107 protein-coding genes, 1 tRNA gene and 1 other RNA gene (1 of these 109 running past the window's edge) are annotated in these 115,343 nt (G+C 42.7%); 43 read left to right on the forward strand and 66 right to left on the reverse strand.

The window, feature by feature from the left end; translation table 11 throughout:
* Positions 1 to 58: 58 nt before the first annotated feature.
* Positions 59 to 265 carry a hypothetical protein gene (locus AB8P51_RS03330; RefSeq protein WP_369747342.1) on the forward strand — a complete coding sequence of 69 codons (207 nt, stop codon included), beginning with the start codon at positions 59 to 61 and terminating at the stop codon, positions 263 to 265.
* Here the strand turns inward: AB8P51_RS03330 and AB8P51_RS03335 are convergent.
* A tRNA-Lys gene (locus tag AB8P51_RS03335) sits at positions 263 to 335 on the reverse strand. The genes AB8P51_RS03330 and AB8P51_RS03335 overlap by 3 nt on opposite strands.
* 146 nt (positions 336 to 481) lie before the next feature.
* Between AB8P51_RS03335 and AB8P51_RS03340 the strand changes: the two genes are divergently transcribed.
* On the forward strand, positions 482 to 1,006 hold the full coding sequence (locus AB8P51_RS03340; protein ID WP_369747343.1) for a shikimate kinase: 525 nt from the start codon (positions 482 to 484) through the stop codon (positions 1,004 to 1,006).
* Here AB8P51_RS03340 and AB8P51_RS03345 read toward each other — a convergent pair.
* The 3 genes from AB8P51_RS03345 to AB8P51_RS03355 are packed head-to-tail and all read right to left on the reverse strand — an operon-like array spanning position 998 to position 2,448.
* Positions 998 to 1,495, reverse strand: a complete 498-nt coding sequence (locus tag AB8P51_RS03345) for a phosphoribosyltransferase family protein (RefSeq protein WP_369747344.1) — start codon at positions 1,493 to 1,495, stop codon at positions 998 to 1,000. The two genes, AB8P51_RS03340 and AB8P51_RS03345, sit on opposite strands and share 9 nt — an antisense overlap.
* A gap of 4 nt (positions 1,496 to 1,499) precedes the next feature.
* The gene (locus AB8P51_RS03350) at positions 1,500 to 2,102 is read right to left on the reverse strand and encodes a methyltransferase domain-containing protein (RefSeq protein WP_369747345.1); all 603 of its coding nucleotides are present in this window, start codon (positions 2,100 to 2,102) and stop codon (positions 1,500 to 1,502) included.
* Complete coding sequence (locus tag AB8P51_RS03355) at positions 2,077 to 2,448, reverse strand: RNA-binding S4 domain-containing protein (RefSeq protein WP_369747346.1); 372 nt, start codon at positions 2,446 to 2,448, stop codon at positions 2,077 to 2,079. Before AB8P51_RS03355 ends, AB8P51_RS03350 begins: the two co-directional genes overlap by 26 nt.
* A 78-nt stretch (positions 2,449 to 2,526) precedes the next feature.
* Between AB8P51_RS03355 and AB8P51_RS03360 the strand changes: the two genes are divergently transcribed.
* Positions 2,527 to 3,471, forward strand: a complete 945-nt coding sequence (locus tag AB8P51_RS03360; RefSeq protein ID WP_369747347.1) for an FKBP-type peptidyl-prolyl cis-trans isomerase — start codon at positions 2,527 to 2,529, stop codon at positions 3,469 to 3,471.
* 53 nt (positions 3,472 to 3,524) lie between these two features.
* On the opposite strand, the gene AB8P51_RS03365 is transcribed toward AB8P51_RS03360, so the two are convergent.
* From AB8P51_RS03365 to AB8P51_RS03375, 3 genes are read right to left on the reverse strand one after another with little or no spacing between them, the layout of a single operon-like run.
* A complete protein-coding gene (locus AB8P51_RS03365; protein ID WP_369747348.1) occupies positions 3,525 to 4,112 on the reverse strand; it encodes an outer membrane beta-barrel protein in 588 nt (195 codons plus the stop codon).
* Between the two features lie 50 nt (positions 4,113 to 4,162).
* Positions 4,163 to 5,119 (reverse strand): transketolase family protein, encoded by a 957-nt coding sequence (locus tag AB8P51_RS03370; RefSeq protein WP_369747349.1) that lies wholly within the window; start codon positions 5,117 to 5,119, stop codon positions 4,163 to 4,165.
* Positions 5,120 to 5,139: 20 nt separating this feature from the next.
* Entirely contained in the window at positions 5,140 to 5,985 is an 846-nt protein-coding gene (locus AB8P51_RS03375; RefSeq protein ID WP_369747350.1) for a transketolase, read from the reverse strand.
* Between the two features lie 159 nt (positions 5,986 to 6,144).
* On the opposite strand from AB8P51_RS03375, the gene tgt reads away from it, so the two are divergent.
* The 5 genes from tgt (at position 6,145) to AB8P51_RS03400 (ending at position 12,534) form a co-directional block, all read left to right on the forward strand.
* Positions 6,145 to 7,275, forward strand: coding sequence for a tRNA guanosine(34) transglycosylase Tgt (tgt, locus tag AB8P51_RS03380; protein WP_369747691.1), 1,131 nt, complete (start codon positions 6,145 to 6,147; stop codon positions 7,273 to 7,275).
* Positions 7,275 to 8,357, forward strand: coding sequence for an LptF/LptG family permease (locus tag AB8P51_RS03385; protein ID WP_369747351.1), 1,083 nt, complete (start codon positions 7,275 to 7,277; stop codon positions 8,355 to 8,357). Before tgt ends, AB8P51_RS03385 begins: the two co-directional genes overlap by 1 nt.
* Positions 8,358 to 8,508: 151 nt before the next feature.
* Positions 8,509 to 9,462, forward strand: coding sequence for an acetyl-CoA carboxylase carboxyltransferase subunit alpha (locus tag AB8P51_RS03390; RefSeq protein ID WP_369747352.1), 954 nt, complete (start codon positions 8,509 to 8,511; stop codon positions 9,460 to 9,462).
* Positions 9,463 to 9,629: 167 nt separating this feature from the next.
* On the forward strand, positions 9,630 to 11,183 hold the full coding sequence (dnaB, locus tag AB8P51_RS03395) for a replicative DNA helicase (RefSeq protein WP_369747692.1): 1,554 nt from the start codon (positions 9,630 to 9,632) through the stop codon (positions 11,181 to 11,183).
* Positions 11,184 to 11,286: 103 nt separating this feature from the next.
* On the forward strand, positions 11,287 to 12,534 hold the full coding sequence (locus AB8P51_RS03400; RefSeq protein WP_369747353.1) for an asparagine synthetase B: 1,248 nt from the start codon (positions 11,287 to 11,289) through the stop codon (positions 12,532 to 12,534).
* On the opposite strand, the gene AB8P51_RS03405 is transcribed toward AB8P51_RS03400, so the two are convergent.
* Positions 12,531 to 13,346: an HAD family hydrolase gene (locus AB8P51_RS03405; protein ID WP_369747354.1), complete on the reverse strand. Its 816-nt coding sequence runs from the start codon at positions 13,344 to 13,346 to the stop codon at positions 12,531 to 12,533. The genes AB8P51_RS03400 and AB8P51_RS03405 overlap by 4 nt on opposite strands.
* A gap of 78 nt (positions 13,347 to 13,424) precedes the next feature.
* On the opposite strand from AB8P51_RS03405, the gene AB8P51_RS03410 reads away from it, so the two are divergent.
* Positions 13,425 to 13,850: a secondary thiamine-phosphate synthase enzyme YjbQ gene (locus AB8P51_RS03410; protein ID WP_369747355.1), complete on the forward strand. Its 426-nt coding sequence runs from the start codon at positions 13,425 to 13,427 to the stop codon at positions 13,848 to 13,850.
* 74 nt (positions 13,851 to 13,924) lie between these two features.
* Here AB8P51_RS03410 and rplT read toward each other — a convergent pair whose 3' ends face one another.
* From rplT to AB8P51_RS03455, 9 genes are all read right to left on the reverse strand, one after another.
* Positions 13,925 to 14,269, reverse strand: coding sequence for a 50S ribosomal protein L20 (gene rplT, locus AB8P51_RS03415; protein ID WP_369747356.1), 345 nt, complete (start codon positions 14,267 to 14,269; stop codon positions 13,925 to 13,927).
* An 84-nt stretch (positions 14,270 to 14,353) separates the two neighbouring features.
* The gene (gene rpmI, locus AB8P51_RS03420) at positions 14,354 to 14,551 is read right to left on the reverse strand and encodes a 50S ribosomal protein L35 (RefSeq protein ID WP_369747357.1); all 198 of its coding nucleotides are present in this window, start codon (positions 14,549 to 14,551) and stop codon (positions 14,354 to 14,356) included.
* Between the two features lie 38 nt (positions 14,552 to 14,589).
* Positions 14,590 to 15,138, reverse strand: a complete 549-nt coding sequence (infC, locus tag AB8P51_RS03425; protein WP_369747693.1) for a translation initiation factor IF-3 — start codon at positions 15,136 to 15,138, stop codon at positions 14,590 to 14,592.
* 41 nt (positions 15,139 to 15,179) lie between these two features.
* Entirely contained in the window at positions 15,180 to 17,120 is a 1,941-nt protein-coding gene (thrS, locus tag AB8P51_RS03430; RefSeq protein ID WP_369747358.1) for a threonine--tRNA ligase, read from the reverse strand.
* 68 nt (positions 17,121 to 17,188) lie between these two features.
* Positions 17,189 to 17,446, reverse strand: coding sequence for a DUF6095 family protein (locus tag AB8P51_RS03435; protein ID WP_369747359.1), 258 nt, complete (start codon positions 17,444 to 17,446; stop codon positions 17,189 to 17,191).
* Positions 17,447 to 17,508: 62 nt separating this feature from the next.
* Complete coding sequence (locus AB8P51_RS03440; RefSeq protein ID WP_369747360.1) at positions 17,509 to 18,402, reverse strand: DUF4249 family protein; 894 nt, start codon at positions 18,400 to 18,402, stop codon at positions 17,509 to 17,511.
* Between the two features lie 8 nt (positions 18,403 to 18,410).
* Positions 18,411 to 20,810, reverse strand: a complete 2,400-nt coding sequence (locus tag AB8P51_RS03445; RefSeq protein ID WP_369747361.1) for a carboxypeptidase-like regulatory domain-containing protein — start codon at positions 20,808 to 20,810, stop codon at positions 18,411 to 18,413.
* A gap of 98 nt (positions 20,811 to 20,908) precedes the next feature.
* Complete coding sequence (locus tag AB8P51_RS03450) at positions 20,909 to 23,131, reverse strand: NADP-dependent isocitrate dehydrogenase (RefSeq protein ID WP_369747362.1); 2,223 nt, start codon at positions 23,129 to 23,131, stop codon at positions 20,909 to 20,911.
* Positions 23,132 to 23,843: 712 nt separating this feature from the next.
* Complete coding sequence (locus AB8P51_RS03455; protein ID WP_369747363.1) at positions 23,844 to 25,157, reverse strand: carboxypeptidase-like regulatory domain-containing protein; 1,314 nt, start codon at positions 25,155 to 25,157, stop codon at positions 23,844 to 23,846.
* 476 nt (positions 25,158 to 25,633) lie between these two features.
* On the opposite strand from AB8P51_RS03455, the gene AB8P51_RS03460 reads away from it, so the two are divergent.
* Positions 25,634 to 25,879, forward strand: coding sequence for a hypothetical protein (locus AB8P51_RS03460; RefSeq protein WP_369747364.1), 246 nt, complete (start codon positions 25,634 to 25,636; stop codon positions 25,877 to 25,879).
* Between the two features lie 21 nt (positions 25,880 to 25,900).
* Here the strand turns inward: AB8P51_RS03460 and AB8P51_RS03465 are convergent, their stop codons facing one another.
* From AB8P51_RS03465 to AB8P51_RS03510, 10 genes are all read right to left on the reverse strand, one after another.
* Entirely contained in the window at positions 25,901 to 27,463 is a 1,563-nt protein-coding gene (locus tag AB8P51_RS03465; RefSeq protein ID WP_369747365.1) for an amidohydrolase family protein, read from the reverse strand.
* A gap of 7 nt (positions 27,464 to 27,470) precedes the next feature.
* On the reverse strand, positions 27,471 to 29,987 hold the full coding sequence (locus tag AB8P51_RS03470; protein ID WP_369747366.1) for a M14 family metallopeptidase: 2,517 nt from the start codon (positions 29,985 to 29,987) through the stop codon (positions 27,471 to 27,473).
* A gap of 101 nt (positions 29,988 to 30,088) precedes the next feature.
* Entirely contained in the window at positions 30,089 to 31,306 is a 1,218-nt protein-coding gene (locus AB8P51_RS03475) for a sensor histidine kinase (protein WP_369747367.1), read from the reverse strand.
* Between the two features lie 186 nt (positions 31,307 to 31,492).
* Positions 31,493 to 34,855, reverse strand: a complete 3,363-nt coding sequence (gene secA, locus AB8P51_RS03480) for a preprotein translocase subunit SecA (RefSeq protein ID WP_369747368.1) — start codon at positions 34,853 to 34,855, stop codon at positions 31,493 to 31,495.
* 211 nt (positions 34,856 to 35,066) lie between these two features.
* A complete protein-coding gene (locus tag AB8P51_RS03485) occupies positions 35,067 to 35,291 on the reverse strand; it encodes a DUF2795 domain-containing protein (protein ID WP_013551418.1) in 225 nt (74 codons plus the stop codon).
* A gap of 135 nt (positions 35,292 to 35,426) precedes the next feature.
* On the reverse strand, positions 35,427 to 36,002 hold the full coding sequence (locus AB8P51_RS03490) for a cob(I)yrinic acid a,c-diamide adenosyltransferase (RefSeq protein ID WP_369747369.1): 576 nt from the start codon (positions 36,000 to 36,002) through the stop codon (positions 35,427 to 35,429).
* Between the two features lie 23 nt (positions 36,003 to 36,025).
* Positions 36,026 to 36,166 (reverse strand): hypothetical protein, encoded by a 141-nt coding sequence (locus tag AB8P51_RS03495; protein ID WP_369747370.1) that lies wholly within the window; start codon positions 36,164 to 36,166, stop codon positions 36,026 to 36,028.
* A 29-nt stretch (positions 36,167 to 36,195) separates the two neighbouring features.
* Positions 36,196 to 36,519: a hypothetical protein gene (locus tag AB8P51_RS03500; RefSeq protein WP_369747371.1), complete on the reverse strand. Its 324-nt coding sequence runs from the start codon at positions 36,517 to 36,519 to the stop codon at positions 36,196 to 36,198.
* Positions 36,520 to 36,729: 210 nt separating this feature from the next.
* Positions 36,730 to 38,610 (reverse strand): ABC-F family ATP-binding cassette domain-containing protein, encoded by a 1,881-nt coding sequence (locus AB8P51_RS03505; RefSeq protein WP_369747372.1) that lies wholly within the window; start codon positions 38,608 to 38,610, stop codon positions 36,730 to 36,732.
* A complete protein-coding gene (locus AB8P51_RS03510) occupies positions 38,607 to 39,794 on the reverse strand; it encodes a DUF4105 domain-containing protein (protein ID WP_369747373.1) in 1,188 nt (395 codons plus the stop codon). Before AB8P51_RS03510 ends, AB8P51_RS03505 begins: the two co-directional genes overlap by 4 nt.
* A 112-nt stretch (positions 39,795 to 39,906) precedes the next feature.
* Between AB8P51_RS03510 and AB8P51_RS03515 the strand changes: the two genes are divergently transcribed.
* Positions 39,907 to 40,653 (forward strand): phosphatidylcholine/phosphatidylserine synthase, encoded by a 747-nt coding sequence (locus tag AB8P51_RS03515; protein WP_369747374.1) that lies wholly within the window; start codon positions 39,907 to 39,909, stop codon positions 40,651 to 40,653.
* Positions 40,654 to 40,685: 32 nt separating this feature from the next.
* Here the strand turns inward: AB8P51_RS03515 and lptB are convergent, their stop codons facing one another.
* From lptB to AB8P51_RS03535, 4 genes are read right to left on the reverse strand one after another with little or no spacing between them, the layout of a single operon-like run.
* The gene (gene lptB / locus AB8P51_RS03520; RefSeq protein ID WP_369747375.1) at positions 40,686 to 41,426 is read right to left on the reverse strand and encodes an LPS export ABC transporter ATP-binding protein; all 741 of its coding nucleotides are present in this window, start codon (positions 41,424 to 41,426) and stop codon (positions 40,686 to 40,688) included.
* A 51-nt stretch (positions 41,427 to 41,477) separates the two neighbouring features.
* The gene (locus tag AB8P51_RS03525) at positions 41,478 to 41,828 is read right to left on the reverse strand and encodes a carboxymuconolactone decarboxylase family protein (RefSeq protein WP_369747376.1); all 351 of its coding nucleotides are present in this window, start codon (positions 41,826 to 41,828) and stop codon (positions 41,478 to 41,480) included.
* Positions 41,812 to 42,654 (reverse strand): twin-arginine translocase subunit TatC, encoded by an 843-nt coding sequence (gene tatC, locus AB8P51_RS03530; protein WP_369747377.1) that lies wholly within the window; start codon positions 42,652 to 42,654, stop codon positions 41,812 to 41,814. Before tatC ends, AB8P51_RS03525 begins: the two co-directional genes overlap by 17 nt.
* Positions 42,654 to 43,619: an SIS domain-containing protein gene (locus tag AB8P51_RS03535; RefSeq protein WP_369747378.1), complete on the reverse strand. Its 966-nt coding sequence runs from the start codon at positions 43,617 to 43,619 to the stop codon at positions 42,654 to 42,656. Before AB8P51_RS03535 ends, tatC begins: the two co-directional genes overlap by 1 nt.
* Positions 43,620 to 43,849: 230 nt before the next feature.
* Between AB8P51_RS03535 and recQ the strand changes: the two genes are divergently transcribed.
* Entirely contained in the window at positions 43,850 to 46,051 is a 2,202-nt protein-coding gene (gene recQ, locus AB8P51_RS03540) for a DNA helicase RecQ (protein WP_369747379.1), read from the forward strand.
* A 51-nt stretch (positions 46,052 to 46,102) separates the two neighbouring features.
* On the opposite strand, the gene AB8P51_RS03545 is transcribed toward recQ, so the two are convergent.
* The 3 genes from AB8P51_RS03545 to AB8P51_RS03555 are packed head-to-tail and all read right to left on the reverse strand — an operon-like array spanning position 46,103 to position 47,077.
* Positions 46,103 to 46,411 (reverse strand): CCC motif membrane protein, encoded by a 309-nt coding sequence (locus AB8P51_RS03545; RefSeq protein WP_369747380.1) that lies wholly within the window; start codon positions 46,409 to 46,411, stop codon positions 46,103 to 46,105.
* 17 nt (positions 46,412 to 46,428) lie between these two features.
* Positions 46,429 to 46,761 carry a CCC motif membrane protein gene (locus AB8P51_RS03550; RefSeq protein WP_369747381.1) on the reverse strand — a complete coding sequence of 111 codons (333 nt, stop codon included), beginning with the start codon at positions 46,759 to 46,761 and terminating at the stop codon, positions 46,429 to 46,431.
* A gap of 13 nt (positions 46,762 to 46,774) precedes the next feature.
* Positions 46,775 to 47,077, reverse strand: coding sequence for a DUF2752 domain-containing protein (locus tag AB8P51_RS03555; protein WP_369747382.1), 303 nt, complete (start codon positions 47,075 to 47,077; stop codon positions 46,775 to 46,777).
* Between the two features lie 84 nt (positions 47,078 to 47,161).
* Between AB8P51_RS03555 and AB8P51_RS03560 the strand changes: the two genes are divergently transcribed.
* Positions 47,162 to 47,716 carry a Smr/MutS family protein gene (locus tag AB8P51_RS03560; protein WP_369747383.1) on the forward strand — a complete coding sequence of 185 codons (555 nt, stop codon included), beginning with the start codon at positions 47,162 to 47,164 and terminating at the stop codon, positions 47,714 to 47,716.
* A gap of 3 nt (positions 47,717 to 47,719) precedes the next feature.
* Here AB8P51_RS03560 and AB8P51_RS03565 read toward each other — a convergent pair whose 3' ends face one another.
* Positions 47,720 to 48,226, reverse strand: coding sequence for a hypothetical protein (locus AB8P51_RS03565; protein WP_369747384.1), 507 nt, complete (start codon positions 48,224 to 48,226; stop codon positions 47,720 to 47,722).
* Positions 48,227 to 48,338: 112 nt separating this feature from the next.
* Between AB8P51_RS03565 and AB8P51_RS03570 the strand changes: the two genes are divergently transcribed.
* On the forward strand, positions 48,339 to 49,508 hold the full coding sequence (locus AB8P51_RS03570; protein ID WP_369747385.1) for a cysteine desulfurase family protein: 1,170 nt from the start codon (positions 48,339 to 48,341) through the stop codon (positions 49,506 to 49,508).
* Here AB8P51_RS03570 and AB8P51_RS03575 read toward each other — a convergent pair.
* The 3 genes from AB8P51_RS03575 to AB8P51_RS03585 are packed head-to-tail and all read right to left on the reverse strand — an operon-like array spanning position 49,505 to position 54,314.
* A complete protein-coding gene (locus AB8P51_RS03575) occupies positions 49,505 to 50,137 on the reverse strand; it encodes a hypothetical protein (protein WP_369747386.1) in 633 nt (210 codons plus the stop codon). The genes AB8P51_RS03570 and AB8P51_RS03575 overlap by 4 nt on opposite strands.
* A 12-nt stretch (positions 50,138 to 50,149) precedes the next feature.
* On the reverse strand, positions 50,150 to 52,597 hold the full coding sequence (locus AB8P51_RS03580) for a TonB-dependent receptor plug domain-containing protein (protein ID WP_369747387.1): 2,448 nt from the start codon (positions 52,595 to 52,597) through the stop codon (positions 50,150 to 50,152).
* 25 nt (positions 52,598 to 52,622) lie between these two features.
* Positions 52,623 to 54,314 carry a M23 family metallopeptidase gene (locus tag AB8P51_RS03585; RefSeq protein WP_369747388.1) on the reverse strand — a complete coding sequence of 564 codons (1,692 nt, stop codon included), beginning with the start codon at positions 54,312 to 54,314 and terminating at the stop codon, positions 52,623 to 52,625.
* A 210-nt stretch (positions 54,315 to 54,524) separates the two neighbouring features.
* Between AB8P51_RS03585 and AB8P51_RS03590 the strand changes: the two genes are divergently transcribed.
* From AB8P51_RS03590 to rny, 4 genes are all read left to right on the forward strand, one after another.
* Entirely contained in the window at positions 54,525 to 54,815 is a 291-nt protein-coding gene (locus AB8P51_RS03590) for a hypothetical protein (RefSeq protein ID WP_369747389.1), read from the forward strand.
* Positions 54,816 to 54,827: 12 nt separating this feature from the next.
* Positions 54,828 to 55,124: a cell division protein ZapA gene (locus AB8P51_RS03595; RefSeq protein ID WP_129602972.1), complete on the forward strand. Its 297-nt coding sequence runs from the start codon at positions 54,828 to 54,830 to the stop codon at positions 55,122 to 55,124.
* Positions 55,125 to 55,177: 53 nt separating this feature from the next.
* Positions 55,178 to 55,285: non-coding RNA, 6S RNA (ssrS, locus tag AB8P51_RS03600), on the forward strand.
* A 152-nt stretch (positions 55,286 to 55,437) separates the two neighbouring features.
* On the forward strand, positions 55,438 to 57,006 hold the full coding sequence (gene rny / locus AB8P51_RS03605) for a ribonuclease Y (RefSeq protein ID WP_369747390.1): 1,569 nt from the start codon (positions 55,438 to 55,440) through the stop codon (positions 57,004 to 57,006).
* Between the two features lie 67 nt (positions 57,007 to 57,073).
* On the opposite strand, the gene AB8P51_RS03610 is transcribed toward rny, so the two are convergent.
* The 3 genes from AB8P51_RS03610 to AB8P51_RS03620 form a co-directional block, all read right to left on the reverse strand.
* The gene (locus tag AB8P51_RS03610; protein WP_369747391.1) at positions 57,074 to 58,528 is read right to left on the reverse strand and encodes a vanadium-dependent haloperoxidase; all 1,455 of its coding nucleotides are present in this window, start codon (positions 58,526 to 58,528) and stop codon (positions 57,074 to 57,076) included.
* An 80-nt stretch (positions 58,529 to 58,608) separates the two neighbouring features.
* A complete protein-coding gene (locus AB8P51_RS03615) occupies positions 58,609 to 59,766 on the reverse strand; it encodes a nitrate/nitrite transporter (RefSeq protein ID WP_369747392.1) in 1,158 nt (385 codons plus the stop codon).
* A gap of 15 nt (positions 59,767 to 59,781) precedes the next feature.
* Positions 59,782 to 60,216, reverse strand: coding sequence for an SRPBCC domain-containing protein (locus AB8P51_RS03620; RefSeq protein WP_369747393.1), 435 nt, complete (start codon positions 60,214 to 60,216; stop codon positions 59,782 to 59,784).
* Between the two features lie 122 nt (positions 60,217 to 60,338).
* On the opposite strand from AB8P51_RS03620, the gene AB8P51_RS03625 reads away from it, so the two are divergent.
* The gene (locus tag AB8P51_RS03625; RefSeq protein ID WP_369747394.1) at positions 60,339 to 60,917 is read left to right on the forward strand and encodes a fasciclin domain-containing protein; all 579 of its coding nucleotides are present in this window, start codon (positions 60,339 to 60,341) and stop codon (positions 60,915 to 60,917) included.
* Between the two features lie 84 nt (positions 60,918 to 61,001).
* On the opposite strand, the gene AB8P51_RS03630 is transcribed toward AB8P51_RS03625, so the two are convergent.
* From AB8P51_RS03630 to AB8P51_RS03655, 6 genes are all read right to left on the reverse strand, one after another.
* Positions 61,002 to 61,376 carry a VOC family protein gene (locus AB8P51_RS03630; RefSeq protein WP_369747395.1) on the reverse strand — a complete coding sequence of 125 codons (375 nt, stop codon included), beginning with the start codon at positions 61,374 to 61,376 and terminating at the stop codon, positions 61,002 to 61,004.
* Between the two features lie 56 nt (positions 61,377 to 61,432).
* Positions 61,433 to 62,497: a magnesium/cobalt transporter CorA gene (gene corA / locus AB8P51_RS03635; RefSeq protein WP_369747396.1), complete on the reverse strand. Its 1,065-nt coding sequence runs from the start codon at positions 62,495 to 62,497 to the stop codon at positions 61,433 to 61,435.
* Positions 62,498 to 62,604: 107 nt separating this feature from the next.
* Positions 62,605 to 63,306 (reverse strand): VIT family protein, encoded by a 702-nt coding sequence (locus AB8P51_RS03640; RefSeq protein WP_369747397.1) that lies wholly within the window; start codon positions 63,304 to 63,306, stop codon positions 62,605 to 62,607.
* A gap of 52 nt (positions 63,307 to 63,358) precedes the next feature.
* Positions 63,359 to 64,549 carry a cation:proton antiporter gene (locus AB8P51_RS03645; RefSeq protein ID WP_369747398.1) on the reverse strand — a complete coding sequence of 397 codons (1,191 nt, stop codon included), beginning with the start codon at positions 64,547 to 64,549 and terminating at the stop codon, positions 63,359 to 63,361.
* A 94-nt stretch (positions 64,550 to 64,643) separates the two neighbouring features.
* Positions 64,644 to 64,946 (reverse strand): chaperone modulator CbpM, encoded by a 303-nt coding sequence (locus tag AB8P51_RS03650; protein WP_369747399.1) that lies wholly within the window; start codon positions 64,944 to 64,946, stop codon positions 64,644 to 64,646.
* Positions 64,943 to 65,827 carry a DnaJ C-terminal domain-containing protein gene (locus AB8P51_RS03655; RefSeq protein ID WP_369747400.1) on the reverse strand — a complete coding sequence of 295 codons (885 nt, stop codon included), beginning with the start codon at positions 65,825 to 65,827 and terminating at the stop codon, positions 64,943 to 64,945. The genes AB8P51_RS03650 and AB8P51_RS03655 overlap by 4 nt, the downstream gene beginning before the upstream one ends.
* A 275-nt stretch (positions 65,828 to 66,102) precedes the next feature.
* Here AB8P51_RS03655 and AB8P51_RS03660 point away from each other — a divergent pair, with 275 nt between their 5' ends.
* On the forward strand, positions 66,103 to 67,350 hold the full coding sequence (locus AB8P51_RS03660; protein ID WP_369747401.1) for a cation:proton antiporter: 1,248 nt from the start codon (positions 66,103 to 66,105) through the stop codon (positions 67,348 to 67,350).
* Positions 67,351 to 67,376: 26 nt separating this feature from the next.
* On the opposite strand, the gene AB8P51_RS03665 is transcribed toward AB8P51_RS03660, so the two are convergent.
* Entirely contained in the window at positions 67,377 to 68,060 is a 684-nt protein-coding gene (locus AB8P51_RS03665) for a DNA alkylation repair protein (RefSeq protein ID WP_369747402.1), read from the reverse strand.
* Between the two features lie 155 nt (positions 68,061 to 68,215).
* Here AB8P51_RS03665 and AB8P51_RS03670 point away from each other — a divergent pair, with 155 nt between their 5' ends.
* Positions 68,216 to 69,292, forward strand: a complete 1,077-nt coding sequence (locus AB8P51_RS03670; protein WP_369747403.1) for a DUF3667 domain-containing protein — start codon at positions 68,216 to 68,218, stop codon at positions 69,290 to 69,292.
* Positions 69,293 to 69,295: 3 nt separating this feature from the next.
* Here the strand turns inward: AB8P51_RS03670 and AB8P51_RS03675 are convergent, their stop codons facing one another.
* Both AB8P51_RS03675 and AB8P51_RS03680 read right to left on the reverse strand, forming a co-directional pair.
* Positions 69,296 to 69,490 (reverse strand): DUF4177 domain-containing protein, encoded by a 195-nt coding sequence (locus tag AB8P51_RS03675; RefSeq protein WP_369747404.1) that lies wholly within the window; start codon positions 69,488 to 69,490, stop codon positions 69,296 to 69,298.
* Positions 69,491 to 69,502: 12 nt separating this feature from the next.
* On the reverse strand, positions 69,503 to 71,959 hold the full coding sequence (locus tag AB8P51_RS03680; protein WP_369747405.1) for a M14 family metallopeptidase: 2,457 nt from the start codon (positions 71,957 to 71,959) through the stop codon (positions 69,503 to 69,505).
* A 223-nt stretch (positions 71,960 to 72,182) separates the two neighbouring features.
* Here AB8P51_RS03680 and bshC point away from each other — a divergent pair, with 223 nt between their 5' ends.
* Positions 72,183 to 73,787: a bacillithiol biosynthesis cysteine-adding enzyme BshC gene (gene bshC, locus AB8P51_RS03685; protein WP_369747406.1), complete on the forward strand. Its 1,605-nt coding sequence runs from the start codon at positions 72,183 to 72,185 to the stop codon at positions 73,785 to 73,787.
* A 54-nt stretch (positions 73,788 to 73,841) separates the two neighbouring features.
* A complete protein-coding gene (locus AB8P51_RS03690; protein WP_369747407.1) occupies positions 73,842 to 75,218 on the forward strand; it encodes an aspartate aminotransferase family protein in 1,377 nt (458 codons plus the stop codon).
* A 12-nt stretch (positions 75,219 to 75,230) separates the two neighbouring features.
* Here the strand turns inward: AB8P51_RS03690 and AB8P51_RS03695 are convergent, their stop codons facing one another.
* Together AB8P51_RS03695 and AB8P51_RS03700 are read right to left on the reverse strand one after the other, a co-directional pair.
* Positions 75,231 to 75,776, reverse strand: a complete 546-nt coding sequence (locus AB8P51_RS03695) for a pyridoxamine 5'-phosphate oxidase family protein (RefSeq protein ID WP_369747408.1) — start codon at positions 75,774 to 75,776, stop codon at positions 75,231 to 75,233.
* Between the two features lie 212 nt (positions 75,777 to 75,988).
* Positions 75,989 to 76,714: an SIMPL domain-containing protein gene (locus tag AB8P51_RS03700; protein WP_369747409.1), complete on the reverse strand. Its 726-nt coding sequence runs from the start codon at positions 76,712 to 76,714 to the stop codon at positions 75,989 to 75,991.
* Positions 76,715 to 76,792: 78 nt separating this feature from the next.
* Here AB8P51_RS03700 and guaA point away from each other — a divergent pair, with 78 nt between their 5' ends.
* The 4 genes from guaA to AB8P51_RS03720 are packed head-to-tail and all read left to right on the forward strand — an operon-like array spanning position 76,793 to position 81,435.
* Positions 76,793 to 78,325: a glutamine-hydrolyzing GMP synthase gene (gene guaA, locus AB8P51_RS03705; protein ID WP_369747410.1), complete on the forward strand. Its 1,533-nt coding sequence runs from the start codon at positions 76,793 to 76,795 to the stop codon at positions 78,323 to 78,325.
* A gap of 14 nt (positions 78,326 to 78,339) precedes the next feature.
* Positions 78,340 to 80,514 carry a LysM peptidoglycan-binding domain-containing protein gene (locus tag AB8P51_RS03710; protein ID WP_369747411.1) on the forward strand — a complete coding sequence of 725 codons (2,175 nt, stop codon included), beginning with the start codon at positions 78,340 to 78,342 and terminating at the stop codon, positions 80,512 to 80,514.
* On the forward strand, positions 80,504 to 80,905 hold the full coding sequence (locus AB8P51_RS03715) for an OsmC family protein (RefSeq protein ID WP_369747412.1): 402 nt from the start codon (positions 80,504 to 80,506) through the stop codon (positions 80,903 to 80,905). The genes AB8P51_RS03710 and AB8P51_RS03715 overlap by 11 nt, the downstream gene beginning before the upstream one ends.
* Positions 80,896 to 81,435 (forward strand): DUF922 domain-containing protein, encoded by a 540-nt coding sequence (locus AB8P51_RS03720; RefSeq protein ID WP_369747413.1) that lies wholly within the window; start codon positions 80,896 to 80,898, stop codon positions 81,433 to 81,435. The genes AB8P51_RS03715 and AB8P51_RS03720 overlap by 10 nt, the downstream gene beginning before the upstream one ends.
* Positions 81,436 to 81,444: 9 nt before the next feature.
* Here AB8P51_RS03720 and AB8P51_RS03725 read toward each other — a convergent pair whose 3' ends face one another.
* Positions 81,445 to 82,314 carry a hydroxypyruvate isomerase family protein gene (locus AB8P51_RS03725; RefSeq protein ID WP_369747414.1) on the reverse strand — a complete coding sequence of 290 codons (870 nt, stop codon included), beginning with the start codon at positions 82,312 to 82,314 and terminating at the stop codon, positions 81,445 to 81,447.
* A 49-nt stretch (positions 82,315 to 82,363) separates the two neighbouring features.
* On the opposite strand from AB8P51_RS03725, the gene AB8P51_RS03730 reads away from it, so the two are divergent.
* The 4 genes from AB8P51_RS03730 (at position 82,364) to AB8P51_RS03745 (ending at position 86,943) form a co-directional block, all read left to right on the forward strand.
* On the forward strand, positions 82,364 to 82,606 hold the full coding sequence (locus tag AB8P51_RS03730; protein WP_369747415.1) for a DUF3820 family protein: 243 nt from the start codon (positions 82,364 to 82,366) through the stop codon (positions 82,604 to 82,606).
* Positions 82,607 to 82,655: 49 nt separating this feature from the next.
* Positions 82,656 to 84,293 (forward strand): CTP synthase, encoded by a 1,638-nt coding sequence (locus AB8P51_RS03735; RefSeq protein WP_369747416.1) that lies wholly within the window; start codon positions 82,656 to 82,658, stop codon positions 84,291 to 84,293.
* A 94-nt stretch (positions 84,294 to 84,387) separates the two neighbouring features.
* Positions 84,388 to 86,238 (forward strand): membrane protein insertase YidC, encoded by a 1,851-nt coding sequence (gene yidC / locus AB8P51_RS03740; RefSeq protein WP_369747417.1) that lies wholly within the window; start codon positions 84,388 to 84,390, stop codon positions 86,236 to 86,238.
* A gap of 147 nt (positions 86,239 to 86,385) precedes the next feature.
* The gene (locus tag AB8P51_RS03745) at positions 86,386 to 86,943 is read left to right on the forward strand and encodes a DUF6515 family protein (protein WP_369747418.1); all 558 of its coding nucleotides are present in this window, start codon (positions 86,386 to 86,388) and stop codon (positions 86,941 to 86,943) included.
* Positions 86,944 to 87,205: 262 nt separating this feature from the next.
* On the opposite strand, the gene AB8P51_RS03750 is transcribed toward AB8P51_RS03745, so the two are convergent.
* Positions 87,206 to 88,603: a fasciclin domain-containing protein gene (locus AB8P51_RS03750; protein WP_369747419.1), complete on the reverse strand. Its 1,398-nt coding sequence runs from the start codon at positions 88,601 to 88,603 to the stop codon at positions 87,206 to 87,208.
* A gap of 311 nt (positions 88,604 to 88,914) precedes the next feature.
* Between AB8P51_RS03750 and mnmA the strand changes: the two genes are divergently transcribed.
* Together mnmA and AB8P51_RS03760 are read left to right on the forward strand one after the other, a co-directional pair.
* Positions 88,915 to 90,105 carry a tRNA 2-thiouridine(34) synthase MnmA gene (gene mnmA, locus AB8P51_RS03755; protein ID WP_369747420.1) on the forward strand — a complete coding sequence of 397 codons (1,191 nt, stop codon included), beginning with the start codon at positions 88,915 to 88,917 and terminating at the stop codon, positions 90,103 to 90,105.
* A 47-nt stretch (positions 90,106 to 90,152) separates the two neighbouring features.
* Positions 90,153 to 91,094: an NAD(P)H-dependent flavin oxidoreductase gene (locus tag AB8P51_RS03760; RefSeq protein ID WP_369747421.1), complete on the forward strand. Its 942-nt coding sequence runs from the start codon at positions 90,153 to 90,155 to the stop codon at positions 91,092 to 91,094.
* Here AB8P51_RS03760 and AB8P51_RS03765 read toward each other — a convergent pair.
* From AB8P51_RS03765 to AB8P51_RS03785, 5 genes are all read right to left on the reverse strand, one after another.
* Positions 91,080 to 91,733: an SCO family protein gene (locus tag AB8P51_RS03765; RefSeq protein WP_369747422.1), complete on the reverse strand. Its 654-nt coding sequence runs from the start codon at positions 91,731 to 91,733 to the stop codon at positions 91,080 to 91,082. The genes AB8P51_RS03760 and AB8P51_RS03765 overlap by 15 nt on opposite strands.
* Positions 91,734 to 91,742: 9 nt before the next feature.
* Positions 91,743 to 93,467: a hypothetical protein gene (locus AB8P51_RS03770; RefSeq protein WP_369747423.1), complete on the reverse strand. Its 1,725-nt coding sequence runs from the start codon at positions 93,465 to 93,467 to the stop codon at positions 91,743 to 91,745.
* A gap of 194 nt (positions 93,468 to 93,661) precedes the next feature.
* Positions 93,662 to 95,857, reverse strand: coding sequence for a M28 family metallopeptidase (locus AB8P51_RS03775; RefSeq protein ID WP_369747424.1), 2,196 nt, complete (start codon positions 95,855 to 95,857; stop codon positions 93,662 to 93,664).
* A 77-nt stretch (positions 95,858 to 95,934) separates the two neighbouring features.
* The gene (locus AB8P51_RS03780) at positions 95,935 to 97,230 is read right to left on the reverse strand and encodes a Zn-dependent hydrolase (protein ID WP_369747425.1); all 1,296 of its coding nucleotides are present in this window, start codon (positions 97,228 to 97,230) and stop codon (positions 95,935 to 95,937) included.
* 57 nt (positions 97,231 to 97,287) lie between these two features.
* Complete coding sequence (locus AB8P51_RS03785; RefSeq protein WP_369747426.1) at positions 97,288 to 97,818, reverse strand: CIA30 family protein; 531 nt, start codon at positions 97,816 to 97,818, stop codon at positions 97,288 to 97,290.
* Positions 97,819 to 97,925: 107 nt separating this feature from the next.
* On the opposite strand from AB8P51_RS03785, the gene AB8P51_RS03790 reads away from it, so the two are divergent.
* Positions 97,926 to 98,540: a trimeric intracellular cation channel family protein gene (locus AB8P51_RS03790; protein ID WP_369747427.1), complete on the forward strand. Its 615-nt coding sequence runs from the start codon at positions 97,926 to 97,928 to the stop codon at positions 98,538 to 98,540.
* 43 nt (positions 98,541 to 98,583) lie between these two features.
* Here AB8P51_RS03790 and AB8P51_RS03795 read toward each other — a convergent pair whose 3' ends face one another.
* Positions 98,584 to 99,288 carry a peptidylprolyl isomerase gene (locus AB8P51_RS03795; RefSeq protein ID WP_369747428.1) on the reverse strand — a complete coding sequence of 235 codons (705 nt, stop codon included), beginning with the start codon at positions 99,286 to 99,288 and terminating at the stop codon, positions 98,584 to 98,586.
* 28 nt (positions 99,289 to 99,316) lie between these two features.
* On the opposite strand from AB8P51_RS03795, the gene AB8P51_RS03800 reads away from it, so the two are divergent.
* Together AB8P51_RS03800 and AB8P51_RS03805 are read left to right on the forward strand one after the other, a co-directional pair.
* Entirely contained in the window at positions 99,317 to 99,958 is a 642-nt protein-coding gene (locus AB8P51_RS03800; protein ID WP_369747429.1) for a CoA pyrophosphatase, read from the forward strand.
* A gap of 25 nt (positions 99,959 to 99,983) precedes the next feature.
* Complete coding sequence (locus AB8P51_RS03805) at positions 99,984 to 100,793, forward strand: lysophospholipid acyltransferase family protein (protein ID WP_369747430.1); 810 nt, start codon at positions 99,984 to 99,986, stop codon at positions 100,791 to 100,793.
* Here AB8P51_RS03805 and AB8P51_RS03810 read toward each other — a convergent pair.
* From AB8P51_RS03810 to xerD, 4 genes are all read right to left on the reverse strand, one after another.
* On the reverse strand, positions 100,790 to 101,440 hold the full coding sequence (locus tag AB8P51_RS03810; protein ID WP_369747694.1) for a hypothetical protein: 651 nt from the start codon (positions 101,438 to 101,440) through the stop codon (positions 100,790 to 100,792). The genes AB8P51_RS03805 and AB8P51_RS03810 overlap by 4 nt on opposite strands.
* Positions 101,441 to 101,447: 7 nt before the next feature.
* Entirely contained in the window at positions 101,448 to 101,942 is a 495-nt protein-coding gene (locus AB8P51_RS03815) for an RNA polymerase sigma factor (RefSeq protein WP_369747431.1), read from the reverse strand.
* Positions 101,943 to 102,043: 101 nt separating this feature from the next.
* Positions 102,044 to 103,468: an amidohydrolase gene (locus AB8P51_RS03820; protein ID WP_369747432.1), complete on the reverse strand. Its 1,425-nt coding sequence runs from the start codon at positions 103,466 to 103,468 to the stop codon at positions 102,044 to 102,046.
* A gap of 87 nt (positions 103,469 to 103,555) precedes the next feature.
* Positions 103,556 to 104,452, reverse strand: a complete 897-nt coding sequence (gene xerD, locus AB8P51_RS03825) for a site-specific tyrosine recombinase XerD (protein ID WP_369747433.1) — start codon at positions 104,450 to 104,452, stop codon at positions 103,556 to 103,558.
* A 138-nt stretch (positions 104,453 to 104,590) separates the two neighbouring features.
* Here xerD and AB8P51_RS03830 point away from each other — a divergent pair, with 138 nt between their 5' ends.
* The 7 genes from AB8P51_RS03830 to AB8P51_RS03860 all read left to right on the forward strand — a co-directional run bounded on the left by AB8P51_RS03830 (position 104,591) and on the right by AB8P51_RS03860 (position 114,238).
* A complete protein-coding gene (locus tag AB8P51_RS03830) occupies positions 104,591 to 105,097 on the forward strand; it encodes a hypothetical protein (protein ID WP_369747434.1) in 507 nt (168 codons plus the stop codon).
* Positions 105,098 to 105,218: 121 nt separating this feature from the next.
* Positions 105,219 to 105,809, forward strand: coding sequence for a porin family protein (locus AB8P51_RS03835; RefSeq protein ID WP_369747435.1), 591 nt, complete (start codon positions 105,219 to 105,221; stop codon positions 105,807 to 105,809).
* A gap of 75 nt (positions 105,810 to 105,884) precedes the next feature.
* Positions 105,885 to 106,301, forward strand: a complete 417-nt coding sequence (aroQ, locus tag AB8P51_RS03840; RefSeq protein WP_369747436.1) for a type II 3-dehydroquinate dehydratase — start codon at positions 105,885 to 105,887, stop codon at positions 106,299 to 106,301.
* 308 nt (positions 106,302 to 106,609) lie between these two features.
* Complete coding sequence (locus AB8P51_RS03845) at positions 106,610 to 111,094, forward strand: S8 family peptidase (protein WP_369747437.1); 4,485 nt, start codon at positions 106,610 to 106,612, stop codon at positions 111,092 to 111,094.
* 11 nt (positions 111,095 to 111,105) lie between these two features.
* Positions 111,106 to 113,094: an adenylate/guanylate cyclase domain-containing protein gene (locus AB8P51_RS03850; RefSeq protein ID WP_369747438.1), complete on the forward strand. Its 1,989-nt coding sequence runs from the start codon at positions 111,106 to 111,108 to the stop codon at positions 113,092 to 113,094.
* 25 nt (positions 113,095 to 113,119) lie between these two features.
* Positions 113,120 to 113,635 carry a Pycsar system effector family protein gene (locus AB8P51_RS03855; protein ID WP_369747439.1) on the forward strand — a complete coding sequence of 172 codons (516 nt, stop codon included), beginning with the start codon at positions 113,120 to 113,122 and terminating at the stop codon, positions 113,633 to 113,635.
* 18 nt (positions 113,636 to 113,653) lie between these two features.
* Positions 113,654 to 114,238, forward strand: a complete 585-nt coding sequence (locus AB8P51_RS03860; RefSeq protein WP_369747440.1) for an HD domain-containing protein — start codon at positions 113,654 to 113,656, stop codon at positions 114,236 to 114,238.
* Between the two features lie 19 nt (positions 114,239 to 114,257).
* Here AB8P51_RS03860 and AB8P51_RS03865 read toward each other — a convergent pair whose 3' ends face one another.
* Both AB8P51_RS03865 and lpdA read right to left on the reverse strand, forming a co-directional pair.
* Positions 114,258 to 114,548: a DUF3817 domain-containing protein gene (locus AB8P51_RS03865; protein ID WP_369747441.1), complete on the reverse strand. Its 291-nt coding sequence runs from the start codon at positions 114,546 to 114,548 to the stop codon at positions 114,258 to 114,260.
* Between the two features lie 12 nt (positions 114,549 to 114,560).
* Positions 114,561 to 115,343: the 3' portion of a dihydrolipoyl dehydrogenase gene (gene lpdA / locus AB8P51_RS03870; protein WP_369747442.1), read on the reverse strand. The gene runs 609 nt beyond the window's last position; the window shows 783 of its 1,392 coding nt (coding positions 610-1,392); its start codon lies beyond the right edge, outside the window; its stop codon occupies positions 114,561 to 114,563.

Genomic DNA, 115,343 nt, shown 5'->3' on the forward strand with positions numbered 1-115,343 from the left:
GCAGACAAGTTCGTTCGTTGGACCCAGCACTCCCAAACGCGAAATCCAGGCCAACTTAATGGAATTTAAAATTTGGATGTTGAAATTTATCGACAGGCTGGGGTTGGCTCGCTTTGCTCCCCTGACCCAGCGCTCCCGTGTAGCAAATACAAGCCCCCAGCAAACCGTGTTTGCTGGCTTTTATTTTTTTGAAAATCTCAAGCACGCTTGGATTTTCTTCAAAAAAAACCCCTGCTATTTAGCGGGGGCTTGTGCTTGTCAGTGACCTGGCTGGGGCTCGAACCCAGGACCCTCTCCTTAAAAGGGAGATGCTCTACCAACTGAGCTACCAGGTCAAAATGTAAAAGGTCTTTTCTCAGAGTCCTGTGAGGATGCCCTTAAGAGGGTGCAAATATACTATCTATAATCTATTTTTCAAGACCGATGGGAGATAAATTTAATTTTTTTTGAATATCCATTCAATTGCGCCATTTTTGCCAGAATGAGTACATCGAAGATAATCCTGATAGGGTACATGGGAAGCGGTAAAACTGTGGTGGGCAAAGAACTCGCCAGGCAGAGAAATCTGCGCTTTGTTGATCTTGATGACTATTTGGAAGATCAGACCGGAAACAGTATTCCTGAAATATTTCAAAATAAAGGTGAGATTTTCTTTAGAAAAGAAGAACACAAATACCTCAAAGAAGTTCTCAACTCAAATGAAAACCTGGTTTTATCAACTGGTGGGGGTACTCCTTGTTATTCAGGAAATATGGAACTGTTGTTACAGGCAACTCCCAATGTGTTTTATCTGCAAATGTCGGTTGGCGGTTTGGTTCAAAGGCTTTCCTTAGAAAAAGACAACAGACCTGTGATCAGTCATTTGGAAAAGGAGGAATTACCAGATTATATAGGAAAGCACATCTTTGAAAGGCAGGCCTTCTATACCCGGGCAACGCATACTATTCCCTGCGATGGAAAATCGGTTGAAGAGATCGTCAACAGTATTTCAGACTTACTAGTCTAGGAAGACAACATCTTTCTTTGCCTCAAAATGCACGTGTACGTGTTCCTGCAGGGAAGTAGAGAGGGATATTCCCTTAAAATCGGCTTTTACAGGATACTTCTTGTGGTTTCGGTTCACCAGAACTGCTGTCTTTAATCGCTTTAAAGGTGTTTTTAAAAAATGATGCACACCGTAGATCAAAGTAGAACCCGAATTCAATACATCGTCAACCAGGACAATGGATGCGTTTTTGTATTCCTCAGGGGAAAGGGAAGTAGTAACTCCACTTTTTATGGGGTTTGATTTATCCATGCTCACCTGACACAAAACGATTTCCGCCTCGGTAATCTTTCGCAAAACCCTTTGTAATTTTTTGGCGAAATCAAGTCCGCCACCCGTAATACCGGCAATTATGATCCGCTTTTCTTCAACATTAGTCTCGTAGATCTGATAGGCAATTCGCCTTGTAATGTGCTGAATTTGCTGGTGATTCAGGATCTTATTCTCCATGGGATCAGGTTTTTTTCTTTTCAAAGATAAAAAAGAGTTCGCTACCCTGTCTGGGCGGAATCGAATTGTAGGCGCGTTCAAGCTTCCTGATATGGAAATACTTTGAGAAAACCTCGCGATATTCCTCGATATCCCCACCATAGGGAGGACCGTCCTCCGTTAATTCAAAATCAAAAAACAATCCGGCAAGGACACCTCCGTCTTTGAGGACGGCGTGCATTTTTACAGCGTAGTTCTCCCTCAAATCGGGTTGTAAGGCACAGAAAAATGTCTGCTCCAGGATTAGGTCGAATTTCATATCATCGAACTCAAAGAAATCACCGATCAGAAGTTGGTCCTTCGGAAAATACGGATGTTCTTTTTTGAATTTTTTAAATGGGATTTCACTGATATCTATGGCATATACTGAATTGAACCCATGGTTGAACAAGTAAGATACCTCATATCCATTTCCGGCACCGGGAACCAGAATTCTCAGGTCTTTTGAAGTTAACTGATCAATATATTCCTTTAAAGGGGTAGATATTTCTCCTATATCCCATCCCATATTGCGATTGAGGTATCGCTGATCCCAAAATTCCTTAGTCCCCTTCATCCAAATATTCATCTATATTTCTTCGGTCTTTTTTTGTAGGTCGACCTGTTCCCTTTTTTCGATAATATTCCTGGGCAAGACGTTGTGCCTCCTGATGCTCAAATGCTTCCGCCGGCGTTGTGTCTGTTCTGTAAAGTCCGACGATCTTGGCACCTACGCGACTATCGGGGATCTCCAGCACGGTAAGCTGAAATTCGATCTGGTTTTTACGCAAAGAAATTTTATCGGTGGGATAAACCTCCCTTGAAGGTTTCACTACCTGTTCATTGATCCGGATATGCCCTTTTTTACACGCCTCGGTTGCCTGGTTCCGGGTCTTGTAGTATCGCGTACACCAAAGGTATTTGTCAATGCGCATAAAAGGAATAAAATCTTTGTTAAGGTCTTCTGCAAAAATAGGGGAAAATTGTATCTTGCGCCCGATAAAAAGAATGCTATGCCTATCCGAAAGGTCGTTCTGGGAATGACCGCCCTATTATTTATTTTTTCCTGTGGAGATGACGATGGAGTTGACTTTGATCTTATTCCTCCACGACTTTTGAGTGAGGTGGTCACTGAAGATGCCACGGCCCTCCAGGAGTATTTACAGACTCATTTTTACAATTATGAGGAATTTGAGAATCCTCCGGCCGATTTTGATTTCGAGGTGCGCTTGGATACCATTGCCGGGACAAATAGTGATAAACGACCGCTCATAGACGATGTTGAGTCGATCACGATAAATGTATCTTCAGAAGATTTTGAACTTGAGGACAACGAAACAGTACCTCATACCTTGTATTATTTAATCGCCCGCCAGGGTGGGGGAGCTGCTCCAACTGCTGCAGATTCCACCTTTATCAAATACGAAGGCTCCCTGCTCAACGGATCTTTGTTTGATGCCACAGCGGACTACACTTGGCAGTATCTACCTTTTTTCCTGAGGGGATACGGACAAGCGATGACCAAGTTTAATGTAGGGGATGCTATCGTGGAGAATCCCGATGGGACTACAGAAATCACAAATGCCGGAGTAGGTGCCATCTTCCTGCCATCAGGACTTGCTTACTTCAACGGCTCTCCTTCCGGGATTCCTGCATATTCTCCCCTTATTTTTAAGGTTTCTGCAGGTTTGTATATTCCTGAGACGGATTACGACGGTGACGGGATTCCTTCTTTTATGGAAGACCTGAATGGGGATGGGGATGTGACTAATGATAATACTGATGTTGAAAGGGAAGAGGCCTTGAGGTCTCCGGCCTTTCCTAATCATATAGATCCTGATGACGATGAAGATGGGATTTTAACCAGAGATGAGATCATCATCGATGAACAGGGGAATATTACTTTTCCCGATGATGACAATGACGGGATACCTAATTATCTCGACCGGGATAGTTGATTTGATAAGAAATAAAATAAAAAAGGCCCTGTTTTGTACAGGGCCTTTTCTATTTAAAGAGCTAGCGAAAAACTCAGGATGAGCTGATCGGGTCTTGTGTCGATCCGACTTTGAGGGACGGTAGTAACGTTCGTATTGATAAACGAAGCTTCGTTATCACTAAAGCCCCTTTCGTACCTGAGATCGATCCCCAGTTTTCCAAGGTTGATCCCAGCCCCAAGGTTGAGGCCTATTGTAAAGTCGTTCCGCACATCACTGATGGTAATTCCGTCATATTCTGTATCTAGAATATATTGAAATGCCGGGCCACCAAACACATGCAGGGGACCGATAATTTTAGTTCCAATCAACAACGGAAGATCTAACTTCTGCATTTTAAAATCGTCATTGTCATATTCTGACGAAATACTGGTATAAACCAATTCGGGTCTGATATAAACCCTGGAACCTACCTGTCCAAAAAATCCGATATGGTACCCTACATTCCTGTCGGGATTCCTTGCGGCTTCTCCTGCGGATTCAAAATAGTCTCCATTGGCATTGTAGTTGAGTCCGGCTTTTACCCCAAACTTAGAATCGACCTGTGCATACGAAAATGCTGAAAGGGCAGCGATAGCCACCGTAAGAAGTGTTTTTTTCATAATGTGTTCTTTTTAAGACATATTTAGGGTATCAAGAATGATACCGAAAACTAAGCCTTTCTTTTTAACACCTGATAAACGGCCTTCTTTATGGCTTTATTGTCTAAGCCGTATTTTTCCATGAGTTGATCTGCAGTTCCGCTCTCCCCAAAGGTGTCCTGAGTAGCCACAAACTCCTGAGGGGCAGGGAAATGTGAGGTGAGCGTTCTTGCCACACTCTCTCCCAAACCGCCTAAATAATTATGTTCTTCAGCAGTTACTACACAGCCGGTTTTACGAATAGAGGCAAGGAGGGCTTCCTCGTCAAGAGGTTTGATAGTATGAATATTGATCACTTCTGCTGAAATTCCTTCACTTTCAAGAGCTTCTGCCGCTTCCAGGGCTTCCCAGACCAAATGACCGGTTGCTACAATAGTTACGTCGGTACCTTCGGTAAGGAGAACAGCTTTCCCAATTTCAAAATTCTGATCAGGAGCAGTGAAATTAGGCACCTTGGGTCTTCCAAATCTCAGGTAAACCGGTCCCTGATGATCGGCTATAGCCAGAGTAGCAGCCTTCGTCTGATTAAAATCACAGGTATTGATCACTGTCATTCCGGGCAGCATTTTCATCAGTCCTATATCTTCCAGAATCTGATGTGTAGCACCATCTTCTCCCAGGGTTAAACCGGCATGAGAAGCACAGATTTTGACATTCTTGCCCGAATAGGCGATAGACTGCCTGATCTGATCGTACACACGTCCGGTTGAAAAATTGGCAAATGTTCCTGTAAAGGGAATAAAGCCTCCAATGGTTAAGCCGGCCGCAATACCCATCATATTCGCTTCGGCAATTCCTACCTGGAAGAATCGCTCAGGATTTTCTTCAATAAACTGTTCGATCTTCAAGGAGCCCACCAGGTCGGCACAAAGGGATACCACTTTTGGGTTTTTTCTACCTAGTTCGGTCATTCCGGCACCAAAACCACTTCGTGTATCTTTTTTCCCCTGATCTATATATTTTTTCATCTTGTTTGTTGTTGCTAGTGTTAATAGTCGCCCAGTGTTTCGGCATTCTGATCCAGAGCTGTTTGCAATTGCTCATCATTAGGGGCTTTCCCGTGCCAGGCATGGGTATGCATCATAAAATCAACGCCATTCCCCATGACCGTATGCATGATGACACAAACAGGCTTTCCATTTCCCGTGCGGCTTTTTGCTTCTTTTAAGGTCTTTATTACTGCCTTGACATCATTCCCATCCTCGAGTTCCAGAACGTCCCAGCCAAAGGCTTTGAACTTAGCACCTACATCTCCCAGGGACATCACTTCTTCAGTAGCCCCGTCAATCTGTTGCCCGTTCCTGTCGATTGTAGCGATGAGGTTATCCACTTTTTTGCTCCCCGCATACATGATGGCCTCCCAGTTCTGACCTTCCTGAAGTTCTCCGTCTCCGTGCAAACTGTAGATCAGATGCTCATCCTTATTGAGTTTTTTAGCCAGGGCAGCCCCGACAGCTACTGACATTCCCTGTCCCAGGGAACCGGAGGCGATTCTCACTCCTGGCAATCCCTCATGGGTAGTAGGATGGCCCTGCAAACGTGAATTCAACAAACGAAAAGTGTTAAGTTCTTCAATTGGGAAGAATCCCCTTCTGGCGAGAACACTGTAATATACGGGTGAGATGTGTCCGTTAGAAAGGAAGAAGAGGTCTTCGCCTATCCCATCCATCGAAAAAGAATCTTTTAATTCCATAAGTTCAAAGTACAGGGCGACAAAAAATTCGGTACATCCAAGGGATCCACCGGGATGGCCCGAATTAACTTTGTGTACCATCCTCACAATGTCTCTGCGAACCTGAATGATGATCTTGTCTAAGTCTTGTGGTGCTGACATATAAATCGTCTTAATTTTCGGCCAAAAGTAACGGCAATCTTTTGCTTCCACAACTGGAGTTATTACATTTTATCAACGAAGGGCCTGTGACAGAACTTTATTTTTTTGTTAGGAATATTCTATAGTGTGTTAGCTATCTTTGCCTACTTAATCGAGGTATTGCAATTTAAACTACAACATACAGATCCGGCTTCAAAGGCCAGAGCCGGCGAAATGATCACGGATCACGGCAGCATCAAAACCCCCATTTTTATGCCTGTTGGTACGGTGGCCTCTGTAAAGGGGGTTCATCAGCGCGAGCTGAGGGAGGAAATTGATCCTGATATCATTCTCGGAAATACCTATCACCTGTACTTACGCCCGAAACCTGAAATTCTCAGACAAGCGGGTGGCCTTCATGCCTTTATGGGATGGGATCGCAATATTCTTACAGACAGTGGCGGGTACCAGGTGTATTCGCTTTCAGGCAACAGAAAGATCCGAGAGGAAGGCGTAAAATTTAAGTCGCATATCGATGGTTCCACACATATGTTCACCCCTGAAAGAGTCATGGAAATCCAGAGAACTATCGGGGCGGATATTATTATGGCCTTTGATGAATGTACGCCTTATCCTTGCGACTATAATTATGCCGAGAGATCGATGCATATGACACACAGATGGCTGGAGCGCTGCATAGCACATCTCGAGAAGACGCCCTTCCTATATGATTACTCACAAACCTTCTTTCCCATTGTACAGGGATCTACTTATAAAGACCTCAGGAGGCAGTCGGCCGAATACATTGCCGGGGTAGGGGCAGAAGGAAATGCGATAGGGGGGCTATCGGTAGGCGAACCTGCAGAGGAAATGTATGCCATGACAGAGGTAGTTTGCGATATCCTCCCCGAGGATAAACCAAGGTATCTGATGGGTGTGGGAACACCCATTAATCTTCTTGAAAATATCGCCCTGGGCATAGATATGTTCGACTGCGTGATGCCCACCAGGAATGGACGTAACGGGATGTTATTTACCGCCGAGGGGACTATCAATATCAAAAACAAGAAATGGGAAGATGATTTCTCTCCGATTGATGAACACGGTCCAACCTTTGTAGACAGAGAATATTCCAAGGCCTACCTGAGGCACCTTTTTGTCGCCAAGGAATACCTTGGGAAGCAAATCGCCACCATACACAACCTGGGATTTTACCTGTGGTTGGTAAGAGAAGCCAGAAATCATATTTTAGCAGGGGATTTTACAACCTGGAAAGAAAGGATGGTCAAACAAATGGATAAGCGCCTGTAATGCTGAAAATACTGGATCGTTACATTTTAAAACGCTACCTCCTGACATTCGGGACGATGTTGCTATTGTTTGTACCCATAGGGATCATGCTTAACCTGGCAGAGCAAATAGGGAAGATGATAGACAATGAAGCCCCCCTGAATGAAATCCTGATCTATTACATGAATTTTACCATCTATATCGGTAATCTGCTGTTCCCAATTTTCCTCTTTCTTTCTATCATTTTCTTTACTTCAAAACTAGCTAACAACACTGAGATCGTCGCCATCCTGAGTTCCGGGGTATCATACAGTCGATTTTTAAGACCTTACTTAATCGGTGCTTCCATCATTGCAGTACTGATGTTTTTTATGAGCATGTTTATAGTACCCAATGCCAGTATTGGCTATCACGAATTCAAGTTTAAATACCTTAAAAGGGGTAAGCAAGACAGGGTAACCAGTAATATCTTTAATCAACTTAATGAGAATGATTTTATCTACGTCAGTAGTTTTGATCCCGATCGTCAGATAGGGTATAACTTTACCTATGAACACTTCGGAGACGACAATAAACTTGAGGAAAAAATAAGTGCAGGGAATATCCGATGGGTAACTAAGGACAGTGTGTACCGCCTTACGAGCTATACCAACCGCAAGCTTGTGGGAGATAAGGAAATTGTAGTGACTAAGCGCAGGCTGGATACGATATTTAATTTTAAAATTGATGACCTTACACCGGTTTCCTATGTAGCCGAAACCAAGAATCTATTTGAATTGAATAAGTTCATCAATACCCAGAAGAAAAAGGGGGCCTCCAACATTAATACTTATATCCTTGTAAAATACAAACGCTGGGCATTGCCGCTGGCAGCTTTTATCCTGACGATCATCGGAGTGGCGGTTTCCTCTGTAAAACGAAGGGGAGGAATGGGTGTCAATCTGGCCTTTGGGATAGGTGTCGCTTTTATCTATATCTTTTTTGACAAGGTCTTCGGTACCCTGGCAGAACAATCGGGTTTTTCACCCCTGCTCGCTGTTATTATCCCTAACCTGGCCTTTGGGGTGCTGGGAATCTTTTTGCTGCAAAAAGCCAAAAGGTAGACTGAGTATCAACTTCTTTTCAGCTCAGAATATTCCCGGAATAGATTGATAACATTTATTAAACAAGGAAAAATTCAAAAAGCAAAACTGACCGGGGAGGTTCCCATTTATATTTTATATTTGTGGGCTGAATCAACCGAAACAAAACGAGATGGAATACTTGGATTTTGAACTACCCATTAAGGAATTAGAAGAGCAGCTGGAGAAATGTCAGATCATTGGGGAGGAGAGTGATGTAGATGTAACGGAGACCTGTAAGCAGATAGAAAAAAAACTGTCTGAAACAAGGAAAGAGATTTATAAAAATCTCTCGGCATGGCAAAGGGTACAACTTTCCAGACACCCAAACAGACCCTATACCCTTGATTATATCCGGGCTATTTGTGGTGAGACCTGGCTTGAACTCCACGGAGATCGGAATGTTAAGGATGATAAAGCTATGATCGGAGGCCTGGGAAAGATAGGGGATCAAAGCTATATGTTTATCGGGCAGCAGAAAGGATACAATACCAAAACAAGGCAATTGAGAAATTTCGGTATGGCAAATCCGGAAGGGTACAGAAAGGCATTGCGCCTGATGAAGTCGGCCGAAAAATTTAATATTCCCGTAGTTTGTTTTATCGACACTCCAGGAGCATATCCCGGGATTGAAGCAGAGGAAAGAGGACAGGGGGAAGCTATTGCGAGGAACATACTGGAAATGACTCGACTGAAAGTTCCGATTATAGTTGTTATCATCGGAGAAGGGGCGTCAGGGGGAGCGCTTGGAATAGGTGTGGGAGATAAAGTATTGATGCTGGAGAACACCTGGTACTCTGTTATCTCACCCGAATCATGTTCTTCCATCTTGTGGCGTAGCTGGGAATATAAAGAAGTTGCTGCCTCGGCATTAAAATTAACCGCCACCGATATGAAACGGTTAAAGCTTATCGACGAGATCGTCAAAGAACCCGAAGGTGGAGCTCATGCCAACCGGGATAAAACCTTTGACATTGTAAAAAACAAAATCAGTAAACATTACGAGCAACTTGAAAAGTTATCACCAAAAGAGCTGGTGAAAATGCGAATGGACAAGTATGCTAATATGGGAGTTTTCAGTGGGTAAAACGCTGTGTTAAAAGCTTTGACAAAAACCGGAGTTAAAGAACTCCGGTTTTTTTATGTTATCAACACAATTTTGTAACTTATCAACACACAGATTGTTGATGAACCGTTAATATCGGAAATCCAATTTTAAATGTTAACTTAAGGTTAATGCATACTTTTGCAGCTATGGAGAAACCAAATCCCGTTATTGGTCATAAAATTGGCAAAGCGTCGCTAATCAACCTTGAGAAAGGCAAGATTCCACCTCAAGCCGTTGATTTAGAGGAAGTTGTGCTTGGTGCTATGATGATCGATAAAAAAGGGGTTGACGAAGTAATCGATATTCTCCACCCCGATGTCTTCTACAAGGATGCGCATCGGTTTATCTACGAAGCCATCTTTAAGTTGTTCGAAAGCTCCGAACCGGTGGATTTATTAACCGTTTCAGCCCAATTGCGGAAGGAAGGAAAGCTCGATCAGGTAGGAGGGGATTTTTACCTGATAAAACTCACCCAGAAAGTAGCCAGTTCTGCCCATATTGAATTTCACGCCAGGATCATCCTCCAGAAATATATCCAGCGTAGTTTAATTAAAATCTCAAGTGAGATAATAGAAGATGCTTATAATGAGGGGACTGATGTTTTTGACCTTCTCGATAACGCTGAAGCCAAACTATACGAGGTAACCCAGGGGAACTTAAAACGCTCAGCGGAAACAGCTCAGAATCTGGTCATCCAGGCCAAGAAAAAGATAGAGGAAATATCTAATAAAGATGGACTCAGTGGTATTCCATCCGGATTTGATAAAGTAGATAAGTTAACCTCAGGTTGGCAACCAAGCGATTTGATTATTATCGCTGCACGACCCGGAATGGGGAAAACGGCCCTCACCCTCTCCATGGCGAGGAATATGGCTGTGAATTCTAATATCCCCGTGGCTTTCTTCTCCCTGGAGATGTCGTCTGTGCAGCTGATAACCCGTCTCATTTCCTCGGAAACCGGTTTGTCTTCAGAGAAATTACGTACAGGTCGCTTAGAAAAACACGAGTGGGAACAGTTAAATGTAAAGGTAAAAGCCCTGGAAACAGCACCCCTGTTTATCGATGATACTCCTTCTCTTTCAATCTTTGACCTCAGGGCAAAGGCAAGACGATTGGCTTCTCAGCACAAAATAAAACTTATCGTTCTGGATTATCTGCAACTTATGACCGCCGGTGGAAGCCAGAAAGGTGGGAACAGGGAGCAGGAAATATCTACTATTTCCCGAAACCTTAAGGCATTGGCCAAAGAACTTAATATCCCGGTTATTGCCTTATCCCAGTTATCGAGGGCAGTGGAAACCAGGGGCGGAAGTAAAAGACCTATCCTATCAGACCTCAGGGAATCCGGAGCGATCGAGCAGGATGCCGATATAGTTTCCTTTATTTATCGTCCTGAATACTACAAAATCGACGAGTGGGACGATGAAGAACGAACCCCTACGCAAGGACAGGCCGAGTTTATCGTTGCAAAACACCGGAATGGTGGTTTAGATAATATTAGGTTAAAATTCATTGGTCAACTTGGTAAATTTGATAACTTGGATGACTTTGATTCTCCATTTGAATTCCAGTCGAAGATGAATGCAGACGGAGAAAACCCGTTCATTACTAAAAATCTGCCTAATGCCGACGAAGCATTTGGAAGTAGTTTGAACGATAATCCAGACCTAGACCCGGATGATAACGAAGTCCCATTTTAAGAATACCTATACTCAAAACTTTTTATCAGAGCTTTTGTTATTTAAACCTGCGATACTTTGGTTTGAATCTCTTCCAAGGATTAAACGATTGAGAACCTTTTTAATGCTGGTAATTCTCATCAGTTTCTCAACTTCCTCTTTTGCAACAATGATCCTGCTCCCCATGGACGCTGAAAGTCAGGAAAACCACCTTAAAGCCTATGGTATCACATACTGGGTGCTCACTAAGGAGCAGAAGGTACAGTGGTTGCTTAATTATCGGGGAGGCTCTTTTCTGCTTCCTGATGGCGAATCGATCAGAAGGGAATGTCAGATTAGGGGAGTGTCTTATGAAATAATTTCAGATGCCAAAGCAGAGGCCATTCTCGACGCCATAAGCAGCCCGTCTCAGAATCAGGAGGCGGTAATCCTGGAAAAGGCACCGAAAATAGCCGTTTATAGTCCGAAAGAAAATCAACCCTGGGATGATGCCGTAACTATGGTGCTTACCTACGCTGAAATACCTTATGTTACCGTTTACGATGAAGAAGTGCTCAATGACCAGTTGGCTTTGTACGACTGGCTGCACCTCCACCATGAAGATTTTACCGGGCAATACGGGAAGTTCTACCAGGCATATCGCACTCAACCCTGGTACATTGAAGGAAAATTAAGGGCTGAAGAAAGGGCCAGTAAACTAGGGTATTCCAAGGTCTCTGAAGAGAAAGGTGCGGTAGCCAAGAAGATCAGGGATTATGTAATAGGAGGTGGATTTATGTTTGCCATGTGTTCCGCCACTGATAGTTTTGACATTGCCCTTGCTGCACAAGGAGTAGATATTTGCGAACCTATGTTCGATGGAGATCCTTCAGAACCTAATTATCAGGGAAAACTGAATTTCAGAAATACCTTTGCCTTTGAGAATTTTACCCTGGAACGAAATCCCTTGCGATACGAATTTTCGTCAATTGACATGACAAATAAACGACGTAATGTCCCCAGGGAATCGGATTATTTTACCCTGATGGATTTCTCCGCCAAATGGGATCCTGTGCCTACAATGTTATGCCAGAACCACACCATGCTGGTAAAAGGCTTTATGGGGCAGACCACGGCCTTTGAAAGGAGTGAGATTAAACCTGTAGTGCTGGTACTAGGGGAAAATAAGATTAACGGTGAAGCCCGATATATACACGGAATTAAAGGAAAAGGATTTTTTACATTTTATGGAGGGCATGATCCCGAGGACTATCAGCACAGGGTAGGTGATCCCAAAACCGAGCTCGAGCTACATCCCAATTCTCCGGGATACCGACTTATTTTAAATAATGTACTATTCCCTGCTGCAAGGAAAAAGAAACAAAAGACCTAGGTGAGGCTTTTTACCAATTCCTCCAATATCATTTCCACACCCATTTCTTCATTACTTTTTGTATGGTATCTGGCTGCCTTTAAGACATTGGGGTGTGCATTTGCCATCGCAAAGCTGAAATCGGACAAAGCGAGCATTTCCAGGTCGTTGTTATAGTCTCCGAAGACCATGGTTTCCGACGGACCTATACGGAGTTCCCGTTGAATCATTTCCAATGCATAGCCTTTATGTGCATTGGGATGAGAGATATCTACCCAGTGCTGTCCTGAGATCTTCACCATCAGGGAATCCTCATAGGGGGAAACAAGCGGGTAAATATGTTGCTCTGAACTTTCAAAATGATAAGCAGCAATTTTCATCACCTCCTGATCAAAGCCGTGAAGATCATCAATAACCTCAAACTCTGTATAGTATTCCCGTAGTACGCTCAGAAATTTTTTGGAATGACCGGAAACATAAGCATTGTTCCTAGCACATAGAACCGGATGAATATGGTTGTTCTTGTGCAGGGATTGGAGAACGGAATTTTTAATATCGGGATTTAATGGGGTGGAAACAATTTCTCTTTCGCCCTGCATGGCGAGTCCGCCATTTTCTGCCACAACGAATATCCTGTCGCGAATAGGCTCCAATTTGGAAACAATACTGTTGTATTGTCTTCCGCTGGCTGCGGCAAAATGAACCCCTTTTGAGCTAAGGGCCTCAAATAACTGGAAAAATCGTGAACTCACCTGATGTTCAGGATTGAGTAGTGTCCCGTCCATATCGGTGACCACAAGTTTAATTCCTGAGATGTCGGGGAGTCTTTGCATTTTAAGTTACAAAGGTATTTGTATTGTTTAAATTGTGTGTTACTTTAAGGGAAAGTATTACAACTAATTGATTTCCATATGTTGATTATTCATCAGAAAGAAATTACCCTCGCCCCGTACCCAAGAGGTATTCATCTGATTACCAGAAGGATCGTTCAGGAAATACCTGAAATTAAGGGAATAAGTATGGGGATGCTGCAGGTGTTTATTAAACACACTTCGGCCAGTCTTACCATTAACGAAAATGCTGATAGCACTGTTCGCGAGGATTTTGAAAGGCATCTCAATGTGATGGTTCCTGAAAATGCTCCCTACTATGTCCATACGTATGAGGGTCCTGATGATATGCCGGCACATATTAAGGCATCCATGATGGGTTCGAGTGTCCAAATACCCATCACCAACGGGGCGCTCAACCTGGGAACATGGCAGGGGATCTACCTATGTGAACATCGCGATCGTGCACAAGGGCGATCACTTCTAATAACTATATGGGGCGTATAGAGTCTTGGTAAATACAGGCGCAAAAAAAACCCTCCGATTACTCGAAGGGTTTTTAAGCGAGAATATTAATAAATCTATTTTACTTTATCGACCACTGCCTTAAAAGCCTCAGGATGATTCATAGCCAGATCGGCCAGAACTTTCCTGTTTAGTTCGATGTTATTGGCTTTTACTTTTCCCATGAACTGAGAATAAGACATTCCGTGCATTCTGGCACCGGCATTGATCCGGGTAATCCAAAGGGAACGGAAATTTCTTTTCTTATTTCTTCTGTCCCTGTAGGCGTAAACCATCGCCTTTTCGACGGCATTCTTAGCAACCGTCCATACATTTTTACGTCTTCCAAAGTATCCTTTGGCTTGCTTGAGCACTTTTTTTCTTCTGGCTCTGGAAGCAACTGAATTTACTGATCTTGGCATTTTTCTTTAGTTTTTTGTAGCAGGCGGCTGATATACAGCTCTTTTAGGCCCGACTCCACGGTTAATACTTATTACCTTGTTGCGTTATTTTAATCGCAACTGCTCCTTAATACTATTCTCATCGGCACTGTGTACCAGAGTAGAATGTGTTAAACGGAGCTTACGCTTTTTTGATTTCTTGGTCAGGATATGACTCTTGTAAGCGTGCTTCCTTTTGATCTTTCCAGAACCGGTTAGCTTGAACCGCTTTTTGGCACTGGATTTTGTTTTCATCTTAGGCATTGTTCCTTTATCTTATGATTAATCTCGCTATGGTATTCTTACTTTTTCGTCTTTGGCGCTATGAACATCGTCATCCTTTTTCCTTCCAGTCTCGGCATTTGTTCAACCTTCCCAAATTCCTCCAATTCCTGCGCTAATCTCAACAATAGGATCTCTCCTTTGTCCTTGTAAACAATCGACCTACCTTTAAAAAATACGTAGGCCTTCAATTTGGCTCCTTCTTTGAGGAACTTTTCTGCGTGCTTTTTCTTAAACTCGTAATCGTGATCGTCCGTATTTGGACCGAACCTAATCTCTTTAACAATTACCTTTGTAGCCTTAGCCTTCATCTGCTTTTCGCGCTTCTTCTGCTCGTAAAGGAATTTTTTGTAATCTATGATCTTACAAACCGGGGGTTCGGCATTAGGCGATATTTCAACTAAATCTAATCCCAGTTCTTCAGCCTGATTAAGGGCCTCTTTGATCGGATAGACTCCCATTTCAACATTGTCACCAACGAGGCGTACCTCGGATGCTAAAATCTTATTGTTGATCTTGTGAGGGTTCTTGTTCTCCCTCCTGGGTTGGGGTCTGAATCTTCTGCGTATTGCTATGGCTACTTCTTTTTAATTAAACTTTTTATTTGTTCTTAAAACGTCTTTAATGTACTATTTATTTCTGTTTCAACCAAGTCGGTAAACTCGTCTATACTTATACTGCCTAAATCCTCTCCTCCGTGTCTTCGTACCGATATGGTTCCTTTCTCTTCTTCACTCTCTCCTACGATGAGCATAAAGGGAATTTTATTCATTTCCGCTTCCCTGATTTTCTTCCCCACCGTCTCATTCCTCGCGTCAATGAGCGCGCGAATTTCGTTATTTTCTAACGATTTTGAAACTTTTTCCGCATATTTTTCGTGTTTCTCGCTGACTGGCAGTATGATAGCCTGATCAGGAGTTAACCAGAGCGGGAAATTACCTCCTGTGTGCTCCAGTAAGAGGGCAATAAATCGCTCCATACTTCCAAAAGGAGCCCTGTGGATCATCACCGGTCTGTGTAATTCATTATCACTGCCTTTATATGTAAGCTCAAAACGTTCGGGTAGGTTATAATCCACCTGTATGGTACCCAGCTGCCAGTTCCTGCCGAGGGCATCCTTTACCATAAAATCGAGCTTGGGCCCATAAAATGCAGCCTCTCCGGCCTCCACTTTAAAATCTAAGCCTTTTTCTTCAGCGGCATTGATAATGGCCTGTTCTGCCTTTTCCCAGTTATCTACCGAACCTATGTACTTCTCCGGTTTATCGAGATCCCGAACAGATACCTGGGCAGTAAAATTATCAAAGCCAAGGGATCCCAGCACATAAAGAGAAAGATCAATCACGTTTTTAAATTCCTGATCTAATTGTTCCTGGGTGCAGAAAATATGGGCATCATCCTGTGTAAAGCCCCTTACGCGGGTAAGACCGTGCAATTCTCCACTTTGTTCATAGCGATATACGGTGCCAAATTCTGCGTATCGCTTCGGCAATTCCCTGTAACTGAATGGCTTAGCGTTGTATATCTCACAGTGATGCGGACAATTCATCGGTTTAAGCAGGAATTCTTCATCTTCCTTGGGTGTATGGATAGGCTGAAAACTGTCTTCCCCGTACTTAGCGTAATGGCCGGAGGTGACATATAATTCCTTTTGCCCGATATGAGGGGAAATGACCATCTCGTACCCCGCTTTTTTCTGTGCTTTTTTCAAAAATTGCTCGAGCCGTTCCCTCAGGGCTGCACCTTTAGGTAACCACAGGGGTAGTCCCTGTCCTACCTTTTGTGAGAAGGTAAAAAGTTCCAGTTCGCGGCCGAGTTTTCTGTGATCTCGTTTTTTAGCCTCCTCCAGCAGTTCAAGATATTCGGTCAGTTCCTTTTGTTTTGGAAAGGAGATGCCGTATACCCTTGTCAGTTGTGGATTTTTCTCATCCCCACGCCAGTAAGCCCCGGCAACACTAAGTAATTTTAGTGCTTTGATATACCCTGTATTTGGGATGTGTCCCCCGCGGCAGAGATCGGTAAAGCTATCGTGATCACAAAAGGTGATGGTTCCGTCTTCCAGGTTGGAGATCAGCTCTACCTTGTATTCATTATCCTGTTTTTTATAATAATTGAGGGCATCCTCCTTACTCACTTCCCGCATTTTATAAGGGTGTTTCCCCCGGGCAATCTCTATTGCCCGTTTTTCGATCATGGGAAAGTCCTTTTCGGAGATACTGTGTTCTCCAAAATCTATATCGTAGTAAAAACCATTTTCTATTGCCGGACCTATGGTGAGTTTTACACCGGGATATAGCTCCTCAATGGCCTGAGCCACCACATGAGAGGAAGAATGCCAAAACGCTTTTTTTCCAAGATCATCTCTCCAGGTATACAGCGTGAGGCTTCCATCCTGGTTTAAGGGGGTCACTGTTTCAACAATCTGGTCGTTGAATTTTGCAGAAATAACGTTTCTTGCCAGGCCCTCACTGATATCTCTGGCGACATCCATTGGGGTAACCCCTTCGTTAAAAGTCTTGACGGAACCGTCGGGAAGCGTAATATTGATCATATTTATGGCCTTTCTGGGCGTGGCAAAGATAATGTGTTGTGCCTAAGCGGACAATAGTCTGCCCTTACTTAATTCTCTTTGGGTGATGCTTTACCAAATAAAGCATCTACCACAGTTTTTATACTGTAAAATCCCATGGCAATAGCGGCCAGCGCCAGGATAGCCCCCACAATGAGGACAGGGAGATACCAGGGATGTTCCTGATTCTTAAAAGCCTGGTAGAGTACGACAGGGGCAGTAAACATAAGAGCGACAGTATAGGCGAGATATTTAACCCCTTTTAATAACAATTCTTTATTCGTCCTGCGACCTGAGCTGTTTTTCATATTGCACTAAATTACAAATTAAGGGACAGTAGGAGAAGAGATCAATCTAAAAGTGGGAAGTATCAATTGATGGTTACCTGAGCTTTTTCTTCCTGTACGAGGGCAAAATAACCCAGGGGAAATACCTCAGGCTGATCTACATTATCCAGTACATCTATATTATCCAAATCTGTGACATCAAAAACATTACCCCTTACTGTGGTCACCGGAGTTTGAAATGGACCCTGAATATCACCACTTTGTTCGATCAGCTGATCCATATAGTTGTAAAATGTCTGATCAGATCCCATAACACTTATATCAAGTACCGTTCCCGGCTCAAAACTATCTTCGTAAAAGAAAGAAAATTCAAATTCCTGTCCTTGATAAAATTCATCTTCTGTTACCAGATACTCCCCAAAACCAAAGTCGAACAGATAAAAATTATCCACATTGGGCTGATCTGTAAAATTTACGATGATTTCCGTTTCATTATCTCCGAACAGCGTGCCGGTTCCTTGTCTGACGGAATTAATAGGAACAGTACGAACGTATTTCGTCTGGGCCAGGTATAGTCGACCCTGATGCCTGATGAAAAGTGTATAAACGTAATCCCGATCAAGGGTTGTGGTGGGTATTCTCTGGTCTGAGCTGAAATTGGGATCAGGTACATAAACCCCCGATCCGGGACTTGTCTCTGCCAGGGTTGATGACCCCTGATTTATAACAACATTGTCTTCGATCTCCTCATAGGTAATAAGAACACTTTCTGCTGAAGTGGGCACATTCTCCTCGAAAAAGTTACTGGAAAGGGATAAGCTGACCTCTACAGGAACATAAGGTTCAGTTTCGTCTACCCTGATGAGTCCGTTTACCACAAGCCTGGTGTCCTGATCTGGAAGGTCCACGTCTATCACATCTTCGCAGCTCAATAAGAGGGAAGTGAATATCAGGGAAAAAACTAGTAAGCGTTTCATTAGACTACTTAGAATTTAAAATTATAGGTTACAGCAGGTACAATCCCGAATATTGAGGTTCTAACTGCCTCATTTACTCCTGTGTCCTGGTTTCTTCTGAAATTGATTGACGCCGCATTCATTCTGCTATAGACGTTGTAAATACTGAATACCCATTCGGCCTGTAATTTGCGTTTATCGTTCTTTTTTGGGGTTAAGGTTGCTGAAATATCGAGGCGATGATAATCGGGCAGTCGCTCCTCATTTCTCAAGCCATAAAAAGGTACGGTAAGGCCCTCAAACTGAAACTGCCCCACGGGATAATTTGTCGGTTGCCCGGTCTGATAGACAAAGTTGGTATTGAATCGCCATTTCTTATTCAGATCATAGCTGCCGTAGAGGGAAACGTCATGGGTTTTGTCATAGGGGGTGCTGTACCAATTTGAAAAATTGATTCCGGTTTCCCGATTCGACCTGCCATTATCAAAGGAAGGGGTTCGCCCTGGGGTGCGTTGTTCGGATCTCGATAAAGTATAGGCTACCCATCCCTTAAAACGACCTTCGTTCTTCCGAAATAGCAGTTCGAGACCGTAAGCTCTTGCCTGTCCGTTGAGGATGACCTGCTCAATAGCATTATTTGCAATAAGATTTGCTCCGTCAATATAGTCGATCCTGTTCTGGATGTCTTTGTAAAATACCTCGGTTTCCAGACTGAATTCTCCCTCTGAAAGGGTCCTGAAGTACCCCAGGGCATACTGGTCGAGGATCTGAGGTTTAACAAACGGGCCGCTGGGTGTCCAGACATCCAAAGGGGTAGGGGAGCTGGTGTTCGACAGCAGATGTAAATATTGAGTTATTCTCGTATAACTGGCTTTTACAGACTGTTCCGGGTTCAGGGTATAAGCAAGAGCAATCCTTGGTTCCAGATTGGTAAAACTGGCCAGTTGCTCACTTCTTCCCGGGGTAATAGTGCCGATAGGGGTAGCTTCCTGATAAACCAGCAGGAAAGGATCGAAGATCACGGGGTTGTCATTTTCATATACGTTCAGTTCATCCTGACCAAAACGGATAAAATGACTTAAGCGCAGCCCATATTGTAAACTAAGCGCAGAGGAAAGCGAATGTTCTACATCTACATAGGCGGCAAATTCATTGGCGTATTTTTTTGTCAGCTGTTCTTCCAGTATTCCGGAATCAGGACTATTGGGAACAATTTTGCCGGGATTGAAGGTATAGTAGATATTGTTGATCCCGTAATTCACCTGGAAAGTATCGCTGAGGTAATGCTTCAGGTCGTACTTTAAATTAAAATTTCTGATCCCGGAATTCCATTTAAATCCGACAAAATCCAGTTCCAGACCGTAGTAGAAATCAGAATAGATCAGGGATAGATTACTGAATAACTTATCGGAAAACAGGTGGTTCCACCTGAGGTTTAAAACGCTGTTACCGTAGATGTTTTCGAAATTATCAGAGATGGCAAAGACATCACGGCCAAAATAACCTGAAAGAAACAGGTTGTTATTGGCGTTGAGCTTATAATTTAATTTTGTGTTCAGATCGTAGAAATAGGCGGTATTATCCACGTCGAATAGTGGGAGGAAAAGATGGGCATAGGATGCTCTTCCCCCAATGAGAAAAGCCGATTTGTCCTTTACAATAGGACCTTCTGCGAGCAATCTGCTCGCCACAACACCAATCCCGCCATTCATCTTAAACTCCTTGCTGTTTCCTTCTTTCTGAAAAATTTCAAGCACCGAAGAAACCCTTCCCCCGTATCGGGAGGGTATGGCCCCTTTGAAGAGTTTAACATCTTTAATGGCATCCGGATTGAAAACGGAGAAGAAACCAAAGAGATGAGAGCTGTTAAAGATTGTTGCTTCATCGAGGAGGATAAGGTTCTGATCGGCTGCACCTCCTCTCACATTAAAGCCGGAGGCCCCTTCTCCCGCATTACTTACTCCGGGTAGGAGAAGTAAAGATTTGATAATATCGGCTTCCCCCAACACAACAGGGATATTTTTTATGGTCTGTACAGCAAGCGTATTTACACTCATCTGAGGCTTGCTGATATTGAGTTTTTCAACGTTTTCAGTTACTACTACTTCTTCCAGGATTTGAGCTTTTTCGGCCATCTGGAAGTTCATTTTTCGGTTTTGGTCAAAAGTTACGGTCTCAACAATATCCTCAAATCCCAGATAGGTGATTTGCAATTCATAGGTGCCCTGCGAGAGGGTTAGGGAGTAGAAACCGTATTCATTGGTTGTAACTCCTGTTCTCAAAGAGGGGATCGCGATAGTAACACCAATTAAGGTCTCATTACTGGAAGCCTCAGTGACAGTACCACTGATTGTATAGCGATTCTGTGCGATGCCGAGAATAGAGATGAAGAAAAAGAAAATCGGGAGAAACCGATTTACCGAATGCATAGTATATTTTTCCTAAAAATAATAAAGTTTAGGACATTTCAGGTGCATGGAACAGAATAGTAAGGGATAAAATTGCCAGACCGTCACTTTTATCCTGTTTATCCCAGTTCTTTTAGAATGGTATTCAAAGTATTGCTGGGCCTCATGGCTTTCTCTAGCAGGGCCGGGTCGGGTTTATAATAACCACCGATCTGCTGCTTTTTCCCCTGAGCGTCCTCCAGTTCTTTAAGAATTGCAGGAGTCTGTGTTTTCAATTGCTGATAAATGTGATTAAAGGTATCCTTTAGTTTTGGATTCTCACTTTGTTTAGCCAGTGCCTGAGCCCAGTACAGGGCCAGGTAGAAATGACTTCCACGGGTATCCAATTCACCAACCTTGCGAGAGGGAGATCTGTTGTTGCTCAGAAAATCTTCAGTAGCCTGATCAAGTGCCTCGGCCAGAATATGGGCTTCGGGATTTGAGTTTTTCTGACTGTAGAAATCCAGGGATACAGCAAGGGCAAGGAATTCACCCAGGGAGTCCCACCGTAAATGTCCTTCCTCCAGAAATTGTTCCACATGCTTTGGTGCTGATCCACCGGCTCCGGTTTCAAACAAGCCTCCTCCTTTCATCAGCGGAACTATAGATAACATCTTTGCACTGGTTCCCACTTCGAGAATAGGAAAAAGGTCGGTCAGATAATCACGCAGCACGTTTCCTGAAACAGAAATTGTATCCTTCCCTTCCTTAAGTCTTTTCAGTGTTGCACGGGTTGCCTCAACAGGAGATAGGATTTGGATATCAAGACCTGTCGTATCTTCTTTGGGAAGGTACTGTTCTACTTTTTTAATCAGCTCCCTGTCGTGTGCCCTGTCCTTATCTAACCAGAAAATGGCCGGAGTCTGGGTAGCCCTTGCGCGGGAAACGGCCAGTTTGATCCAGTCCTGAACAGGGAGATCTTTCACCTGGCACATTCTCCAGATATCCCCTGTATTTACTTTGTGCTCGAGTATGGTTTCTTTGGAATAAGTGTCGACAACACGGACCATTCCATTTCCCCTGATCTCAAATGTCTTGTCATGTGAGCCGTACTCTTCTGCTTTCTGGGCCATCAGTCCTACGTTGGGAACTGTCCCCATAGTACGTGGATCAAAAGCCCCGTGTGTTTTGCAAAATTCTATGGTTGCCTGGTAAATACCTGCATAACTGCTGTCCGGAATTACCGCCTTAGTATCCTGCAGTTCTCCATTCTGATTGTACATCTTTCCGGAAGTCCTGATCATGGCAGGCATGGAGGCATCGATAATCACGTCGCTGGGCACGTGTAAATTTGTTATACCCTTATCAGAATTAACCATGGCGAGCTGGGGTCCTTCCTCAATAGATTCCGTGATTTCCTGCTCAATTTCTTTGCGCTCCTTCTCGGGTAATTGGTGAATTTTTTCAAGCAAACTCTCTAAGCCATCATTAGCACTGATCCCCATCCTGGCAAAGGTTGATGCGTGTTTTTTAAATACTTTGGAGAAGTACACTTCCATAACATGTCCGAAAATGATGGGGTCGGAAACCTTCATCATAGTAGCTTTCAGATGCACTGAAAACAAAATTCCACTCTTTTTGGCATCGGCCACTTGTTCCTTTAGAAAGGAAAGTAGCGCGTCTTTGCTGAGTACAGAGGCATCGATAATCTCCCCGGATTTCACAAGGATGTCACCTTTGAGCAGCGATCTTTCGCCTTTCTCATCGATATATTCAATGGCAAGAACGGTATCCTTTGGCAGGGTGAGGGATTTTTCATTCGATTTAAAATCTCCCGAAGACATTGTAGCCACATGAGTTTTGGAGTCAGGCGACCAGGGTCCCATTCTATGTGGATTCTTTTTGGCGTAATTCTTAATGGGTTTAGGAGCCCTTCTATCAGAATTTCCTTCCCTGAGGACAGGATTTACAGCACTACCTTTGATTTTGTCATACCGGGCTTTGATGTTCCTTTCCTGTTCTGATTTTGGTTCATCCGGATAAAGCGGAACCGGGTAGCCCTTTTCTCTCAGTTCTTCAATTGCTTCCTTCAATTGAGGAATAGATGCACTGATGTTTGGAAGTTTAATAATATTGGCATCCGGCGTTTTTGCCATTTCACCCAGAACGGCAAGGTCGTCTGAGATACGTTGTTCTTCTTTCAGGAATTCCGGAAAATTAGCTATGATCCTTCCTGCCAGGGAAATATCCTTTGTGACAACTTCCATATTGGCCGTTTTGGTAAAGGCTTTTACTATTGGTAGAAATGATTGAGTTGCCAGGGCCGGAGCCTCATCAGTAAGGGTATAGACAATTTTGGACATGTAAGGAATTGATTAGTATTCGAGCCAGCAAATATACAATATTTATGTAGGGAAAAAAGGTCTAAATCCTAATCAGTGGCGGGAATTAAAGGAGATTAGTAACAGAGTGTAAAAAAACAAAAGCCATATCATTGTACAGGTACATTGACATGGCTTTCTAGAAACAACTTGCATTTTTTTGGCACCGAAGTACCAAAAAACCATTCCTAAGAATGACGGCACTGCTGTTTCAACGTTTGAAACAATCTTCGTTCTTAATTTTTCAACCAAGACCCGATTCCTGTCTCTTCTTGTTGCGGTGATATGTTCTCCTCTGATACCTAACCCTGAGGTTGCGCATTCGATTTGTTCATATCCTTCTAATTTTTGAAAACCGAGGCTTTCTTCAATTAGTATGTTTTTCTTTTCCGAAAATCGAAATTCCCGGTCGTGAAAATGCCCATAGCAACAATATAAAGAACGTCAACTCTATAATGGTTTTAGATATTACCCACAAGGAGCTTCCCTCAAAACCATAGGTAAATATAACATAAACATTAGATAAAGCAAATTTAGTAAGGGTTTAAAAATCAACATCTTATAAACCTTAGTTATAAACAATTGTTTATAAGTCTGAGAATTTTTAGGTCGGTTTTATTCAACCGCCATAAAAACAAAACCGCCCAGGCTGGTGGACGGTTTTTAAAATATATGTGTGGGATTAGTAATGGTGCTATCCTTGTTTTCTCAACTGACGTTGTATTTTTTTGATGGCAGATTCAATCGACTTTTCAGGTTCAATAATATTATACTCTCCCCAGAAGTCTGGATCTGAGAATCCTGAAGCCTCATCACTCAGAATCATCGTCGATTTGAGTCGGTCTCTATACCTAGGTTCAGAAAGGTCAGAGTTCTTTTCCCAATCAGTGACCGCCATCTCACAGGTCATGCTGTAAACCGAATTAAACAACTTTTTGTCCCAATTTATTTTAAATTCGAGCAGGGCATTACTGTAGCCGTAGTACCACCTTCCGTTTTTTTCCCTGTAGTCAACCCTGTAGGCTACTTCCACGGGATAGACATCCGCATTTCTGGGCTTTTTTCGTACAAAAAGTCTGCTGGCCTTGTCCCTGTCTGTAATGTTAAGAGAATAAATTGCACTGGTTAGCACCTTCTTCTCTACATCTATAAACAATTCTCCACGGTATAATGGATCGAGGATATTATCCTTCTGATTAAAACTGATCACGTAAATCAGCCTGTCATTGATCCGTGTAGAACGGTCAAATCGGAAATCGTAATCGTCGATGGATTCTTCTGAAAAAATATACTCCGGATATTTCATTACATCCACATAAAGGGCATTAAATGGTCCTCCCTGTAATTTCAGAACCAGGGTATCCAGCTTACTGTAGTCGGTGCTTTTTCGCGATTTGAACATTTGTACTGCATCTCTTCGACTTGAAGTATAGGGTGTTTTAAAGATGGAGACCACAGCCTCTGAGAGGGAGACGTTCCTTCTTCTTTTTTTAATGGTTTCCCTGTAAAATGCAGTCATGACGCTGGGGTCCTGCAGGTAATTCTCTCCTTTTTTCCTCAGGGTCTCTTTTACCAGGTTAACTGCCTCTCTGGGGACACTTATATTTACTTCAGGTAATTCAGTAACCAGCACATCGAGGCCTATTCGATTTTTCTCCTGAGTTAGGGAAGACAGGGGAACTGTCTTTGACCTGTAACCCAAAAAGCTCACTTCAAGGGTAGTACTTTCTGTATTTGCTGGAACTTTCAGCAAAAATCCCCCCTCGGTATTGGTCACCGTACTGATATTGGTGCCAACAAGAGTAAGGCTTGCGAATACGAGCGGTTTGTTGGTTTCACTATCGACAATTTCACCTTTGTAGGAGGTGTATTCTTCATTTTGTGCCATCACATCCTGGAAGGCGTAATTCTGGATAGGAATCCCGACAGACAGCACAATAGCAAGGAGCAAAATCCTCCTGTAATGCCGGAGGTCTAACATTGATTTTTTAATTAAATTCTTTTTCATGATCATAATAATTATTCCGGAAAATCTTCATCGGTTCGCTTCATGATATCTGATGTAAAACTAAAAAGCAATAAGCAAACTTCAGGTAGGATGAGTTTTTTCATGATGCAGTATTTTAAGATTGATTTGATCTGGTAGGATCAAAATCACTGTATCTCTAAAGATACAAAATTGGACAATGCAGATCACAAGGTTTCGGTCTTCTTTTCCGGGATAGGGAGCCGATGTATTAAACTGATTTTTTCAACTTTATTGACCGAATATGACAATGGTATAAATTTTTCCCATCCTCCGTTTTTTACGATGAAATGTCAATTTCAAAGACTACTTGTTCATGGCTTTCGAAATCTTCACCGAGGAAATATGACCCTTGATCCGGTTTTCTTCCACATACCGAAAAAATACTGAAATTCAGCGATTTACAGGCCAACTAGAACTAAAAGGGTGGTTATTTTAATAGACGAAACACCCAAATCGTGAAAGCTATTTTAACCCTCTTCCTGCTATTGTCATGCACTACAGGAATCTTTGCTCAGGATCATGCTAAAATTGAAAATCATCAAATGGATTCTCTTCTGGTCAATCGGCCTGCTTTTTCTCTATTTAATAGGAAAATTAAAAAGGCTGAAACTGAGAAAATAGTACGATTGTATCGTTTTAAAAATGCCCGTATAAAATCCGAGTTAGCATTTAAAACTAAGAAACAACGCTTTACCGTTTAAATAAACACACTATGACTCTATTTATTCTTTTACTCCCGGTTGCAGTATTTTGTAGTTTTCTGCTTGTTTTTTCTCCCGCACTAACTGTTTCACGTCCTCTAAGAGTGCCTTCGCGTCGTAGATGATCCCATCCTTTACTGTATAGCGAACACCACCAACTCTAACCACCTCGTTGTCTTCGGTTAGTTTTATGGCCCCTGTACCGTAAAGCACTTTTATGTTTACTAAAGGGTTTTCTGCCACAATCACAAAGTCGGCTAATTTCCCTACTGTCACAGTTCCGATTTTATCACTAACCCCCAGGGCCTCTGCCCCATTAAGGGTGGCACTTCTGATGATTTCCAAAGGGTGAAATCCCGCTTCGCGGAGTAATTCCAGTTCCCTGACATAGGCAAAACCGTAGAGTTGAAATATAAAACCAGAATCTGATCCCGTAGTCACCCTGCCTCCGCGATTTTTATACTCATTGACGAAAGTCATCCACAAGCTGTAGTTTTTCTTCCAGGCTACTTCCTGCTCAGTACCCCAATAGTGCCAGTAGGAGCCATGCGATATTTTACTGGGCTGATAAAATTCCCAGAGAGATGGAAGGGTGTATTCTTCATGCCATTCTGCTCTGCGCGCCCGCTGTAAGTCCCTGCTCGCCTCGTAGATGTTAAAAGTGGGGTCTAAGGTAAAGTCGAGCGATATCAACTCGTCCATAACCTCATTCCAGTGCTCGGAATACGGAGGTGCAGCCTGTTGCCATAATCTCCCGGCTTCCTCAAACCGGTGTTGTTCATTGTTGTAATTGTAGTCTAAGGGATAATCCTGTACCGTTCTGTCGGTGAATAAGGCTTCAGGCAGGCCGTACCAGTGTTCCATAGAGGTGAGACCTGCTCTAGCCGATTGTAGTACGTTCCAGCGGGCTACATCAAGTTGAGCATGATGGCAGGCTGATCGAAGTCCGAGTTTCCTGTTTTCATCAAGAGCTGCAGTCATGATCTCCGGAGGTGCCCCAAAAAACTTTATTCCATCCGCTCCTTTTTTTGCATTGTTACGGACCCATTCCCTTGCCATTTCTGGTGTGCTGATTTCTTCGCTGCTTCCCTGTCCGAATCCGGTATAAGCAAAAATCCTCGGAGCAATTATCTCATTTCTTTCACTTTTCCTTTTGAGATCCAAAGTAAAATCAATTCCCCTGCCACTGGGCTCCCGGATGGTAGTTATCCCGTGTCCCATCCAGAGTTTAAAAACATAGTCAGGATCTGCTCCCTGAGAATTCCCTCCGATATGACCATGCATATCTACAAAGCCAGGCATTAAATACATACCTGAACAATCCAGCTCACGGCCGCCGGGCGCTAACTGTGGTCTTCTCGATTCCCTGATCTCGACCCCCGGATAACCCACCACCTGAATTTTTTTGATAGTATTATTTTCAACCACAATATCAACCGGGCTTATTGGAGGTGCTCCGTTTCCGTTGATCAGGGTTACACCTCTGATAATAAGTTGAGAAAAAGGACCATCACCCTGAGTTGACTGTCCAAAGGATATAAAACTGATTACTAAGCAGCTTGTTAAAAGGAAGAGTTTCTTCATCTGGAGATTATTTAGGCACATTAATATGATTACCCAGGAAAAGGGCATTGAGAAACAGTCGGTTGGTTCCGTACCAGGAGCCTCTGAAATTGGGATTATCGGCAAACATAACCACCCGTCCACCGCCGATTGGACTAACGATCAGAGAGGCTGAATTTTTTAAAAACTTATCCCTGTTCTTATCGGTAATGAACCCATCAATCAGAGGGTTATCGGTATACTGAGCTACAGTGGAATATTCGTTTTTACTGGGTTTAAGCCACACAGTATTATTTTTATAAACTGGCAGTAAGGCCTTCCGGTATCCGAAGCCCAGTGGGTGCGTCAGGTCTAATTTGGTCTGTACTATTATTCCGCCAACACTTTCCTTCCCCAGATTTTCGCCGGCATCTCCGTAGGGTTTCCTCTCTGCTACAGCCGTGGAATCCTTTTCTTCTGAAACAAGGGATTCTTTTACCAGTTTTTTATCAATTGCCCACTTTGAGGCAGTTCCAATCGTGATCAGCGTATTGCCTTTTTCTACCCATTCTTTTATTTTTTCAAGGCCCTTGTCATCGAAGGAGTAGGACCCTGAAACCATCACCAAAGTGTTGTATTTATCGAGATTTACCCTTCTGAAGTTTCTGATAGGAATTTTGGTAATGGGCATGTGAACACGGGTGTCGAGGAGGTGCCAGATTTCACCGGCTTCGTATGATCTGACGCCTTCCCCTATGAGCATTGCCGCTTTGGGTTTTGTAACCGGCCTTACAAACCTGCTCCCCAGGTCGATCCCTGAAAGATTGTAACCAGTATTAACGGCATACATGGGTACCTGATATTTTTGCTGTGCTTCGCTCAATATTCTGAAGACCTCCCCGGAATCTTTTTTCTGAAGTTTTACGGGGATCAGTAAAGTTCCATAATTGAAGGATTTATTTCCCGCATACGTTGTAGACGAAAATGATCTGAAAGAAGAAGAAACCACCAGGCCTTCCGACTGCAAATGATGTAATACGGCCGGCGCATTATAATCGTCCCAGTCGACCAGATAAGCATACTCCGACCTTCCTACGGGTGTAACCGTTGACAGCTGGTCAAGAGCAGTAACCGGTGTTCCCTGTGTCTCCCTGCTGGCGACCTTATAGTCTATATTGTAGAAATTGGCAAGCGACCAGGCCGAAGCGTCATAAAATACGCTATCCCTGTACCTGGAATAGGTTTCAAATACCGTCTGAACCATGCGGTACTGGGGTTGACGGGTAGGCACAAAAAAAGACTTATCCCCATTTTGAAATACCTTTACCTTGTGAAGCAGCAATTTGTCAATAAATGCTTTTACGCGGTTTTGATCATAATCATCCCCGAAGGTATAGCCCTTAATTTTGGATGCAGTAGCTCTGGAAAGGGCAGATTTAAAGAAATCCTGCTGATATTTGCGCAAATAGGTTTTGTTTTCCACGGCGGCGCGAACCGTTGTTATACTTGAGGTGTATTGGTTGCGAATGGTAAAAGGGAAGGTAATTTCTCCAAAGGCCGTCGTTTGTTTGTGCCCTCTGGAACTTGCCTGTTCAAACAAAAGACCTAAACCTCCTTGCAAATCAGGATAGGAAGAACCGTAACCGGGATAAGTGCCATCAAATACCTCCTTCGTAAAATAAAGGGATCCTATGCTATCGAGGGCCTTCGCAAAATAAGCCCCGAACATATTGTTGAGGTCTACATAATTTTCTTTGGGCATGATAGGATTAAGAGAACCATTGGCCTTCATCGGTTCGAAAAAGTAAGAACTCTGCGAACCCATTTCGTGGAAATCGGTAACCACATTGGGATACCACTGATGGTACCATGTTAATTTCCCCCTGCTTTCCGGATTGATTGCCAGTAGCCAATCCCGATTCAGGTCGAACCAGTAATGATTCGTCCTGCCTCCCGGCCAGTATTCATCGTGTTCTGCGTCCTGGGGATCAGCAACTAATGGAGAACCCTGGTATGAATTCGCCCACTGAGTGTGACGATCCCTGCCATCAGGATTGATGGTGGGGTCGATAAAGATCACGGACTCGTTAAGGTATTTTATTATTTCCCCCGCCTCCGAAGCTGCAAAGGTGTATGCTGTGAGAAGGGCAGCCTCTGAGCTGGAAGGTTCATTGCCATGAACATTGTACGCAAGATTTATAAAGACTGGGACGTCGTTATAATTAGAGGCATTGGTGGAAGGGTCCGTAAAGGCCAGATGTTGCCTCTTTAATTCAGTGATGTTAGCCAGGTTTTCAGGTGTGCTGATAGTGAGTATACTCAGAATTCTTCCTTCATGCGTTTTCCCATATTCGGCGAAACTAATGCGGGAAGACAGCTCGGCCAGTTTTTTAAAATAGGCAACGATCAGATCGTGGCGCGTATGACGTTCGCCAATCCCATACCCCAGGAATTCTTCAGGGGAGGGGATATCCTGATTAAAGGGTTGGTATTTCTTGAGAAAGTATTCCTGTGCAAAGAGATTGGTAGTTAGGCATAAAAGGAGAACAAATGTAATTTTTCGCATAGTTTTCAATGGATTATATGGTCTTTAAATATAGGGATAAACCACATAAGCACACAGCAATTTATTGCTGAATGCATAAGATTAAAGCAGGATTATCCGACTCAGGCTACAGAAGGAAAAGGCTGTGGTTCTATTTCCCTGAATTTTACAATATAATTGGTTCCTTTTTTTGATGGATCCTTTGTAATGGTGCCTTTTAGTTGTCTGGCGAGATTGTGAATCAGTTTTAGGCCAAGTGACCCACTGTTCTTCACATTCAAGGTCTCAGCATAGCCTGAGCCATTGTCGCCGATCTCCAAAACATAACTGTGTTCGTCTTCCTGGTCAATTGAAATATGGATTTCGCCTTCGTGATCATCTTTGATACCATACTTGAGCGAGTTTGTAATAGCCTCGTTAATAAGCAGGCCGAGGGGAATCGCAGTATCAATGCCTAGTTCAATATCCGGAATATCAATATTTAGAGTGACTTTGTTATTGGCCCCTTTGAGGGATTTTACCAGGTATTCGCATAATTCCCGCACATAGGTCTTATACTGGATTTTAGAAAGATCTTCCCTCATATAGAGCATCTCATGAACCATAGCCATAGAAATTACACGATTCTGACTACTTTTCAATATACTTTTTGTCCTTGGATCTGATATTGATCTGCCCTGTAGGCTGAGAAGACTCGATACGGTCTGTAAATTGTTTTTTACCCTGTGGTGGACTTCCTTCAGTAAAGTGTCTTTTTCCTCGCTGCGGGCCTGCATTTCTCTTTTTGATTTGTACAATTGATGGTGTACGATCATCAGGTTCTTTCCGAAAATCCCTCCCAGCAAGTATATGGTGAACAATACACTGAGTAGTGCAAAAATATCCCTGGCATTTTCAGGAACATGATTGAGGATATTCAGGGAAAAATACCTGCCCTGTACAAAGAAGAGGATCGTAAGGATAGAGATTATAAAGAGATAGGTTTTTCCGTAAGTTCGGGTTGTGGCATAACCCGCCAGCACAAGTAATCCGAGGGTAAAGATGAACGGACTTTGGATTCCACCGCTCATCAAAGTGATCGCAACAGTAGAAACAAGGCTTGTTATTGAGGCAATATTATAAGTAAGAGAAAGATTTTTGTGCGTTTTATAGGCATAGGTGTTGGCAAGGCTGAAAAGGGCGTAAAAAAGGAAAATAAAAGAGAATGCAGAGTGTATTTTTAAGAGAAAAAAACAAATCAGAAAGAATACAATGCTTAGTACAGACGTAAAAGTTGTCGCCTTGAGAAGCAGACTTTCCTTGTCTCTGTACCGTTCCTGGTCGATGTAGTTTTTTTTCATAATCCCTGTATTTAGCAGATATAACGGGGCATTTACTGCTTATTTTCCTAAACCTATGCTGTAAAGCTACTTATGTTTTGTAAGATAATCAATACCCCGTAGCCCTAAAGTTTTATGTGGCCGGAGGTGGGAATAAAAAAAGGACAGCCGTAAAGCCGTCCTTTTTATCTGTGGGATCATTGATTTTTAATCCTCTATTAACACCCATTCTCCTTTGTCTAAGAGGGGTTCTGCCTGTTTATATTTTATGGTTTTGCTTTCACCAGACATTACATTCTTGATCGTAACACGGTCATTACGGCCAATTTTTGGTCTGTCACGGATAATCGTTTCTGTCACTTGAGGCCTGCCGCCCTGTGTCTGCCCTGCCGCCCTGTTCTGAGCCGCCAGTTCATCACTGTTGGGTATCTCCTCCTTGGTAGTTTTCAATGTCTCCTTAGAGCGTCGTACATTTCTGGCCTCTTGTATATCCTCAGTATTTCCTGATGGCAGCTCCCCTTTAAACAGGAAGGAAACGACATCTTTATTTACCTTATCTATCATTCCTTTAAAAAGCTCAAAGGCTTCAAATTTATAGATCAGCAATGGGTCTTTCTGCTCGTGAACGGCAAGCTGAACCGACTGTTTCAGTTCATCCATTTTCCGCAGGTGAGTCTTCCAAGCCTCATCTATGATAGCCAGGGTTATATTCTTTTCAAAATCCGTAATCAGCTGTTTTCCATTGCTTTCATACGCATTTTTAAGATCGGTGACCACATTCAGGGTTTTGATCCCGTCGGTGAAGGGCACAACAATACGTTCGTACTTATTTGCACTGTCTTCGTATACTTTTTTGATCACAGGAAACGCCGTTGCAGCACTCCGTTCCATCTTTTCCCTGTAATGATCGTAAACTGCAGAATATATCCTGTTGCTTATCTCCAAATAACTGAGTTTGCTGAACTCTTCCTCCGAAATAGGGGAGGTAATTGAGAAATATTTGATCAGCTCAAACTCAAAATTCTTGTAATCATTGGCTTCTTTGTTCAACTCTGAAATAACTTCGCAGGTGTCGTAGATCATATTGGCGATGTCCACTTTTAATCGTTCACCCTGGAGAGCGTGCCTTCTGCGCTTGTATACTACTTCCCGCTGGGCGTTCATCACATCATCGTATTCCAATAATCTCTTTCTGATACCAAAATTATTTTCCTCCACCTTTTTCTGGGCTCTTTCTATAGACTTGGTCATCATGGAGTGCTGAATGACTTCTCCCTCCTCAAGTCCCATCCTGTCCATCATCTTCGCAACCCTGTCTGAGCCGAACAGGCGCATCAGGTTATCCTCCAGTGATACGTAGAATTGTGAACTTCCCGGATCACCCTGTCTTCCCGATCGACCTCTTAACTGACGGTCTACCCTTCTTGAATCGTGACGCTCTGTACCGATAATGGCAAGGCCACCGGCTTTTTTAACTTCGTCGGAGAGTTTAATGTCTGTACCCCGTCCTGCCATGTTGGTGGCAATCGTTACCACGCCCGGATTTCCGGCCTCTGCAACTATGTCTGCTTCTTTTTTATGGAGTTTGGCATTAAGTACGTTGTGGGGAACCTTTCTGATATTAAGCATCCTGGACAGCAGCTCCGAGATCTCAACAGAAGTCGTACCGATAAGGATAGGTCTTCCCTGTTGGGAGAGCTGTGTTACCTCATCGATTATCGCGTTGTACTTTTCCCTTTTGGTTTTATAGATCAGGTCTTGGCGGTCATCTCTGGCAATAGGCTTATTGGTAGGAATCTCCACTACGTCGAGCTTGTAGATTTCCCAGAGCTCTCCGGCCTCGGTGACAGCCGTACCGGTCATACCGGCCAATTTGTTATACATCCTGAAGTAATTCTGCAGGGTTACGGTAGCGAAGGTTTGGGTCATCGCCTCAATCTTCACATTTTCCTTTGCCTCGATTGCCTGATGGAGTCCGTCTGAATAGCGTCGACCATCCATGATTCTTCCTGTCTGCTCGTCTACGATCATTACCTTGTTCTCCATCACCACGTACTCCACATCCTTTTCGAATAAGGTATAGGCCTTTAAAAGCTGACTCATCGTATGGATTCGCTCACTCTTTACGGCAAAATCCTTGAAAAGTTCTTCCTTTAACCGGGCTTCTTCTTCAATATCGAGTCCCTGGTTTTCGATCTTGGCAATTTCACTTCCTATATCCGGCATCAGGAAAAAATCTTTAGCCTGATCCCCGGAGATATATTCAATTCCTTTGTCTGTTAATTCAATCTGGTTATTTTTTTCGTCGATAACGAATAAAAGTTCAGAATCTACTACAGGCATTTCCCTGTTGTTGTCCTGCATGTAGAAATTCTCGGTTTTCTGCAGTAATTGCTTGATCCCCTCTTCGCTTAAATACTTGATAAGCGCTTTGTTTTTTGGTAGCCCACGATGCACCCTAAGAAGAAGAAGTCCGCCTTCCTTGGTATCTCCCTCCGCTATTTTTTTCTTTGCTTCTGCCAGTACCGCAGTAAGGTGCTTTCTTTGTTTTTCTACAATATCAGTGACCTTCGGCCTGAGCTCATTAAATTCGTGCCGGTCTCCTTCCGGTACGGGTCCGGAGATGATCAATGGGGTTCTTGCGTCATCGATCAGGACCGAATCCACCTCATCCACGATAGCGTAATAGTGGGGTCTCTGTACCAGATCCCCGGGCGTATGAGCCATGTTATCCCTTAGATAATCGAAACCAAATTCGTTGTTGGTGCCATAGGTAACATCTGCATTGTATGCAGCTCGCCGGCCATCCGAATTGGGTTTGTGTTTATCTATACAATCAACTTTTAGCCCGTGAAATTCAAAAATGGGTCCCATCCACGCACTATCCCGTTTTGCCAGGTAGTCGTTTACGGTTACCAGGTGTGTTCCTTTTCCAGGTAGAGCATTGAGGTACAATGGCAAGGTAGCCACCAGGGTTTTTCCTTCTCCGGTCTGCATTTCTGCCACTTTCCCCTGATGAAGTGCAATACCCCCTATGAGCTGTACGTCGTAGTGTACCATGTCCCAGGTTACTTCTTTTCCTGCTGCATCCCATGAATTTTTCCATATGGCTTTATCACCTTCAAGGCTTACATAATCCTTGGTTCCGGAAAGTATCCGGTCATTTTCAGTGGCAGTAACTTCCAGGGTATCATTGTCTTTAAACCTTCTGGCAGTTTCCTTAACGACGGCAAATGCTTCGGGGAGTATATTATCAAGCGTCTCCTGTGTCAATTTGTACGCCTCTTCCTCTAATTTGTCAACTTCTGCGTAAAGCTCTTCATTTCTATCAATATCGGTGGATTGTTCCACTTCGAGTTTGATTTTATTTATCTCCTCTGTCAGGGAAGCGCATGTTTCCGCTATCAAAGATTTAAATCCTGTCGTTTTAGCTCGAAGTTCATCATTTGACAATGTCTGGAGCTGATCGCCAAAGGCATTAATCTCATCCACCAAAGGGCCTAACTCCTTGACATCACGTTTGGATTTATCCCCAACAAACGCTTTAATAACACTATTTAGTAAACTCATGAAATTATTCTTTTCCCCTTCCCAATCTCAGGTAGTCATGCGGGCAGAGGTATATTTATTTAAATTCTATTGGATCCGGTATTTACGTTAAAAAAAGGGGGTCAAAAGCCGTTCCACTTTTGTCAAATCCGGATTTCCTGCTATAAGTATGTCAAAATTACATAAAAAAAAAGCCTCCGAAGAGACTTTTTAACGCTATTTAAACATTCTATTAATATTCATCCTCATTCCAGAGATAGTCCTCTTCCGTAGGATAATCTGGCCATATCTCTTCGATACTTTCATAGATCTCACCCCCTTCTTCTTCCATCGACTGGAGGTTTTCCACAACTTCCAAAGGAGCTCCGGTTCGGATCGCGTAATCGATCAATTCATCTTTGGTCGCCGGCCAGGGCGCATCACTCAAATAGGATGCTAATTCTAAGGTCCAATACATGGTAAAAGTATAATTTGTAAATTTTTGCAAAAATAATTTTTAAACTCAGACCACCAAGTTTTTTCGGCTTTATTTATAAAGTTTTTGCAATAATCCCGGTTTTGTTAGAGTCATAACGACGAAAAAAGCAATTTATTAGCCTTTTTTTGCGGGAATCCATTTTATTTCATCAGCATTCAGATCAGCGGCCATAGCCCTGGAGAGGACAAATAAATAATCGGAAAGCCTGTTCAGGTAAGATAAAACCTCTGGATCAAAAGGTTGATTTTCATTCAAAAGACAGGCCATGCGTTCCGCTCTGCGGCATACTGTTCTGGCAATATGACAGTATGACACTGCCTGGTGCCCCCCGGGAAGAATAAAATGAGTCATCACAGGGAGCGTTTCGTCCATCCTGTCCATTTCTTGCTCCAGCATAGCTATATCTTCCTTCCCAATCTTAGGAATATCGAGTCGTTCCTTACCACTTTTCAGGACAGCTTTATCAGGATCGGTCGCCAGAATAGCTCCTACGGTAAAAAGATCTTGCTGTATTTTCTTCAACATCTCCTTGTGGCGATCATTTATTTCCTGATCGCGTAACAGTCCCAGCCAAGAATTCAGTTCATCTACAGTGCCATAGCTCTGAATACGAATGTGGTGCTTGGGTACCCTGGTCCCTCCGAACAATGCCGTCATTCCCTGGTCTCCCGTTTTGGTATAGATTTTCATAATTATGTTTTAAGTAAAAGCCGCTAGTCTTTTTTATTCTTTCGCTCATATCCCTCCATAAACTTCCTGGATTTGCGATCTTTTGATCTTTTCTTGTTGAAAACAGAAAGAGCGATATATATTACGGCTACCAAACCTAAAACATAGAAGATAGTATTGTCCATAACGCTGAATTCACCATAAAATTAAGCCATTATATCCTAATGCGAAAATGTTGTTTCTCCTGTTCCTTTCTCAGGAAGAGTATGCCTCCATAATAAAAATCAATGGAAACTCGTATCCGGACTTTTTTACATAATTGGTCCCAAGCCTCCCTGTTTCGCCTGTTCTTATGAATCCCTTCAAGCAGGATCATGGTGCTGTTGTGGCCATATTGTTCGAGGGATTCAAAGTCGAATTTTTCAAAATAATCCTCTCCGATGAATATAAGATCATAAGGATTCCGGCCAGACTCAACTTCAGGATATTCTTCTCTGACTGCCTCGTGGTATTGTGGCTGATCCGTAAGAAGCTGCACGGATTCATATTTAAAATACAGAATACTTTTTATCAAAACTTTCTGCACTTTCGACTGGCGTTTCCGACTTTTTTTATAGAGACAACGGGTAATGTAATTGTATACAAATGGTGAATGGATGCCGTACTGATTGGTCGATCGAATTAAAAAATTAAGGTAAGACCAGAAACGAAACATAAATGCCTTTGTTCACTATTTCACAAATACTTATTACTCTTTGAGAAGAGAAATTTCAAACCAACGTTCTGTTTTAGTATCAATTTGCTCTTCAACCTCATTGAGGGATTTTGAAAGGTCGGTGATTTCTTCCGGACTTAGTTCTGAATTCAGAAAAGCTTGCTGTAATTCTTTTTTCTTTGCTTCCAGACTCTGAATTTCGCGTTCTAACTGCTTGTATTCTTTCTGCTCCAGATAAGACAGAGAACTGCCACTTTCCTTATCCCTCCATTGGGATTTATCCGAATCCTGCTTCGATTTGTTCTCCTTGCTTTCATTACGTTTTGTTTGTTCAATGCTATCTTCATAGGCTCTGAAATCGGAATAATTTCCCGGAAAATCTTCAATTATCCCTTCACCTCTGAAGATAAAAAGATGATCAACAATTTTATCCATAAAATACCGGTCGTGTGAAACAACTACTAGGCAACCCGGGTAATCGAGCAAGAACTCTTCAAGTACATTAAGGGTAACTACGTCCAGATCGTTGGTGGGTTCATCAAGAATGAGAAAGTTTGGGTTTTGAATGAGGACCGTACACAAATACAGGCGTTTTCGTTCCCCACCGCTGAGTTTCTCTACATAGTCATATTGCTTTTTGCGGTCGAAGAGAAAGCGTTCAAGTAACTGTTGTGCAGAAAGTTGTCTTCCTTTCTTTAAGGGGATATAGTCTCCGAATTCCCTGATAACTTCAATTACTTTCTGTCCCGGCTTTACCTTGATTCCTTCCTGGGTATAATAGCCAAATTTTATCGTTTCCCCTGTAGTGATCTTCCCTCCATCTGCTTGTTCCCTGCCCGTAATTAAGTTGAGAAAAGTTGATTTGCCAGTGCCGTTTTTACCTATGATACCGAGCCGCTCTCCTTTTAAAAACGAATAACTGAATTTGTTGAGGATGGGCGTTTGCGGAAAGGACTTAACTACATTGTGAAACTCCAGAATCTTACTCCCCAGGCGTTCCATATTGATTTCTAATTGTACCTGGTGATCCTTTCTTCTTTGCTGTGCCCTGCTTTTGATTTCGTGAAAATCATCTATTCTGGATTTCGACTTCGTAGTTCTCGCCTTAGGCTGTCGCCGCATCCAGTCGAGTTCTTTTTTAAAGAGTTGCTTGGATTTGTGTAATTCCGATGCCTGCTGCAGCTCCCGCGCTTCTTTCTTTTCAAGGTAATAGCTGTAATTTCCTTTGTAGGAGTACAACTGACCCTGATCGAGTTCCAGGATCTCATTACATACCCTTTCCAGAAAATACCGGTCGTGGGTTACCATAAAAAGGGTAATACTTTCCCTGGCAAAGTAATTTTCTAACCATTCAATCATTTCGAGATCGAGGTGGTTGGTAGGCTCATCAAGGATCAGAAGATCGGGCTTGTTGAGCAGTGCATTGGCCAGTGCAATTCGTTTTTTTTGCCCTCCGGAAAGCGTACTTACTTTTGCGTGGAGGTCTTCCAGCTGCAGCCTGAAAAGTATCTGTCGGTATTGAGTTTCAAAATCCCAGGCATTAAAGCGTTCCATCGCTTCAAAAGCCTTTTGATATTGCTTTTCATTTTCCGGAGTTTCAAGGGCCTTTTCATAATTCCTGATGACCTGCAACACCTCGTTGTCCGATCTGAAAATGCACTCTTCAATAGTTAACTCATCCTTGAGATCGGGGTCCTGTTCGAGGTAAGAAATCCGGATATTATTACGGAGGGTTACCTTCCCATCATCGGGCTTGTCCTTCCCGGCAAGTATGTTGAGGATGGAGGTTTTTCCCGTTCCATTCTGAGCAATCAGGGCTATTTTTTGCTCCTTATTGATCCCGAAAGAAAGATCAGTAAAGAGAACGCGTTCCCCATAGGATTTTGAAATTCCCTCTACGGATACCAGATTCATTTTGAGGTAGTTTCAATTTTTCGATTGTGATAGAGTAAAAAGCCATATCGCACCCCTAAGGTTGCCAGAATTACCGCCAGGATAGGCGAAAAGAGTTGGATGCCTGATATCCAAATGAAAACCGTAATGGCCAGTAATATTAAAATACCTAACAGGTATGAGGCACCCCAGGAAGGGAGTTTCCTGCCCCTCAGCAGATAATACAAGGGCACCAGATTCAGGGGAAAGGCCCAAAGTACGTTCAGATTTATGGCAGTAGCCGTATGATCTGTAAAAAACCAGAGAAAAACAATCAGCCAACCCACTATTCCGGTAAAAAAGTACAAAATAATGTCCATCACCTTGCTGCGGACTTTATTGCGAAGGTCGATATAGGTGATGGTAACAGTAAATAGAAATAAAAGCCCAAACCAAAATAGGGGAGAGGTAGTAAAAAAGTTCCCCCGGTTCTGCATTTGATGATCGAGTATTGTCCTTTCTCTCTCCACAAGAGGTTTACCATTGAGAAGCGTATGTTCTAATTGCGATAAAACGTAATTGGGTAAAAACATATACTGCAAATAGCCTGCTTCACGGTCAATTACCGCGCCCAGGGCAAGGTCAATCCCGAAACTGGACCAGGAATTGCGGATAAGATTTTGTTGAATCAGGTCTCTGAAAGAGTAGTTCTTATCCTGCAAATAATCCTCAAAGACAAGTTCATCGCCCAGAGATGCCTGCAATACTTCCGGGATTTTGGTTGAACAATTTTCCATGAGGAAATCGTATTTATAATCCCTGTTCTGGGGTTTGTAATTATTTTCCAGGAAGGTAAAAATCTCATTTTTCTCCTTCGTCGAAATATTGAGAAGTTGCTCCTTTACCCAACGGTTTTCAAGTTCATAGGCATACAGGAAATTCTCAAACCTTTGTTTGCTCAAAGAGTACAGTAATTTACCCCTGGCAAATTTTCCGTAAAAATTTGGTGTGTTGAAGTTGAAGGTGCCGTAATTATAGATCCAGTCAATCCCTTTTTCACTGTCCTGAACCCGAAATGCACTGTGGCCAAAGGTGGAATAAAGTTCCGTTCCCGGACCGCAGGTGATTACACTGATAACAGCCTTCTCCGACAAGGGTTCTGCCTGAGAAAACAGACATGCCGAAAAGGAGAAAGAAAGTAAAAAAAAGAATTGTTTTAGTGTCATCAGGTAAGCACAGCTTAAGGCAAACTCCGGTAATGAAGCAAATATCTGAATAATTAATGGGACAAAACAGCTTCCTTAAAATTTATGCTATTTTTACGCAAAAGATCCCTGAGTGAAAAGATATATTCCCAACTTTCTTACGCTACTAAATGTTTTGACAGGTTCTGTGGCGGCCATCTTTGCCGTCAGAAATGAGTGGGAGACTATGGCCTTACTTGTATTCCTGGGCCTGATATTTGATTTTCTCGATGGTTTTGCCGCCCGGAAACTAAATGTTCAAAGTGAGCTGGGACTACAACTGGATTCTCTGGCAGATGTAATTACTTTTGGCCTGGTTCCCGGAATTGTGATGTTTCAGCTGATCATTATGAGTCTCGGCGGGGAGAAAGGACCGGAGTTGGGAGGGAGCGGATTAGAGTTTTCTCTCAATGGATTACTTCCATTTTCAGGGTTTTTAATTACCATGTCATCGGCTCTTCGTCTGGGTAGATTTAATATTGATGAAAATCAGACTTCTTCCTTCATTGGCCTTCCCACACCCGCAAATACGCTATTGATTGTTTCTCTGCCTATGATTCTACTTTTCAATGGGAATGATGCATTAAATTCGATTATTCTAAACCAGTGGTTTTTAATCGGTCTCACTGTGTTGAATTCGATTCTACTCAATGCACCCATCCCTTTATTTTCATTAAAGTTCAAAACACTAGGGTTTAAAGAAAATGCCCTTCGCTATATTTTTATCGTGGTGAGTTTGTTTTGTATAGGGACTATGAAATTCCTGGCTATTCCGGTGATCATTGTGATCTACCTGATGAGTTCACTGTTGTTTTTCAGGAATTCTACTTCCAAACCGTAGATAATCGGGACTTTTAGGAGGGGTGAGTCGACTTAAAATTCCAGCTTTTTCTTTCTCAGCTCGAAATTCTGTCCGAGATAAACTTTTCTGACCATCTCATCTTCCGCCAGAACTTCAGGAACACCGGACTTTAAAATCCCTCCTTCAAACATAAGATAAGAACGCTCTGTAATGGCAAGAGTTTCCTGAACATTGTGATCTGTGATAAGGATACCTATGTTCTTGTTTTTGAGCTGTGCGACAATACGCTGGATGTCCTCTACTGCAACAGGGTCGACTCCTGCGAAAGGCTCATCGAGTAAAATAAACTTGGGATCTGTGGCCAGGGCTCTTGCTATTTCGGTCCTCCTACGCTCACCTCCCGACAAAAGATCTCCTCTGTTTTTCCTGATATGGCCCAATCCGAATTCTTCAATGAGCTGGTCCATTTTCATGTGCTGCTCTTTTTTACTGAGTTTAGTAAGCTGAAGAACACTTAAAATATTTTTTTCGATACTCAGTTTTCGGAATACGGAGGCTTCCTGAGCCAGATATCCAATCCCGTTTTGAGCTCTTTTATACATCGGGAATTTCGTGATTTCAGTTTCATCCAGAAATATTCTTCCCCCATTGGGTTTGATCAATCCCACGATCATGTAAAAACAGGTAGTTTTCCCAGCTCCGTTAGGCCCCAGAAGTCCCACAATCTCGCCCTGGTTGACCTCAAGTGAGATGCCCTTTACTACTTTTCGGCCGCGGTAGGCCTTCATGATATTTTCTGCTCTGAGCTTCATCGATTCAAAACTAAGGTATTCCCCATGGAGGAAAAAGGAATTACATTTTTTTTAACCTTCCTGAGATTCCAGAAGTTCCCAGAATTCGTAGGCTTTCCTCAGGTGGGGGATAACTATGGTTCCACCCACAAGGGTAGCAATGCCGAGAGTCTCCATTACTTCTTCTTTATTGGCTCCGGCCTGTTGGGCACTCTCCAGATGATACTTAACACAGTCATCACACCGCAATACAGCAGAGGCGACAAGACCAAGCAATTCCTTGGTTTTAACATCCAAAGCGCCTTCGGTAAAGGCATTTGTATCGAGGTTAAAAATACGTTTGATGAGTTTATTGTTGCTTCCCAGCAGTTTTTCGTTCATCCGGGAACGATATGCATTGAATTCGTTAACTTGATTTGGCATGTTTACTTGTTTTTTTTGCGTCCCGTTTAAGTACATAGCCCGATATAAAAATACTTAGCTGATAGAGGATGAGTACGGGCACGGCTACTATAATCTGGCTGGCTACATCCGGTGGAGTAATGACGGCTGATATGATCAGGACGATCACCAGGGCAATTTTTCTGTATTTCTTTAGGATCTCCGGGGTTACCAGTCCCACTTTAGTGAGGAAGAAGATGATAATAGGTAGCTCAAATATCAGACCGCAGGCGATTACTGCAGCACGTACAGTTGAGATATAGGAACTTAGATCGATGTCGTTAAACACCTCCTCACTCACTGTGTAACTACCCAGGAAGTTGATAGAGAGGGGGGCAACCACGTAGTAGCCGAAAAGCACTCCCATAAAAAACAGTAAGGAGGCCACGATGATAAAACCCCTTGAGTTCTTCCTTTCCTTTTCATAAAGTCCAGGACTAATAAATTTCCACATTTCATAAAGAACATATGGAAATGCTATAATAAAACCAGCCCAGATAGACGTCCATATATGGGCTGAAAATTGCCCGGCCATAACCCGGCTCTGAACGCGAAACAGGGGTTCGCTTCCGCAAAAAGCTTCACTGAATCCCAGCATTTTTGACAACTTGCAAAAAATGGCGTAGGTTGGGAAGTCGGGTTTTTTTGGTCCGAATATGACTGTATCGAATATAAAATCCTTCATCAGGAAGGCTACCATGCCTACAATGACAATGGCAAGTGTAGAACGAATTAAATGCCACCTCAGCTCTTCCAAATGGTCAAGGAATGACATTTCGTTGGGATCCTTAGTTGTTGCTTTTGCCATTAAAGTATTCCTTCGTTTATCAGGTTGTGTAGATGAACTACGCCCTGGTAGACTCCTTTCTCTGCCACCAGTAATTGGGAAATTCCATTGGCCTGCATTTCATTCAAGGCCTTGACGGCCAGAACACCGGGTTCAATGGTTTTAGGATTGGATGTCATAATATCTTTTGCGGTAAGACCGTTGATATTTTCATATTTGTTGAGCATCCTTCTGATATCACCGTCAGTTACCACTCCAACCAACTTTCCATTTTCAAGCACTGCAGCCACCCCAAGCATTTTTTCTGAGATTTCTACTATAACGTCTTTAACGGCAGAGTGAGCTTCCACCTTAGGGACCATATTTTTTATTGCAATATCACCTACTCTCAGGTATAATTTTTTGCCCAGGGTACCTCCGGGGTGAAACTTGGCGAAGTCTTTAGAGCTAAAACCTCTTAGTTCGAGCAGGCAAATGGCAAGGGCATCACCCATCACCAGTTGCGCCGTGGTACTGGTAGTTGGAGCCAGGTTATTAGGGCAGGCTTCTTTCTCCACATAGGTATTAAGTACGAAGTCGGATTGTTCACCAAGATAAGATTCCGGGTTACCTGTTATTGCAATTAGTTTGTTGCTCCCTGATTTAATAAGGGGTACAAGTAATTTAATTTCAGGTGTACTCCCGCTTTTTGAGATACAAATCACTATATCCTTTTGCTGGATAGTACCCAGGTCTCCGTGGATCGCATCGGCGGCATGCATAAAGGTAGCAGGTGTTCCGGTTGAATTGAGGGTGGCAACAATTTTAGAAGCTATCAGGGCACTTTTGCCTATCCCCGTAATGACCACCCTTCCTTTGCCTTTGTAAATACAGTCTACTGCATCTACAAACTGCTGGTCGAGCAAGGATGCCAAATGCAGTATAGCATTGCTTTCAGTTTGCATGGTTTTTTTCGCCAACTCCAGAATGCCTTTCCTCTTGTTCAATATATCCTTGTATTTAGGTGATTTGGAATGCAGATTTTGTCTTAAAAGATAATCGGATTCTAAAAGAATGTATTATATTTAAGAAAACAAAATTACACAAAGTTATTTACAGGGTATTCTAATACAGCGAGAAAAATACTACTACAACCCGAAGAACGTTAAAGTTAGAACTGACTTATTGAAGTGCATGGGATTTTAAATGCCAGTGGGATTAAGTAAACTATTAGGGAATGGTATTGAATGATACGGAACTGCAGACCTCTCTTAAAAAATATTTCGGATTTTCTTCATTTAAGGGCCTACAGGAACAAGTAATTAAAAATGTTATCGAAGGCAATAACACCTTTGTTATTATGCCTACAGGTGGCGGCAAGTCGCTTTGCTACCAACTTCCTGCATTGATCAAAGAAGGAACTGCAATTGTGGTTTCGCCCCTGATCGCCCTGATGAAAAATCAGGTGGATGCGATTCGTGGAATTTCTTCTGATCACGGAGTTGCACATGTCCTTAATTCCTCCCTGAATAAGACCGAAGTAAAGCAGGTTAAGCAGGATATCACCGATGGTATTACCAAGTTACTCTATGTAGCTCCGGAATCACTTACTAAGGAGGACTATATAGAATTCCTGCAATCAGTACCCCTTTCCTTCGTCGCTATTGACGAAGCACATTGTATTTCCGAATGGGGTCACGACTTCAGGCCCGAATACCGGAATTTGAGGGCGATTATCAACCGCCTCGGAGACAACATCCCCATCATTGGTTTAACCGCAACTGCCACACCCAAAGTGCAGGAAGATATCATAAAAAATCTTGACATTCCTGATGCCAAATTATTTAAAGCCTCTTTCAACAGGCCAAATTTATACTATGAGGTACGGCCTAAGACAAAAAATGTTGATGCCGATATCATCCGTTTTGTGAAAAAAAATGCAGGGAAATCAGGAATTATTTATTGTCTGAGCAGGAAAAAAGTAGAAGAATTGGCCCAGGTACTTCAGGTTAACGGAGTAAGTGCTGTTCCCTACCACGCGGGCTTTGACAGCAAAACCCGCTCAAAATATCAGGATATGTTCCTCATGGAAGATGTGGATGTAGTTGTGGCTACCATTGCCTTTGGGATGGGAATAGACAAACCCGATGTGAGATATGTTATCCACCACGATATACCCAAAAGTATAGAGAGCTATTACCAGGAAACCGGCAGGGCTGGCAGGGATGGGGGAGAAGGACATTGTCTGGCTTTTTACTCTTATAAGGATGTTGAGAAACTAGAAAAATTCATGTCTGGTAAACCCGTGGCAGAACAGGAGATAGGAAATGCACTATTACAGGAAATTGTAGCCTATGCAGAAACTTCAATCTCAAGAAGGAAGTTTATCCTCCATTATTTTGGGGAAGAATTTGATGAGGTAGACGGCGATGGAGCCGACATGGATGACAATGCACGAAACCCCAAGGAAAAGGAAGAAGCCGGGCACAATCTGAAAAAATTAATTGAGGTTATTCAGGGAACAAACGAAAAATTCAAATCAAAGGAGATTGTCAAAACTCTTAAAGGCAAAACCAACGCCCTGATCGCTTCTCATAAAATTGAGAGTAAGGATATCTTCGGATGTGGAGCAGACCAACCTGAGGAATATTGGATGGCTTTGATCCGACAGGCCCTGGTAGCCGGATTTCTGAGAAAGGAAATTGAACAATACGGAATCCTGCATGTTCAAAAAGAAGGTGAAGATTTTCTGAAGAACCCCACCTCATTTATGATGACCAAAGACCATGTCTACAGTGAGGAAATGGACAATGCTATAGTAAGTGCCGCCAAAAAATCGGCGGGGGTAGCCGATGAACAACTTCTGAAATTGTTAAAGGACCTGAGGAAGAAAGAAGCACATAAACTGGATGTGCCACCTTTTGTCGTATTTCAAGATCCTTCACTGGAGGATATGGCGCTGAAATACCCCATCAATATGGACGAAATGATCACCATCCATGGCGTAGGAGAGGGTAAGGCAAGAAAATACGGTACTCCCTTCCTTAAATTGATCGCAGATTACGTGGAAGAGCACGAAATCATAAGACCTGATGATCTGGTTGTAAAAAGTACCGGGGCTAATTCCGGACTCAAATTGTACATTATACAGAATGTTGACCGCAAGCTACCGCTCGATGATATCGCTGCTGCTAAAGGTCTTGAGATTCCAGAACTGGTTAAGGAAATGGAACAAATAGTTTTCAGCGGTACAAAACTCAATATTGCGTACTGGATAGATGAAATCCTTGATGAGGATCAGCAGGAAGAAATTCACGATTACTTCCTTGATGCAGAGTCTGATGATATCGAAGAGGCCTTAAAGGAGTTCAATGGGGATTATGAGGACGAAGAACTAAGGCTGTATCGGCTTAAGTTTATGAGTGAGGTGGCGAATTAAACCAACGAGAAAGAATAAAGAAAAACTCCCGGATTGCCGGGAGTTTTTTTATTAAAGGTTATTGAATTCCCCCGCTGAAATAAGGGCGATAATTGCACCAAAATACAGGATAATGAAAAGGAGATAGCACACAGATAACGCCAGTCCGACATAGGACAGAACCCGCCCGGTCTTAACGTTTTCATAGCCCGTGTACATGCCGGGATTTTCATTGTAAAGACGTTCTGCTTTACCGGCACTGTTCAAACCCAGAATGGTGAAAATAATCCCGAATGGGCCACAGCAAAGTAAGGTTAGAACAACAGACAGAATTCCCATGGTGAGGGCATTACTTGCCCCTGGAAGCGATTGTTGATTCATATGATTTGTTTAATTGGTTATTCTTCAATGCCAAATTGCTCCATAATCTCCTGTGATTGTCGCATGGCTTCTTCCCAGCCTCCCATTGCCCAGATACTGTAGATCATATAGCATAGGAATAAAATCCCCAGTACAAGTCCAATAATAACAAGAATTTTAGCTGTTTTCAGCTGACTGTGGTTAGAATAGAGTTCCGGATTTTCCAGGAAAGTTTTTTCGTCTTTCTTAACCAGAAATAAACCTATCCCCGACATAATGATAGCCGGGATACCGTAGAAACAGCAACAGAGATAGGACAATATTGCCAGTACAATGGCTATGGTTACGTTTGGTAGTTTTTGTTGTTCCATAAAAAGTTTGTGGTTATATTATTAATTTAAAGAAAAAATTAAGCAGAATCAGTGAAACACTCATGATCATAAGGGTGATGCTGATTTTGTTAGCATATTTAATTTTAAAAAACTGATCGAGGAGAAGGAAACCGAACAGACCGAGAATAGGATAAATGGCAGGATACATTTTAAACGCTGCCCAGAACTCACCCTGAAATAAAAAGAGAACAGAGCGCTGTATTCCACAACCAGGACAATCCATTCCCAGAATCTGTTTGCTCAGGCAAGGAAGCATGAGGTCTTTAGCAGCAAATAAGATCAGCAGCAGGTTCACCGGTATTTTTTAAAAACTCCTTCCGAAAAATACTATTATTTTTAAGGAATGAAAATAAAATGCGGGTTTTATTTTAGATGAAAAATGGGAATGATTAAAGCAGGGGATAAGATTCAGGTACTCGATGATTCGATAGAAGGAACTGCTGTCAGAATAGACGGAGATACGATAACTATTCTTACTTCAGAAGGATTTGAGCTGGATTACAGTCTCAATGAGGTGCTCCTCGTAGAGAACCGCTCCCAGATAAATGTCAGTGCAGCCGAGGCCCAGGAGGCCAGAAAGGAAAAGGAAGTACCGGCAAGGAAAAAAGCAAGGCCGGTCAAACCCAAGGAGCGCAATGCACCTAAAATGGAAGTCGATCTCCACATCCATCAGTTGGTACCCAGTACCAGAGGGATGAGTAATTACGACATGCTCAATATTCAGGTGGAAACTGCTAAGAGGCAACTCGATTTCGCTATCAAAAAACGAATCAGGAAGGTAGTATTTATCCATGGTGTGGGAGCGGGAATCCTAAAAGAAGAGCTCTACTATTTATTCCGTAGACATCCCAATATTACTTACTACGATGCGGACTATCAGAAATACGGCCTGGGTGCCACCGAAGTGTATATCCATCAGAATGTAAAGGAATAGGACTTATTCCTGAGTGGTCACTACGCCGAATTCATTTATACTTGTATCAGTAATCCTTTCACCCTGTGCATTGAGCAGACTAATGTCGCGCAGCTCGATGGTGTGTTCATAAAGTGTTGAGTCGACGGCACTCTGTATGGTAGTAATCAATACTTCCCCGCTAACAGCTTCTATCTCTTCAACAACGGTAGGTTCCGATGGAGGGATTTCATCACAAAAATAGCTTTTGGTAACACTCTCAGAAAAGATACGGTATAAGAGAGAACTTTGCCCGGGAATGGCACTTACAATAGTATCTGTTGTTGCTTCATTATTGAGAGTACCACTTTGAAGGTCTAGAATAAGAGCTTCATCTCCATTGATCTTGAAAAAAACTGTGGTCGCAGTGGTAACTGTAGTTTCACAGGTTTGTATGGAAATATCATCAAAATCAATGGTTTCAATTTGCAGGTCCCCGTCATTGCAATTCCAGAGCAGTACCGCGATCAGGAACGGAAGAATTCTTTTCATAAGTCAAATTTAAGGCAAATTAGAAGTAATTTCCTATTGGATTGTCTGCTCATTACAAAGAATTTATTTTATTTTCCTGTATTTTTGATCAGGTTCCAAAGGAAGATCGCATATGAAACAAGTATATCTGGATAATGCTGCCACTACCAGAGTGAGAGATGAGGTTATAGAGAAAATGCACTCAGCCCTTGCCAATTGTTACGGGAATCCGTCATCTACACATGGTTTTGGGAGGACAGCCAAAACGGCCATAGAAACTGCGCGTAAGACGATTGCCAAATATCTCAATGCCCAACCCTCCGAGATTATATTTACTTCAGGCGGAACGGAGGCAGACAATATGATTCTGAGATGTGCGGTTCGTGATCTTGGGGTTGATACCATTATTACTTCACGCATTGAACATCACGCCGTATTGCATACGGTTGAAGAACTGGAGTCTGAGTGTGGGATAAAAGTATGCTACCTTAAACTTTTGCCCGATGGGAACCCGGATACTGATCATCTGGAAGAATTGCTGATGCAGGAAAAAGGAAAGATTTTGGTGAGCCTGATGCATATTAACAATGAAATAGGAAATAAACTCGATATACAGACCATCAGCGAAATGTGCCGGGATAATAATGCTCTATTTCATTCCGATACGGTACAGTCGATAGGTCATTATCCCTGGGATGTTCAGAAGACGCCTATTGATTTTATGACAGCGGCGGCTCACAAATTTCACGGACCTAAAGGCGTGGGGTTTGCCTATATCCGAAAAAATTCAGGGCTGAAACCGATGATAGTCGGAGGAGCTCAGGAACGTGGCTTCAGGGCAGGTACAGAGCCTTTCCATAATATTGTTGGATTAGAAGAAGCTTTTATACTGGCCTATGACCAGCTTGAAAAAGAACAAGAATATATCTCATCGCTAAAGGAATACTTTATTAAATCTGTAAAAGAAGCTTTCCCGAAAGCAGCGTTTAACGGGCTATCGGGGGATATGGAAAACAGTACATATACCCTGGTGAATGTGCGCTTACCAATTTCTCAGGAAAAAGCGCTTATGTTGTTGTTCCATCTCGACATCAAGGGTATCGCCTGTTCTAAGGGGAGTGCATGTCAGTCCGGGAGTGACGGCGGATCACACGTACTTTCTGAACTATTATCACCAGAAGAATTAAAGAATCCTTCGCTTAGGTTTTCATTTTCCATTTATAACACCAGGGAAGAAATAGACTATACGATTGAAGTACTGAAGGAATTCAGCAAGGACGAAAAGGCGCCAATGATTACTTAGCGCTCCTTGTCATAAGGGAATTTTCTGGTTGCCTTTTTCATCATGGACTCTATAAGGTCGGTTGTATTTCTGCCTGATTTCTTATTGATTTCTTTCTCGTATTTCCAAAGTAATTTGCCTGTTTCACCATCACTGACTTTAATACCAATTCTGCCGTAATTGGCATCGCCAAGAATATAATCTATAAAACTAAAATTGGAGGGAATCCCTTCTGATAGCAGGATGTTCAGGTCTAAGTTGCCGCTGACAATACCATCAACATCCAAAATTTCACTCAGTTGTTTGATGGTGTAGGTATCTATATTGGCATAAGTGATATTACTCTGTGCCAGAATAGCGTTCGTATTTTTTGTGTTCTGGAAATCAACGGAGAATTTCTTTCTTCGTTTACCACGTCCAAAATACGTTTCAAGGGCATCCTGTACTGCATAACCTTCGCGTTCTTCCAGGCTTTTTAAGTCATTGCCATTCAAATCTTCTTTCAGGTCAAGATTGGTAAAGAACGGTATGATTGCCAGTACCTTGTGGTTCTCACTGAGGGCTTCAAACTTATCGCTTTGATAAATATTCTTTTGCCCGTAACTGATGGACAGATGAAGAAGAAAAAATAATGTGATTATTTGTTTCATATATAATTGTGCCTAAAACCGAACCAGCAATTTTACATTCAGTATTCTGGAGGTCATAAAATTGGGTACTGCAAATTCATTCTTGCTATCCACATCCCTTACCCAGGTATTTGTAATGGAGTTCTGATTGTTGAAAAGGTTGAAAATTTCAAAACCCAGCTGTAATTCCCTGAAGCTATGTAACCAATGGCCATCAGGAAATGAATGATTTTCATCCACAAAAATATGAGAAATTCCCAAATCAGCCCTTTTGTAATCCCTTAATCTATTCTGAAAATTGTACGGATCCGTATAACTGGGTGACCCTCCGGGTACTCCTGTGCTGTAAACCAGGTTGAGATACATTTTAAGATTGGGTATGTTGGGAATATAGTCCTGGAAGAGCACGGCAGCTTTAAACCGCTGATCGGTAGGTCTGGAGATATACCCACGGTTGTCCCAATTTTCCTCGGTTTTGAGAAATCCCAAACTAACCCAGGACTCCGTGCCAGGAACAAATGCGCCAAAAAGCCTGAGATCTGCACCATAGGCATATGCCCTGGCATCATTGTTGGCAACGTATCGAATTCGCACATCTTCAAGGGTATAAGTATTTACATCCCATAGGTTTTTGTAGTAAACTTCCGATCGGAGATTAAAAGGTCGCCCCCAGATTCTGAAACTCTGTTCTGATCCCAAAACAAAATGGAAGGCCTTCTGTGCCTTGACGTCCGGGACAATCATCCCTTCGGCATTGCGCAGTTCCCTGTACAAGGGAGGTTGCTGATAGATCCCGGTGGAAAGTCTGAAAACAATATCATCCTTCCAATCGGGCCTCAGTGAAATTTGTGCTCTCGGACTTACGATAAACTGCGTATTTTGCTCAGAATCGTTAGCGCGGAGTGACCAGAGTTGTGCTCTTACCCCAAAGTTATAAAGCAAGCGGTTTGGGCCTGTTACAGATCGATTTCCAAGTTGTAAGTATGCGGCATAACGGTATGTCTGTGTCTTATTTCTCGCGCTGATTCCATTGTAAGCTACCAAAGGTGTCTCAAATGGCTCTCCGGGCTGATTATTAATAAATTCTTCTCTCGGTGGACGAATGAAGAACCCGGCTGAGTCAATAAATTCTGATTCCCTTATCTGATCCCTTACATCTTCATAGGTATATGAAAGACCCCAGGAAAGCTGCGTTTTGTTTCTGCGAAGCTCCCCGCGATGCGACACTCTATGGATCAGGGCGTCCAGGTCATTTCTCGATCGATTGTACTGGGAGCCAATACCTCTCGATGAGGTTACTTCGCCTAAACTTCCACTTCCAAGATCGGTTTCTATCTCTCCCAGTTCGTATTGCGCAACCACATCCGAATATTCCTCTTCTGTTGTATGGTAAAGCGACGAGGAAAACTTCAGACTGAGGTCATCACTTGAATATATATCGGCCTTTACAGCTCCTAAAGCAGTGGTAAAAGTATTCTCTTCCCTTCCAAGGTAAAAAATTTGAAGGGCCAAAGGATTGGAAATTGTTCCAAAATTAGTCTGTCTTGACACCGGGGAATTCCGATACTCATTCAGATCCAGATTGCCAAGAAAATGCAGATGAAAGCGAGAGGTAACCCTGTAGGTAAAAAAGCTTTGGAGGTCCACAAAGATCGGATTAAAATTGGCCCTGGTCTGCTGGCTGTTCAATAATAGACTATTGTTGCGATATCGAAAGCCTGTGAGCGTACTGAATTTGCGATTCTGCGAAACTGTTTCGAGTGTTGTGTTCAGGCCCAGAAGGCTTGCCTCTGCCTGCAGTGCAAAACGAGTAGGGGTCTTGTATTTTATATCGAGGACAGAGGAGAGCTTATCCCCGTATTTCGCCTGGAATCCTCCCGGAGAGAAGTAGAGGCTTTCAACCATATTACTATTAACGAAACTAAATCCCTCCTGCTGCCCCGAACGCAAGAGGAATGGCCTGTATACCTGGATGTCATTCACATAGACGAGATTTTCGTCATAATTTCCTCCGCGTACCCCAAATTGTGTACTGAGCTCATTGTTAGAAAATACCCCGGGTAAGAGTTTGAGCAGATTTTCAATTCCGGCGTTGGCTCCGGGTATTTTTTGTGCTATTTCCGGAGACAAGTTGGTAATTCCCGCAACTGTTCTTTCGCCAAGGGCGGAAACTTCTACACTGTCGATTTGGATTACACTGGCCTTCATTACTGGATTAAAGCCAAAAACCTGATTGGTAGTAAGTATCAGATCCCGCAATTCAATTAGCTGATGACTGATGTGAGAAAAGCTTACACTTATAGCTTCGTCAGCTTTTACTTCAAGGAAATAAAATCCGCTGGCATCTGAAGTGGTTCCTCTGGGGCCTTCCTGAATATTCACATCGCGGATGGGCCTATTCTCTTCATCAAGAATAACTCCTGTGATGGTAGCTGTTTGCCCTATGACGGAAAAGGTAACGCACAGCGATGCGCCGAACATAAGTAGCCTGAGGAAAATCAATAGCTTAATTTCTGTAAAAACTACTGGTAAAGGTAGTTGAATTCCCGACATTATCGGTGACCACAACCCGAAGGTTGCACTGCTTTTTGTCCAGGATCTTATCGTCAAAATTATAGGTCAGAGTACTAGTCTTAGGTTCGTACTCCATTAAGATCCACTCCCCGTTGAGTGTAGCTTCGTAAGAATTTATCCCGCTGAGATCGTCCGAAATAAGCAGGCTAAGGTATCTATAGTTGGTAAGCCACTGCTTTGATTTAAAATTCTTTGATCTTATTTTTGGGGGGATTGTATCCTGCGCAATTGTATATGTCCCAAGACTTCTGGTTCTTGTAGTAAAAGTATTTCCTCTTTTATAGGTCTTGATGTAGTTAGGTCTGAGTTTGTCGTCCAGGCGTGCGATAAAGGCCGTTTGTAAAAAGGATTCCTCATATCCGTCAATATTAAAGCTAAGGGTGAAATTCTTGTGTGCCGGGACACTATTGTTGTGAACAGTTACCGTATCCCCACTAGCCTTGAGATCTATATGGAAATCACTGTAAAAGGTATTAGCAGGAAAGTACAATTTCACCTTTCCCAAATCAAAATTGTTAGGTTTTCCGGCAACGATGTAGTGATCTGTCTTTGGGATTTCCTTCTTGTTCACAGCATCTTCACGCCGTCCTGAAACAGGAATGATTAGTCGGGTTGAATTCCCTGCCAGATCCTTTAAATCTATTTCTACGGTATAATTCAGGCCTTCCTTAACAGTGATTTTACCATCATTTTTCAGCTGTCTGTAAATGCTGAGTTTATTTCCTTCTGTTTTAAAACACTTTTGTATCCGCCTGCGGTATTTCGACATGTATTCATAGTCGATTAGTGTATTGATTAATCGAGTTTCCCCAAATGAAAAACTGTCAAAATCGAATGAAGAAATAAGGGTTCCGTTTACTTTTTGTTCAAGTTTATATAAACCGTTCTGATTGGCTGCAAGATCCTGACGATCAAAAGCTGCCACCCCGAATCCGATAGTGCCATTTGCCTTGACCTCTTCTGCCAGGTAAGTTCCATCCGGCTGTCGGCTGAAAGGGATTTGTACCCTTATTTCACTTTGGTTTACCACAGCTTTTTCTGACAGGGGGTAGGCATAAAGGCCCTGCAAAGTTGGATTGGTTGCATCCCTAATGTCTAAGCCATAAAGCATGGGATTTGTTGGTTTCTCCGAAACACTACTTCGGATTTCAAAATGAAGATGAGGTCCGGATGAGCCACCTGTATTTCCTGTATATGCGATCAGGGAATCTTTGTAGACTTTTAGCTTGCCGTATTCCGGGAATACTTCAATTTCGTAAGACCGTTTCTGATACTGTGTTTGCTTTACGAATTCCTCAATTTCCGGACTAAACTTCTGGAGGTGGGCGTAAACCGAGGTATAACCATTGGGATGGGCAACGTACAAGGCTTTTCCATAACCCCAATGGGATACTTTTATCCGCGTCACAGTACCATCCCCTATGGCGTACACAGGAAGTCCCTGCCTTTGCTGAGTTTTAATATCAATTCCTGAATGGAAGTGATTCGACCGCAATTCTCCGAAGGTTCCTGCGAGAATCAGTGGTATATCCAGGGGAGGACGAAAAACATCTTTGGGAAAATTTTCCTGCCCTGAGGCCAGGTGCATGATTAAAAAACAGAGTAGGTAAATTCTTTTTTTCATAGAAAAGGGTTGCTGCGAAATTAAATAATAGCAAGATAACTTCGAAAAAAACTCCAGTAACATTTCATATAATATCCACAAATGACGTGTTAATCCCTGTCCGCCGATCATTTCAGCTATCTGGCAAAAGATCGTCAGGAATAATTGGAAAAAGTATTGCGAAGTCGTCCTAGGTGTGTTAACTTTGTTAGAAAGCATTGATGTTGGCCTATGAGCGATTTGGTTGATATAGTTGATTCACTTGAAAATAAAATCAGTAAATTATTGCACAAGTTAGAATTGCTCAACCAGGCTAAAGGAAGACTGGAGGACGAGCTGGTTCAGATTAAGCAGGACCACGAAGCCACAAAGAATTCCGTTAAGGAATGGGAGGAGAAATACGAATCCCTTAAAATGGCGAACACAATGTTGGGCAGTGAAACAAATAAAACAGAAGCCAAGCTCAAAATAAATACATTGATCAGGGAGATCGATCATTGCATCAGTCAGCTCGCTGAATAATGGACTCAAAATATGGCCGAGAAGCTTAAAATTAAGTTGTCAATAGCAGACAGGGTATACCCTTTGACGATAGATCCTAGCCAGGAAGAAGGTTTGCGAAAGGCAGCAAAAAATATAGAGCAGCTCGCTAAAAAGTTTGAGCAAAATTACGCTGTTAGAGACAAACAGGATGTTCTGGCCATGTGTGCCTTGCAGTTTGCCTCTAAAATAGAACAGCGAGGCCTGGATAAAATGGAAGATACCAGGGAAGTTGTGGAGCGATTAACCGCTCTGGATGAACTGGTAAATCAAAAGCTTAGCATAAAGTAAGTTCTTTAACATATATCAAAGTTACTGCCCACATTGGTAATTATTTTTGACAAACTCAACATTAATTTGTTTGAAAAGGGTGAGTTTAGATTGTAAAAGCAGGCCTTCTCGTAAAGGATCCTTGAGCAGTCTGTTAGCCCTAAACCTGTCTATAGGAGTTTGTACAAAACTTCCATCAATGTGGGCTTTTTTTATTCTTTTTTTCGAAAGGAAAAATTGGAATAAAATCCGGGAAGCACCTCATTTTATTAAAGGTTATTGATCCCGGATAAACAGCAGAAAGGGATACCCCTTTCTAAAATTAAACTAACTCATGGATACTACAACAATACTCATCGCCGGAGCCGTAGGTTTACTCATAGGCTTCATCATAGCCAAATTCCTTGAAAAAGGCAAGGCGTCAAAAACTTTGGCAACAGCAAAAAAAGAGGCAGCAGCCCTTCTTAAAAATGCAGAAGTTGAAGGGGAAAATATTAAAAAAGACAAGATATTTCAGGCTAAGGAGAAATTCCTGGAATTGAAGGCCGAACATGAAAAGGTCATCATCAACAAGGAAAAGAAGATCTCGGAATCCGAGAAACGAACAAGGGACAAAGAATCTCAGGTAAGCAGTGAACTGGCCAGAAGCAAAAAGCTCAACGAGCAGCTTGAAAGCAAGATCCAGGACCTCGATCATAAAGCAGATGTCTATGAAAAAAAGCAGACCGAGGTAGAAAAATTACACAAGAGTCAGGTACAGCAACTAGAAGTTATTTCAGGTCTTTCAGCAGAAGAGGCAACAAATCAGTTACTGGAGTCTTTGAAAGAAACGGCAAAATCAGATGCCATGGCTTTTATGCAGTCTACGCTTGAAGAAGCCAAGCTTACAGCACAGCAGGAAGCCAAGAAAATTGTGATCAATACCATTCAGCGCATCGGGACAGAAGAAGCCGTGGAGAATTGTGTTTCCGTATTTAACCTGGAATCTGACGATGTCAAAGGTCGAATCATCGGAAGAGAAGGAAGAAACATCCGTGCCCTGGAGGCAGTTACAGGAGTGGAAATAATTGTGGACGACACCCCGGAAGCTATCATACTTTCGTGTTTTGATTCCGTACGAAGGGAAGTTGCGCGTTTATCCCTGCACAAGTTGGTTACTGACGGACGAATTCACCCTGCACGCATTGAAGAAGTGGTTCGCAAAACAGAAAAACAGATTGAACAGGAGATTGTTGAAATAGGGAAAAGAACTGTAATCGACCTTGGAATTCACGGGTTGCATCCCGAGCTGATCAAGGCGGTCGGCCGCATGAAATATCGATCTTCATATGGGCAAAACCTACTTCAGCACTCAAGAGAGGTCGCGAAATTATGTGGGGTAATGGCTTCTGAATTGGGCTTGAATCCAAAATTAGCCAAGAGGGCCGGACTACTGCATGATATCGGTAAAGTACCGAATACTGAAACCGAACTCGAAACACCTCATGCGATTCTTGGGATGCAGTGGGCCGAAAAATATGGTGAGAAACCCGATGTTTGCAATGCCATTGGAGCCCACCACGATGAGATCGAAATGAAAACGCTAATCTCTCCTATCATTCAGGTTTGTGATGCCATCAGCGGGGCAAGACCCGGTGCCAGAAGACAGGTGCTCGATTCGTATATACAACGACTAAAGGACCTGGAAGATATCGCCTTTGGCTTCGGAGGTGTTCAGAAAGCATATGCTATTCAGGCAGGGAGAGAATTGAGGGTGATCGTAGAAAGCGAGAAAGTAAGTGACGAAAAAGCAGCCCAGTTGTCATTCGAAATATCACAGAAGATACAAACCGATATGACGTATCCCGGGCAGGTTAAAGTCACCGTAATACGCGAAACACGATCAGTTAATGTAGCAAAATAGCTATTTGTGATTTGACCAAAGGAGGTAGCTACCTTTTTTCTCTTTAGCGCAAATGTAACTTAAGGGCCTATAGTTCGCCTGTGTGTTCTTTATAAAATTTCCATACCTCCCTGGCAACATCCCTTCCCAGCTGAAGTCCGGCTACATTATCAGCCTGGATATGATAGCCACCCATCACTCGTGATATTCCGGCCATATCTGCCGTTTTTGTAAAGGTGGGAAATTCCAGAACTACGGTGTCACCAAGATTGTCTGGCTCTGTAAGGGCACCAGCTACAAGGGTTACCTTTTCTCCAAATTCATCACTTCCGGTCCATAGTCTTAAGGCTTCTGCACAGGCTCCACTAATAGTACTATGTCCTGAAACATAACTGGGAAAGGGTGGACACAGAAAGGTTTCCGGAGAATAAGGCCTCCATTGTTTCCCTTCAATTTCCATCATTCCTTTTCCTTCCCCTCCCCAGGCTTTGATGATTTCATTTTCATAGTATTTATGCACAAGGGCGTACGGCCTGGCATAGTCATAAAACATCTTTGAATCCCAGGAGGCAATAAAGGCATCCATGGCTACCACCTGATTGAGGAAGTACATTTTTACATCCTCATCTAATGAATGCTTGTCCCTGCGTGAGACGTCCTGTGCGAATTTTAGCCAATGGCCGGCCTGTTGTACCGATTGGGGTCCGTCTCGCATAAATTCAACCAAAGCCTTATCATGATCCGATAAATTTGCCTGCAGTGCAATTACTTCTGCCACTTCTTCTTCAAGTTGCTTACTGCCGATCATGGGAGGCGGTCCTGGCCTGAATTGATCAGCAGATTTAAGGCCGATAGGTTTTACCTTGTCCCAATAGGGGGTTAAGCAACCCGGGGCAAAATATCCCCCCTTACCATCTGAGAAGTATTTAGGTTGCCACCTGTTGGGATCCACGTTCTCATCTGCTGAGTTGACAGGTTCATACCCGATATAATTGTGGTATGGTTTATTTTGAGACCCTTCTTCCTCTCCGTACTGGTTAGCTCCATCGCCGTGTCTGGCTTCAATTACTGCTTTTGCTGCCAGGTTTCCGATTCCTTCGGGAGTAGTGGGGTCAAGAGAGTTATTGTAAGGATCCAGCCCCAGCTCTTTCATGAAATCTGTAAAAAGCTCCTTATCTGAATAATAATACTCGCTCATTGCGCCATACGCGGCATAGCTGATAGCGATTTGCTTATTTTCTAAGGTTTGTTCTTCCTGTGGCCTTCTGGAAACTTCACTTAAATACACCGGGATGGCTTTTTCGTCGAATCTGCTCCAGGCATCGAATACGGCAGTCCATATCAGGCCCAGATATCTCGAAGTAATTGTTGGCCTGGGATTAAATCGTTCCGTATCAAGAGCAGTTGCCTCCAGGGTTAACTGGCCCCATTTGTATGCAAGGTTTTCAGTGCCTGTGGGTTCTGTGACGGTATTTTCGGAATTCTTTGTCCGACACATGGTGCTGAACAGACAAATCATGAGTAGAAGGATAATTTTCTTCATTTCCTGAATTTATTTATGGTATTCTTACATCAGTTGGAGTACCTCTAAATTAAAACTTTTCAGCAAGCAGGAAAAGGATTTTATTTTTTATTCAGGGCCCATAAACCTACAATCGGACCTATCCCAAGAATCATGTAGATCCACGTAAGAGGATACAAACCCTGAAAGCTGTTGAGCAATTGAATACTCAAAATGGTAATGGCGAACCCGATGCAATTAACCAGGGTCAGAGCCGATCCTTTTAGCGGCCCATCAGCGTGGTTGGCCACCAGAGTAGAAAAAAGAGGAGAATCTGCAATCACCGTCATTCCCCATATTAAAAGAAAAATCAGGAATACAAAGGTATAGGGCTGATAAAAGAACAGGGGCGAAAGAAGGCAACATAAACAAGATATAAAAAGCGACCAGGAGGCTGTTTTTTTCAACCCAAAATGTTCGGAACAAATGCCTCCTATAACACAGCCAACACTTCCAATTGCGATTATAATAAAGGACCAGAGTGAGATAGGCAGAACAACCTGGTGTAGTTCCTGATACGTCTTAATCATAAGAGGTACAAAAGCCCAGAAGGCATAGAGTTCCCACATATGACCAAAATAACCTAAGGCTGCCTTTTTCAATTGTTGATTTTTGAAGATGGTAAAAGCTGCCTGTAATTTTAGTTGTTGTGCCGATTTCCTGTAAGGTCCGTCTGATAAATTCAAAACAACGAGAACCCCACCAGCAAAGGAGAACAAGCTTGTACTGATAATCACCCATTTCCATTGAGTAAAAAGAGAACTGTCTGCCAGAAGATGGGGAAGGGCAGTGCCCAGAACCAGGGCACCTACTAAAAAGGACAGCGACCTTCCAAGGCCTTCTTTAAAATAGTCAGCTGCGATTTTCATCCCTACAGGATAAATTCCCGCAAGAAAAAAGCCTGTCAAAAATCTCGATCCCACCAGGGTTAAAAGGGTATTTCCTTCCCAGAGCATGCCGAGGTTAAAAATGGCAGCTATCACAGCGGAAGTAAAAAACACCTTTGATGGTGAGTAACGGTCTGCAATCGTCAAAGTAGCAAAAACGAGTGTCCCCAGGATAAAGCCGAATTGCACCGCCGAAACCAGATGCCCCAGGGCCTGTGTTTTTAGATTATAATCAGAAATTAGCTCGTCCAGAACGCCGTTTCCTGCAAACCAGAGGGAGGTACAGAAAAACTGAGACAATACAATGATGGGCAGGACTTTTTTCTTCTGCATTAGGTGAAATGCTGATTAGGCAGAAAGATAGTCTTTTAAATTACCCTTTAGGAAATAGTCCCACCCCCCAATACAGCTTTCCCTTTTGAATTCGGGAATTCCTGAGGGGAAGTCTTCCTGTACCAGAACGGTAAGGGTTAATTCAGTTTTATGATCGTCTCCGGAAATCTCAAAAGTTGAGGTAGATGCTCCGGGATATTCTTCAAATTGCCAGCTATACGTAATTTTTTGTCCGGGTATTACCTCAATAACCTTCCATTGATGCGTAAATACGCGTTCTTCAGAAGAAACCTTAAATGAAGTTGTAAACCCCTCACGGGCTTCAAATGCTTCCAGGACTTCAAAGTACCACTTCTTCATTTCAGAAAGCTGAGTAAGTGCATTCCATACGATGCCCGCACCTTTGTCAAAGTTTACCTTGATTATAATAGGGGGATCTGATTTTTTCATTCTTCCTGTATAGAGGGATGACCCGACTAATTATGTTAAAAATTCACAAAACTGACAAAAATACCAAACCCTGACATTTTGTTTCCGTAGGTAAGGTGAATTCTAAATTTAAACAAATTATCATGAAAATTTTTAAAATGTATCAATTAGCAGCCCTGGCTGTTTTAGTATTATCTGCCAGCTCCCTGACAGGACAACAGGCCAAAATGGATGGGAATACAAAAATGGTAGGCGGTGCCGCTATGTATCCCAGCAAGGATATCGTTTCCAATGCTGTGAATTCAAAGGATCACACAACTTTAGTTGCAGCGGTTAAAGCGGCAGGATTGGTGGAAACCCTCCAGGGTGATGGGCCGTTTACTGTGTTTGCCCCAACAAATAAAGCATTTGAGAAACTACCCGAGGGTACGGTGAGCTCTTTATTGGAGCCTCAAAACAAACCCACTCTTCAGGCAGTTCTCACTTATCACGTTCTCGCTGGCAAATACAGCGCATCAGACATTGTTGAAGCGATTAAGAAAGGAAATGGTAAGGCTACATTTTCAACGGTTAATGGCGCTATGATAACCGCAATGTTAAAAGGGAAAAAAGTGCAATTGAAGGATGTTTCAGGAAATATTTCCACGGTATCCATAAGTGATGTCAATCAGTCTAATGGAGTTATACATGTAGTAGATACAGTGGTTTTACCCGTAATGTAGCTTACTGATAAAAGTTAGTTGTTTGGTTGGTTATTTTTAGTGGAGCCGCCGGTATCTCGTATATCGGCGGTTTTTTTGTCCGGATCAAATTTTCTGCCCAAACATGATCCTGTGGCCGTCAACGGTTTGTATTCCAAATTCTCGCTGTTCCCAGGGCTTGTTTTTGAGCGGATAGATAATGTCTACGCCTGCTTTGAGGTATTCATCGTGAAGTTGATCAATGCCCTCCACCTCGATGTATGCAAAATAGGAATGATTCTTCGTCTCAAAGGCCGACCGATCGTCCGGACATTCCCCGAGCATGACAAAAATGGAATCCCGCTTTAAAAAATGCCAGCCTTCTCCATGCCAGACGCTTATAAGTCCTAATTTTTCCTCGTAATATTTTGCTGAAACCGGCAGGTCTTTTACGGCCAGTACATAGCGACTACCAATTATCTCTAAAGCTGAATTGTTCATTACCCTGATTTTAATTCTTTCGAAAATCCCAAATACTAGCCGTCCGGATTCTCATGTTAAAGCCATTTATTTCGCTTAAAATATAGCAACATTCCTAAGGCAATAACGACCATGACAGCCAACATAATAAAATAACTGTACTTATAGTGAAGCTCCGGAAGGACATCAAAATTGGTTCCGTATATACCGGCAATAAAAGTCAGAGGAATAAAGATGACCGAAAATACGGTAAGGAACTTCATCACATCGTTTAGTTTACTGCTGATAGTAGTGTGATAGATATTCAGCTGATCAGATAGGATTTCCCTATAGCTATCTGATACCTCATTAGCCTGACTGATATTATCCTCTAACTCCTTAAAATGTACATAGGTAGCTTCATCGATAAATTCAGATTCCATTTTGGCAAGGGTAAATATCATTTCTTTTGCAGGTTTTATACTCTTGCGCAGGAAATTCAGTTCTCGTTTGTAATTATTGATCTCATTGATCACCACCTCGTTGGGATTTACCAATAGGTTATCTTCCAGAGTTTCTATCTTCTCCCCCAGGACACTTAGTACATAGAGATAATTATCGATCACAATATCAAGCAGGGCAAAAGTCAGGTAATCAATTCCCCCATGTCTTATCCTCTTCTTTTGTTTTCTGATTCTTTCTCTCACTGGTTCAAAAACGTCACCTCGTTTTTCCTGAAATGAGATAAGGACTGAATCCGTTAAAATTATACTGAGATTTTCTACACTAATCTGATGTGATTCCTCATTTTGTTGCAGCATTTTGATGCTGATCAGTATACAATTGTCGTATTCTATTACTCTGGGTCTTGCCTGGGTATGCATTACTTCTGCAAGAACCAGTGTTTCGAGATCAAATGTCTCGGCAATCTCCTTCATAATAGCGGCATTGTGCAGTCCGTCAACATTCAACCAGGTGACCGTATCTTTTTCTTTGTATTTAAGCACATCGCGGACTAGGTTGAGCGCATCTTCTTCCAGAGTATTTTCATCAAAATCGATAATCCGGAGGAGGACCTCATTAGCTTTCTTTTTGCCTCTGAACCTAAGCTCATCAGGTGAGAGCCCAATTTCCTGCTTCCCTTTTTTAATAAATCGAGCCATAGTCATTGAGTTGCTTTTGAGATTATTTGTTTTACCTTCTTTTGTTTTGATTCTTACAAGCTACTAAATTGATATTTGCCTGAAGAAAAATACCTCTTTACAAATCCCTAGCCCAGGGATACACCAAATAGGTGGCCGATATAGGCGGTCACTCCCATGGCAATAGTTCCCCAGAAAGTGATACGCAAAACCGCTTTTTTAACACTCGATCCTCCCGCTTTCGCCGCATATGCTCCCAGGATAATAAGGAATATGGTCGTTAAGATATATTGCCAGTAGATCATATATTTTAGGGGTAGGAGCATGGAAGTAATTACCGGGAGCAATCCGCCTAAAATAAAAGATGCTCCTGAGGCAAAAGCGGCCTGTAAAGGTCTGGCTCTGGTTAGACTATTGATTCCCAGTTCATCCCTTGCATGAGCGCCAAGGGCATCGTGTTCTGTCATTTCTTGGGCTACACGCATGGCCAGTTCGGGGCTCAGACCCCTTGCTTTATAAATATCAGCGAGTTCTTTCAATTCCTCCTGTGGCATTTCCCTGAGTTCTTTTTCCTCTCTGGCAAGGTCTGAGGTTTCTATATCGGTTTGTGAACTTACCGATACGTATTCCCCGGCGGCCATAGACAGGGCACCTGCTACCAGTCCGGCTACACCGGCCAGGACAATGGGCTCTCGGCTTACGTTAGCAGCAGCCACCCCAATTATAAGACTTGCAGTAGATAAAATTCCATCGTTGGCACCGAGGATTGATGCCCTTAGCCATCCACTACGACCTAGATAATGATCCTCTTTCTTTAAAATATTATTCATATTCGTGCATATAATGCTTCTTGCCTCCACTACCGGAGCTTAAAATACCATTTTAGGCTGCGATTTCCTTTTTTCTGGCACTGATCTTTTCTGTTAGAAGAATCCAGAACGGACTAATACCAATCGTAAGTGAGATCAGAGATATCGTAAAATCATAAGCGTAATCTGTAAGTATCTCAAGGTTTAATGCTGTAATACATATCAGGAAACTCAATTCCCCTATCTGTGCCAGCATTGCACCTCCAAAAATAGCTTCCCTCCACGAGTTGTTGTACATTTTTAAAATAAGAGTATTTATGGCATGATTAAGTCCGAAAACAGCGACGAGGACCAATCCCAGCGGAAGAAGATTATCGAGCAGGAAGGTGATGTTAATCTGTGCACCTATACTGATAAAGAAAACGGCCACAAAAAGGATTCTGAAGGAATGAATTGCATCATGTATCCATCGTGTTGCCTTCCCCGCATGCATTATGAGTCCGCCTACAAATGCTCCCAGGGCTTCTGATATTCCAAACATCCCTGCAACTACTGCCCCGGCAAAACAAAAGAACAGGGCCAGAAATACCTGTAATTCATGGTCCTTCATGATCGACTTTCTAAAAGGTAACCAGGTGATTTCTTTTCTCACATAGATGTAAATAATGATAGAAATGATCAGAATACCGCCAGTGATCTTCAAAAGAATTGATTCTGTAGAGGTATCCTCCCCGCCGAAAATCGAAATAAGGATCAGGATAGGGGCAATGGCAATATCCTGGGCCAGGAGTATGCTTGAAACGTTCTGTCCTATTTTTTTGCCCAATAAATTCTTGTCCTCTAATAATTTAAATATGACCGCAGAACTAGACAGGGCAATGACAAAGCCCAGAACCAAAATCCGGGTGGTATCCCATTCAAAAAGCAAGCCAATTCCCCATACAGCTCCAATACTCAGAAAGAATTGACCCAGTGTACCGAAAAGAGCCAGACGCCAGTTGCCTACAAAGGAATACAGATCGATCTCCATTCCGATAAAGAAAAATAAAAGTATGATCCCTAGTTCCCCAACGTATCTGATGTTAGTCTCATCGCCTATCAGATCGAAACCGTATTGTCCTATCAATACCCCCAGAAGGATGTAGGCTATGAGGGTAGGCTGCTTTATCTTCTTTAACAGGAAGCCGGAAACTACTACGGCAAGCCCTACGATACAAATAAGCGTGATAGAAGTGTGAAAGCCAGATAGAAAAATCAAATCCATAGTTTTAAAATAAAAGGGTACTGTGGCTTTTCAATGGCCGGTTTATAATTAATTCAGATGTACTAAAAAGGCATAGGGATGATCACCGGGCATACTAGATCGAATCATCATATCTCCTTAATTTGTTTTTAAGTTGTAGTAATTCCTCTTCTAACATTTCCTGCCGTCTCAGCATGTTCATCACTACATCGATACCCTCCAGATTGATATGTAAATCGCGATGAATACGAATGATTTTCTCCACTAAATAGAGTGCATCCTGATGAATATATCGCTCCCCACTATATACTTCTAATTCTATTAGGCCAAACTCATTCATCTCCTGAAAAAAGGAATATTCGAGATCGTAAAGCTCACAAAGCTGGCCAACCGGGAAAAAGTCTTTTGAGTTCATCATGATCTTAATTTAGCGAGTTCTTCAAATAAATCCTTCTCTCTGGAACTTAAATTTTCAGGGAGCTGAATATCATAAGTGATAAACAAGTCACCGTATTTACCTTCCTTTTTATAAACAGGAAACCCCTTTCCTTTCAGTTTTACCTGAGTTCCATTGGGAGTTTCAGGTTTAACCTTCAATTTTACCTTCCCGTCAAATGTATTGACCAGGATATCACCTCCCAAGAGGGCCTTATAGAGATCGAGCTTAACCGTAGTGTAAAGATTGTCTCCATCCCGTCTGAATTTTGTGTTGTTCCAAATGGAAAACCTGATGTGGAGATCTCCCCTGGGACCGCCATTGATCCCTTCGGCGCCATGGTTTTTGATCTTTATCACCTGCCCATTACGCACCCCGGCAGGGATGGTAAGCCGAATTTTCCTGTCATTTACCGTAAGGGTTCGTTTATGGGTTCTGTAGACATCTTCCAGCGAAAGTTCCAGTTCGGCATTGAGATCCTGTCCTCGAAATTGCATACTACTGCTGCGTCTGCCTGTCCTGCCCCCAAACATCGAACTAAAAAAATCGGAAAAATCATCTTCTGAAAAAGACTCATGAGTAGCCTTACTCCTCTGATACCTGCCTTGTTCCTGCTTTGCTTTTTCAAAGGCTTCAGCGTGTTGCCAGTCTTTACCGTATTCATCGTACTTTGCCCTGTTTTCAGTATTGCTCAGTACTTCATGTGCCTCGTTAATTTCTTTAAACTTCCTCTCCGCTTCCTTATCCCCGGGATTGACGTCCGGATGGTACTTACGGGCTAATTTTCTGTATGCCTTTTTTATGTCGGCCTGACTAGCATTTTTCGATACACCCAGTATTTTATAATAGTCTATGAAATTCATAATAAGAATAAACCAAAATCAGTTATAAGCTTGCAATTCAGTTGTACTAATCTCACTGTAAACACATCAAAATAAGACCTTAAAATAAATATGTTTACACTATCTGAAGGTCGGAATTAATCAGCAATAATCAAATTCAATAGTCAATAGTTTTTCGCCTTTTGTGCCTCTCCCATCATATGGTGTGTCTACCAATGATTATTGATATTATATAGGAAAAATCCCTTTGGTGTTTTTGTCATATCCCTAAGGACGATTACATTTGGCAGATGCAGATGGATCTATTTACAATTACAGCTATTCTTGTTTTTTTATCAGCCGTCTTCGGCTATATCAATGTCCGATTCCTGAAAATGCCTAATACCATAGGCCTGATGTTTATCACCATCATCTTTACCCTGGCCGTTTTTGCCCTGAGTTATGTAGATCCTACCTTGCTGAATGCAGAGCGGTATATCTTGTCGCAGATCGACTTTAAGACGGTATTGCTGGATGTGATGCTGAGTTTCCTTCTATTTGCCGGGGCTATGCATACCGATTTTGAGCAACTGAGGAAACACAGGTGGCCCATTCTGAGCTTTTCTACCCTGGGGGTGATTACCTCCACCTTCCTGGTAGGGACTTTTGTGTATTATATCCTGATGATGATGGGCATGAATATTCCCTACATTCAGTGTTTGCTCTTTGGTGCTTTGATCTCCCCTACAGATCCAATTGCAGTTCTTGGAATTTTAAAACAGGCGGGGGTACCGAAAAAGTTGGAGACTAAAATAGTTGGGGAATCCCTGTTCAATGACGGGGTAGGAGTAGTGGTATTTCTTACGCTTTTCGAAATAGCCAGTCCGTCTGAAGAAGCTGTTTCAGCCTGGAACGTTGTTGAGTTGTTTGGGATTGAGGTTTTGGGGGGAGTTGTCCTGGGCTTGTTGCTGGGATGGGTGACCTACCGACTAATGAGAACTATTGACGACTATGATATAGAGGTAATTATTACCCTTGCTACCGTAATGACCGGTACAGTGATCGCTCATAAGCTTCATGTATCAGCGCCTCTGGCTATGGTAGTAGCCGGATTACTTATCGGGAATGATCGCTTGAGAGAAAGTGCCATGTCTGAAAATACGATCATCTATGTAGATAAGTTCTGGGAATTGATTGATATCCTCCTTAATACCTTGTTATTTGTTCTCTTGGGGATGGAAATACTGGTTCTCACTTATACTCCTGATTATCTTATCGCCGGACTTATTGCAATTCCTGTTGTACTTATCTGTCGATACATATCTCTGCTGCTTCCGATCAGCTTTTTTAAAAAGAAACTCGAATTTGTCCCAAGAACAGACATTATCATGACCTGGGGCGGCCTTAGGGGGGCTATCTCCATCGCATTGGCATTGGGTCTTACCGAAGCCATGAACAGGGATCTTTTCCTTCTGATCACCTACGTGGTAGTTGTCTTTTCGATAATGATTCAGGGCCTTACCGTAGGCAGGCTGGTAAAAAAGGTTGCGCCATCGAGCAATTAAATAGCACTAACTAAGACGGGTTTATTTTAGGTGATCAGTCTCAGCCCTTCCCTCTTACTCAGCGGGTGTAAGGTAGTAGCTTTTGCAAATTGTCTGACCCATTGCGGATTGGTTTTGCTGTATTCCCGCAGGATCCAGCCAATGGCCTTGTTGATAAAAAAATCCTCGCTTCCTGTAAGACTGTGAATGGTATCAGCCAGGAAATCAGTATCGAGGTCGTCCTTATATTTTAATTGGAAAAGAAGCACCGTTCGTTGCAACCACTTATTATCGGTAGACAGCCACTTCCCTGTGATCCTTTCTCTTTGTTCGGTAAAGGATTTAAAATAGGGTCCAACGAGATTTGCAGCTATAAAATCTACGGTATCCCACCAGGATTTATTGGTAATCATATACTCGAAGAGGGCGTAATCCTCAATTTCAAAGGGTTTCAGGCACTTCTTTGCTAATTCCTGAGCCATGTATTGATTTTCCCTTTCCGGTTTATTCCAGAGCTCGGTGACTACTGTGGGTATATCATCTCGCGGAGGTAATAGGTGTTTCTGAAACATTGTTATCTGGATTTCCCTTCGTACCGGAGATTTCAGTCCATAAAAATCGAACTGGCTTCGCATATAAGCTTTTTGACCTTCGGCAACATCGGGATCTCCCTTCTCATTGCATTGGTCTTCCCAGGTTTTTAAAAATGTAGAAATTTCAGCAGCTCCCAAATTCTTAAGATGTTTTGTCCTCCTCTCAAATATAGTACTTGAGAAACAAAGGCTGAAAGGTTCTATATCCTATGTCATGCCCTTAATTTAAAACCGAAATTATTTAGTTCCTGCCTGAACCAATCTTTTTTCTAATTTTATGCAAAAATCAACCGATGGCCGACCAACCCCGTTGCAAGAACTGTGACAATATTCTGGAACCCTCCTATGAATTTTGCCCCCGTTGTGGGCAGGAAGTTTCTGATAAGCTTACTTTCGGTGTTCTTTTCAGCAAGACCATTAGTGATTATTTCTCGGTAGATGCGCGATTCTTCCGAAGTTTTATCCCCTTGATGTTCAAGCCAGGAATCCTGGCCAGGAGATTTGTGGATGGAAAAAGACTGAAATACCTGCATCCGGCCCAATTCTACTTATTTATCTCGGTCCTTTTCTTCTTTCTCTTTTCTTTTAACATCCGCAAGGCCGATAATGAAATGACTGAAGCCTTTAAAAAGGGGATGGACAAACCGGAGTTAGAAATCGCACCAGACAGCATTAAACTGAGTTCCAAAGATTCCCTGCAATTGATCAAGACAAAGGACATGATCACAAAAAATAAGGACAAATGGGGCATCTCAGACGAGGATATCAACATTATCGATTCGGTGATGACGGAAACCGCTGAGAACCCAACGAGTATGAACCAGGGGATGACCTTAGATTTTGACAAGGAAGTTCTCGATTCCCTTATCGCCATTGACGCACCTCAGATTGATAAACTAAAAGCTATGGGAATGGAGGAGGATGCCACTGGTTTTAACCGTCGGTTTTATGAACAAATGCTGAAACTCTATGTGAGGAGGGGAGGAGGCATTATAGAGACCTTTTTTAGTACCATTCCCGTTGCCATGTTTTTGCTGATGCCCATATTTGCCCTTCTTTTAAAGGTTTTTTATTGGAGGCGTGGGAATTTTGCACATCATATGGTGTTTAGTTTTTACTTCTTTACCTTTTTATTTACGGCCTTAAGTATTGTCATCCTGGCCAATAAAATAATTGAAGTCCCTATATGGCTGGAAGTAATAATAACCCTGTCGTACCTGTTGTATTTGATCATCGCCCTTCGAAATTTTTATCGAAGCAGCTGGCTTGGGGCTTTCCTGAAAGCCAATATTATTTCCTTTATCTATATGTTAATGATACTTCCTGTAGCTTTTGTAGGAATAATTTTTATGGCATTTATGCTTTATTAAGGACTATTTTTCAAAATATAAATAGATATACATGGCCGTTCCGAACTGGGTGGCGTCTGTTGAGGTAAGTTTCCACCCGTCTGCTGAATACTTATTCAATTTATCCTGTATTCCTTTTTTAGATTCTTCGAGGATATGATTGCGTCCGGCAAATAATTTTGAGTAATAAATGAGTGTTTCTACTTTGTAATGTGTCATTGCATTTTCTTATTAATCTAACATAAATAAGGCGTTGACAAAAAAGAGTTTACCATTTTCCCAGAACCCCCTGAATAAAGGATTGTCAACCATATAGACTACCTGCCCGCGCCCGTTGTTTTCAACACCAAATACAAGGGTGTTTGCAATCATTTTTTGCGCTTCACTTCCTGCGAAACCAGACATGGGCCGGGTATTCTCTTCCAAATAGGCTACCGTCCCGTATTTCAGATATTCATAACGAGAATTGCCAAGTTTCAGACTGAAGTAGGTATCTCCATATCCGAAGGCCAGAGGATGTGTTGGGTCTACCCTGGTTTTGAATATGGCCCCGGTGATCTGATTCTTCATACGTTCTCGTTGCATATCCTCGTATAATCCGGGTTCTTCATCATTACCGCCCTCTTCTTTTGAATTCTCGCGGGCTTTAATCCCGAACCCTTCTTTCCCTTCCAATGCGGTAATAGCATTACCCATGGCAACCAAGCGGCCTCCGCTTTCAATCCATCCTTTGATTTTGGACAATACACCATCATCCAGAAAGGAACGGTAACCCCGTCCATTTGGAAGGACAAGTACATCGTATTCTGAAAGATCCACCCTTCTGAAATAATCTGCATCAAGGACGGTCAGAGGATAATTCAGTTGCTGTTCAAAGAAATGCCACACTTCTCCGAAACTCAGGGAGGAGGTGGGTTCCCCCGATAGAACAGCTACCTTTGACGGATGAATCATCTTAACCTCACTGGATCCAAAGTCTTTTCCCTTGTCTACAAAACCAGTTGAAACAGAGGTGACCTCTTTCTGAGGAAATTTGCTTATGATTTCGAAAAATCGATTCATACTTGCACTATCAGGGTTATCAGCCCTGGTAATGATAAGGCTTCCCCTGCTAAAAGTATTACCCTCCAGGGAGAAAGGTAAATGCGAAGTTCTCACCTTTATTCCCGCATTGAGAAGTTGAGCAAGAAAACGTGCATCTTCCATACTATTCCAATCGGTGACATAGGCATATGAATCTGCTGCTGGCTTTGGATAGCTATGCTTGTTTTGTATTGGGACCGACTTTACAATGCTATTCGAAGCGATGGCATCCAGTCCGTAGGCATAAGGCATAGACCAGGCGGTAATATCATAGGTAAGGGAATCACTCAATGCAGCATCTGGCTCAAACAAAACTTTCACCATGGTGCCCTTGGCCTGATTAGTTGATACTACCAGGCTGTTGGAATTCATTTGCATGCTCCCACTTTTACCCGACTTATATTCGAAGCCTTTGACCTGTCCGTTGGTCCCTCTGCCATATTCGATTTTATGTTGTTCCAATAAGCTGGCCAGCGCATTGATATGGTCCGAATTTCCATCGAGTACATAGCTTTTATACTTAAAATTCTTAGGCTGATAAAATTTCCTGAACTCATCGTTAAGACTTGTTGTATTCTGAGAAGCTACCTCAATAGTTGATAAACCTGTGGTGTGATGATGGGCTATTCTGTCTTTGAGGGTTAAGGTGTCTCCTATACTGGTTTTTACTCCCAGACCGGCGCGTCCGCTGCCTCCCTGTTCATAGGTCATCCCTATTGCCCCATTATAGGTGGGATAGGTGTCCCCATAACTGGGATAGAAGAGATCAAAACGCTCCTTGGTAAAATAGAACCAGCCATTTGCGTCAAAATACTTTGCATGATTTCTGCCAAGGGTCTCCTGGAAGGACCGTTGGAAGGGTGTAACTACTTCGTGATAAGGCTCGGCAGAAGGGGCAAAAAAGTAGGGATTATCAACTCCCTGCTCGTGGAAATCCACGTGTATGTGTGGGAGCCACTGGTTGTACATTACAAGTCGTTGCCGGCTCTCCACCTGGGTTAGCCACGCCCAATCCCGATTGAGATCGAACATATAGTGATTGGCGCGCCCGCTTAACCACCCTTCATGGTGCTCTTTACTATCAGGGTTTGCCTGGTAGGGCGTATTTTTAAACGAATTGTAGAAGTTAACATAACGATCACGACCATCGGGGTTTATACAGGGATCGATGATTACTACGGTGTTTTCCAGATATTCCTTTTTACTGGTCAGCAGCTCATAGATGGTCTGCATAGAAGCTTCCGTACTTACACTTTCGTTCCCGTGTACGTTGTAACTCAGCCAGACAATGGCTTTGGAAGCATTTTCTCCTCCTGTAGTGCTTTGAAGATGCTCTTGCCTGATAGTCTCGAGATTCCCCATGTTTTCCGGTGACGATACGTAGGCCAATAGCAGAGGTCGTCTTTCATTAGTTTTGCCGTATGGAATCAGTTGAACCCGGTCGGCCGCTGAAGCCGCCAGGTATTTGTAATACTCAACCACCTGGTGGTGCCTGGAGAACTGAGTTCCCAGCTCGTAACCGAGGAATTCTGAAGGGGATTGAATATTCTGAGAAAAAGTTAATAACGGAAGTATAAAAAGAATTGAAAGAATCTGTTTTTTCATAGGAATTATATGAGATGCGAATCTCAAATCTAAGGATTTAAATCGAATTGATCATTTGAAATATACTACGAATTACAAGCCAGGATTAGGGCACTAAACAGAAAGGAAAGATCATGTTTTATACCATCAATTGGGAACTACATTGAATTTGAAACAACTTAACGTATTTTTGGGATATGAGAATCGCCAGAACCTTATCTTTGAAAAGCAGTAACAAACCAATATGCAGTTAGAAGGAATCCCATTCCGAAAAACCGGGTATTTTTCAGATCTTATCAATGACTACCTGGATGAGTCTGACTCATTAAAACCCTTCTACGCCAGATTCCCAAACATAGAGTCCTTTAAGTCACAACTAGAGGAAAAAAAACAGTCATATACAGAAAAGCAACGGACAGTCCTGGTAAAGGTTCTGAGAAAACAATACGGCGAGATTTCGGCATCACCCAAAACAAAGGAACATTTAAAACTGCTGTCGGATAAGAATACATTTACCATTGTTACGGGTCATCAACTGAACCTTTTTACAGGTCCTCTTTACTTTCTCTATAAGATTATTTCTACCATAAAACTCTGCACAACACTTAAGAAACAGTACCCCGACAACCATTTTGTGCCCGTATACTGGATGGCAACAGAGGACCACGATTTTGAAGAGATCAATTACTTCAATTTTAAAGGGAAAAAGTTGCAGTGGAATCGTGAATCGGAGGGCGCAGTAGGCAGTTTATCTACAAAAGGGCTAGACGGGGTCCTGCAAATGCTCACTCTCGAAATGGGAGCCGGTAAGTTCGCTGCCGGACTGAAACGCCTTTTTAAAGAGGCTTATCTGAAGCATGACGATCTGGCTTCTGCAACCCGTTACCTTGCAAATGAGCTTTTTGGAAAAGAAGGCCTCGTCATTGTAGATGGAGATGATACCTTATTAAAACAAGCCCTTATTCCTTATATCAAACAAGATCTCTTCCAAAACGTTGCATTTAAGGAGGTGTCAAAGACTATTAATGAACTGGAATCCGTTGCAGAAAGATATAATATTCAGGTCAATCCAAGGGAGATCAATTATTTCTATTTAAAAGAAGGGCTCAGAGAACGTATCATTGAAAAAGATGGGATGTTTTATGTAAATAACACTTCCCTTGAGTTTACAAAAGAAGAGATTGCAAAGGAAATTGAGCAATATCCGGAGAGGTTCTCTCCCAATGTAATTGCAAGACCTCTTTATCAGGAAGTAATACTGCCTAATTTGTGTTATATCGGCGGTGGTGGTGAACTGGCCTACTGGCTTGAATTGAAATCTTTTTTTGATGCCGTGGAAGTACCTTTCCCTATCCTCCTCCTGCGTAATTCAGCTCTGGTGATCACAGAGAAACAGCAACGAAAGCTTCAAAAAATGAACCTTGATGTAGCTGATCTTTTCCTGGACCAGAATCGCCTGATCAACAAGAAAATACGTGAAATTTCCAATATAGACATTGATTTTAGCCCTCAGAGAAATCACCTGAAAGCTCAATTTAAAGAACTATACGAGCTGGCAGAGAAAACAGACAAATCGTTTCTGGGAGCTGTGAAAGCTCAGGAAGTAAAACAATTAAAAGGACTCGATAAACTTGAAAAAAGGCTGTTGAAGGCTCAGAAAAGAAAGTTGAAAGATCAGGTAGTTCGGATGACGGAAATCCAGAATGAATTATTTCCAAATCAATCCCTTCAGGAACGCAGTCTCAATTTTTCAGAACTCTATCTCGACATAGGGGAAGATCTGATACCTGAGCTTATAAAATCCCTCGATCCGCTGGCAAAGGAATTTTATGTTCTTCGATTTTCCTGATTATTCAGAAATTTCAGGTTTGATATCGAATAAATTTATTTTAATAACCCACCCATGCACAACATAGATATCGATTTGGTAGAAATGACACTCGATGTCATGAAATATGCCATAAACAGGATCACCAATACATCACCCTCCTTAGGAGATATAAAGAAGGAAGAAGAGCTGTTTGCCCTGGTTGGGGAGACTATAACCCCTGAAGGGATAGGAGGGGAGAAGGCTTTTGAGCTTTTTCGCGATGTACTTGTGAAGTCAACAGTCCCAATAGACCATCCCAGGCATCTTGCATTTGTTCCGGCCTCACCAACACGAGCTGCTGTGATGTTCGATTTGGTCACTTCGGCATCCAGTATCCATGGCGCTTATTGGATGGAAGGGGCAGGGGGAATTTTCTGTGAAAACCAGGCAATGAAATGGTTGGTTTCCCTTACAGGCATGCCGGCAGGTGCTTTTGGTGTTTTTACAAGTGGAGGTACCGCTGCCAATCTTTCCGCCATGGTAACTGCACGTGAAAATTGGCGTAAAAAGCCCGATAACTGCAACAAAAAAGGCCTGATTATAACTTCTTCAGGGGCACATTCTTCCATTAAGGCTATGGCCAAAGTGATCGATGCCGATGTCCACCTTGTTGAAACGGACGGAGCTATGACCAGAATAGCCCTGCAAGAGCAGATCAATTCGATGGATATTGATAAACGAGAACGCTTGTTCGCTATTGTGGCTACCGGTGGCACTACCAATGCTGGAATAATAGACGATCTCCAGGGAATTGCCGCCGTTTGTGAAAAAGAAGAGTTGTGGTTTCATGTAGATGCCGCCTACGGAGGTGGCGCACTGGTTGCAGATTCGGTAAGACATCTATTTAACGGGATTGAAAAAGCAGACAGCATTACCATCGACCCGCACAAATGGCTTTTTTCCCCATATGATTGTGGAGCAATCCTATATAAAGAACCTGCGCTTGCCCTGGAGGCACATTCTCAGGAGGGATCATATCTCGATATTTTTAAAGATGAAGGAGCCAGCGGCTTTAACCCCGCTGATTATCAGATCCAGTTAACAAGAAGGTTAAGGGGAATGCCTCTGTGGTTTTCCCTGGCCACTCATGGCACCGAGAAGTATAAATGGGCTGTGGAACGGGGTATAGAATTGGCTAATAAGGCCGGTGAATTAATAGAAGGGAGATCAGAATTATCCCTGGTAAGACCCCCCAGCTTGTCTTGTGTCTTATTCCGGCGTGAAGGCTGGAATGCACAACAGTATAAAGAGTGGACCTACCGAAATCACAGGGACGGGATAGCTTTGGTGACACCAACCTTGTGGAAAGCCGAAGGGGATTACCAGACGGTATTGCGCTTTTGTTTTATCAATCCGGATACTACAGAAGAAGATATCAGGGTTATTTTAGATACCCTGGGAGAACCTTAGATTGCTTAGATCCTATGGGACAATAAATTCACCCTCCCACCGATTATTCTCCAGGGAATAATTCACACGAATGTGATTAGGACGTTTTAACTGAAGGTATTCTACTTTAAAGGGGATGACTTCAATGATGCAAAAATGATCCTCATCGTCGAGGTAGTCTAACTGATCAGGACTGTCGAGGCTTGTTCCGGGTGTGGACACCGTTGTATAATCTTTTCTTGCTTTTAGCTCTATTTCATCCCATGCTTTGGCGATAGCCTCCTTATCCTGAATAACATTGGCTATTCCTTCCATTCGAATCTGGGTCAGCGTCTGCGGATTGTAAAATAACAGGCCAACATTTTTATTTTCCTGTAAATGGATCATTTTTTTTGATCTGCTGTCTGTATAGAAAATAAGTTTCAGGTCCTTCTCAAATTTTCGCAAAACGACAGTTCTCAGTCGGGCGACTCGTTCCAAACCTACTGTGGCCAGGGTAAAATAGCGAAAAGGGTGGTCTTTTTCAGAGGCAGCCCTTTGTAGTTCAGATTTAATTTCCTCTAAATAATTTTGAATCATTAATGTGTTATTTATGTACTAAAGATAAAAATTTTGAAGATGAGGTAGGGTTTTTTTAATATGAGTTGTTCTATAATAAATTGCTTTGAAAAAGAATTTTAGCAAAGTGTCATAAAAATTCATGTGTTTAGGTTGGTTTTTGATTTGAAAGCCCTGACCGTAGGGGTCAGGGCTTTTCTTTTTACCGCCTGTTGTTCTTATAAAATTCATATTTACTGCACTTCATAATCAAGGCGCATGGTAATAGAGGCGGTTTTTTTCTTTTCTGAAGTATTGTAAACCCCGCCCCAACTGTATTCTTCATCTGAGTTTTGTCCCGTTATCTGAAATACTCCCATTTTGGCAGAGAGAAGATTTCCAAGGTCTCCTCCTGAATTTTCTGCTATTTTTTCTGCCCGGAGTCGGGCATCTTCCGTAGCCTGAGCAATCATTTTAATTTTCAGATCGGCCAATTGAGTGTAATAGTATCTGGGAGGGGATGAGTTAAATTGAACTCCCTTATTCAGCAATTCGGTGATTTCTCTTGCCACTTCCTCTATGAGCTCAACATCATTTGATTCGATTTTTACACTTTGTGTTAAGGAATACCCACGAAAGACACTCCCTATATAATTTCCATTATCGTATTTGTTGTCCCTTTGTTCTGCAGTCTGAACCGAATTGAAAATGATATTTTCCTCAGGAATACCTTTTGATAGTAAATAATCCTTCACTATTTCCTTATCCATATTGAGCTGTTCAAAGGCGGCCTTAAGGTTGGTGTTAAAGGTTGAAAAATATCCTTCCCAAACGATAAGGTCAGAAGTAAAATTTTCGTTTCCAAGGCCAGTGACCGTGATAATCTTGGGTGGATTGGCTCTATCCTTGTAGGCATTGCCAAGAAAGAAGGCTGCAATTATTATCGATATTCCAAAAATCAGGGACGATGCGTGTTTCATTTTCTAAAAGGTTGATAACCGTATAATAAATATAGAAAAAACTTGGTCCGAAAATAGCTCAAATTGCTATTTTTGCCCATGCAAAACAACGTCCTTATCCTTGATTTTGGCTCCCAGTACACCCAGCTCATCGCTCGCAGGGTGAGGGAACTCAATATATATTGTGAAATAAAGCCTTATAATAACCTGCCAAAGGATCTTTCTGAATACAAAGCCGTAATTCTTTCGGGATCTCCTTCTTCTGTTCGATCTGATGAAGCTCCACATCCTGAACTTAATGGGATAAAAGGTAAGATACCCCTTCTGGGCGTGTGCTATGGGGCCCAGTATATAGCCCACTTTCACGGCGGTAATGTAGCCCCCTCCAAGACCAGGGAATACGGTCGGGCCCGACTTTCAAAAATCAAGGAAGGAGAGCCATTTTTTAAGAACATATCATCAGGATCACAGGTCTGGATGAGCCATTCAGATACGATACAACAACTACCTCCCAAAGCAGAACTGCTGGCCAGCACAGCTGATGTTGAAATTGCAGCCTACAAGATTGCTGATGAAAAGATATATGCCATACAGTTTCATCCGGAGGTCTACCATACCAAAGATGGGAAGCAGTTGCTTGAAAATTTTCTTGTCGACATTGCCGGACTGGAACAAACATGGACACCCGATGCCTTTGTAGAGACAACCGTAGAGGAATTAAAAAAAGAGATAGGAAATGACAAAGTAATCCTGGGGCTCTCCGGGGGGGTTGATTCCACAGTGGCCGCAGTGCTTTTGCACAAGGCGATCGGAAAACACCTGCATTGTATTTTTGTCAATAACGGACTGCTGAGGAAAAATGAGTTTGAGGAAGTGCTCGATCAATACGAGCATATGGGACTAAATGTCAAAGGTGTTGATGCTTCGGCACGCTTTTTGGATGCCTTGGCTGGGGAAGAGGATCCTGAGAAGAAACGAAAGATCATCGGTGGGGTCTTTATCGATGTATTTGACGATGAAGCACACAAGGTGGAGGACGCCAAATGGCTGGCGCAGGGAACAATTTACCCAGACCGTATAGAATCGGTTTCAGCCTCGGGAGGCCCGTCGGCAACCATAAAAAGTCATCATAACGTTGGCGGATTGCCAGATTATATGAAATTAAAAGTAGTGGAGCCCTTAAAAATGTTATTTAAAGATGAAGTGAGAAGGGTAGGGGCTACATTGGAAATTGCCGATGAACGCCTCGGCAGACACCCTTTTCCGGGTCCCGGACTGGCAATCAGAATCATGGGGGATATTACCCGGGAGAAAGTGGCCATGCTGCAGGAAGTGGATGCTATATTTATTAATGGCCTGAGAGAATGGGGCCTGTACGACGATGTCTGGCAGGCAGGAGCTATGTTGCTTCCCGTACATAGTGTAGGTGTGATGGGAGATGAAAGAACATATGAAAAGTGCGTTGCATTAAGAGCTGTAGAAAGTACAGACGGAATGACGGCAGATTGGGTAAATTTACCCTATGAATTCCTGCAAAAAATGTCTAATGACATTATTAATAAGGTTCCTGGGGTAAACAGAGTGGTTTATGACATAAGTTCTAAACCGCCGGCAACCATCGAGTGGGAATAAACGTATATAATAATATGAAAGTACTGAATTGTCTTGTTTTATTTCTCCTGTTTACCTTTCAGGTTCATGCACAGCAGTTTAAAACACACGCCGTTAAGGAAGGTGAGACCCTTTACAGCATCTCGAAGCTCTACCGGGTAACTCCTTATAACATCCTCAAATACAACAAGGAGATCAAACAGGGAGATGTTTTAAAACCTAATACTATTCTTGTTATTCCACTTCAGGCAAGTGTATCAGATACCAAACCCCTGCCCGACAATCCCGTAAATGTTTCGGAAAAAACAACGACAGAAGTCCAGGAGGTTCAGCGTGAACCCGCAAGCTACAGAACACATCGCGTCCGCAGAAAAGAAACCCTTTATGGGATTTCGAGGCGATACGAAATCTCCGAAGATGAAATAAAAAGGTACAACAAAGAATTGTACAGTATGCCCCTGAAGAAAGGAATGCGACTTCAGATTCCGGTTTACCCTGAGATAGAGGAGGACCCCAATGCGATCAATCCGGATGATTTTGAGACCTACACCGTCTCCCCTAAGGAAACGCGTTGGAGCATTGCCCATAAATACGGGATCACCGTTGATAGTTTAGTGGCACTAAACCCATCTCTGGAAAAAAATAGCGACTATCTGGCCGTAGGGCAGGAGCTGCAATTACCCAAACCCCCGGGGAGTACAGTGGAAGGGCAGGAAGTAGAACTCTACGTCTCCTACACAGTACCACCAAAGAAAACCATGTATAGCCTGAGCGGGGAATACGGAATAACCTCTGAGGACATTATCAGGCTGAATCCGATGATACTGGAGCAGGGCGGACTAAAAGAAGGAATGGTACTTCGCTTACCTCAAAAGAAACTTGAATCTGAAGAGGTCAATGCAGAAAACTATATTTTTTACGAAGTAAAACCTAAACAAACCGAATTTTCCCTCACCAGAAAGCTCGGTATCGGATACAGCGAATTGCTGGCCCTGAATCCAGATTTGTCCAGGGGACTAAAAGCCGGTATGGTGCTGAAATTGCCCAGGGAAAAAGCAGGTAAACTCGAAGTGAGAAATTCCCTGATCCTCGATAAAATAAATCTCCTGGACAGCATTAGTAGGGAAAATAGACCTTCACTGATGGTGATGCTTCCCTTTCGTATGAATCGACTGGAATTGAATAACGTTGAGAATGTGGAAAGTACTATAGAACGAAGTAACGCCCTAAAATACAGCCTTGGTTTATACAGCGGGGCGCTTGTCGCTATGGATTCTCTGTCCGATTTAGGTATTTCTGTCAGGGTAAAAACCTACGATACAGAATTGAGCAGGGAAAAGGTCAGATCAATTTTGGCAAGGGAGGACTTATCTTCTGTAAATGCAATCATCGGTCCCTTACAAGCGGAAGCCCTTAAGGAAGCTGCCATGCAGGCGCGCCCTGCAGGAGTTCCGATTGTGGCCCCATTGAGTGCACAGAGCGACCTTGATTTACCGAATGTATTTTTTTCCGTTCCTTCAGACAGCATATTGCGACTGAAGATGCTTGATTATATGGGATCTATAAGGACCGATCAGAATATTATTGTCATCAATGATGCGCAAAATGATTCAACACGTGTCAGGATACAAGAGAAGTTTCCAATGGCCAGAGCACTGAAAGTACGCGAAGATGAAAAAAATATTTCCGTTGATATAGAAGCTCTGACCAACCTGCTCAGTATTGATAATGAAAACTGGGTAATTTTAGAGACCGAAAATTTTAAGTTGGTTTCCAGCGTAAGTTCAATCCTCAATTCTACCATTTCGGATACGACTCAGGTGCGGATGTTCACCACAAATAAAAACCGCGCATTTGAAAACGATGTGATCTCCGTTTCCCACTTGTCGAACCTTAATTTCACCTATCCTTCCATCGACAGGGAAGTAAGTGAGGATGCATTTGTTAGAAGGTACAGAGCTCGTTTTGGAGGGGATCCTGATAAGTACGCTGTACGCGGATTTGATCTCACCCTGGATCTGTTGCTGAAACTGGCATACAGACCCAATCTTTTCAGTACTGCAGGCATTATTGGATTAACCGAATACGCCGGGAATAAATTCGATTATGTCCAGGCTTTTACCTCAGGATATTTCAACCGCGCTACCTATATAATGAAATATGAAAATATGCGAGTAATGCAGATAACCCCGACTTCAAATGACCTCTAAAGTAACCTATACGGGTAATCTCAGGACAACTTGTGAGCATATCGCATCGGGGAATCAATTTATTACCGACGCCCCCCTTGATAACAATGGACTCGGGCAGGCATTTTCACCCACTGACACTGTGGCAACCGCATTGGCCAGTTGTATGTTAACTGTTATGGGGATAAAGGCCAAAACTTGGGATGCCACTCTTGACGGAGCTTATGCTGAGGTAGTAAAACACATGACTTCGGATCCGAGACGCATCAATAAAATAGAAATTGAATTGCACATGCCCACGGGTTTTGCCGAAAAACAGCGTGTGATACTCGAGAACTCAGCCAGGACATGTCCTGTTCTCTACAGCATACATCCCGATATCGAAAAGAGAATTAATTTCCATTGGAGCTAATTAAAAACTTAGGTGTTTTTATCGTATTCCTGGGTCTGTTTCAGGGATATGGGCAGGAAGATGGTGCAATTTTATGGGAATCTTCGCACCGACTGAGCTGGGAAGATTTTAAATCTCCTCCCCATGCCGGTTCCAGAATTGCAGCAACAACAGCCAGTGGTATTGCTTATCAGTTTTCCGCCCTTGAGCAGGCAGGAGAGATGGAAGTGGATTGTAGCGTTAACGCTTATTTCTATCCGGAAGCCTCCTGGTACCGACCTGAAGTGGCCAATGACATCATCCTGAGCCATGAACAACTGCACTTTGATATTTCGGAACTCTTTGCCAGGAAAATGCGCAGGAAGATTCAGGGGTATAGATTCACTTCAAACGTAAAGGCCGAAATGAAAAAGATCTACAATGATATTATTAAAGAGCTGAGAGATTTTCAATCTAGGTACGATGAGGAAACCAATTTTTCCCGGGCTCAAGAAAAGCAGGCAGAGTGGAATGCCATGATCGCCGAAGAGCTCAGGAGAACTGCAGGTTAATGCTGAAAATTATACATCGCAGATTTGTACTCCCTGTTTCAAAGCTGCGATTTTATCTTCCCAGCTGGGAATAAATTCCTGAGCGACATACCCTTTAAAACCGGTTTTTAGAATCGCCTCCATGATGGCCGGGTAATACAGTTCCTGGGTTTCATCGATCTCATGCCTCCCGGGATTTCCCCCGGTATGATAATGACCGATATAGTCCTTGTATTGTTCGATGGTTCTGATCACATCTCCTTCCATAATCTGCATATGGTAGATGTCGTATAGGAGCTTAAAATTATCAGATCCCAGGGCTTCACATAAAGCTACTCCCCATTTTGTCTTATCACACATATAATCCGCATGATCAACCTTGGAATTTAGTAATTCCATCTGTATCACCACACCGTGCTTCTCGGCTAGTGACAGGATATTTTTTAAACCCCGAACTGAATTCTGCAACCCTTCTTCATCATCCATTCCTCTCCTGCTGCCGCTAAAGCAGATCAGATTGGTGTAGCCGGCTTCTGCCACTTTAGGAATCATCTCAGAATAGTTTTTTATAAGTTGTTTATGAAACTCGGGATCGCACCATCCATCGGTTAAGTTAATCTCGGCTCCCCAGCACATGGAGGCATGGATATTGTGTTTTTTTAATAGCGGCCAGTCTTCCGGACCCACAAGATCAATAGCCTTCACCCCCAGGCCGGAAAGATCGGATAGGAATTGGTCTAAAGGGATGGAATTATAGCACCAGTAACAGGCACTGTGGTGAATATTTCCCTTGAGGCCTTGAGGATCATAATTGGGCAGGTCTTTTCCCCAAACCTTGGGTGTAGCCACCATACCGGCTGAAACGGTAGCAGCGGAAGTAATAAAAGATCTCCTTTTCATAAAACTTAGATTTTGCTCCTTCTCAAATGTAAAAGATTTAATTTTAAGGATGGAATTGAAACCGGAGAAAGATCAACTGATCACACTCGCACATTACAAAATGCCCTTCGGCAAATTTAAGGGTCGATATCTGGTGCAATTACCCGAAAGCTATTTACTATGGTTCAGGCAAAAAGGATTTCCGGAGGGGAAACTGGGATTTATGATGAAGCAGGCACTGGAGGTCAAAGAAAACGGTTTGGAAGCCCTTCTTATAAAAATCCGAAAAGATTTTCCAATCGATTCCCCGTGATTTGCCGATGCAATTTGTATCTTTGAATCCCGTAACCAAGAAGCGCGAAATGGCAGCTACAAAATACGTATTCGTTACGGGGGGCGTAACTTCTTCTTTAGGCAAAGGAATCATTGCAGCCTCGCTGGCTAAGCTACTTCAGGCTCGCGGTTATAAGACCACCATTCAAAAATTAGATCCCTATATCAATGTAGATCCCGGGACCTTAAATCCTTATGAGCACGGAGAATGCTATGTAACGGATGATGGTGCGGAAACAGATCTCGATCTTGGACATTACGAACGATTCCTCAATGTAAAGACTTCCCAGGCTAACAATGTTACTACGGGAAGGATCTACCAATCTGTTATAGAAAAAGAAAGAAGGGGAGAATTTCTTGGGAAAACAGTTCAGGTAATTCCTCATATTACCAATGAGATCAAGGAGCGAATACAACTCCTGGGAAAAACAGGGGAATACGACATTATTATAACAGAGATAGGAGGGACCGTTGGGGATATAGAGTCCTTACCCTATATAGAATCGGTAAGGCAGTTGAAATGGGAATTAGGGGACAATAACGCCATTGTGATTCACCTGACCCTGGTTCCATTCTTATCGGCAGCTGGGGAATTAAAGACAAAACCCACTCAGCATTCTGTTAAGACGCTGATGGAAAGTGGGATCCAGGCCGATATCCTTGTGTGCCGGACAGAACATCAACTATCAGATGAGATTAAAGAAAAACTCGCCTTGTTCTGTAACGTAAAACGCGAAGCGGTGATTCAGTCGATAGATGCCTCTACCATTTACGATGTTCCCATCCTTATGCAGGAGGAAGGCCTCGACACGGTAGCCCTTAAGAAACTGGCCCTTCCTGATGATACTGAACCCGATCTTACCCAATGGCACGAGTTCCTCGACAGGCATAAGCATCCAAAAAGTGAAGTGACGGTCGGACTCATAGGAAAGTATGTAGAATTGCAGGACTCGTACAAATCTATCCTGGAATCGTTTATCCATGCCGGGGCTATTAATGAGGTAAAAGTAAATGTAAGGTCGATTCACTCCGAGTATATCACCAAAGCGAATTTTGAACAAAAAATGAAGGGTCTTGATGGAATACTCGTTGCTCCGGGCTTTGGGGAAAGAGGTATTGAAGGAAAGATCAAGGCAGTTAGGTATGCGAGAGAAAATGGAATCCCATTCCTGGGCATTTGTCTGGGCATGCAGATGGCAGTAATCGAATTTGGCCGTAATGTACTGGGACTTGAAGGCGCCAATTCTACCGAAATGGATGAGGAGACGCCATACCCTGTCATCAGTCTTATGGAGGAACAAAAGCATATCACCAACAAGGGAGGGACTATGCGACTAGGAGCCTGGGATTGTGAATTAAAAGAAGGAAGCCTGGTTTCAAGGGTTTATCACGGACAAAATCATATCTCAGAAAGGCACAGACACAGGTATGAATTCAACAATGATTTCAAAGAACAATTTGAAAAGGCAGGTATGGTTGCTTCAGGGATCAACAGTGATACACAACTGGTTGAGATCATAGAATTACCGGATCATCCCTGGTTTGTCGGGGTGCAATATCACCCGGAGTATCAAAGCACAGTGGCCAATCCCCATCCTCTTTTTGTTGGATTTATCAAAGCCGTTCAGCTCCATAAAAAACAACAAACCAATGCCAGTTTGGCATAAACTCCACAATTGGGCCTATATTTGCAAACCCGTAAAAAGAAACTTTCGCATTCTGAATACAGGATGAAGAACAGCTAGATACGACAGATATTAGATGGAAGAGAAAAAATTAGACCTTAATTCAATTATCGGCTTTGTCCTGATCTTCGGGATTCTGTTATTCTGGTTTTACCAGAACCAACCCACCCCGGAAGAAATTGAAGCCCAGAAAGCACAAATAGAACAACAACAGGAAGCTGAAAAGGCAGTTGAAGCAGAGGAAGAGACACCCGTATTGGAAACTCAATCCGTCAATTTACAAGATTCCACAGCTCTTGCAAATTACAGAAATGCTATTGGGGAATTCGGATTCACTCCTGCAACGGAAGGTACTACCACCCTTGAAAACGACGTACTTAACCTTCAGATAAGTAATAAAGGAGGACAGATCACCGAGGCTTTACTGAAGAATTTCGTGACTTATGATTCAGTGCCAGTTTACCTGATCAAGGACGGGAATGCTGTGTTTGATCTGAGCTTTACCACCCGAAATAACAGAGTACTGAACACCAAAGACCTGTATTTTGAACCTTCCCTCAGCAGGGATGGGGATATTCAGATCCTTTCGATGAAAGCTAAAGTCGCACCTCAGCAATTCCTTGAGTATCGATATGAGATGAAACCCGGGGAATACCTGGTGGGATTCACTGTGCGCTCGCAAGGACTCGATGGTGTATTTAATGATAGCAGACCTATCAACCTTAACTGGAGGCTAAAGGGAATTCGTCATAACAAGAGTATTCAATACGGTAATCGCTATACCCGCCTCACGTATAACCACGAAGATGGGAAGATCAGTAAGCTTTCGGAAACTAGCGACGATGAGGAGACTGAAACAGATATAAAGTGGTTGTCTTACAGACAGCATTTCTTTAGCTCCATACTTACGACTAATACACCTTTTGAAACCGCTGAGCTTACCTCAAAGAATTTGGTGGAAGAGGAGAGTAAGGAAACTAAATTCACCAAAGAGTACAATACTGTTGCTCCTCTGCAACTGGAAGGAGGAGAGCTCTCTTATGCCATGAACTGGTATTACGGGCCTACAGATATCGACGTTCTTGAGAAATACAAGGATCTTGGTCTCGTAGAATCTATCCCTTACGGGTGGGGTATTTTTGGTTGGATCAATCGCCACATCTTTACCCCCTTCTATGGCTTTCTGAGTTCGTTCCTGCCTTTCGGACTTGCCATTGTCGTCATGACCATAATTGTGAGACTCTTAATGTCTCCGGTTACTTACAAGTCGTACCTCTCCCAGGCTAAGATGAAAGTTCTTAAGCCTGAGATCACAGAGATCGGTGAGAAGTACAAGGACAATGCGATGAAAAAGCAGCAGGAGACCATGAAATTGTACAACAAGGCGGGGGTGAGTCCCATGAGTGGGTGTGTTCCTGCTTTGCTGCAGTTGCCCATTTTTTACGCCCTGTTTATGTTTTTTCCAACTTCATTTGCCCTAAGACAGAAGTCGTTTTTATGGGCAGAAGATTTATCGTCCTACGATACAATTGCGCAGCTTCCGTTTAGCATTCCTTTTTACGGAGACCATGTTAGTCTTTTTCCAATCCTGGCCTCAATTGCGATCTTTATCTATATGATGATGACCACAGGGCAGAATATGCAAACACAGCCCGGGATGCCCAATATGAAGTTTATCATGTACCTGTCGCCCCTGATGATGTTGTTCTTCTTTAACAACTATGCGAGTGGACTAAGTTTGTACTATTTTGTTTCTAACCTCATTACGATCTTTATCATGCTGGCGATTAAACGCTTTATCCTGAATGAGGACAAGATCCACGCTCAGATCCAACTCAACAAAGCGAAACCTAAGAAGGAAAATAAGTTTCAGCGCAAGATGAGGGAGATGATGGAACAGGCAGAGCAACAGAAAAAGAAAAAGTAATCCTCTGGTATTTCTTAATATTTCTACTCTTTTGCTACTTTCCCAGGAGATACTAAACCCTGGTATCCATCGTTTTGGGTTTAAAGGTTAAACCTTTTTCCAGACTTTAAGTCATAAAGGAATAAAAGAATAACTAAAATCAAACCCATGAAGAACTGGAAACTTATTATATCGGCATTCTTGCTGATGTTTTTCTTTCATACTCCTGAGGCTGAGGCCCAGGTGGTAAACCGCCGCACAAATAGGGTAGTTAAAGTAAATCGTACTACCAAAAGAAAAATCCGAAGGAAGAAACGAAGATTAAGACGCAGAACCCTGAGAAGACTACCGGCAAATACAAGAGCAAGAGTCTGGCGCAATGTGTCGTACTATCCTGTTGGGACTATGTATTACGTAGCCCGGAGAGGGGTATATGCACGAGCCTTTCCTCCTCGTGGATTCCGGATCCGTATGGCAGCAGGAGCCTTAACCCGCATCATGGTAAGAGGTGCTGCTTATTATTACGCTGCAGGCGTTTTCTATCAGAATGTAGATGATGAATATGAAGTTGTCTCTGCACCTATTGGAGCTGTGGTCAAAGAACTTCCTGAAGATGCGGAAGAAATGGATTTTGACGGCATCCCTACCTACGAATTAAACGAGACCCTTTACAGGGCAATTGATGACGGCTATGAAGTTATTGATTTACTCGAGGAGGAGGACTAGACCATTACAAAAGAATACAAAATGCAAAAAGCTCCCTCAATTAAGGGAGCTTTTTTCGTTGGTTATGTTTGGTAAGATTTGGGATTTCAAATATGCATTATTCATCTTCCTTTTAAAAAGTTAAGTTGTCAAGCTGTCGTTTTTGTATGCTAACAGTTTTGAATCTGTTGTCTGGTGAGAACACAAAATTGATCTGTCTTCATTTAAAAGAAAAATGGCTGCACTCTGCAGCCATTTTTATGAACAAAACAAAATAGAATATTTAATTACCTGTGTTTGGTATCATCACCTGGTTGAGGACATGGATTACGCCATTGCCTGCTTGTACATCTACAGCTACAATTCCAATTCCTGTAGTTCCGGAACCATCTGTTACATCGGCTATATTGTCTCCAGTACCGGGGAGGTTGATAGTAATCATATCGCCTTCCAGAGTAGCTGGCATAATTCCGTCAGTGAGATCCCCCGACCTTACATTGGCTCCACCTATAACATGGTGTAATAAAACCTGAGTCAAAACTGATTCTTCCGGAATCTCGGCCAGGGCATCAAAAGCAGCGTTAGTTGGGGCAAATACGGTGAAGTCTGGGTCGATTCCATCTCCATTGCCACCTGCTGTCCTGGATAGGATTCCGGCAAAATCTGTGGCCGGAGTCAATTCAGTCAGGGCACTCACCAGAGTAGAGAAATTAGGATCTACTACTGCAAATGTCACTACTGTAGGCACATCGATTACAGCATCTACTGCGTGGATCACTCCGTTGGTAGCTACGATATCAGCAATGGCAACATCACTTACTCCATTTAAGGTCACTCCACTGTCTGTATTAATATAAAGACTCAGGTTATCTCCGTCAGTATTCACTCCGGCTGTAGAAACGTATGAGTTGCTCAATCCGCTTGAAAAGGCTGCAGTTCCAACTATCACATGGTTGGAAAGGATATTTGCCAGTTCATTTCCATTTGGGTTTTCAAAAGCAGCAAAAGCATCGTTTACAGGCGCAAATACCGTAAAATCAGTAGTATCATCAGATAATAGATCAGTGAAGGTAGTATTTCCACCATCTGTCAGGGCACCTACCAATTCAGTAAGGCCGGCGTTCGCTACGGCGTGGTCAACTATATTAGGCAGCCCAATTACTGCATCTACAATATGTACAACTCCGTTTTCAGCTTCTACATCAGGAGTAACTACATCAGAAATTCCGTTGATCGTTACGCTATTGGAGGTATCAATGTATAAACTAAGGTTCGCTCCTCCTGGTCCAGCTGTGGAAAGAGAAGAAACATAGCTCGTGGTTAGATTTGAAGATAAAAATTCTCCTTCAACAACGTGGTTGAGTAAAACCTGGGTCAGAACATCTACTGGTACATCTTCTAAGGTAGCGAAGTTGTTGTCCTGAAGGAAAGTTTCAAATGCGGCATTGGTTGGGGCAAAAACGGTGAAAGGGCCATCGGCCTGAAGAGCAGTCACCAATTCAGCTCTCTGAAGGGCAGCGACCAGATTGCTAAGGTCATCTGTAGCTATGGCAAGATCTACAATGTCGGGATCCGAAGTAACGATAATCGGGTTGTCACCATCGTCATCTGAACAGGAAGCCATAAAGACTACTGCCATGATTAATAAGCATGTTTTGATAAGTTTTGAAGTTGTTTTCATTGCTGTATTTTTTAGTTTCTGTTTAACGAAAATACTATAAAGAATAAACAAAAAAAGTCAATTATTAAATCTTTAACAGATCAAATTGCTCAACTAATCGAACAAATACCCGAAAAATATTAAGAAAACTTCATATTTATAGTCGTTATGGAATATGCCAATGTTTTCATTTAACTTACATTGTTTAATATATATTAATAAACATTTAACAATACATTTCATAATCTTTCAAAAATATACGGGGTGTTTCGCTTTTAAGAAAGGAAGATCAAATACAATATTTCGTATTTTTGCAGCGCGAAAAAAGGATTATGCAAAAAGTAGTTGTCGGACTTTCGGGAGGAGTTGATAGTAGTGTAGCTGCCTATCTGTTAAAACAACAGGGATACGAGGTTATTGGTCTTTTTATGAAGAACTGGCACGATGATTCTGTAACTATTTCCGAAGAATGCCCCTGGCTTGAAGACAGTAATGATGCCCTCATCGTAGCTGAAAAATTGGGGATACCCTTTCAGACGGTCGACCTGAGCGTACAGTATAAAGAAAGGATTGTCGACTATATGTTCAGAGAATACGAGATGGGAAGAACACCAAATCCGGATGTACTCTGTAACAGGGAGATCAAGTTCGATGTGTTTATGAAAATCGCCCTGGACCTGGGAGCCGATTTTGTTGCAACAGGCCATTATTGCAGAAAGGGAGAAACTAAAGATAGAGATGGAAATCTACAATATCAGCTTCTTGCCGGTAAAGACCCCAACAAAGATCAGTCGTATTTTTTATGCCAGCTATCTCAGCAACAGTTGGCCAAAACCTTGTTCCCGGTAGGAGAGCTCACAAAACCGGAAGTACGCAGAATAGCTGCCGAAAATCAATTAATTACGGCAGAAAAGAAGGATTCTCAGGGACTTTGCTTTATAGGTAAAGTAAGACTACCCGATTTCCTGCAACAGCAACTAAAGCCAAAAAAAGGCGATATTGTGGAAGTGCCTGCTGACGCCCAACAGTATCATAATGGTACCCCTAAATTTAATAACAAGACCGAGGAACTCGCCTTTTACTCAGAAAAACCCGATTACAATCCAAAGGATGGTAAGGTAGTCGGTACACACCAGGGAGCCCACTTCTTTACAATCGGGCAGCGCAAAGGACTTGATGTTGGGGGAACCAAAGAACCCTTATTCGTTATTGATACTGATGTCAATTCTAATGTGATCTACACGGGGCAAGGGAAATCCCATCCCGGACTTTACCGCAGAACCCTCTTTGTTAAAGGGGATGAGGTACATTGGATAAGGCCCGACCTCGCCTTAAATCCGGACGAAAGTATGAAGGTAATGGCAAGGATCCGGTACAGACAACCCCTGCAGCAAGCTACCCTCTACCAGGTTGAGCACGGAGTATATGTCGACTTCCTTGAAAAACAATCAGCGATCACAGAAGGACAGTTCGTGGCCTGGTACATTGGGGATGAACTTATAGGATCGGGCGTGATTTCCTGATTCCCCGTTGAATTGTCTTATCTTGATTTCCTTAGAAACAAAAAACCATGTCGAATAGAATTATTCATCTCTTTGGGATACAATACCCCATAATTCAGGCCGGAATGATCTGGGCCAGTGGGTGGAAGCTCGCCTCAGCCGTATCCAACGCCGGTGGTCTCGGATTGATTGGTGCCGGGAGTATGTACCCAGAAGTACTTCGGGAACACATTCAAAAATGCAAAGAAGCCACTTCCAAACCCTTTGGGGTAAATGTACCTATGTTATATCCGGATATAGATAAACTCATGGAGATCATTGTTGAATTGGAGGTGCCTATCGTCTTCACCTCCGCCGGAAATCCCGCAACATGGACATCCTTTCTAAAGGATAAAGGGATAACTGTAGTACACGTTGTCAGTAGCGTCAAGTTCGCCCTCAAAGCACAACAGGCCGGTGTAGATGCTGTAGTTGCTGAGGGATTTGAAGCAGGAGGACATAACGGCAGGGACGAAACTACTACCCTTACCTTGATCCCGGCGGTAAAAGAACAAATTGAGATTCCCTTAATAGCTGCCGGGGGTATCGCTACCGGACGTTCTATGCTGGCAGCGATGGTGTTAGGTGCGGATGGAGTACAGGTGGGGAGCCGGTTTGTAGCGTCGGATGAAGCTTCGTCTCATGTTCGTTTTAAAGAAAGAGTGGTGGCTGCCAAGGAAGGGGATACCCAGCTTACCTTAAAAGAGCTTGCTCCTGTAAGAATGCTAAAAAATGAATTCTATGAACAGGTTCAACAGGCCTATCAGCGATGCGCCACTCCGGAAGAGCTTAGAGAATTGCTGGGCAGGGCCAGGGCAAAACGCGGGATGTTCGAGGGTGATTTGAAGGAAGGTGAACTGGAGATCGGACAGGTTTCCGCCGTTATTCACGATATAAAGCCCGCCGCACAGATCGTAGAAGATATGATGGAAGAGTATCAACGTGCGATAAAACTCTTAATTCAAAAGTAAGGCAATATCATCCGTCAATCGTATTATTTCCTCTGAACGAGTACCTTCATAAATCCCTCTGATTTGTCTTTGTGTATCGACCAGGATAAAATTAGGAGTATGGATAAAATCCTGCAAACCTCCATCGCCCTCATCAAGGACAGCAAAGTAACTTTTTCGGGCTAGGTCATAAATATGTTGTTTATTTCCGGTTGTTATATTCCACTTTGAACTGGAAGCATTATGGATTTTTGCATATCGCTTTAGTACTTCAACACTATCTAAAGTTGGAGTAACCGAAATAGAAAGTAATTTTACCAAATCATTATCGTAAAAGAGTGTCTGCAACTCTTCCATATTTTTCGTCATTAAGGGGCAAATAGTCGGACAACGTGTGAAAAAGAAATCGACTACGTAAATTTTACCGTCATAGTCTGCATGGGTAATGGTATCCGCATTTTGATTTATTAAACGAAAGTCTTTTACATAATATCCTTTTTTTACATCCCGATAGTCAAAGTCTACAAGCATAGGATTGAGATCCGCAGGATTGTAGATCCTGGGTTCATTAGTAGTAATTGAACTCCGAAAATAAAGTAGTATTATGGCTAACCCCGCTATGCAAATGACAGTAGGGAGGAGAATTTTCTTTGATTTCATAACTCAATGTTACAAGACCGAATTACTTATTACGATATCTGCATCTTTCCATACCATATTAAATTCTTCCTGGACTTGATTGGCTTCCTGCATCTTTCCCTGCCCTTTTAGACTTTTATAAAGCCCCATCAATGACCAACCATTTTGCCTAAGAACTTCGAGATCTTCCCGGTAAATTTTCTCAGCTTCTTCGTATTCATTGGCTTCAAGCAATATCGCGCCCAGGTTTTGTCTGGTCGGAATATGCCATGCGGCAGGTTCTGTATATGTCAGATTGTCTTCTGCTGCCACAGCATTCTTTAAATGGTTTATTGCGGTGGGATAATCCTTTTTCAAGGCTGCTAATTCACCGGCAATTACCTCATACGCTATATCAGCGATGGATGCTGAGCTGTTGTGAGCTGTAGCAATTAGGTCCTTAAGCGAATCGTCTTCACCTAATCTCGAAAGGGCCTCGAGCTCTTCTTCTGCTTCTTTTACATTACCTTTTCTGATAAAAGCTATACCTCTGGCATAATGACGAATTAGGTTTAAATGTTTGATCTCGGGATTTGGACTTGGAATAGTTAAAATGTCATTCCATTTGCCAAATCTTGTGTATGCCAGATATGGTGTTGCTGCAAAATCCTGAAGAAAGGGCAAGTTTACTAGCTCGCCTTCAGGTACTTTTTCTGCCGTCTTTTTTGCGGCATCTATGGCAATATCACTAGCACCCAGAAGGCTGGCAGCTGACCACAAAAAATGAATGTTATGCGGATAGTAGCCAAGGGGATACATGCCTTGTGAATAGCACTGGGAAATATAATCCTCGTCTGCCAGTATAGCTGCCTGATTTGCAGTAACCGCGTCTTTATATCTGCCCACTCGTATGTAAATATGCGAAGGCATATGAACAATATGTCCTGCCGCAGGCATAAGAGATCCCAGTTTATCTGCACTTGCAACGGCCATGTCCGGGAACGGAAGTTCTACCATATGTATATAGTAGTGATGTGCCCCGGGATGATCAGGATCTTTCTCCATAGCGATCTCCAATGCTGCCTTGGCTTTGGTAATATTGGGTGAAGGATTGCCATTCTTATCCCAGTAATTCCAGGGAACGGTATTCATAACTGAGGCGGCATATAGAACTTGTACATTGGCATCCTCGGGATATTTCTTTACGATTTTTTCCATAGCCTCCATATAGGCTTTATTTAGATCACTAGTGTTTTCAGTTATATCAGTACTGTACCTATGTGTTAGTGCTTCAATTAATGCTTGTTCCTTTTGGGTCGCCGTCGACATCGCCTTAACGGCTTTTGCCATCGCCTCATTATATTTAATTTTTCGCTCTTCCAAAGGTTCAGGATCGTTAATATTTGGACCCAAGGCATAGGCCTGACCCCAATAAGTCATTGGAGATTTTGGATCTAGCCTGGAAGCTTCCATGAATGATCGATGTGCCTCTGCATGATTAAAAGCATAGGTTAGTCGCAATCCCTGGTTAAAGAATTCCTGTGCTCTGGGATTGGAAGTAGTAATCGGAAAATTGAGCGTACCCAAATTTTCAAAAAGTGGAGAAATTTGTTGAGTGGTATCTACATCCTTGAGTAAAAAGTTGGCTACAGTACACTTAATTGCTCCGTAAGAAGCAAGTTGTGAAGGATCTTTTTCGGATTCTTTTGGCAATACAAAATACAGGCATACCAGTATGCCCGCTATCATTGCGGTTAATTTTACTTTAGTGCTCATAATAATTATTTTGGTTGGTGGTTTCGGTTCAATGCTATATCAATGATATAGAGTCAATTAAGGTACAAAATATTTAGCTTGAAGTAGTGTTATATCAAATAGAATGATTGTTAATTCCACGTTTTCCTACTGTCTTGCCTAAGTGAATTAAAGAACTTTACTTGAATATAATTGCCAGAGTATGCTAAATCAGTTTATTCCGCAAGGCTGATCAATTTTTTAAGGTGTTCATCCATAGCCAGAAAGGTTCCTGATAATTTTTCGATTTGCTGCTGTGCTTCCTTCCAATTATTTTGTTCTATGGCCTCGCGTACCCCGGGCAACGTCTTAACCCCGTATCCCGTATAAAACCCGGGAGCGTACAATTGATGCCTGAACCAGGGACGGCGCGGTAAACCTGAACTTTCGGTAAGTACCTGTTCCGTTTCTTTAAGTGCTTTGTTTAAAGCTTCCTGCTTATTAGCCGGGAGCGACTCCAGTTCAAGACCTTCGAGCTCTTCAATTCGCTGGCCCAATTGTGCCAGGCTGTTTTGCAAGGGGGAAAAATCGAGATAGGGAACAGCTTCTTTTCGTGCGGGCTTTGCAAAGGGTTTGCGTGGATCTGCGGCTAGTTGATAGGCATTTTGTGCTACCAGTTTGTTGTGTTTTTCAATAGCCTGCCTTTTCTTATCTGTTTCATCCATGATTTCTTTCAGGTAACCTTCAACCGTAGATTGCCATTGCTTGAATTCGAATGGCAAAACGTCTGCGTTGGCTATTCTGAGAACGATTCGTCCGGCGGCATTGGCCAGGGTAACTCCATAGGCAAATTCCGGATCTTTAAAGCGTTTGTAGTGGGGGTAGGTATCATAAATTGTATGATATTCCCCTCCGGCATTTTCCCCTCCGAAACCGATGTTGAGTGAAGCAATTCCGGCATGTTGTATAAAAGGGGTGTAATCTGATCCTGATCCCAGGGCACTAAGGGTAAAACTGTTGTCTCCCCCGTTTACCATCTGAGCGGCAATTCGCCTTTCTTTAATGGAAACTCCCGTTTGAGGGTCTTTAACAGCATCTGCTACCTCTCTCACCATAGACTGTAAGGTATGAGAGCCACCGGCCCTGAAAAAGCCACGCCCGTTACCATCCGTATTGACATAGGCCACCAGCTTTTCCTGTAATTCATCTTCATGATCCTCTACCCATTCTGTTGAGCCTATCAATCCCGGTTCCTCGGCATCCCAGGCTGCGTATACAATGGTTCGCTTCGGCCTTGTTCCCTGTTTGGCCAATTCCCCGATAACTCGAGCTTCTTCCATAAGGGCGATCATCCCGCTTACCGGATCATTGGCTCCGTGTACCCACGCATCATGGTGGTTTCCCCTCATTACCCATTGATCGGGATAAGTTCTGCCTTTCAGGGTGGCAATGACATTATGTGCCGGAGTAATTTTCCAGTCGAATTCCAATTTGAGATGGACCCTTGCCGGACCCGGACCAATATGGTAGGTAAGCGGAAGGCCTCCCTTCCAGTTATCTGGTGCAACAGGACCTCCTAAGGCAGCCAGCAGGGGTTGTGCATCTTCATATGAAATGGGAAGTACAGGAATTTTTGTAATAGTAGGTGCCTTATCACGATCGAGCCTTTTTGCATCTTTTGTAGCAGCGTAGCCGGGAGTAAGGACATCGCCGGGGTAGAGGGGCATATCCATTACAGATCCTCTCTGAACCCCTGTTTTATTTTTAAATGCGCCCTCAGGATATACATCTCCTCTGACATAGCCGTCATCCTCGGGGTCTGAATAGATAATACATCCAATAGCACCTTTTTCTGCGGCAAGTTTGGGCTTGATACCCCTCCAGGAGCCGTAGTATTTTGCAATTACAATTTTCCCCTTTACGTCGATTCCCAGTTTTTCCAGTTCTTCATAATCACTTGGGATTCCGTAGTTCACAAAAACAAGTTCGGCTTCAACATCCCCGTCTGTGGAAAAAGCATTATAACTGGGTAACAGGGCATCGCCCTGAGCTGTGTAAGGATCACCTTCTACCGGAACGGCCTTTAATGTAGCCTGGTAAGGCTCAGGCCCCAGGAGTTTTAATTCCCGTATTTTAGGATAGGGAAAAAGGATGTGGTAGGTTTCTATTTTTGTGTCGTAGCCCCAGGATTTAAATTGTTCCATCATCCACTCGGCATTTTCTTTTCCGTATTCAGTTCCTACCCAGTGGGGTTCCGCAGCAAGGCGCTGCATCCAGGTATCCAGGTTTTCTGCAGATAACCGGGCCTCAAATTGGGCTTCCAGATCCAGTTGATCTGCTACGTTTTCCGCACTGAATCCAGTGATGTTTTGAGCAAGTACAGTTCCGAAAGTCAGGGTAAAAAAACTAAGAAATACAATTCGTTTTAACATCAGAAAAATTTTTAATGAAGATAAGTATTTATATAATTTGAGTAGACTGTTGCAGTATGACTACTCGTATTTTTTCTTTAAAACCAGGACTGATCCAATTTTAAAATTGTACGTAAGAGAATGTTAGCTCCGTTAGCCATATCTTCCGGAGAAGTAAATTCTCTAGGCGAATGGCTGATACCGTTCTCACTGGGGACGAAGATCATACCCACCGGAGTAATCCGGGCCATATCCTGTGCGTCATGCCCGGCACCACTCTGCATCTGCATCGAACTTAAGCCCATCTCTGCTGCAGCTTCAGAAATGAGTTTTTGAATTCTTTCGTCTGTAAGGGCAGGAGCCGATGTGGCATCAATGGGGGTAAAGCTAAAGGTAGTTCCCGTTTTTTCTTCAATAGCTTTGGCCCGACTTTTAATGTCTTCAAACAGTTTCTCTATTTTGGCTGAAGATAAATCCCTAATCTCAAGACTAAGTTGTACTTCCCCCGGGATTACATTGGGAGCGCCGGGAAATGCCTCAATCCTTCCCACAGTACCCACCTGATTCCCTTCGTAACTATTGATCACTTCATTGACAGTTAATACGAATTTCGAAGCGGAGATTAAAGCGTCTTTTCTCAAGGCCATTGGAGTAGTGCCGGCATGGTTGGCAAACCCTTTTATATTCACATCCCACCATTTTATTCCTACTATTCCTTCCACAACCCCGATATCGATTTCCTCCCGATCTAAAATACCCCCTTGTTCAATATGCAACTCCAGAAAAGCCGTTAAACTGCCCTCTTCCCGTTCAACCTGCCAGATGCGATCCGCATTTCCACCCAATCTGTTAATCCCTTCTCTCATGGAATAGCCTGTGCTATTTATTACTGAAAGGGCATCATCAAGAAGCTCTCCAACAATCGCCCTGCTTCCCATTACGCCCCCTTCTTCATTTGAAAAAATAAAGACCTCCAGAGGATGTTCGGTTTTTATGCCTGCTTCGTTCAGCGTCCTTATCACTTCAATAGCCGCTAAAGATCCCACACATCCGTCGTAGTTTCCTCCATCGGGGACCATGTCTATATGCGAACCAAAGCCTATTGGCTTCAATCCAGGGTCTTTTCCCGCCCGTTTCCCGATAATATTCCCGGCATAGTCCACACTCACTTCCAACCCGGATATCTGCATCAGGGAAATGATATATGCTCGGCCTTGCAGGTCGGCATCACTAAAGGCAACGCGATTGGTTTCACCGTTTTCCTTCATTCCGTATTTGGCAAGGGTATGTATCGTTTTTTCCAATCGATCCTGATCGACCTCAGGAACTTCCTGTGCTTTGGAAATAATACTAAAAGAGAATAGGAGAAAGTAGAATAAATAGCTTGTTTTCATGACAGGGGAATTTCAAACAAGATATAAAATATTAGAGAGTAGCTGATGGATTTTTCCTTATTTAAGGACGATCTTATCAATCTCAATCTTAAAATCCTCTGCCTTTTTATTCCCGATCAGAATAGCTACCTCTCCTATCATTTTACCCGGGTAAGGGGACTTGTTTAGTCCTCTTCCTCTGAATTGTGGAATAAACTTGTTAAAAGGAATGCTGATGGTTTGCCATTCTCCCGTGGTTTCAATAGAACAAGAGTAGTTGTAGTATTGTGAAGACTCCGATTTTACTCTTATCTGATAGTTCTTACCATCGCCTTTTAATTTAAGTTCGATGGCGCTGTAACCGGACACATCCCGTGGATCAAAAGTGTATTGTACAAGAGAAAAACCTCCGTTGTTTTCAAGGGAAACATACCCCTGGAATACTCCTTTACCTTCCTCGTTAATGGAGATGCTGCCTTTGGATAATCCACCCATAACTCCGTCGTTGACGACCTGCCATTTGCTGAGGTCGGATTGATCTGAAAATTGAAACAGGGTGATAGGAGTTTGTCCCATAAGCAGAAAGTAAATAATATAAATGAATGGCATAAGGCCTTACAATATTTGATAATAAGCCTAAAATTAGGAGATAATTTCAGACAGGGGCGGTCATAACAATAAATTGTATTTATTTTAACGCCTGTTAACCTCAGAAAATGTTTTATCTCACCATTGATATTTTAGGAACGATTGCCTTTGCCATTTCAGGAGTGCTGGTCGCTATGGACAAGAGGCTTGATCTCTTCGGGGTGTTTATAATTGCCTTTGTTACTGCAGTAGGGGGAGGGACCCTCAGGGATATGCTTATAGGGAATACCCCTGTGGCCTGGATGCAGGACTCTGTTTATACCTTTACCATCCTGGGATCTGTCATCTTTGCGATCCTGCTGCAGGAACGGCTGAGGTATCTAAGGAAATCCCTGTTCCTGTTTGATACTATTGGGATCGGACTCTATACCCTGGTAGGAATAGACAAGGGTTTGCAAGCCGAACTGATTCCCATTATGTGCATTGCCCTGGGGACGATCACAGCATGTTTTGGTGGAGTTATTAGAGATATCCTTTGCAACGAAATCCCGGTAATCTTCCGCAAGGAGATCTATGCGACTGCCTGTATTCTGGGAGGAGCATCCTTCTTTTTACTTACCCGTTTACCTATCATAGATGAATACGCTTTTACAGCCAGCATTATAGTGGTCATAGGAATCCGGCTTCTGGCGGTTAGGTACAAAATCGCCCTGCCAAATATTTACAGGAAGGAACCGAAGTAGGCAGATTGTGTGTGAATGCTGTAATCACATTGACAGGAAAGAGTCAATTGAGAATCTCCGCCTTGTGGATGTAGATATTCTTTGAAGGCCAGTCTCCGTCATCTACGGGTTGTTGGTTGATCAGATCAACCACGTCCATCCCATCGATAACCCTTCCAAATGGGGTGTAATTTCCATCGAGATGGTAAGAACCCGGTTTGGTCACCACAATAAAAAACTCATACGGACTGGCCAGCATATGGGGGTTGTCAATTTCACTGCTGGGCATAGAAATAGTTCCCCGATGATGCTTGTATCCCTTTCGAGTGTCAGGGGGGAGAAGGTATCGACCAATTTCACGTCTTTTTGCAGCGGTTTCCCTGTTATCGGCATTCCCGCCCTGGATAATAAAATCTTTTACCACCCTGTGAAACATGGTATTGTCAAAATAGCCCTTTTTGGTGAGGTAGATAAAGTTGGCTTTGTGATAAGGGACGTTGTCGTATAACTGGACGACAAAACTTCCGAGGCTGGTAGTAATTTTAATACGTGTTGTGGGAAGTCCTTTCTGATATTCAAAAAAGAAATCTATGGCATTGTCTTCTGTTAAGACAAATGGCTCATCTTCTTTTTCTATGTTCAGAGTGTCCTTTTCTTGTAGTATTTTTGTGTCCTCTTTAATGCTGTCTTTTGCGACTGTTTTTATACTTTCTGCAGGCTTTTCTTTAGGGGTTTCTCCACAGGCCAGTGCAGAAAATAGCAGTATCATTGCGGGAAATTTCAGTTTTTGATAAAACATGGATTTTAAAAAGTTTAGCGAACAGATTCCAAAAATAAAAAATCTCCCACTTCCGGGAAGGGATGCTCATTATAAAATGGCACCAGAAATTCGTATCCGTGAATTGGAGGATGGAAAGATTGTGAAAAAAAATCCGAAAAAGGCAGGAGTTATGGCTCTTTTCTATCCAGACCAGACCTACCGTACAAATTTATTGTTGATCATGAGGCGCCCATACCAGGGTGTCCACTCTAGTCAGGTTGCTTTCCCTGGAGGGAAAAAAGAAAAGGGGGATGCTACCATCCTTCATACTGCCTTGCGTGAAACTTATGAAGAAGTGGGGGTTTGTCCTGAAAAAGTGCAGGTAATAAGGAGTATGAGTGAGGTTTTTATTCCGCCCAGCAATTTTGAGGTGCAGCCCTATGTTGGGATTTATGCAAACCCCACTCCGTTTAAAGTCCAGCAGGAAGAGGTTGAGCATCTTATTGAAGTGCCCCTTCATATGGTCATGGATAATACCTATCTCACTTCACAGATACTTTCAACCTCCTATGCGTCGGAAATTGAAGTCCCGGCCTTTAATTTTAATGGCTTTACTGTCTGGGGAGCAACGGCAATGATGCTGAATGAAATGAGGGAATTAATGAAACAGGTGTTATAAGCCTAATTTTGTAGTTTTGTATCCTATGCCGTTATTCAAAAAAAATCCCTTTGGTCATATCCTGTTTATCAAAAAATGGTTGATTCGTGTGTTGGGGATCATGACACACCAGCGTTATAAGGGATTTAATACTTTAGAGATTGAAGGATCAGAAGTCATCAGGGCTTTACCCGGAGAAAATGTACTTTTTGTTAGTAATCATCAAACCTATTTTGCCGATGTAGTGGCGATGTTCCACGTATTTAATGCCAGCCTTAGTGGACGAACAGATACCATAAAAAACGTGGGCTACCTCTGGCGACCTAAGCTCAATATTTACTATGTGGCCGCAGCCGAAACGATGAGAAAGAGTCTTCTCACCAAGGTATTGGCATACGTAGGCTCCATCAGTATTCAAAGAACCTGGAGGGCAGATGGACAAAATGTGAACCGGCAGGTAAAGATGAGTGATATTTCCAATATAGGAAAAGCGCTCAATGACGGATGGGTAATCACCTTCCCACAGGGAACTACCACCCCGTGGAAACCACTTCGAAAAGGTACTGCGCATATCATAAAAAAGTATAAACCTCTGGTGGTTCCTGTGGTCATCGACGGCTTCAGGCGATCATTCGATAAAAAGGGTCTCTATGTGAAGAAGAAAGGGATTCTTCAATCCATGGTGATCAAGGAACCCCTTGAGATCGATTATGATAATGATAGTGTAGATACCATCATTGAGAAACTGGAATACGCTATTGAGCAGCACCCGTCATTTCTTAAAGTGATTCCGGCTGAAGAGCTTCTCGCCTACGAGGAGGAGAATAAGCAACGAAAATGGCGCAAAAAAGCCTAAACTTCCAGTCGTTTTAATTCGCGATAGTTTTTACCCAATTTTCTCAGGAGTAAGCCGTAGATCAGGAAATAGATAAGGCCTAGGAGGGCTGTACAAACTACTCCCATAGCCACCATCACACCTGATATCAGGAATTTTAATTGCTGGGTTGTCATGTTGATCGATTTGTTTTCCAGCTCGAAAACCTTTAGAAAACTATCTCCATCGCTAAAGAGGATTCCAATAGCGATGATCAGGAATGTGAGCAGGAAAACCGATAAGGCAAAAATAATGTAGTTCTTTACTGTTTTGCGCGTGCGTATAATTTTTCGCATGAGGACCTTGGCATTGTCGAGAACTGAAATCTCCTTATAGCGCTTATAAAACTGAAAGATAAAATAGAATACAATTCCATATTGTAAAACGGTCAGCCCCAAGATAATATATTTCAACCCAAGATCATCGTAAAAGGCAATTCCTTCCCTGGCCGAAGGGATGAGGTATAAAAGATGTGGCAGTGCAAATTCGATAATGCTGATGATAAAAATCCACTTTACAATGGAGGAAGATCGCTTCCAGATCATTGCATAAAGCTGCTCGTAGGACAATTTGGGCAGATCCTGCCCTTGTTTCTGCCAGTCTTTTTTCAGCAATTCCAATTCATCCATCATAGGTTCAGGGATTTAGAATTGTTTTTAATTTAGTTTTTACACGATTCATTTTAACTCTTGCATTCACTTCGCTTATACCCAGTGTTTCTGATATTTCCCGGTAACTCTTATCTTCCAGGTACAAGAACACCAGGGCTTTATCAATGTCACCCAGCTGCCTTATGGCCTTATACATTAGTGCCAGTTGTTTTTCCTCTGTGGGGTCGTATTCATCTGCTTTAATTTTAAAGATCACCGAATCATAATCCTGAGTCGGCACTCGTTTCTTTGATTTCCTATACAGCGTAATGGCTGTGTTCAGCGCTACTCTGTACATCCAGGTACTAAATTTGGCTTCCCCTCTGAATTTAGGGTAAGCCTTCCATAACTGGATGGTAATTTCCTGAAACAGATCATTATGCGCATCCCTGTTATGTGTATATAAACTACACACTTTGTGAACAATATTCTGATTGTTCTCCAGTTCGGTCACAAATTTGTGTTCGAGTTCTTTATTCACTCCAGGGTTAGTGTCAATAGGATTAGTATAGATAAACTCAGCTTAGTTACACGAGAAGACAAAAAAGCCGCTTTTAATTTTATTATTAGTTTGAAGCGCCTTTAATTCCTGTAGTCAAGAGCAGGTGCTCTGTCACCCAGTAAAGGGATATATTTAAAGTCGGCCCCTCTCCTTTTTACAAATTCTTCTTTGGCCTTCTTTACCAGATCTGGATCTTCAAACAGGTCTATTGCGGTCAGACTAAGTGCTTTGGCAGCTACCATCATTCCTTTGTTGCCTATGGAAGTTCCTCCGGCCGCTACCGCCTGCCAGCTGTGTGCAGGGGTTCCGGGTACCCAGGTAGCCGCCCGCAGGCCTACAGTGGGCACAGCAAAACTAACATCTCCAACATCTGTGGATCCTGAAGCTCTTGCTGTTGTTTCATAGGGTTGTACGATAAGGGCTGTTTCTTGGTCAAGAGCAGTATACCCTAAGCTTGTGGAAATTTTTTCTGCAAAAGCTATCTCTTCGGCCGTATAGGTAATCCCACCAACTTTGCTGAGGTTATCGTGCATCACTTTTTGCAGGGTAAGGTTGGGTAACAACTCGTGTGTTCCCCCTATCATTTCGTAGTCCATGGTGGTTCCCGTGCCCATGGCCGCGCCTTCAGCCGCTTTGACAATACGGTCAAATATCTCTATGACCACATCGCGGGAGTAATGCCTGGCATAATAATAAACCTCTGCGAAGTTGGGCACAACATTCGGCGCCTTGCCTCCATCGGTAATTACATAGTGAATACGGGCTTCCTGTGGGATGTGCTCCCGCATCATATTCACCATCATATTCATCGCCTCTACCCCGTCAAGTGAAGACCTTCCTTTATCAGGAGCTCCTGCAGCATGAGCAGATACACCGTAAAACCTGAATTTGGCAGATTTATTGGCCAGGGCAGCCCCGGCACTTGCTGCATTGGAAGATCCCGGATGCCAGTGAAGTGCCACATCCACATCATCAAATAACCCCTCCCTTACCATATATACTTTTCCACTTCCGCCTTCTTCTGCGGGACAGCCGTAAAAGCGAAGGGTACCTTTTACTTTATTGGTATCCATCCAGTTCTTAACTGCAATTGCCGAAGCCATGGATGCCGTCCCAAATAAGTGATGTCCACAGGCATGTCCTGCAGCTTTACCGGCCGATTTCTGCATAGGGACGGCTTCCTGAGACAGGCCCGGAAGGGCGTCATATTCCCCAAGAATGGCGATCACCGGAGATCCACTCCCATACTCGGCAATAAAAGCCGTGGGAATACCCGCAACTCCTTTTTCGATGCGAAAGCCTTGCTGTTCCAGATTGGATTGCAACAAAGCGGCACTTTGTTCCTCCTGGTATCCCATTTCTGCCAGATGCCAGATCTCCTGGGCTATATTACCGTATTCGGTGGCCTTGTTATCAAGGGAGTTTATGACGGTTTCGCCACCTTTCTGTGCGTGAAGCGATAAGGATGCGAAAAGAATAACTGCAAGGGTGAGAGTATGTTTCATGCTTGTAGATTTTTAATAGAGTTAAATATATAAAATGAGCAGGGAACGGGCAGCAGGAAGGGCAACAATTTTCAAACTAATTCCAACTTATTTCCTTGGATGGAAGCGTTCCATTACCTTGGAGAGATGGGTGCGATCTACGTGCATATAAATTTCAGTGGTAGTGATGCTCTCATGGCCCAGCATTTGCTGGATGGCCCTAAGATCTGCTCCGTTTTCCAATAAGTGAGTGGCAAAGGAATGCCTGAAGGTGTGCGGACTAATAGTTTTTCGCAACCCTGTTTTCTCTCCCAGTTCTTTTACGATCGTGAAAATCATGGCCCTGCTTAGCCCCCTGCCTCTTCTGTTAAGGAACAATATGTCTTCAAAGCCCTTTTGAATGTTCTGATGCACACGAACCTGGTATCGATACAGGCTGATATATTTTTGGTTTACCCTGCTAATAGGAACAAACCGCTGTTTGTCCCCCTTCCCGGTGACCTTGATAAAATCTTCCTCGAAAAACAGATCTGAAATACGGAGCTGGATGAGTTCGGAGACACGCAGGCCACAGCCATAAAGCGTTTCCAGCATGGCTCGATTTCGCTCGCCTTCGGGTTTGGAAAGGTCAATGGCCTTTATTAAGGAATCTATTTCATCAACGGATAAGGTATCGGGTAACTTCCTTCCCAGTTTGGGCGACTCGATAAGTTCCATGGGGTTATCCGGCCTGTATTGTTCAAAGGCGAGGTAGTTAAAAAAACTGTTCAGGCCTGAGATGATCCTGGCCTGGGATCGGGGAGAAACTGATTTACCTAGCTCGTAAACAAATTGTGAGAGGAGTTCCTGCTGAATGTCAACAGGTGAGGTATTTAATTCGAGTTGCTCCAGGTATTGAGTGAGTTTACGCACATCGCGTTGATAATTCTGGAGTGTATTCGCTGAAAGACCTCTTTCCAGATTCAGATAATGCATATAGTCCTGTATGGCCTGGTTCCAATTCACGAAATAAAGATAGGGAGTTAAGCGTTTACATGAATACAATCTTGTGTTCTACCACCGCTTCTATGGATTTGACAACAAAAGTAAGGAAGCTAACCCTTAGGCGCATAGATTTGTGAAAACCATCAAACCCATTTAAAGATGAAAAATAGAATAGCTTTACTAGTACTGTTTCTTTTCAGTGCGACCATATTTGCCCAGGAAGGTGTAAAAATTGGAATTCAGGGAAGTTTCCCTTTTAACGATTTCAGTGATGCTGTTGTGCTTTCTGCCGGGGTCGACCTTGGATATATGCACGCCCTGGGAGAAGTAGTGGATGCCGGAGTAATGACAGGCTTTATCAATGGGTTTCCGGATAATTTTGACGGGGGTCCCGATCTTCCCAGTGTACAGTTTTTACCCCTGGCAGGCTCTTTTCGTATCTGGCCTTCCAATTCATTTTCCTTTGGCGGGGATGTGGGCTATGGAGTAGGGATCAATGATGGAAATGAGGGGGGATTGTACTACCGTCCAATTATTGGTTACTTGTTTGGTACCAACACAGAAGTAAATTTCTCCTATACCGGGATACAGCTCGATGGAGCTACCTGGTCTACTGTAAATGTTGGAATACTGCATACCATTCAAGTAAGACCCAGAAGGTTATAATTTTCAATTATTAGATAGAATTCTTTGGCCCGAACGAGCATAATTTATCTTGCCTTGCTTTTTGAATTGTTTTGAATTATTAGTACCTTAATCCTGTTAACCAACTAAAAACCATAGGATTATGAGAAAATTAATGATTTTTTCCGTTCTGGTCTCAACGGCCTTATTGACGAGTTGTGCAACCTGTAACTGGGGTATTAAAGCCGGACCTAATTTTGCTTCCATCGGAGGCGATGACACCGATGACCTCGACTCCAGGGTAGGTTTATTTTTTGGGGGATATACCGAATGTAAAGTCCTGGATACATTTAGTATTCAACCCGAATTACTCTTTTCTCAGCAAGGGGCAGACTATACCGAAAGTGAAGGCTTCGACGGTTCCTTTAAATTCAACTATTTAAATCTTCCGGTAATGGGGAAACTATATGTTTCAGACGGACTGTTTGTAGAAGCCGGTCCTCAGTTTGGTTATTTACTATCTGCTAAAGATGACTATGAATCGGCCAGCCTTTCAGGGGAAGATGATATTAAGGATGATATAAAGGATTTAGACGTCGGTGCTAATGTGGGTCTGGGATATCAATTCGACTCAGGACTTAATTTTGGTGCCCGATACAATTTCGGAATAGCGAATATTAATGATTTTGCCGACTCATCAGATTTTTCCAATACCAATAATGTCTTCTCATTTGCGGTTGGATTCAGATTTTAGTCGAACCTGAATATAAAAATAGGAAGCCCTTAGCGGGCTTCTTTTTTTGTGCTCTTTTTTTGATACTTTTACCCAATGAAAAAGATCATCATCATCAATGGCCCGAATTTAAATCTGTTGGGCAAGCGGGAACCCGATGTCTACGGAGCCACAAGCTTTGAAGATTATTTTTCAAAACTCCAGATGACCTATAAGGATTTGCAGCTCGCCTATTTCCAGTCGAATATTGAGGGTGAACTTATTGATAAGCTTCAGGAAGTAGGATTCAGTTATGATGGTATTATTCTCAATGCAGCAGCTTATACACATACCTCAGTAGGAATAGGGGACGCTGTAAAAGCAATAGAAACACCGGTGGTTGAAGTGCATATCTCCAATACCTTCGCCCGGGAAGACTTCAGACATGTCTCTTATATTTCTGCCGGTGCCAAAGGAGTGATTTTAGGTTTCGGACTGAAATCTTATGACCTGGCCATCAGGAGTTTCCTTTAGAAACCGCAATCAATTTTTACCAGAGATTGTAAAATCTGTGTTAAATTAAAGATAAACCTTACTTTTCTTATTGATTTACCTTAAAATTAATATTATTTGTATTATCTTTATTAGAATATTCCCCCAAAAGACCATTCATCTACGACCTTGTAAATCAGTAGATTGAATTTTACCAAACAAATTCCTACCCGTGTTCTGGATCTTTCGGATTCTTCAGAGGAACTACCTGTGTCCTGCTCAATATTGAGTTTAAGGTCGTCCTGAAATAGAAATTCCGGCAACAACCAAAATAACCAGAATAACCAACAATGAAAACCAAAATGAAATTCTCAGCCTTTGAGAGAAACTCTTCCTGTAAGGACATCGTATTTCTCAATCACAACTTTATCTCTGCTTTAAGGATCACAGCCTTATTGATTTCTCTGTTCTGCCTTCTGATACCACTCCAGGCCCAGAAAGGGAAAGGGGGCTCCAAGGGTGGAAAAGATAAGGAAGTTACCCTTTTTACATGTGCGGAAGATATTGGTAACGGACTATACCTGGCCAAATTCGGGTATACAAATCCAACGAATAAAACTATTACGGTTCCCCCTGAGGATAGTTATATCTTCCTCAGTGATAAAATAGAAGATTCTGAGTTTGATGGCCTTCAAAAGATTCAGGGAATTACATCTTTTGAACCGGGAACACATGACAATGTCCTGTCTGTTGTCTTTGCAGATAACGGGCATGCTAAATGGACTGTGGCATTTGGTGGTTCAAGCGATGTAAAGATCAGGGCAACTTTAGATTCTCCGGTTTGCGAGGGTGATCCATTCATCGTGCCTGTGATAGGTCCCGGTAACGGAAAAACTGAAGGCTATGTTAGCCCGGAGTTGATTTCACTGGCTACGGGGACAGCAGGTGACACACCATCGTCTATCATTTACCAGATCAGTCCGGCTGAAAAAGTTCTTATCCAAATCGTTCCTTTTGACGGGAAAACCCAGGATGTTCTGGATTTACTGATCAACACCTTCGGACTACAATACAGCGTACAGCCTGCTAACTCCGACTTTATTGTAGATCCTGCATTGATCATTTCTGAGGATTTGGCCGCAATTGATGTACTATTCCCTATCGACAGAATCCTTCCGCCACCCCCTCCGGCCACGCCGATACCTGCGCTTATAGATTATCCCGAGTTGATTAAGTCTGTTCAGGCATTATATACACCCTTCACATCAGGAAAAGAAGAGGAAACAGGAGATGCGATTACCCAGGGTGATTCGACTCAGAAATCCGACATAGTCAGACGTTCCTTTCGAATTGTCGGCGAAAATGAAAGTATAGCCGTTGACGGAACCGGAGTTAATATTGTAGTCTTCTCAAATAGTTTTGATGCTAACCCACCGGAAGCAGGACAGCCTACAAACGAGGCTATTGACGTTGGGAACGGAGATTTACCGGGCATTGCAGGAAATGGCAATCCAAACGGGTACGATACTCCTGTAAATGTGATAAAGGAATATCCATACACTTTCGGGCAAATATCCGATGAGGGAAGGGCTATGTTGCAGATTGCACATGATATTGCCCCGGGAGCGAATCTGGCATTTAGAACTGCCGTACTTTCACCTAGAGATTTTGAACTCGGGATACAGGAATTAAGTACTGCTGTAAATACAATTGCGACAGACGATATCACATTCCCCGGTGAACCCATGTTCGGTATTAGTAATATCGGTACAGCTATACAGAATTTTACTGCAGCGGGGAATTATTATTTTACCTCTTCTGGGAATTTCTCAAATGCAGCCTACCAGTCGCTTTTTGTGACAGCGGATGGATTAGACTTACCTGATTTCCTTCCCGATAATGGAACCGTAGCGCACGCCTTTGACGGCGTGGACAATATCTATCAGCGGTTTAGTGTGAAAAATGGAGAAACCTATATGATCGTTCTCCAATGGAAGGACGATTTTGCCTCACAGGATAATATATTAGGAGCCAAAGAAGATCTGGATTTTTGGGTAGTAGACGACGAAGAGCGTTTATTGGTAGGAAACAATTACTACAACGATAATGACACCAATGTTGCTGAAGATGGGAAAGATCCCATTGAGTATATAACGTTTAAGGCACTTGCCGACGGAGAGGCCAACTTTATGATCACCAGTGCCAATGGCGATCCGGGTTCACTTCCGTTCAGGTACATCATTTTCGTTAAAAATAACCTGCAAGTATTAGACTTTACCGGGGCACCCACCATCACCGGACACGCACTTACGCCAGAAGCTTTGGCCATTGGGGCGGTAGATTTTCGAAAAGAGAATAGTCCTGAACCTCAGGTATTCTCTTCCTTCGCGGGGCAGATCTCGGATGGTTCAATTCCCCAGGTAGCCCTTGCTTCTTATGACGGTGTAAACACCAATGTGACCACCATAGGCCAGAACGACGTGAATGGTATCCCTGTTGACGATGATGATTTTAAGAATTTCTTCGGCACCTCGGCTTCCGTGGTTCATGTGGCAGCGGCTTTTGCCCTGATGGAATCAGCACTCCCTGCCTGGTATGGCCCTGATTCCTCTATTGATGTACTACAACTGTTTAAAGATAATGCCGATAAGGTAGGTAACGAGGCTCAACTGGGCGATGGAATTGTCAATGCGCTAAATACCTTTAAAGCGATAGCTACTCAAACCGGGGTGATAAGCGACTTTACCATCGAATTCACTTCGGAAGAGGGATCAGTGATTAGTGCGGATGAATTTGAACTCACTATCAATGGCGACTACTTTCCCCAGGACCCAACGGTCTTATTTGGAGAGGAGGAACTGCCAATTGTATTCTATGACCCCGAAAATCCTGCAGAGATAAAAGTATTAGTAGGGCCATTTACCGGGAATCCGCCGGTGACCGTTTTTACGAACTCTACTGTACCTCTGGGTACGGACGGGGGAAATTCCAATCCGATCTTTCTTCTCGATCCCGGTACCGTTGCCATCAATGTGGTCGCCGATGACATCGAAATAGAATACGGCCAGGATTACTCATTTGGCTTTACTGTGGAAGGTCTGCCGGAAGGGAGTGATTTTGAAAGCCTGGGATTACCACCTATCAAATTTACCACCGCAGCAACACCCCCATTTCCAAAAATTGGGAATTACGTCATCTTTCCATCTTTTGATCTAGAAAATGCGAGTCCTGATCAATTGACCGCTTTGGAAGCATATGTTGTTAATTTTAAAAGCGGATCTCTTTCGGTTGCTAAAAAGAACCTTGAAATTGTTCCTGAGCCGGTGGAGGTGACCTATGGTGAGGCTATCAATTTAAATTTGAATTATAATTATGATAATACGAATATCTCGGACAACGCTGCATTCTTATCAGCCATCTCGGAGGCCCATTCCGCCGATTTCTTTCCTGAGAATACCCTGGCCCTGATCAACCGATTTATTGCAATTGTCAACGGTGAAAATATATTCGATCTTTTAGATGGTGGAAGTTGGATGGCCACTGAAAATACTATAAACAACAGATTTATAGCTATAGTAAATGAAATGGATCTTATTGAATTGGAAATAGACGATTTTGAAAATTATTTCGAAAATCGATTTATAGCCATTGTGAATCGATTTATAGCCATTGTAAATAGCGAGGATTTATTTTCAGGACAAGTTTCATTTGAAAATCGATTTATAGCCATAGTAAATGATAGTGATCTGGGAGGAGATAATGATGGAAATGACTATTCCAACACTTTTGCATTGTTAAATGCAGATGATGACTCCGAATCTGGAGGTAGTGTATCTACTTTCTATTCTGTAAACCTAATTACAGGATTAGATGTTACTACTAATTCTGAAGTGCATTATTCCTATCCGGGAGCCATGTTTGCTCCTATTGGGGCTAATTTCAATATAACTTATGATTCTAGCACTTTAACTGTAAATCCGGCTACTCTAACAGCCGAGATAGGTGACCTTGTAATTGAACAAGGTGAAGTTATAGATCCGGAATTGATTCCGGTTACATTGAATGGATTTGTTTTTGATGAAACATTAGAAGATGTTTTTCCTGAAGGATTCACATTCATTATTAAGGACAGTAATGGAGTAGGGTATACCCCAGGGGCTTCAGGTATATTTTATGTCACATTAGCGGCGCCTCAAAACTATGTCATAGAACATATACAAACTGGAGTAATTTACGTCAGTCCTAGTGGGGATTATTTGAGAAAGATCCGTACCTATTTAGATTGTGTGGAGGAAGTGAGTTCACCGGATGGTTTAAATTATATTGCACATTTCAGGTATGAAAATCCAAATAGTGAAACCATTTATATCGCTGTTGGACCGGAAAATAACATTACTGGACTTGCCCTATACAGTGGAACATTGCCATTTATATTTTACCCAGGGCAGGGTACATTTACGATTCGCTTCGATGGGAACTCAATGAAATGGGAACTAACAAGCAGGGATAGCACGCATAAGTCTTCCACTTCTTCTAGTGCTAATGCTAATTCTAATCGATGCAATCTGGGTGATAGTTCCTCTTTTGTGTTGTATCCTAATCCTTTGTCCGGACCTTCCTATATTTTGTCAATTGATCAAAATTTAAGTGAACTGGTAACCCTTGATATCTTTGATATTTTTGGAATTTCTTATTTTAATACTTCAATTGATGGCAGAAATGGGGCAGTTACCCAAGAAATTGACATGAGTGGAAGCTATCCCACAGGGATGTATTTCATAAGAATTACCACCAAAAAAGACGTTTTTGTTTATACGATAGTAAAAACAGATTAAAATAATTATTAATGCAATTGATAGATAAAAGTATAATGCTGATCCTAAGCATTTTACTACTATTTGGGTCTGGTCAAAGTATTGCCCAGCGATCAGCTATTGATAGCCTTAAAAATCAGGTGGCGACTGGTATTCGAGACACGAATAAGGTCAGAAATCTAAATGAGTTAAGTATCGCTGTACTAATGGAAGGGGAAATTGAGGAGTCAATGAGACTCTCAAAACAATCCATTGAGCTCGCTGAGCAACTTAATTATCAAATAGGAGAAGCGTATGGAGAGAAGAACATGGGTTTGGCTTACTATTATCAAGGAGATTATAAGAAAGTTCTAAGCCATTGGTCGCGCTCTTTGGAAATTTTTGAAGGAATTGATGACGCTCAAGGCATCTCTAATTTATCTAGCAATCTTGGTGCAGTATATTACAGTCAAGGTAGTAATACAAGAGCCCTTGATCTTTATCTGCGTTCTTTAAACTTTGCAGAAAAAATTAAGGATTCCTTGCGAATTGCCTCAGTGCTCTTGAATATAGGTGGCTTGTACGCAGATAACCCGAACGACTATGATAAGGCATTGGATTATTTTAATCGAATTCCACCCTATCTCCCATCATTGAATAATCCTCAAATCACTACTGGATATTTAATGGGCGTAGGTGAAGTCTACCTGCTACAAGGGAGGTATGAGAAAGCGATGGGGTACTATAAGCAAGCTTTAGAACTAACTTACGGTACTCAAGATTATTCTGGAAATCTTACAAAATTGGGTATCGTAGAACATAAGATGGGAGATAGATCTCAGGCGATAGATTATTTAAATCTGGCTTTATCGAATGCACGGGAGAATAATCAACAGCTACATATCGTGCATGCACTCACGGAATTAGGTAATGTCTATCAAGAATTTACTTTTGATAAAGCATTGAAATCTTACAAAGAAGCCGAGACCCTTGCCAATGAAATGCAAACGCAATTCGAACTAAAGGAGATCTATAAAGGACTTTCTAGCGCTTATGCCCGTCAGGGGGATTACGAAAACGCGTATGCTTACCAGACTTTACAAATGGGAAAAAAGGATTCTCTTTTTAATCTTGAAACTGATGATAAAATCAGAGGCTTGCAATTCGAATTTGAAATTGATAAGAAACAAGATGAACTAGTCTCTGCCCAACAGGAATTGCAGATCTCTGAACTAGAGACCAAACGGCAACAATATGTTATTTACGGCACTGTTTTGGGTCTTCTTTTAGTCTTTGTTCTTGCCGTAGGGTCTTACAAGCGATACCGGTATGTAAACAAAACCAACAAGATCATCGCCGAAGAAAAGGACCGTTCAGACAAGCTGTTGCTCAACATCCTACCGGAGGAAACCGCACAGGAATTAAAGCAACACGGCAAGGTGGCCGCTAAGAAATTCGATTCGGTCACTATCCTCTTTTCTGATTTTAAAGGATTTACCTCCCATGCCCAGAACCTGAATCCTGAGATCCTGGTAAAAAGTGTGGACTATTATTTCTCCCGCTTCGATGAGATCATGGATAAATACGGCCTCGAAAAGATTAAAACCGTTGGGGATGCCTATATGTGTGCTGGCGGGTTACCATTCCCCACTTCTGATCATCCTTTTAAGATGGTTGAGGCGGCCTTTGAAATGGCGGCCGTAATGGAAGAGATCAAAACGAATCCAAAAGAGGATATAGTACCCTTCGATGTTCGTATTGGGATCAATACAGGGACTGTGGTTGCCGGGGTAGTCGGACTTAACAAATTTGCCTATGATATCTGGGGGGATGCGGTAAATGTCGCTTCCAGGATGGAAACCTTGTCGGATCCCGGAAGGATCAATATCTCTGAGAACACCTATGAGATCATCAAAAATGTCTACGAATGTGAACCCAGGGGGGAGGTTGAGGTTAAAAATAAGGGGATGATGGCCATGTATTTTGTCAAAGGCAGGAAAATAATCCGCCATGCGAAATCAGAAAAAGAAGTAAATGCTTAAATTGTAGGCTACAAGCATATAAAATATGATGGGCCGTCAAGATCCGAACAACTATTGGGAACAGCTAGAACGTCTTGAAAAACTGATCAGAGCCTCCGAATTTAAAGCAGGGGTAATCTTTTCTTTTCACAGTCTTATTCTGGGTCTATTTGCCGAGAAGCTCGATTACTTTCAACCGACCTTAGAGAGTAATCTCTGGTTTACCTCCTTTGCCTGTTTGTGGTTCATCTCCGTACTGATCTCTATTTATTATTGCTTCCGGTGTTTTATGCCGAGGATGGAGATGAAATACGATGATAATGTCTTTTTCTTTTTGGACGCGGTTAAAGCCTATGGCAATTCCGATGAGTATACCAAAAAATTGATAGAGATTTGTGGAAGCGAGGAAGAGCTCTATTCTCAGCTCGCTCAGCAGATACATGCAGAGAGTAAAATCATTGCCGAAAAATTTGGGAGTGTACAGAGCTCCCTAAGATTCTTTGCCCTGAGTTTTATTTTCGCCATGCTAAGCCTGGTTATCTGGATTGTACAGATTATATAAGCTAAAACGTCACCCCTCATGACGAGATATCTGAAATTGCGGAAGAAAGCCCTCCACATGCTCCGTACGGAACTTTCAGAGGACCTATGTTATCACGGCATGGAACATACGCTTGACGTGCTTAAGGTTTGTAACGGCTATATCAGAAGGGGGAAATTATACGGAGAAAAAGCCATGTTGCTTCGAACAGGAGCACTTTGTCATGATCTGGGATTTACTGTTTCTTACGAAAACCACGAAGAACACGGAATAACCATCGCACTCCGTTTGATGAAGGAATATTATTTTACGCCCGCCCAGCGAAAAGTAGTAGTGGGCCTTATCAGGGCTACTGAGGTGCCCCAAACCCCCAAAACCAATTTGGAAAGGATACTTTGTGATGCAGACCTCGATTACCTGGGTAGGGATGACTACAGTCGTATCAGTAATCTACTGCTTACGGAATTAAAGCATTTTGGAGTAGAACTAACCTCAAAGGAATGGATGCAAAAACAGATTTCATTTTTGGAGGAACACAGGTATCATACCCCTTATGCCCAAAAATACAGGGAACCGGTAAAACAAAACCACCTTCTGGAAATAAAGGATCAGTTGTCAGCTTAAATACTAATGATAGAATACTTTAATTATCCTTCCCAAGAGGTGCCAGATATTTCTGATCCATATAGAAAGTGCCATAAGGCAACAAGGAGGCCAGGAAAAAACTGAAATACCGCCTTAATCCCCATCCCTGTTTTCTGCAGAATACAAAAGCTGCCAGAATAAAAACTATAAAGAGTGCCCCGTGTACATATCCAATGTAGATATTTGGTTCTCGTATGTTAGCCCAATATTTAAGGGGCATGCTAAAGCCAAATAACAAGAGATAGGAAATTCCTTCAAGGATGGCCAGTAGCCGCATTATTAAGACCATAAGACAACTGCTTTACAAATGGATGACTTCCCCGTATGCATCGGCTACAGCCTCCATGACCGCCTCACTCATAGTAGGGTGGGGGTGGACCGCTTTCAGGATCTCATGCCCGGTAGTTTCGAGCTTTCTTCCCAGAACAGCCTCTGCAATCATATCGGTTACCCCGGCACCAATCATATGGCACCCCAGCCATTCTCCGTATTTTGCATCAAAGATCACCTTTACAAAGCCATCTGAATTCCCGGAAGCCTGTGCCTTACCACTGGCAGAGAAAGGAAACTTACCAATTTTGATATCAAGTCCTTTTTCACGTGCCTGTTTTTCTGTAAGGCCTACAGATGCCACTTCTGGCATGCAATAGGTACATCCGGGAATATTCCCGTAATCAAGTGGTTCCACGTGCATACCGGCAATCTTTTCTACGCAGAGGATTCCTTCTGCTGAGGCTACGTGAGCAAGGGCCGGCCCTGCTGTTACATCTCCTATAGCATAGTAGCCCGGAATGTTCGTCTGGTAGTAGTCGTTCACAAGGATCTTGTCCCGGTCTGTGGCCACGCCAACTTCTTCAAGTCCGATATTTTCAATATTCGTTTTGATGCCTACTGCTGACAAGACTACATCGGCTTCGATTATTTCTTCTCCTTTAGGGGTTTTTACCGTCACTTTAACTCCTTGTCCGGAGGTATCCGCCTTGGTGACTTCGGAAGAAGTCATAATCTTAACCCCGGATTTTTTAAAGCTGCGTTCGAGTTGTTTGGAGATCTCTTCATCTTCCACAGGCACGATATTCGGTAA

The organism is Muriicola sp. SD30, from assembly GCF_041205185.1.
GTDB lineage: Bacteria > Bacteroidota > Bacteroidia > Flavobacteriales > Flavobacteriaceae > Muriicola.

Excerpts from the sequence above, each read along its gene's own strand:
- aroQ (WP_369747436.1), top strand. The coding sequence starts at position 105,885 with ATGAAAAAGATCATCATCATCAATGGCCCGAATTTAAATCTGTTGGGC.
- AB8P51_RS03345 (WP_369747344.1), bottom strand. The coding sequence starts at position 1,495 with ATGGAGAATAAGATCCTGAATCACCAGCAAATTCAGCACATTACAAGG.
- AB8P51_RS03855 (WP_369747439.1), top strand. The coding sequence starts at position 113,120 with ATGATGGGCCGTCAAGATCCGAACAACTATTGGGAACAGCTAGAACGT.
- AB8P51_RS03390 (WP_369747352.1), top strand. The coding sequence starts at position 8,509 with ATGGAATACTTGGATTTTGAACTACCCATTAAGGAATTAGAAGAGCAG.
- AB8P51_RS03490 (WP_369747369.1), bottom strand. The coding sequence starts at position 36,002 with ATGAAAATCTATACCAAAACGGGAGACCAGGGAATGACGGCATTGTTC.
- AB8P51_RS03820 (WP_369747432.1), bottom strand. The coding sequence starts at position 103,468 with ATGAAACATACTCTCACCCTTGCAGTTATTCTTTTCGCATCCTTATCG.
- AB8P51_RS03630 (WP_369747395.1), bottom strand. The coding sequence starts at position 61,376 with ATGAACAATTCAGCTTTAGAGATAATTGGTAGTCGCTATGTACTGGCC.
- AB8P51_RS03575 (WP_369747386.1), bottom strand. The coding sequence starts at position 50,137 with ATGAAACAAATAATCACATTATTTTTTCTTCTTCATCTGTCCATCAGT.
- AB8P51_RS03330 (WP_369747342.1), top strand. The coding sequence starts at position 59 with ATGGAATTTAAAATTTGGATGTTGAAATTTATCGACAGGCTGGGGTTG.
- AB8P51_RS03835 (WP_369747435.1), top strand. The coding sequence starts at position 105,219 with ATGAGAAAATTAATGATTTTTTCCGTTCTGGTCTCAACGGCCTTATTG.
- AB8P51_RS03860 (WP_369747440.1), top strand. The coding sequence starts at position 113,654 with ATGACGAGATATCTGAAATTGCGGAAGAAAGCCCTCCACATGCTCCGT.
- AB8P51_RS03375 (WP_369747350.1), bottom strand. The coding sequence starts at position 5,985 with ATGTCAGCACCACAAGACTTAGACAAGATCATCATTCAGGTTCGCAGA.
- AB8P51_RS03470 (WP_369747366.1), bottom strand. The coding sequence starts at position 29,987 with ATGCGAAAAATTACATTTGTTCTCCTTTTATGCCTAACTACCAATCTC.
- AB8P51_RS03405 (WP_369747354.1), bottom strand. The coding sequence starts at position 13,346 with ATGCAAAGACTCCCCGACATCTCAGGAATTAAACTTGTGGTCACCGAT.
- rplT (WP_369747356.1), bottom strand. The coding sequence starts at position 14,269 with ATGCCAAGATCAGTAAATTCAGTTGCTTCCAGAGCCAGAAGAAAAAAA.
- AB8P51_RS03595 (WP_129602972.1), top strand. The coding sequence starts at position 54,828 with ATGGCCGAGAAGCTTAAAATTAAGTTGTCAATAGCAGACAGGGTATAC.
- thrS (WP_369747358.1), bottom strand. The coding sequence starts at position 17,120 with ATGATCAATATTACGCTTCCCGACGGTTCCGTCAAGACTTTTAACGAA.
- rpmI (WP_369747357.1), bottom strand. The coding sequence starts at position 14,551 with ATGCCTAAGATGAAAACAAAATCCAGTGCCAAAAAGCGGTTCAAGCTA.
- AB8P51_RS03450 (WP_369747362.1), bottom strand. The coding sequence starts at position 23,131 with ATGTCCAAAATTGTCTATACCCTTACTGATGAGGCTCCGGCCCTGGCA.
- AB8P51_RS03340 (WP_369747343.1), top strand. The coding sequence starts at position 482 with ATGAGTACATCGAAGATAATCCTGATAGGGTACATGGGAAGCGGTAAA.
- secA (WP_369747368.1), bottom strand. The coding sequence starts at position 34,855 with ATGAGTTTACTAAATAGTGTTATTAAAGCGTTTGTTGGGGATAAATCC.
- guaA (WP_369747410.1), top strand. The coding sequence starts at position 76,793 with ATGCAAAACAACGTCCTTATCCTTGATTTTGGCTCCCAGTACACCCAG.
- AB8P51_RS03510 (WP_369747373.1), bottom strand. The coding sequence starts at position 39,794 with ATGACACTAAAACAATTCTTTTTTTTACTTTCTTTCTCCTTTTCGGCA.
- AB8P51_RS03370 (WP_369747349.1), bottom strand. The coding sequence starts at position 5,119 with ATGAAAAAATATATAGATCAGGGGAAAAAAGATACACGAAGTGGTTTT.
- AB8P51_RS03770 (WP_369747423.1), bottom strand. The coding sequence starts at position 93,467 with ATGAGCACTAAAGTAAAATTAACCGCAATGATAGCGGGCATACTGGTA.
- AB8P51_RS03385 (WP_369747351.1), top strand. The coding sequence starts at position 7,275 with ATGCTGAAAATACTGGATCGTTACATTTTAAAACGCTACCTCCTGACA.
- AB8P51_RS03660 (WP_369747401.1), top strand. The coding sequence starts at position 66,103 with ATGGATCTATTTACAATTACAGCTATTCTTGTTTTTTTATCAGCCGTC.
- AB8P51_RS03505 (WP_369747372.1), bottom strand. The coding sequence starts at position 38,610 with ATGAATCTGGTATCCGTAGAGGGAATTTCAAAATCCTATGGGGAACGC.
- AB8P51_RS03365 (WP_369747348.1), bottom strand. The coding sequence starts at position 4,112 with ATGAAAAAAACACTTCTTACGGTGGCTATCGCTGCCCTTTCAGCATTT.
- AB8P51_RS03800 (WP_369747429.1), top strand. The coding sequence starts at position 99,317 with ATGGATTTTAAAAAGTTTAGCGAACAGATTCCAAAAATAAAAAATCTC.
- AB8P51_RS03805 (WP_369747430.1), top strand. The coding sequence starts at position 99,984 with ATGCCGTTATTCAAAAAAAATCCCTTTGGTCATATCCTGTTTATCAAA.
- AB8P51_RS03735 (WP_369747416.1), top strand. The coding sequence starts at position 82,656 with ATGGCAGCTACAAAATACGTATTCGTTACGGGGGGCGTAACTTCTTCT.
- AB8P51_RS03440 (WP_369747360.1), bottom strand. The coding sequence starts at position 18,402 with ATGAAACGCTTACTAGTTTTTTCCCTGATATTCACTTCCCTCTTATTG.
- AB8P51_RS03690 (WP_369747407.1), top strand. The coding sequence starts at position 73,842 with ATGCACAACATAGATATCGATTTGGTAGAAATGACACTCGATGTCATG.
- AB8P51_RS03750 (WP_369747419.1), bottom strand. The coding sequence starts at position 88,603 with ATGAAAACAACTTCAAAACTTATCAAAACATGCTTATTAATCATGGCA.
- AB8P51_RS03350 (WP_369747345.1), bottom strand. The coding sequence starts at position 2,102 with ATGAATATTTGGATGAAGGGGACTAAGGAATTTTGGGATCAGCGATAC.
- AB8P51_RS03865 (WP_369747441.1), bottom strand. The coding sequence starts at position 114,548 with ATGGTCTTAATAATGCGGCTACTGGCCATCCTTGAAGGAATTTCCTAT.
- bshC (WP_369747406.1), top strand. The coding sequence starts at position 72,183 with ATGCAGTTAGAAGGAATCCCATTCCGAAAAACCGGGTATTTTTCAGAT.
- AB8P51_RS03730 (WP_369747415.1), top strand. The coding sequence starts at position 82,364 with ATGGAATTGAAACCGGAGAAAGATCAACTGATCACACTCGCACATTAC.
- AB8P51_RS03640 (WP_369747397.1), bottom strand. The coding sequence starts at position 63,306 with ATGAATAATATTTTAAAGAAAGAGGATCATTATCTAGGTCGTAGTGGA.
- AB8P51_RS03775 (WP_369747424.1), bottom strand. The coding sequence starts at position 95,857 with ATGTTAAAACGAATTGTATTTCTTAGTTTTTTTACCCTGACTTTCGGA.
- AB8P51_RS03695 (WP_369747408.1), bottom strand. The coding sequence starts at position 75,776 with ATGATTCAAAATTATTTAGAGGAAATTAAATCTGAACTACAAAGGGCT.
- yidC (WP_369747417.1), top strand. The coding sequence starts at position 84,388 with ATGGAAGAGAAAAAATTAGACCTTAATTCAATTATCGGCTTTGTCCTG.
- AB8P51_RS03615 (WP_369747392.1), bottom strand. The coding sequence starts at position 59,766 with ATGCAGAAGAAAAAAGTCCTGCCCATCATTGTATTGTCTCAGTTTTTC.
- AB8P51_RS03400 (WP_369747353.1), top strand. The coding sequence starts at position 11,287 with ATGCTGGTAATTCTCATCAGTTTCTCAACTTCCTCTTTTGCAACAATG.
- AB8P51_RS03355 (WP_369747346.1), bottom strand. The coding sequence starts at position 2,448 with ATGCGCATTGACAAATACCTTTGGTGTACGCGATACTACAAGACCCGG.
- AB8P51_RS03625 (WP_369747394.1), top strand. The coding sequence starts at position 60,339 with ATGAAAATTTTTAAAATGTATCAATTAGCAGCCCTGGCTGTTTTAGTA.
- AB8P51_RS03565 (WP_369747384.1), bottom strand. The coding sequence starts at position 48,226 with ATGAAAAGAATTCTTCCGTTCCTGATCGCGGTACTGCTCTGGAATTGC.
- tatC (WP_369747377.1), bottom strand. The coding sequence starts at position 42,654 with ATGGCAAAAGCAACAACTAAGGATCCCAACGAAATGTCATTCCTTGAC.
- AB8P51_RS03585 (WP_369747388.1), bottom strand. The coding sequence starts at position 54,314 with ATGAAAAAAAGAATTTACCTACTCTGTTTTTTAATCATGCACCTGGCC.
- corA (WP_369747396.1), bottom strand. The coding sequence starts at position 62,497 with ATGGCTCGATTTATTAAAAAAGGGAAGCAGGAAATTGGGCTCTCACCT.
- AB8P51_RS03670 (WP_369747403.1), top strand. The coding sequence starts at position 68,216 with ATGGCCGACCAACCCCGTTGCAAGAACTGTGACAATATTCTGGAACCC.
- AB8P51_RS03655 (WP_369747400.1), bottom strand. The coding sequence starts at position 65,827 with ATGAATTTCATAGACTATTATAAAATACTGGGTGTATCGAAAAATGCT.
- AB8P51_RS03675 (WP_369747404.1), bottom strand. The coding sequence starts at position 69,490 with ATGACACATTACAAAGTAGAAACACTCATTTATTACTCAAAATTATTT.
- AB8P51_RS03580 (WP_369747387.1), bottom strand. The coding sequence starts at position 52,597 with ATGTTCGGCGCATCGCTGTGCGTTACCTTTTCCGTCATAGGGCAAACA.
- AB8P51_RS03545 (WP_369747380.1), bottom strand. The coding sequence starts at position 46,411 with ATGAATCAACAATCGCTTCCAGGGGCAAGTAATGCCCTCACCATGGGA.
- AB8P51_RS03620 (WP_369747393.1), bottom strand. The coding sequence starts at position 60,216 with ATGAAAAAATCAGATCCCCCTATTATAATCAAGGTAAACTTTGACAAA.
- AB8P51_RS03785 (WP_369747426.1), bottom strand. The coding sequence starts at position 97,818 with ATGCCATTCATTTATATTATTTACTTTCTGCTTATGGGACAAACTCCT.
- AB8P51_RS03525 (WP_369747376.1), bottom strand. The coding sequence starts at position 41,828 with ATGCCAAATCAAGTTAACGAATTCAATGCATATCGTTCCCGGATGAAC.
- AB8P51_RS03645 (WP_369747398.1), bottom strand. The coding sequence starts at position 64,549 with ATGGATTTGATTTTTCTATCTGGCTTTCACACTTCTATCACGCTTATT.
- AB8P51_RS03715 (WP_369747412.1), top strand. The coding sequence starts at position 80,504 with ATGACCTCTAAAGTAACCTATACGGGTAATCTCAGGACAACTTGTGAG.
- AB8P51_RS03760 (WP_369747421.1), top strand. The coding sequence starts at position 90,153 with ATGTCGAATAGAATTATTCATCTCTTTGGGATACAATACCCCATAATT.
- AB8P51_RS03550 (WP_369747381.1), bottom strand. The coding sequence starts at position 46,761 with ATGGAACAACAAAAACTACCAAACGTAACCATAGCCATTGTACTGGCA.
- AB8P51_RS03680 (WP_369747405.1), bottom strand. The coding sequence starts at position 71,959 with ATGAAAAAACAGATTCTTTCAATTCTTTTTATACTTCCGTTATTAACT.
- AB8P51_RS03725 (WP_369747414.1), bottom strand. The coding sequence starts at position 82,314 with ATGAAAAGGAGATCTTTTATTACTTCCGCTGCTACCGTTTCAGCCGGT.
- AB8P51_RS03710 (WP_369747411.1), top strand. The coding sequence starts at position 78,340 with ATGAAAGTACTGAATTGTCTTGTTTTATTTCTCCTGTTTACCTTTCAG.
- AB8P51_RS03745 (WP_369747418.1), top strand. The coding sequence starts at position 86,386 with ATGAAGAACTGGAAACTTATTATATCGGCATTCTTGCTGATGTTTTTC.
- AB8P51_RS03465 (WP_369747365.1), bottom strand. The coding sequence starts at position 27,463 with ATGAAGAAACTCTTCCTTTTAACAAGCTGCTTAGTAATCAGTTTTATA.
- AB8P51_RS03650 (WP_369747399.1), bottom strand. The coding sequence starts at position 64,946 with ATGATGAACTCAAAAGACTTTTTCCCGGTTGGCCAGCTTTGTGAGCTT.
- AB8P51_RS03560 (WP_369747383.1), top strand. The coding sequence starts at position 47,162 with ATGGGAATGATTAAAGCAGGGGATAAGATTCAGGTACTCGATGATTCG.
- AB8P51_RS03810 (WP_369747694.1), bottom strand. The coding sequence starts at position 101,440 with ATGGATGAATTGGAATTGCTGAAAAAAGACTGGCAGAAACAAGGGCAG.
- AB8P51_RS03850 (WP_369747438.1), top strand. The coding sequence starts at position 111,106 with ATGCAATTGATAGATAAAAGTATAATGCTGATCCTAAGCATTTTACTA.
- AB8P51_RS03570 (WP_369747385.1), top strand. The coding sequence starts at position 48,339 with ATGAAACAAGTATATCTGGATAATGCTGCCACTACCAGAGTGAGAGAT.
- AB8P51_RS03495 (WP_369747370.1), bottom strand. The coding sequence starts at position 36,166 with ATGGACAATACTATCTTCTATGTTTTAGGTTTGGTAGCCGTAATATAT.
- AB8P51_RS03700 (WP_369747409.1), bottom strand. The coding sequence starts at position 76,714 with ATGAAACACGCATCGTCCCTGATTTTTGGAATATCGATAATAATTGCA.
- recQ (WP_369747379.1), top strand. The coding sequence starts at position 43,850 with ATGGTATTGAATGATACGGAACTGCAGACCTCTCTTAAAAAATATTTC.
- AB8P51_RS03610 (WP_369747391.1), bottom strand. The coding sequence starts at position 58,528 with ATGAAGAAAATTATCCTTCTACTCATGATTTGTCTGTTCAGCACCATG.
- AB8P51_RS03475 (WP_369747367.1), bottom strand. The coding sequence starts at position 31,306 with ATGAAAAAAAACTACATCGACCAGGAACGGTACAGAGACAAGGAAAGT.
- AB8P51_RS03795 (WP_369747428.1), bottom strand. The coding sequence starts at position 99,288 with ATGATACTGCTATTTTCTGCACTGGCCTGTGGAGAAACCCCTAAAGAA.
- AB8P51_RS03455 (WP_369747363.1), bottom strand. The coding sequence starts at position 25,157 with ATGAAAAAGAATTTAATTAAAAAATCAATGTTAGACCTCCGGCATTAC.
- AB8P51_RS03765 (WP_369747422.1), bottom strand. The coding sequence starts at position 91,733 with ATGAAATCAAAGAAAATTCTCCTCCCTACTGTCATTTGCATAGCGGGG.
- mnmA (WP_369747420.1), top strand. The coding sequence starts at position 88,915 with ATGCAAAAAGTAGTTGTCGGACTTTCGGGAGGAGTTGATAGTAGTGTA.
- AB8P51_RS03435 (WP_369747359.1), bottom strand. The coding sequence starts at position 17,446 with ATGAAAAACAGCTCAGGTCGCAGGACGAATAAAGAATTGTTATTAAAA.
- AB8P51_RS03410 (WP_369747355.1), top strand. The coding sequence starts at position 13,425 with ATGTTGATTATTCATCAGAAAGAAATTACCCTCGCCCCGTACCCAAGA.
- AB8P51_RS03790 (WP_369747427.1), top strand. The coding sequence starts at position 97,926 with ATGTTTTATCTCACCATTGATATTTTAGGAACGATTGCCTTTGCCATT.
- AB8P51_RS03830 (WP_369747434.1), top strand. The coding sequence starts at position 104,591 with ATGAAAAATAGAATAGCTTTACTAGTACTGTTTCTTTTCAGTGCGACC.
- lptB (WP_369747375.1), bottom strand. The coding sequence starts at position 41,426 with ATGAAGCTCAGAGCAGAAAATATCATGAAGGCCTACCGCGGCCGAAAA.
- AB8P51_RS03590 (WP_369747389.1), top strand. The coding sequence starts at position 54,525 with ATGAGCGATTTGGTTGATATAGTTGATTCACTTGAAAATAAAATCAGT.
- dnaB (WP_369747692.1), top strand. The coding sequence starts at position 9,630 with ATGGAGAAACCAAATCCCGTTATTGGTCATAAAATTGGCAAAGCGTCG.
- AB8P51_RS03780 (WP_369747425.1), bottom strand. The coding sequence starts at position 97,230 with ATGAAAACAAGCTATTTATTCTACTTTCTCCTATTCTCTTTTAGTATT.
- AB8P51_RS03485 (WP_013551418.1), bottom strand. The coding sequence starts at position 35,291 with ATGTATTGGACCTTAGAATTAGCATCCTATTTGAGTGATGCGCCCTGG.
- AB8P51_RS03360 (WP_369747347.1), top strand. The coding sequence starts at position 2,527 with ATGCCTATCCGAAAGGTCGTTCTGGGAATGACCGCCCTATTATTTATT.
- rny (WP_369747390.1), top strand. The coding sequence starts at position 55,438 with ATGGATACTACAACAATACTCATCGCCGGAGCCGTAGGTTTACTCATA.
- AB8P51_RS03445 (WP_369747361.1), bottom strand. The coding sequence starts at position 20,810 with ATGCATTCGGTAAATCGGTTTCTCCCGATTTTCTTTTTCTTCATCTCT.
- AB8P51_RS03845 (WP_369747437.1), top strand. The coding sequence starts at position 106,610 with ATGAAAACCAAAATGAAATTCTCAGCCTTTGAGAGAAACTCTTCCTGT.